Origin of the sequence: Glycomyces rhizosphaerae (assembly GCF_042647865.1) — a bacterium.
Lineage (GTDB): Bacteria > Actinomycetota > Actinomycetes > Mycobacteriales > Micromonosporaceae > Glycomyces > Glycomyces rhizosphaerae.
In genome coordinates, this window is sequence record NZ_JBHRWO010000012.1 from 226654 (window position 1) to 339714 (window position 113061).

A 113061-nucleotide genomic window follows, 5' to 3' on the forward strand; every position below is an offset into this window, starting at 1 on the left:
TGGCTGCGCCGCGTGCTGTTCGTCGGCCTGGCGGTGGCACTGGTGGTTATGGGTGTGCGCAGGCTCCGGCCGCGCGAGCGCAAGGGCTACGCGCTGCCGTCGTGGGTGAACGCTTGGAGCGCACTGCCGTTCGGGGTGCTCGCCACGGTCGGGGACCTTCCCAACGCGTTCCCGATGGTCCTGGCCGTCGAACGCCTCATCGACGCCGACGTCGCGACCCCGGCCGCCGTGGTCGTCCTCGTCGCCTACACCCTGGTCTACGCGCTGCCTTCGGCGCTGATCCTCGCGGCCGGTCTGGCGTTCAACGAGGAGCTGCGCGAGCAGCTCCAGTCGATGCTCAGCGGCCGCACCTCCGGGATCGCCGAGCCGAGCCCGAAGGCGGCCGCGGCCTGCTTCGCAGGGGCCGCAGCGAGCCTCGCCGTCATGGTCTTCTGGGTCGGTTGAGCGCAAGTTCCTAGCCGGGCAGGTGCCTCGCGACGATCGCCGCCGCCGCTTTCGTCTGCACCGCACCGTAGTTGAGGCCGCGATCCGGACCCAGCCTTGAGGCGCAGAAGGCGTCGGCGACCTCAGCGGGGGCGTGCCGCACGAGCAGAGAGGCCTGGAGTGCCAGGCCGAGGTCCTCGGTGAGGCGGCGGGCTCCGGCCGGTTCGAGCACTCCCGTGAGGGTTCGCTTGAGCCCCTTGAGATGTGCGTGTAGTCGGGGATCCTCGTCGGCCGCCGGTTCGACCTCGGCGAGGAACGCTTCGGCGGTCTCGGGCGCGGTCGCGAGGGCGCGCAGCACGTCGAGGCTGATGACGTTCCCGGACCCCTCCCAAATGGACAAGAGCGGCTGTTCGCGGTAGCGCCGTGCGAGCGGTGCCTCCTCGATGTACCCGTTGCCGCCCAGGCATTCCACGGCCTCGGCGGCGTGCCCCGGGCCGCGTTTGCACACCCAGTACTTCGCGACGGCGGTAGCGAGACGGCGGAACGGCGCCTGCGCCGGGTCGTCGTAGGCCGAGGCCAGGCGCATCATCGTGGCGGTGGCGGCCTCGGACTCCACGCACAGGTCGGCGAGGACCTGCGTCATGAGCGGCTGGTCGATGAGCTTGGCGCCGAAGGCACTGCGGTGCGCGGCGTGCCAGGCGGCCTCGGCGGTGCTCTGGCGCATCCCGGCCGCGGTGGCGATGACGCAGTCGAGCCGGGTGTGGTTGACCATCTCGATGATCGTGGCGACGCCGCGGCCCTCCTCGCCGACGAGGTGCGCCACGGCGTCGTGCAGTTCGATTTCAGCCGAGGCGTTCGACCGGTTCCCGAGCTTGTCCTTCAAGCGCTGCAAGCGGATCGCGTTACGGGTCCCGTCGGGCAGGACGCGCGGAAGGAGGAAGCACGACAGGCCGCCGGGCGCTTGGGCGAGCACGAGGAACGCGTCGTTCATCGGCGCGGAGCAGAACCACTTGTGTCCGCGCAGCGTGTACGTGCCGTCCGCCGACGGCGTTGCGGCCGTGGTGTTCGCGCGCACGTCCGAGCCGCCCTGTTTCTCGGTCATCGCCATGCCGACGAGCACGCCCGCCTTCTCGTGCGGCGGGCGCAGCCCCGGGTCGTACTCGTCCGAAGTGATCCGCGGTTCCCACTCCGCCGCCAGCTCGGGATTCGCGCGTAGCGCCGGGACGGCCGCATAGGTCATCGAGATCGGGCAGGCGTGGCCCGGTTCGATCTGGGCGAGCATCGACAGGAGCACCGCCCGCGCCGCATGCGCACCGGGCTTCGGGTCGGCCCAAGGCATCGCGTGCGCGCCGCTCTCGACGGCCAGGCGCATGAACACATGCCAGGACGGATGGAAGTCCACTTCGTCGATCCGGTGCCCGTATCGGTCGTGGGTCCGCAGCACCGGCGGGTACCGGTGGGCCTCCACAGCCCACTCCGCGGCCTCGGTGCTGCCGAGCACGCTGCCGATCTCTCGCGCCTTTCGGGCGAACCATCCGGCGCCCGCCCGATCGGCGGCCTCGCGCAGCGGCGCGTTCGTGTCGTACAGGTTCAGGTCCACCAGCGGCGGAGGCTGGTTGGCGACAATGTGGGTCTCGGCGGCACCGGTCATCGCGGGCTCCCTTGCTCGGCGGATCCCACATGGTAGTACCGCGAACGGATCCGCGAAAGCGGCGACGGCCGGGTGCGGATCCCGGCCGTCGCGTCGTGCGGTGGCGTCTAGTAGGGACCGACGGTGTGCGGCACTCGCCGGTCGCCGAGCGGTTCGATCTCCGGGAAGTCCAGGTTCGGGCAGCTCAGGCCCTCCTCCGGGACGGTCCTGTCGACGAAGTAGGCGTTCACGGAGTCGTCGATGCACTCGGAATAGCCGCCGTAGACGGTGTGGCCGTAGCCCTCATAGGTGATGAGTTCGCCGTCGGCCTGGTCCGAGGAGGCCAGGGTCCAGTCGTACACCGTCGCGGGGTCGTGTTCGTTGCCGATGAAGACGATCGGCGGCGCGTGGTCGATGTCCAGCTCCTCGCGCTCGTTGGTGTGCTCGATGCCGGATCCGACGCAGGTGAGCGCGAGGTCGTCGTACGGCGTCCACTCCACATTGGGGTATTCCTCGGCGAGTCGCCCTTGAAGCGAAGCGAGTTCGTCGAAGTCCTCGATGTCCCAGCCGTAGTCCTGGCACCAGGCCGGGAGGAACAGCTCGTTCACCTCGTCTTCCTCCTGGAACGCGGAGAGGCTGGTGAAGGGGGTGCCGTCCCGAAGTGCCACATACACCTCGGCCAAAGACGGCCACGCCTGCGGGGAGTTCGCGGCGAACGTGTAATACGAGGTCAGCGCGTAGAAGTCGAGCGGCTCACCGGAGTCCGGGTCGATGAGCTCGCCGGCGCGGGCCTCGGCCTTCAAGTCGCTGTAAAGGGACTCGATGTCCTCGCCGTGGAGCGCGCACTCGGGTGCGCCCTCGCACCAGGCGGTGAACTCGTTGAAGTTCTCCTCGACCGCCTCGGTCTCGGTGCTCAGGAAGTCCCAGACCGATTCGAGGCTGTGGTCCATGTTGCCGTCCAGGACCATCGTGCGGATCCGGCGCGGGTACTCCTCGGCGTACTGCTGGCCCATGATGGTTCCGTACGAGTAGCCGAGGTAGTTGAGCTTGCCCTCGCCGAGCGCGCGGCGGATGCGCTCCATGTCCTCGACGGTCTCGAGGTTCGAGACGTGGTCGAAGAGCTTCCCGGTGCGGTCGCGGCAGTCCGCGGCGAGGGCGGCGTTGGCGTCCTCGAGGGCCTCGAACGAGGCCTGGTCGGTCGGAACGCCGATGGCGCTCACGGCGTTCAGGGCGTCTTCACCGCAGAGCACCTGCGTGCTGGTGTTGACGCCGCGCGGGTCGAAACCGACGAGGTCGAACTGCTCGGCGGCCCCGCCGGTGAGCGGGTTGAAGTACTTGACCGCGTCGACGCCCGAGCCGCCAGGCCCGCCGGGGTCCATGAGGATCGTGCCGAGCTTCTCGTCCGGGTTCGCGGCCTGCCTGCGGGCCAGGCCGATCTCGATCTTCTCGCCCCAAGGGCGGTCGTAGTCGAGCGGGACTTCGATGGTGGCGCACTCGACCGCTTCGGCCGGGTCCACATCGGGGCACGGCTGCCAGTCGATGCCGTGGTGGGAGGAGCCCGCGGCCGCGGGTGCGGCGGCGAGGAGGGTGAACGCGAGGGCCGCCGCGGCCGCGGCGGCCAGGAGTCGGGTAGGAGTCTTCAAGTGGATTTCCTTCTGGTCGAAGGGAACCCGACCGCGCGGACGCGAGCCGGGTGTTCGTTTCCACCTGAGATTGTATGAAAAGTATTGGTCCGTTAGGGATCCCGCAGGCTGTACCTTTGATGGTCTTGTGTCCCAGCGGAACCGCTCACCTCGCCGCTACCAGCACGTGCCGCCTTCGTTGCGTTCGACGATGCGGTCGCGGACGCGGCCGAGCCCGTCGGCGATGGCCTTGCGCTCTTCGGGGGTGAGCACGTCGATGAGGATCTCGCGCACCTTCTCGACGTGCCCGGGCGCGGCGCCTTCGAGCGCAGTGCGGCCCGCGTCGGTGATCTCGGCCAGGACGCCGCTGCCGCTCCACTCGCACTTGCGCCGCGTGACGAGCCCGGCCTTCTCCATCTGCCCGATCTGGTAGGTCAGGCCGCTCTTGGAGTTGATGAGGCGCTCGGCGAGTTCGGTCATCCGCAGCGCGCCGGTCTCGGCCCCGTTGAGGTGAATCAGGATCTCGTACTGCAGGTGCGAGAGGCCCGAATCCTCCTTGAGCTGCTGGTCGAGCTCGCGGGCGACCAGGGTCGAGGCGGGGATGAACGCCATCCAGGCGCGCATCTCCTCCTCGTTCAACCACTGTGTGTGACCCATGCCTCTACTCTACTCCCTTGTTCAAATTTGAACTCAACTGTACCTTAGTCGCAGCAGTTCAAATTTGAAATGCTCGCTTGACCATCGGAGACGACATGGAAACCGTTCACGCGACCGCCGCGGTCCGCACCCGCGTCACCATCCCCCTGACCTTCGCCGACGGTTTCACCACGACCGCCGAAGCCGTCACCTTCAAAGGCCTCGCCGACGGCGCCGAGCACCTCGCTCTGGTCCTGGGCCACCCCGCCCCCGGTGAGGCGCCGCTCGTGCGCCTCCACTCCGAATGCCTCACGGGCGACGTCTTCGGCTCTGCCCGCTGCGACTGCGGCCCCCAGCTGCGCGAGGCCGTCGAACGCATCGGCGAGCGCGGCGGCGTCCTCCTCTACCTGCGTCAAGAAGGCCGCGGCATCGGCCTGTACAACAAGCTCGACGCCTACGCCCTCCAGGACGACGGCCTCGACACCTACGAGGCCAACGCCGCATTGGGCCTGCCTGAGGACGGCCGCGACTACACCGCCGCCGCCCAGATGCTCGAAGCGCTCGGCGTCGGACCGTTCGACCTGCTCACGAACAACCCGGACAAGGCCGACCAGCTCCGCGGCCTCGGTGCCGACGTGACCGCGACCGTCCCCACGGGCGTCTTCGCGACCGACAGCAACGTCCGCTACCTCAATGCCAAGGTCCAGCACACCGGCCACACCATCGCCCTGGCGGCACTCGCCGCCTGACGAACGCCGAGAGGGCCCCGCATCGCATCGATGCGGGGCCCTCTCGCGTGTCTCAGCAGCTCTTGGCTTCGGCGGTCGAGAGCCCGGCCAGCGCGCGCATCGGGCCGGTGAAGGCGTCGCAGCACAGGGCGTAGATGTTGCTGCGGCCCTTGGGGGTCACGGTCACGAGACCGAGTTCGCGCAGCGGCGCGAGGTGGTGCGAGACGAGGGTCTGCGCGAGTCCGGTCGCCTCGGTGAGTTCGCGCACAGTGCGGTCGCGCTCGGACAGCAGCATCACGATCGCCAGGCGGTTCTCGTCGGCGAGGGCCTTGAACTGGGGTGCGAGGTCGCGGGCGCGTTCGACGAGCTTCTCGTCGGGCTCGGCGGTGACGTCGGTCAGCTCGATCTCGATCAGGCGGCTCATCCAACAAGTAAACCACAGAACTTGCTATCAACAGCAATCGCTGGTATTAATTATCTCCGTTGATGTGATCGCGATCGGCGCGACCACCCCAAGGAGGTCCTCATGTCTCACGCCACTCGCCGCCTCGCCAAGACCTGCGCCGTCATCGGCGCCGGCCCCGTAGGCCTCGCCGCTGCCGCGCACCTGCTCGAACGCGGCATCATCCCGATCGTCCTCGAAGCCGGTCCCAGCGCCGGTGCGGCCATCGACCAGTGGGGCCACGTCCGGCTCTTCTCGCCGTGGCGCTTCGACATCGACTCGGCCGCAAGGCGACTCCTCGAAGGCACCGGCTGGACCGAGCCCGACGCCGACGGACTGCCCACGGGCGCCGAACTCATCGGCCGGTACCTCGAGCCGCTCTCCGCCGCGCTCGACGACCACGTCCGCTACAGCACCCGCGTCACCGGCGTGGCCCGCCTCGGCGCGGACAAGACCCACAGCCTCGGACGCGAAGGCCGGGCCTACCTGCTGCGCACCGTGAACGGAGCGGGCGAATGGTCCGATGTGGTCGCCGACGCGGTGATCGACGCCTCGGGCGTCTGGGGCCGGGCGAACCCTCTGGGCGCCAACGGCCTTCCCGCCGCAGGCGAGACCGCCGACGCCCCCTGGCAGGTCGGCCCGCTCCCGGATGTCCTCGGACGCGACCGTGAACGGTTCGCGGGCAAGCGGACCCTCGTGGTCGGCGCGGGCCACTCCGCCGCGAACACGCTGCTGCTCCTGGCCGAACTCGCCGAAGCCGAGCCGGGCACCGAGATCACCTGGGCGATCCGAGGCCGCAGCGCGGCGAAGGTCTACGGCGGCGGTGCGGCCGACGCGCTCCCCGCGCGCGGCACGATCGGCACTCGCCTCAAGGCCCTTGTCGAATCCGGCGCGGTCGAACTCGTCACCGGCTTCACCATCGACGCTTTCACCACGGCCGCAGACGGTTCGGTGGCGGTGACCGGCCAGAGCGGCAGCCTCGCCGTGCGGTTGGAGGCCGACAACATCGCTGCCGCCACCGGGTTCCGGCCCGACCTCGAGCTCCTGCGCGAACTGCGTCTCGACCTCGACGCCACGGTCGAAGCCCCGGTGAAGCTCGCGCCGCTCATCGACCCGAACTTCCACTCCTGCGGCACCGTCCCCGCCCACGGCGAAGCCGACCTCGCCCACCCGGACGAGGGCTTCTACATCGCCGGGGTGAAGAGCTACGGCCGCGCCCCGACTTTCCTGCTCGCCACCGGCTACGAGCAGGTCCGGTCCATCGCCGCCGCCCTGGCGGGGGACCGCGAGGCCGCCGATCGGGTCGAACTGGAGCTGCCCGAGACCGGCGTCTGCTCCTCGAGCCGTGCGCTTGACGCGACGAGCATCGCCGACGCGAGCGAAGGATCGGGCTGCTGCGGCAGTCCGGCCGAGGATTCGGCAGACGGCGGTTGCGGCACTGCGGCAGCGGAGGAGCCTGTGGCGGTCGGCGCCCGCGGCCTGGCGACCGGCGTCCTCCACGGCCGCGCGGGCGAGCGCGTCGAGCTGCCTCAGCTGAAGTCCGGCTGCTGCGGCTGACCCGCCTGCTACGTTGCCTGGATGAAGCGGGTGCTCATCACGGGCGTGTCAGGAGTCGGCAAGTCCACCGTCGTCGCGGAGCTGGCGGCACGCGGATATTCGGCGGTGGACACCGATTACGGCGGCTACTGCTCGCCCGGCCCCGATGTGGAGCCGCCGAAACCGACCGCCGAACCCGGTTGGGTCTGGAACGAGGCGCGTCTCCGGCGACTACTCGACGCCGGAGGCGACCCGCTCTTCGTGAGCGGGTGCGTCCCGAACCAGGGCCGCTTCTATCCCGACTTCGACCGGATCGTGCTGCTCAGCGCTGCACCCGAAGTGGTGCGGCGCAGGCTCACCAGCCGCTCCGGCAACGACTACGGGAAGACCCCCGAGCAGCTGGAGCAGGCCCTGCGCGACCAGGTCGAGGTCGAGCCGCTCCTGCGCGCAGGAGCCACAGCTGAGATCGACACCGACGCGCCGCTCGAAACCGTGATGACGCGGCTGCTGCGCCACGCGCTCGAAACCGCACTGTTAGAGAGCGAGGAGTTCGTCGAGCAGGGCGCGGACGCGGCCGTCGAGCTCGTCGCGGATGGTGCGAACGGTCGCCGCGTCCTGGCCGGCGGGGTCGGCCAGCTCCCAGTTCAGGTAGCGCTTCCCGGGGTAGACCGGGCAGGCGTCGCCGCAGCCCATCGTGACGACCACGTCCGAGGCTCGGACGGTCTCGTCGGTGAGCGGCTTGGGGAACTCCTTGGCGATGTCCAATCCCCGCTCCGCCAGAACCTCGATGACCGCGGGGTTGATCTCGGCGACCGGCGCCGACCCGGCGGACCGCACCGTCACCCGCCCGGCGGCGTGGTGGTCGAGCAGTGCGGCGGCCATCTGGCTCCGGCCCGCGTTGTGGACGCAGACGAACAAGACCTCGGGCCGGGTCTTGGCCCGGGCGCCGGAAACGGAGAGGGTCGCCTCCAGCCGCTCGGCGGCGAACCGCTCTGCCAGCACGTACAGGTGGGTGCGCACGCGAGCTGTCGCGGCGAGGACGAGATAGGAGTCCTCCAGGACCCCGCGGACGGTTTCGGGCGAGAAGTACGCGGCGAAGCGGTCGGCGAGCCGGGCGGTCGAGGTGTTGAGCAGCTGGGCGGTTTCGGGCGGGATCACGAGGCTGTCGGCGGTCATCGGGGCGGTCCTCTCATCGGCGGGCAGCGTGTCGGCAGGCACGATCGACCCGGATGACTCGATCGCTATCTAATTAGATAATGATCGAATATGAACGGTATCCGAACTCCTGGTGTCCAACTGCCCGGCTGAACGCCGTCGCCCAGGTGCGCCCGCAGGTCGCTCGACCGTTCGCCTGCCGCGGGGTCCCCCAGTGTTCAGCGTGTGATCCAGGCAACTGAGGTGCCGCTTGTCGGCTACCTAGACGTCCGTCAAAATAGACGCATGTCGAAGCAGCCTGTTCGTCTCACCCTTGCGGCCGACCTGGACGACTGTCGGGTCCCGCTGATCAAGGAACCCCTCAGCGCCGGTCAGGCCGAGCGGCTCGCACCGTCCTTCAAAGCCCTCGGCGACCCCGTGCGGCTGCGCCTGCTCTCCCTGATCGCCTCGCACGAAGGCGGCCAGGCCTGCGTCTGCGATCTGACCGACGCCTTCGAAGTGTCGGCGCCGACCATCTCCCACCACCTCAAGGTGCTCAAGGAGTCCGGCCTGGTCGCCTCCGAACGCCGCGGCACCTGGGTCTACTACCGCGCCGAACCCGCTGCGCTCGAACTGCTCTCCACCGTGCTCTCGGTCCCGCAGGGGGCCGCCGCGTGAGCGCCGTCGCCGAAGCGAACGCCGTTTCCCAGACGCCCGTGAGGCTCTCGACCCTCGACAAGTACCTGCCCGTGTGGATCGGCGCCGCGATGGTCGCCGGGATCGCGCTCGGCCAGTGGATTCCCAGTGTCGGCAAGGCGCTCAACGCGGTCCAGATCGGCGGCGTCTCGCTGCCGATCGCCGCGGGCCTGCTGCTCATGATGTATCCGGTGCTGGCGAAGGTCCGCTACGACAAACTCGACTCGGTGACCGCCGACAAGCGGCTCCTCGTCTCCTCCATCGTGTTGAACTGGCTCGTCGGACCGGCGCTCATGTTCGCTCTGGCCTGGGCCTTCCTCCCGGACCTGCCCGCCTTCCGCACCGGCCTCATCATCGTGGGCCTCGCCCGCTGCATCGCCATGGTCATCATCTGGAACGACCTCGCCTGCGGCGACCGCGAAGCCGCCGCCGTGCTCGTCGCCTTGAACTCGGTCTTCCAGGTCATCGCCTTCGGCGCACTCGGCTGGCTCTACCTCGACGCCCTCCCGCGCTGGCTCGGCCTCGACTCCACGGGACTCGAGGTCTCCGGCTGGGAGATCGCCCTCAACGTCGCCGTGTTCCTCGGCGTCCCGCTCGCCGCCGGGTACCTGACCCGCCGCGTCGGCGAGCGCCGCAAGGGCCGCGACTGGTACGAGTCGAAGTTCCTGCCGAAGATCGGCCCGTTCGCCCTCTACGGCCTGCTCTTCACGATCGTGGTCCTCTTCGCCCTGCAGGGCGAGGCGATCCTCGGTCAGCCCATGGACGTCGTGCGCATCGCGCTCCCGCTGCTCGCCTACTTCGCGCTCATGTGGGCCGGTTCCTTCGCCCTCGGCAAAGGCATCGGCCTGAACTACGAACGCTCCACCACGCTCGCGTTCACCGCCGCGGGCAACAACTTCGAACTCGCCATCGCCGTCGCGATCGCGACCTTCGGCGCCGCCTCCGGCCAGGCCCTGGCCGGAGTGGTGGGCCCGCTCATCGAGGTCCCGGTGCTCGTGGGCCTCGTCTACGTGAGCCTGTGGGCCCGCCGCTTCTTCACCGCCCGACCGCAAAGGAACACCGCGAATGTCTGAGAAGCCTTCCGTCCTCTTCGTCTGCGTCCACAACGCCGGACGCTCCCAGATGGCCGCCGGGTGGCTCGCCCACCTCGCCGGGGACCGCGTCGAGGTCCGCTCCGCCGGATCGGCGCCCGCCGACCAGGTCAACCCGACCGCCGTGGAGGCCATGAAGGAGGTCGGCATCGACATCGCGAACCGGTCGCCGAAGATCCTCACCGTCGACGCGGTCGAGGCCTCGGACGTGTGCATCACCATGGGCTGCGGCGACGTGTGCCCGGTGTTCCCCGGGAAGCGCTACCTCGACTGGAAGCTGGACGACCCGGCCGGGCAGGGAATCGCGCCCGTCCGGGTCATCCGCGACGACATCAAGGCCCGCGTCGAGGCCCTGCTGAAGGAACTGCTTCCTTAGCCCTTGACGGCGCCGACGATCACGCCCTTCTTGAAGTGCTTCTGCACGAACGGGTAGATGATCAGCGCGGGGATGATCGCGATCATCACGATCGCCATCTTGACCGCCAGGGTCGGCGGCGCGTCCTGCAGGCCCGACGCCTGCGGCAGCGGCGCCGACTCCACCACGTAGGTGCGCAGCACCAGGGCGAGCGGCCACTTCCCGGCGTCGTCCAAGTACAGGAACGCGTTGAACCAGTTGTTCCAGTACGCGACCGCGTAGAAGAGCGTGACCACGGCGATCACGGCCTTCGACAGCGGCGTCACGATCTGCCACAGCACCCGGAACTCCCCGGCCCCGTCGATCCGGGCCGAGTCGAACAGCTCCTGCGGGATGTTCATGAAGAACGCCCGCAGCACCACCACGTTGAACGCCGAGACGGCCATCGGCAGGATGATCGCCAGGTAGTTGTCGCGCAACCCGACCGCGCTCACCCACAGGTACACCGGGATGAGGCCCGGGAAGATCACGAACATGAGCAGCACCGAGAACAGGATCGTCTTGTGCCCGAACGACCCCGGCCGCGACAGCGAGTACGCGCCGAGGACCGACACGACCACGCTGATCAACGTGCCGACCGCAGTGATCCCGAGTGAGACCACAAGGGACCGCAGCACCACCGGATTGCGGAACATCTGCTCATAGGCGCTGAACGTGACCCCGTCGCCCGGCCAGACCACCAGCCCGCCAACGCGGTTCACGGTCTCGCCGCTGGACAGGCTCGTCAACGCGATCGTATAGAGCGGGAACAGGATCAGCAGCGCGATCACGAAGATGCTCGCGCCCTTGGCCGCCTTCCCGGCGACACTCGGCTTCTCTTCCCAAGCGGGACGGTTCACCGGTCTCCTCATTTCGAGTACACCCCCCGCTCACCCAGCATGTGGGCGAACTTGTTGGCGGCCAGGATCAGCACGAGCCCGACCACGCCCTTGAACAGCCCCGCCGCGGCCCCGTAGTCGAAGTCGCCCGTGCGGATGCCGCTGTAGTAGACGAACGTGTCGAAGACCTCCGAGGCCTGCGACCCGACCGCGCTGCGCTGCAGGAAGAACTGCTCGAACCCGACGTTCAGCGAATCGCCGAGTCGGAGGATCAGCAGCAGCACGATCACCGGCCGGATCCCCGGCAGCGTGATGTGCCACAGCCGCCGCCAGCGCCCGGCCCCGTCGACCGCCGCGGCCTCGTACTGGTTCGGGTCGATCGCGGCCAGCGCCGCGAGGAAGATGATCGCCCCGAAGCCGGCCTCCTTCCAGATCGCCTGCGACGTGACGAGCAGAATGAACGTGTCCGGATCGGTCATCCAGTCCACGGCCTCGAACCCGTTGGCGCGCAACACCTGGCTGAGGAGACCCGCCCCGCCGAGCATCTGCTGGAAGATCGCGATCACGAGCACCCAGGAGAAGAAGTACGGCAGGTACACGACGCTCTGGAGCATCGACCGCAGCCGCTCGGAGGCGAGCGAGTGCAGCAGCAGCGCCAGAGCGATCGGCACGGGGAAGTAGAACACCAGCTGGAACGCGGTGATCGACAGCGTGTTCACCAGGGCCCGCAGGAACTCCGGGTCGCTGAGCAGCATCTGGAAGTGCGTGAAGCCGACCAGGCGCGAGCCGAGGATGCCGCCGGTGAACGGCTTGTAGTCCTGGAAGGCGACCACGTTGCCCAGCGTGGGGATCCACCAGAACCCCCACACCAGGAGCATCATCGGCGCGGCCATGAGGAGCAGCGGCCAGTCGCGTTTCAGCCGCGTCCGCCAGTGCGCCTTCGGCTTGGGCGCCTTCCGTCCGGGGGAGTCCCCGGCCTGCGCGGCCGGGGACTTCGTCGAGGTCAAGGCGCTCACAGGAGGTCGTTGTCCTCGGCGACCTTGGTGTAGTACTCGCGGGCGGCGTCGCCGACCTTCGCGCGCCAGTCCTCGACCAGGGTCGCCCAGTCGGCGACTTCGCGCTGGCCGCGGTAGATCTCGTGGTGGGCGTCCTTCATCGGCTCGTTCTCCGCGGAGAGGTCGGAGGGCATTTCGACGCGCAGGCCCTGGAACGGGTTGGGGTCGAGGAACGGCGCGGCGTTGGTCTCCCAGGCGTGCAGGGCTTCGACCATGCCCGGGTACTGGAACTTGTTGTTCGCGTTGGACCGGCCGGAGAGGAACATGTAGGTGGGCGCGACCTCGGTCTGGCCGAGTTCGGTGCGCTGGGGCACGCCTTCGGCGTCGACGGTGAAGTGGACGCCTTCGACGCCGTCGGAGACGAGGTCGAATTCGACGGTGCCGAACGGGGCCGAGCACCAGTTGGCGACCCGCAGGCACTCCTTGACGCGCTCCTCCGAGAGGTCCTTCTTGATGAAGGTGAACATGCCGGCGGGGTCGTCGCGCCAGATCGTGGGCGTGCCCCCGGCCTCGCGGGCCAGCGGGTTCACGATCTGGAGGTTGAAGCCCTCGACGTTGCGGTAGGTCGCGAACATCTCGTGCCAGGCGCCGAGGCCGTCTTCGTAGAACACGCCCTGGCCGGAGCCGATGATCTCCTTGGCGTTCGTGGAGCGGTCGGCCACGTAGTCGGGGTGGACGAGGCCCTTGTCGAACGCGTTCCTGGTGAATTCGATGGCGGCCGCGAAGGCTTCGGTCTCGAACTTGTGGACGAGTTTCCCGTCCTGGACGGTCCACAGCGTGGGCACGCCCATGGCCTCCTGGATCGTCTGGTCGAGGCTGGCGAACGCCCAGCGGTTCTTCGACGGGTCGTTCACCTCTTCGGCGATCGCAAGGAGCTCTTCGAGGTTGGTCGGGTGCTCCAGGCCGAGTTCGTCGAGGATGTCCTGGCGGGCGAACAGCGCGTTCGTGTAGGGCGCCCGTTCCCAGGGGATGCCGAGGAGCGTGCCGCCGAAGACGCCCATCGCCCATGCGGCCGTGGGGTAGGAGGCGAGGAGCGGGTAGTCCGCGGCCGCCTTGTCGCCGGCGAGGTAGGGCGAGAGGTCGGCGAACAGCTCGTTCGCGGCCTCGCTGAAGTCGGAGAGGTTCACGATCTCCCAGCCGGGGATCTGGAACATGTCCGGGACGTCGCCGCTGGCGAGGGTGGTGGTGATCTTGTCGAGGTAGTTGTTGCCGTCGGCGATGTTGAAGACGACGGTGCCGCCGAGGATCTCGTTGACCGTCGTGAAGTACGAGTTGTCGGGCAGCCCGGGCGGGGTCGGGTTCCACAGGGGGGTGATCGCGGTGATGTCCTCGCCGGTGGTCATCGGCGCCTCGGCGATGGCCTGGACCGGTTCGGCCGGGCGCGAGAGGAAGCCGGGGGTGACGGTGGCGTCGGGCTGGCCGGGCAGGTCGGGCTCGATGCCGCCCTCATACGGCGTGTAGGTCGGGAGCAGATCCGCGAGTTCCTCGGACCCTGCGGCCGTGCCTTCGGGCCCTTCGTCGAGTGCCGCGCACCCGGCGAGGGAGGCGGCGACCGCGCCTGCCGCGCCGGCCTGGAAGAGGCCGCGGCGCTGGATTCGGAAAGTGGGGACGTTGCTTGAGGTGTCGCCCATGGCGATGCCTTTCGTTGGGGGATACAGGTTTCGCCGGGATTTATGCAGGCGGGGGCGGCCGTTGTTTAATGGTATGACCAAACAAATATAACGCCCTCGGTGAGACGCGTGCAACACCCCTCCCAAAAGCAACATCTACATGAGTGAGTACCGAGCGGTAACCGCCAGTGACGTGGGCGGTGCGTCAGCCGGGTCCTGAGGGGTGCTCAACGCCGCTTGCGGCCCCGTGCTTGGAACAGCACCGCGGTGGTGGGAACCGGGACCATCCGGACGGTCGATCGGCGGTGCAGAAGCCAGAGTGCGAAGTCGGCCATCGACGGCCGAATACCGCGAAGCTCCAGGGCCACACCGTGTTTCGCGCACTCCTTGACGAGCGCCTCGCGGTCGACCAGGAGGGCCGGGTCGTGGACGCCGCGCGTCGCAATGCGCGGGATCCGCTCGGCGACGCCGATCGCCAGAAAGCGGCACAGAGCGGTCGCCGCCAAGGTGTCGATCACGAGCAGCCCGCCGGGGCGCAGGAGGCGGCACGCTTCGGCGACCGCGCGGGGGAGATCGGAGACATGCTCCAGGATCTCCCCGGCCACCACGACCTCAGCGCACGAATCGGGCAGGGGCACGGCGAGCACATCGCCCTGGACGGCGAGGGCGCCGTGCTCGGCGGCCTGCCGCAAGGCCTCGAGCGAGAGGTCCACGCCGATGTGCCTGTAGCCCTTGCCTTCCAGATGCGGGGCGAGGAGTCCCGCGCCGCAGCCGAGGTCCACCAGGACCGCATCCGCACAGGGCGCATGCGGAACGAGCGCTCCCCGCGCCGCGGCGAGCCAGTGCAGCATCGCGAACACGCCCCTCGGGCGCCACCACTCCTCGGCCAAGCGGTCGTACAGCTCGGGGTCGTTCGGCGCCAGGGGCTCGGGGGTGGCCAACTGCTGCTCCTCATCCGTCCGACTGCGCCAGATACATCGAATCTATTTGCAGATCAAGCACTATCTTCGTCGATGTATTCGACGTAATTGAACTGGTTCATCCTTCATTGCGATCGCCTGGCACGTCAAAATCATCAGACTTCTGTGGCTGCAACTCTTGTGATGCCCAGGGCCTGCGGCTAGCTTGGTTCGTTGACTCGTCTGTATTCAAGCATTGACAAACGGAGTAGATCAGTGACATCGACCGTCCCGCGGGACCCAGGCCGCGAACCCGCCTTCGAGTGGGCCCACAACGGACTGTTCCTTCGGTTCGAGCGCGGCGAGGACCAGCCCGTCCGGCTCGTCCGCTGGGCGACCGGCCCGGGTGCGGCGTCGGTGACCGCGCCGATGGCGATCGTCGATGTGAGCACCGCCGGCGAGCGGCGCGCCCGCCCCACCCACAGCCTCCTGCTGTGGGGAGCCGGGCCGCGGCTGCGCTACACCGGGCACGACGTGTCCGCGGGCGAGCTCAGGATCTCCCAGCGCGAGCCGGAGAGCGGCCTCGAAGTGACCAGCTGCTTCCGGGCGGCGGGACCGGGACTCCAGATCCGGCACACCGTCCGCAACGGCTCCGACGCCGACCTCATGCTCCTCAACGTGAGCTCCGCGATCGTGGCCGTCCCGGAAGGCGCGCACGATCTGCTCTGGGGCGAAAGCGAATGGCTCGCCGAAGGTCGCTGGCAGCAGCGTCCGCTCAAGGAACTGCTGCCGAACGTCAACCCGGCGTTCCACCACGGCCGGACCAATCGCGGGAACTTCGGCGTGACCAGCCACGGGTCCTTCTCGAGCGGCGAGTTCCTGCCGACCGGGGTCCTCGCGACCGAGGACGGGCCCTCGATCGCGTGGCAGGTCGAGACCAGCGCTGGCTGGCACTGGGAGGCGAGTCAGAACGAGGGCACGGTCACCGTCGGCGTGTACGGCCCGACCGACCTATACCACCAGTTCGCCCAGCGCCTGGCGCCCGGCGGGGAGTTCACGACCGTCCCGGCCGGCTTCTGCATCGCTGAGGGCGGCCGGGACGCGGCCTTCGCCGCGCTCACCGACTACCGGCGCGCGATCCGCGAGATGCGGCCGGTCGATGAGCGGCTTCCATTGGTCTACAACGACTTCATGAACACACTCATGGCCGGGCCGTCGACGGAGAAGGAGCTGCCGCTCATCGAGGCGGCGGCGGCAGCGGGCGCGGAGTACTTCTGCGTCGACGCCGGCTGGTACGGCACCGGGAACTGGTGGACGGACTCGGGCGACTGGCGCGAGGTCCCCGGGCTGTTCACCGGCGGCCTCATCGCGGTCATCGACGCGATCCGCGCCAAGGGGATGCGGCCGGGGATCTGGCTCGAACCCGAAGCGGTCGGCGAGAAGGCGGCGGCCGGGCGGGACCTGCCCGAGGCGGCGTTCTTCCGGCGACATGGCAAGCGCGTCAACGAGACCGGGCACTTCCAGCTCGACTTCCGCCACCCGGCGGCCCGCGCCCATCTGGACGAGACCGTGGACCGGCTCATCGCCGGGTTCGGGATCGAGTTCTTCAAGCTCGACTACAACGTGAACGCCGGCGTGGGCACCGATGTGGACGCCGACGGGCCCGGAGCCGGGCTGCTGGGGCACACCCGGGCGTTCCGCGACTGGCTGAGCGAGGCGCAGCGGCGGCATCCGGAGGTGCTGTTCGAGAACTGCGGTTCTGGCGGGATGCGCATGGACTACAACGTGCTGTCGGTGGCGCACCTGCAGTCCACGAGCGACCAGCAGGATTTCCGGCTGTACGCGTCGATCGCCGCCGCCGCGCCCGCGAGCGTCGCCCCCGAGCAGGCCGGGAACTGGGCGTACCCGGACAAGTCGATGAGCCTGGAGGAGACGGCGTTTGCGATGACGGCCGGTGTCATGGGCCGGCTCTACCTGTCCGGCTTCCTCGGCGGGCTCGGCGGCGACCAGTTCGCTCTGGTGCGCGAGGCCATTGCGCTCCACAAGAACTGGCGCCACCGCATCGCGGTCTCGCATCCGGTGTGGCCGCTGGGTCTGCCCGGTTGGGACGACGAGGTGATCGCGCTGCAGCTCGACGCCGGGAACGAGTCGCTGCTGGCGATCTGGTCGCGTGGCGAGGCCGCCGAGATCGCCCTGCCGGGGCTGCGCGGGCGCACGATCGAGCAGGCCTACCCGGTCGCCTTGCCGGAGTGGAAGATCCGCATGACCGAAGGCGCGCCGGTCGTCGAGGTGCCCGCCGGTCCCGCCGCCCGGGTCTTCACGGTGCTGTAGCGAGGCGGAAGACGTCCCGGGGGGCTCGGCCCCGGGGTGTTCGCGGGCGCGATGTGAGGGTCGGGGGGTCGATTCGCGATCGGAACAGCCCGCGAACAGGGCCTTCCGGCCGGGATGCGGCTGCATACGCGCCCGGAACCGGAAGGCCCGCTTACCGGGCTTCGAGACCGCCTCGGTCTCGTCGCGTCCGGGGATTCCGCTCGCGGCTCCGAAGTGGCACACTGGCGGCCGTGAAGCGTTTGTCGGCGAGCGGGGCCCTGGTGCGGGCGTCCCATCCGCTGCCCGCGGTCGCGGTCTCGGCCGTCGCGGCCGGGCTGGCGCTGGGTTCGGAGCGGTCACTCGTCTCGGCGATCGTCGCCACGGCGGCGGTGTTCGCCGGGCAGCTGTCCGTCGGATGGCTCAACGACCTCATCGACGCGCCCCGCGACGCCCAAGTGGGGCGCACCGACAAGCCCTTGGCGGCCGGAGCGATCAGCGTTGCCGCCGTACGCACCGCCTGCATCGTGTCCGCGGCCTGCGCGGTGGTCCTCTCGCTGTTCTCGGCGCCGCTCGCGGGCGGGCTGCACATCGTCGCCCTCGCCTCGGCCTGGGCCTACGACCTCGGCGTCAAGGCCACCGCGTTCTCCGTGGTGCCGTTCGCGGTCTCCTTCGGGCTGCTGCCCGCGTACCTCGCCAACGGCGCGCCGTACCCGCCGGCGTGGCTCATCGCCGCCGCCGCGGCGCTCGGGTCCGCGGCGCACTTCGTCAACGTCCTGCCCGACCTCGCCGACGACGCCGCCACCGGGGTGCGGGGCCTGCCGCATCGCTTGGGGCCGCCGGTGAGCCGGTTCGCGACGGCCGCTCTCGTCCTGACCACGTCAGTGCTGCTCGTGTTCGGACCCGACGGCGCGCCGTCGCCGGTCGCGCTCGCGACCGTGCCGCTGGCCGTGAGCATCCTCGTGGTCGGCTTCCTCCTCGACGGCCGCCCGCGGTCCAGGGCCGCGTTCCGCGCGGTGATGCTGGTGGCGCTGATCGACGTCGCCCTTTTGCTCCACACTGGAATATCCACCGCGTAAGCTGCTGGGGTTGATCGCGACCGAGGTTCCGAGGACACTGATGCGCATGACTCAAGCAGAGAGCCCCGGTGAACGAGCGCTGGCCCTGGCCCGCGAGCTCGCCCCCAGTCTCGCCGAACGCGCCGCCGCACACGACGAGGAGGGCCGGTTCCCCAAAGCGGACTTCGCGGATCTGCGGGCCGCGGGCCTGTTCGGGCTCATGGTGCCCGAGCGGCTCGGCGGGTTCGGCGCCTCCTTCGCCGAGTACACGCGCGTGGCCACCGCGCTCGCCCGGGGCGCGGGCTCCACGGCGCTCATCTTCAACATGCACGCCTCGGTCACCGGCGCTCTCGCGCAGACCCCCGATGACCTCGTCCGCCTGCTCGGCGCCCCCAAGAGCTCCTTCGAAGCCCGCGACAAGGCCCTGGCCGCCGCGGCCGGCGGCGCGCTCTACGGCGTCGCGATGAGCGAACGCGGCACCGGCTCACGCCTCTCCCGCACCTCGACCGCATACCGCCGCACCGACAGCGGATTCCGGATCACCGGCAGCAAGGCGTTCGTCTCCGGCGCCGGGCACGTCGACGCCTACCTCGTCACCGCGCGCGAGGCCGAAGCCGAGGAACCGCAGGTCTCCTACTTCCTCGTCCCCGCCGGGGACGGCATCCGCGTCGAAGAGACCTGGGACTCGCTCGGCATGCGCGCCACCGGAAGCCAGGACGTGCACTTCGACGTCGAAGTCGGCCCCGACGCCCTCCTCGGCGGCGTCGAAGGCCTCACGCTGATGATCGCCGAAGCCATGCCGCAATGGCTCGTGGCCTCCTACTCGGCGGTGTACGCGGGCGTCGCGCGCGCCGCGGTCGACGCCGCCGCCGAGCACCTCCGCACCCGCGGCTTCGGCGGCCTCCCCTCCGCCCGCGCCCGCCTCGGCCGCGCCGACACCGCCGTCGCCGCCGCCGAACTCGTCGTCGCCGAGACCGCCGCCCGGATCGACAGCGCCCCAGGCGATCCCGAGACAAACCGGTGGGTCTGGCGCGCCAAACTCACCGCCGGGGACACAGCCGTACAAGTGGCCTCCTCACTCCTGGAAGCCGCCGGCGCCTCCGCGACCCGCCGCGGCCACACCCTGGAACGGCTCTACCGCGACGCCCGCTGCGGCGCACTGCAACCCGCCACCTCGGACGTCTGCGCCGACTGGCTCGGCGTCGCCGCCCTCGGCGAAGACCCCGACCACGACGCCGCGGTCCCGCGATGGTGACCGCCCGCATCGCCGGAATCGGCGCCGCCCTCCCGCCGACCTACAGCCAGGAACAGCTGTGGGACGACGTGTTCCGATGGCACTTCTCCCGCAGCAGGCTCGCCCAGCGGATCTTCACCGGCTCGGACGTGCACCACCGCCACTCGGCCACCGAACCGGCCGAGTTCAAGGCCGTCGCCGACTGGTCCACCGCCGAACGCATGCGACGCTACGGCGAGGTCGCGCCGCCCCTCGGCCTGCGAGCGGTCCGAAACGCGCTCGAAGCCGCAGCCACCGACCCCGACGAGATCGGCCTGCTCGCCGTCGCCACCTGCACCGGCTACCGCACCCCGGGCCTCGACATCGACCTCGCCGCCGCACTGCCGCTCCCCGCCGACACCCGCAGACTCCTCATCGGACACACCGGCTGCCACGCCGCCCTGCCGGCCCTGGCGACCATCGCCGACTACGTCGCGGCCCGTGAACGCCCGGCGGTCCTGCTCTGCCTCGAACTCACCTCGCTGCACCTCCAGCCCGCCTCCATCGACCCCGAGCAGATGGTCTCCCACGCCCTCTTCTCCGACGCCGCCGCCGCACTCGTCCTGCGACCCGACGCCACCGACGCGCCCCGCCTGCGCGTCGTCGACGTCGCCTCCCGTACCGACACCGGCCGCAGCCACCAGATGACCTGGGACATCACCGACCTCGGCTTCCGCATGGGCCTCTCCTCGGAAGTCCCCGACGCCCTCGCCGAACACGTCGGCCCACTCGTGAAAGACCTCCTCGGCCGCCACGGCCACGATGTGCCCGACGTCGCGGCCTGGGCCGTCCACCCCGGCGGCCCGCGCATCCTCGACGCGATCGACGAAGGACTCGGCCTCGACCCGAACGCCCTGGCCACCTCCCGCAAAGTGCTCGCCGAGCACGGCAACTGCTCCTCGGCCACAGTGCTTCTCGTCCTGCAGGAGATCCTGGCCGCCGGAGCACCAACCGGCCCCATCGTGGCTCTGGCCTTCGGCCCCGGCCTCACGCTGTACGCGGCCCTCCTCGAACCCGACCGGTAACGCCCGCTTCCTGGGTGCAACGCGGCCCCTCAAGCCACGGCGCCCCAGGTCGCAGCGGTGGAACAATGGGCGCATGACGACCACGAATCAGCCCGGCGCCGGCTCCGCGCTCGGACGGTTCCTGCGCGCGCGGCGCGAGGAGATCACCCCGGCCGACGTGGGCCTGACCACCGGTCCCGGCATCCGGCGCACCCCCGGCCTGCGCCGCGAAGAACTCGCGACCCTCGCCGGCGTGAGCATCGACTACTACACCCGGCTCGAACGCGGCAAGGAGACCCGCCCGAGCCCGCAGGTGGTCGACGCGCTCGCCCGCGCGCTCAAACTCGCCGAGCCCGAGGTCGAGCACCTGCGCGACCTCGCCGCGAGCGCCGCCCGCCGCTCCACCGACACCCCGAAGGCCCCGAGCCGCACCCTGCCGCCCGGGATCGAGCAGATCCTCGAACGCCTGCGCCCGAACCCCGCCTACGTGGCGAGCCGCAGCATGGACGTCCTCGCCGCCAACCCCGGCGGCCTGCGCCTCCTCGCCGGGATCGAGGAGTGGCCCGCGAACAAGCGCAACGTCGCCCGCTACCTGTTCCTGCACCCGGCCGCCAAAGAGGTGATGGCCGACTGGTCGAACCAGGTGCGCGGCTGCGTGGCGAACCTGCGGGCGCTGGCCGGGACGGAACCGGACGCGCCCGACCTCACCAACCTGGTGGGGGAGCTGCTCGTGAAGAGCCCGGAGTTCGCGAAGCTCTGGGACCGTTACGAAGTGCGGGGCCACACGACCGGGCGCAAGTCGTACCACCACCCGCTCGTCGGCGATATCACCCTCGGCTACCAGGGCCTGGAGCTGTCGGGGACGAACGGGCTGCGCATGATCGTCTACTACGCCGAACCGGGCTCCGGCCAGGAGGACGCGCTCGCCCTCCTCGACATGGCCTCCCCTGTGGATGGACCGATCGAAGCCGCCGTCGAGATGCAGCAGTGACGCGAAGGCCGGGGCGCTCCAAGCGCCCCGGCCTTCGTTCTCTGGCCTAGAAGTAGGTCGGCTCGCGTGGCGTGTACGGGCCCTCCAGTGCGGCCACCTCGTCTTCGGTGAGCGCGAACCCGAGTGCCGCCACCGCGTCCGTCAAGTGATGCGGCCTGGTCGCTCCGACGATCGGGGCGTCCACGATCGGGTTGCGCAGCACCCAGGCCATCGCGACGGTGGCCATGGCGACGTCTCGGTCGGCGGCGATCCGCTCGACCGCGTCCACAATGTCCTTATCGGACTCCAGGAACGCCGGCCTGCCCTGGCGGTCCGTGGTCGGGTTGACCTGCGCGCGGTCGGTGCCGGTCTTCCCCCAGGGCCGGGCGAGCCGGCCCGCCGCGAGCGGGCTCCACGGGATCGAGCCGACGCCCTGGTCGGCGAGCAGGCCGAACATCTCGCGTTCCTCTTCCCGCTGGATCAGCGAGTACTGGTCCTGCATCGAGATGAACTTCGTCCAGCCGCCGAGTTCGGCGGCGTGCTGCATGGACGCGAACTGCCAGGCCCACATCGACGAGGCCCCGAGGTAGCGGGCCTTGCCGGCCTTCACCACGTCGTGCAGGGCCTCCATGGTCTCCTCGATCGGCGTCTCGGGGTCGAACCGGTGGATCTGGTACAGGTCCACGTAGTCGGTGCCGAGGCGCTGCAGCGAGGCGTCGATCTGCTCCAGGATCGCCTTGCGCGACAGGCCGGACCCGCCGGGCCCGGCGTGCATCGGCGAGAAGACCTTGGTCGCCAGGACGATGTCCTCGCGACTGGCGTACTTGCGGAGCGCCCGGCCGGTGATCTCCTCGGAGGTGCCGCGCCCGTAGATGTTCGCGGTGTCCCAGAAGGTGATGCCGGATTCGACCGCCTGCCGGAAGATCGGCTCGGCCGCCTCGTCGCGCAGGACCCACGGCGCGCGTTCGTGCGGTTCGCCGAAGCTCATGCAGCCCAGGACGATCCGGCTGACGTTGAGGCCTGAGCAGCCCAGCCTGGTGTACTCCATCGTGGCTCCCTTGTGAATCAGTAGCGGCTGCCGACGGGTGCGGGGAGCGCGTCGAGTTCGGCCAGGTCGGCCGCGGTGAGCTTGACGTCGGCCGCACCTGCGTTGTCCGCCAGGTACTTCGGCGTCGTGGTGCCCGGGATAGGGATCACGCGATCGCCCTGTGCGAGCACCCAGGCGAGCGCGACCTGCGCCGGGGTGGCGCCGACGCGTTCGGCGACATGGCGGACCCTGCCGACGATCTCCAGGTTGGCGCGCAGCGCGTCCTGCTGGAAGCGCGGCAGGCGCCGCCGGAAGTCGTCCTGCGGCAGCTCGTCGAAGGACGCGAACCGCCCGGCGAGGAAGCCGCGGCCCAGCGGCGAGAACGGCAGGAACGCGATGCCGTGCCGCTCGCAGTACGGCAGCACCTCGGCGAGCGGGTCGCGGGTCCAAAGGGACAGTTCCGATTGGACGGACGCGACCGGGTGGACCGCCTCGGCGCGTTTGATCTGCTCGACGTTCGCCTCCGAGAGCCCGATGCGCAGGGCCTTCCCGGCCGCGACCGCTTCGGCCATCGCGCCCCAGGTCTCCTCGATCGGCACGTCCGGGTCGACCCGGTGGAGCTGGTAGAGGTCGACGTGGTCGGTGCCGAGGCGGCGCAGGCTCGCGTCGATGGACTCGCGCACGTGCTCGGGGCGGCCGTTGTTGCCGATGACCGGCGGGGTCTGCGAATCGTCGGTGACGACGAGGCCGACCTTCGTGGCGAGCACCGCGCGCTCGCGCCACCCGCCCGCGAGGGCGCGCCCGAGGAGGTCCTCGTTCGTATGGGGCCCGTAGACGTCCGCGGTGTCGAGCAGGGTCATCCCGGCGTCGATGGCCTGGTGGACGACGCTGATCGACTGCTCGTCGTCCCGCGCGTCGGACATCTCGTACTGGAAGGTCATGCCCATGCAGCCCAAGCCGATCGCGCCGACCTCGGGTCCGCCTTCGCCGAGCGTGGTGGTCCTCATGCGGTGATGTCCTTCCGTCAGTTCATGGTCGCGGCGTCGATGACGAAGCGGTAGCGCACGTCCGAGGCGAGGACCCGCTCATAGGCCTCGTTGATCTGGTCGGCGCCGATGACCTCGACCTCGGAGGCGATGCCGTGCTCGGCGCAGAAGTCGAGCATCTCCTGGGTCTCCTGGATGCCGCCGATGCCGGAGCCCGCGAAGGAGCGGCGGCCCATGAGGAGCGCGAACGCGGCGACGGGCAGCGGCTCGGCCGGGGCGCCGACGTTGACGAGTGTCCCGTCGACCTTGAGCAGGCTCAGGTAGGCGTTGATGTCGACCTGCGCCGAGACGGTGTTGACGATGAGGTCGAAGGTTCCGGCGAGGGTCGCGAACGTGGCCGGGTCGCTGGTCGCGTAGTAGTGGTCGCCGCCCAGGCGGAGGCCGTCCTCCTGCTTCTTGAGCGTCTGCGACAGGACGGTGACCTCGGCGCCCATGGCGTGCGCGAACTTGACGCCCATGTGGCCGAGCCCGCCGAGGCCCACGATGGCGACCTTCTTGCCGGGGCCGGCGTTCCAGTGGTGCAGCGGCGAGTAAGTCGTGATCCCGGCGCACAGCAGCGGCGCGGCGGCCTCGAACGGGATGCTCTCGGGCACGCGGAGCACGAAGTCCTCGTCGACGACGATGTGGGTGGTGTAGCCGCCCTGGGTGATGGTGCCGTCGACGTCGACCGCGGCGTAGGTCCCGATGTTGCCGTTGAGGCAGTACTGCTCGTTGCCCTTCTGGCACTGCTCGCATTCGCGGCAGGAGTTCACCATGCAGCCGACGCCGGCGCGCCCGCCCACGGCGTGCTTCGTGACCTCAGCGCCGACCTCGGTGACGATGCCGACGATCTCGTGTCCCGGCGCGAGCGGGTACTGCTGCGGGCCCCAGTCGCCGCGCACGGTGTGGATGTCCGAGTGGCAGATGCCGGAGTACTTGATCTCGATGAGGACGTCGCGCGGACCGAGCTCACGGCGTTCGATTGTGGTCTTGATCAGCGGTTCGGTCGCGGACGGCGCGGCATATGCGGTAACGGTCGGCACGGAGGCTCCAGATCATTCGAAAGTTGCAGGTCACCGGTGAGCGTAATCGTCGGGTTGCGACGCGCGCGCGTTTCCGGCCCACACGATCTTCGCCCCGATTCGATGAACCGCCAATGACCGGGCCTTGACCGGGGGAGGGCAGTGGGGGGAACGACAGGGCCCCCCAGGGCCGTCCCCGGTTCCGCCTGGCGCGGGGCGCCACCGGATCCCGGCGGCGCCCCGAGCCTCCCCAGGAAGCCTCGCCTTACGTGACGGTGAGGGTCAGCCTGGTCGGGTTGCCGTCGAAGGCGACTCCGGACTGGTCCGGCGCGCCGTCGGGGGTCACGTCGTCGTACGGGAACGCATACCCGATCGGCGAGTTGGCGTGGACGGCGCGGGCGTAGTGGTTGGTGATCTCGTTGGCGTAGAAGTCGGCGACGCCGGGACCGTTGGGCTGGTCGGCATCGCTGTGGACGGTGCTGCGGTTGAACGCGGCGGCGAGGCGCGCGAGCGCGCCCTTCTTCGCGTCGGTGTCGCTCGGGATGTTGGCGAAAGGCCCGTGGTCGCAGGTGAAGACGTCGCGGGACGCGGGTTTCGCGAACGTCGAGCCGTCGTCGAAGGTCAGCACGTCGCCGTTCACCCGGCCGGTCAGGACCCCGCGCCCGCCTTGGAGGTCGATGCGCAGATCGGTGCCGCGGTAGTGCTCCCAGACCTGGTCGACGTAGCCCTCCCAGTACCCGGCGAACGGCATGTCGGGCTGGCCGAAGTGGGGCGCCATGATGTTCTGCGGCGACATGACGCGCAGGATCCTCCCGCCGCCGTCGCGCATGACCAGGTCGCCCCAAGGCTGCCCGTCTGACGCGGCCTGCGCGGCGAGCTCTTCGGCGATCGCCTCGACCGCGCCCTCCGGGAGCGGCTCGACGGCATGGTCGCCGTCGCCTTGCAGCCGCAGGCCGATCGGCAGTGCGGTGACGAGGTCGACGTAGCTGACGTTGACGAAGAGCTGCACGTCGTTGAACGTGAACTCGCAGAAGGAGACGATCTTGCCGTAGTTGGCGTCGGCGGCGTTGTGCAGCGCGGGCTCGACGAGCGCCGGGCCGGGATTGACGAAGAACTCCAGTTCGGACTCTCTGGCGAAGTACACGCGGGCGCCGTACATGCGCGGCAGCGTCACCACGACCGGTGCGGCTCCGGGTGCCCCGAGCGGGATCGAGGCGTTCACCGGCAGCGGGGTCCGGGGCCCGGCCGGTTCCTCGAGGTAGTACGGACTCTCGTTGGCCCGCAGCAGCATCATGCGGTCGGTGCCGAACTCGCGTCCGGTGACGTAGGCGTTGACGGCGGGGGAGTCGGTGTCGTTGACCAGTGCGAGTTCGCAGGTGGTCGGGGCGGCCTCGGCGGCGGGGACGGCGAACGTGCGCCACCACGGGGAACTCGCGGCGACGGCTCCCGCGGCGGCGGTGACGGTGAACATGGTTCTTCGCGAAACCATGGAAAACCTCCAAACGGTGCGGAGATCGAGGAATTCGCCCGAGATTAACATGGTTTCTTTAAAGATTAAAGGGGCAATTCACCGCATAATCGGTCACTCCGCGTGAGCGGCAACGGGTTCAGGGCCGGACTCGGGCTCCTTGACCTTGCGTCCCATGCCGATCAGGCAAAGGATCGCGGGCACCAGCACGGCCGCGCCCGCGAGCAGCGCGGCCCGCAGGGTGAACGCGGTGCCGATCACGCCGATCACCGGCCCGCCGACGATCTGGCCGCCGCTGTCGAACATGTCCCTTGCGGACAGTGCGGTCGCGCGCACCTTCGGCTCCACCCGGACCACCAGCCAGCCGTTGACGAGCGGTTCGTAGAGCGGCCGGGACACCGAGACGAGCAGCAGGAACGCGAGCGCGACCCAGAAGGTCTCGGCGAGGCCGAACCCTATGGCGCCCGCGAGCGTCGCGGCGGTGAACAGCATCAGCATCCCGATGATCGAGCCCGATCCGAGCCGCGCGGTGCGGCGCCGGGCCCATTCGGTCACGCCGATCCCGCCCACCGCCACCACGCACGAGATGAGGCTGAACCACATGGCCGGTTCGAGGCCGAACAGGTCGGGGAACCCGATGTCCTCCAACAGGAACGCACCGGAAAGGCGGTCGAAGCTCTCGCTCCACAGTCCGAACGCGAAGGTCATCCCGAGCAGCAGCACGAGTCCGGGCACCACCCGCGTGGCCCGCCGGGAAGCGCGGACCTGCTCGCGCACTTCAGCTCTCGCCTGCTGCAGGACGGTCTGCACCTTGCCGTCGTTCGCAGGACGCTGGAAGTGCCGCTCGGGCATCACGAGTGCGAGCGCGACGGTGCCGATCGCCATGAGCACGCCGCCCACGAGCATCGGCAGGCTGAGCGCGATGCTGCCGAGCGCGCCGCTGAGGAGGCTGCCGGTGATGCCGCCGACGAAGCTCAATTGCGTGGCGCGCAGGTAGACCGGCGTCAGCTCGGCCCGCTGCGTCTCGTCGGCGACCCAGGACTCCTGCGCGCCGCTCATGAGCGCCGCGCCGAGCGCGAGGAGCACCTGCGCCGCCAGATGGACCCAGAACTCCGCGGAGCAGCCCTGCATGACCAGGCCGCCCGCGTACACGCCGAAGCCCGCCACGACGCACGCGCGCCGGCTCGCCAGGTCCGCCAGAATCCCGGTGGGGAGCTGGAACACGAGGTACGTGACCTCCAGGACGGTGCCGATCATGAGCAGCTCGAACGGGTTCATCCCGCCTTCGTCCACTCGGTACACCACGGAGGTCGTGAACGCCATGGCGACCAGGAACGACAGGGCCACCCGCATCACCAGGTAGAGCCGGTACGGGTTCACGCGGGAGCGATCGATGAGGGGCACAAGCGACAACGATGGAGCAGTAACGGATCGATGTCAATCGAATTGGGAGCGGCCGCGTCTTGACCCGGGGGCGGGTTGATTTGTATCGTTCTAGTAGATCGATCTATTGAAACGATTCACTATATGGCTCAGTTGAGGCGGTGATGGCGACGGTCGAGGCATCGGTGCGCCCGGTGGTGGCGCTGCGGGAGGTCGAGAAGGCCTTCGGGGCGGTGCGCGCGCTCCGCGGCGCGGGCCTGGAACTCCATGCGGGAGAAGCACATGCGCTGGTGGGGGAGAACGGGGCCGGAAAATCGACCCTGATCAAGATCCTCGCCGGTCTCTACCGGCCTGACGCCGGACTGATCGAAATGGACGGTGAGCCCATCGTCCTCCACGACCCGGCCGCGGCCATCAGCGCCGGGATCGCCGTCATCTACCAGGAGCCGGCCCTCTTCGGCGACCTCACCGTCGCCGAGAACCTCTACATCGGCCGCCAACCGCGCGGCCGCTTCGGCCGGATCGACCGGGCCGCAATGGACCGGCGCGCCGCCGCGCTCTTCGAACGCCTCGGCGTCCCCCTCGAACCCGACCGGCCCGCCAAGGGCCTCTCCATCGCCGACCAGCAGCTCGTCGAGATCGCCAAGGCCATCTCGCTCGACGCCCGCGTCCTGGTCATGGACGAACCCACCGCCGCCCTCACCGCCCGCGAGGTCGCACGCCTCTTCGACGTCGTGAACGCACTGCGCGCCAAAGGCACCGCGATCCTGTTCATCTCCCACCGCTTCGACGAGGTCGAAGCCCTGTGCCAGCGCGTCACCGTCATGCGCGACGGCGCCCACGTCTCGACCGACCCCGTCGAGGACGTCACCGTCGACGAACTCATCCGCCGCATGGTCGGCCGCGAACTCGACGCGATGTTCCCCAGGACCGCAACGGAACCGGGCCAGGTCGTCCTCGAAGTCGAAGGGCTCTCCCGCGAGGGCCGCTGCCGCGACGTCTCGTTCACCGTGCGCGCCGGGGAGATCGTCGCCCTCGCCGGGCTCGTCGGCGCCGGACGCAGCGAGGTCGTGCAGGCCGTCTTCGGCATCGAGGCCCGCGACGCCGGGCGGGTCCGCGTCCTCGGCCGCGACCTGCCCTCCGGCAACCCGCGCGCCGCCATCCGAGCCGGAGTCGCGTTGGTGCCCGAGGACCGCCGCCAGCAAGGGCTGCTCCTCGACCTCTCGGTCACCCGCAACGCCACGCTCGCGAGACGAAACCGCCTGGCGCGCTTCGGCTTCCTCACCGGCGGTACGGAGCGGCGCGAGGCCGCCGCATGGACCGCCAAGCTCCGCGCCAAGTACGGGCGCCTCACCGACCCGGTCGCCACCCTCTCGGGCGGCAACCAGCAGAAGGTCGTCCTCGCCAAATGGCTCGCCACCGGGCCGAAGCTCCTTATCGTCGACGAGCCCACCCGCGGCATCGACGTCGCCACGAAAGTCGAGGTCCACCGGCTCCTGTCGGGCCTCGCCGCCGACGGCGTCGCCGTCCTCATGGTCTCCTCCGAACTCCTCGAAGTGCTCGGCATGGCCGACCGCGTCCTGGTCATGCGCGAAGGACGCCTCGCCGGCGAACTCGCCCGCGCCGACGCCACCGAAGAGGCCGTGATGCGCCTCGCCACCGGCCAGGCGGCGGAGGCCGCCGCATGAGCGCACTCGCCCAGACCCGCAACCCCACCGGCTCCACGCTCCTCGACCTGGTCCTGCGCTTTCGCGCTCTAGGCCTGCTGCTCGCGCTCGCCGTCCTCGTCGGCGCGACCGCTTCCGTCAACGCCCGCTTCCTGTCCGGCCAGTCCGTGCGCGACCTGCTCTTCGCCGCCGCCGTGACGGTGCTGCTCACCTGCGGCATGACCATCGTGGTCCTCACCCGCGGCATCGACCTCTCCGTCGGCTCGACGCTCGGCCTGGCGGCCTACCTGACCGCCGACGCGATGAGCGGCGGCCTGCCCGTCCCGCTCGCCGTCCTCATCGGACTCCTCGTCGGCCTCGGCTGCGGCGCCGTGAACGGCGTAGTCGTCCACTTCGGCAAGGTGCCGCCGCTCGTCGCCACCCTCGGCACGCTCTACGTCTTCCGCGGCATCGTCTACTTCACCGCCGGAGGCTCCCGCGTCAACGCCTCGGACCTGCCCGGCGGATTCCTCGACTTCGGCAACGGCACGCTCCTCGGCGTCCCGTACCTCTTCCTCATCGCCGTCGCGGTCCTCGCCGCCGTCGCGGTCTACCTGCGCGACTACCGGTCCGGGCGCGACCTGTACGCCCTCGGCTCGAACCCCGAGGCCGCCCGGCTCGCCGGCATCCCCGCCGGGAAGCGACTCATGGGCGCCTACGCCCTCTGCGGCCTGCTCGCCGGGCTCGGCGGCGTCCTGTACGCGGCCCGCTTCGGCACCGTGGACGCCTCGGCCGGGTACGGGATGGAGCTCGACATCGTCGCGGCCGTGGTCGTCGGCGGCGTCGCGATCTTCGGCGGCTCAGGCACCGTCCTCGGCGCAGGGCTAGGCGCTCTGCTGCTCACGGTCATCGACAACGCGCTGCCGGTGCTCAGCATCCCGCCGTTCTGGCAGCAGGCCATCGTCGGCGCGCTCATCCTCGCCGCCGTCGGCCTCGACCGCCTCGTCGCCCTGCGCGCCGCCCTCGCCCTGCGAAAGAAGGGCTCTCATGTGGAATGACGCCGCCCGCCGCCTCCTCTCGTGGGACGCGGCCGTCATCGCCGCCACCGTCGCGTTCCCGCTCGTGGCCGCACAATCCGTGGAGCACTTCGGCACCGCCCGCAACGCCGGGCACATCATCGTCGACCTCGCCCCGGTCCTCCTGCTGGCCTTGGTCATGACCCTCATCGTCGCGACCGGCGAGATCGACCTCTCCGTGGCGAGCACCGTGGGGCTCACCAGTGCCGCCATGGGCGTCATGTGGAACGGCGGCGTGGCGCTCGAGACGATCATGCCGCTCGCCGTGCTCCTCGGGGCGCTGCTCGGCGCGGTCAACGGCCTCTTCATCACCGGCTTCGGACTGCCGTCCCTCGCCGTCACCATCGGCACGCTCGCCCTCTACCGCGGCCTGTCCTATGTGCTCCTCGGCGACACGGCCGTCGCGGACTGGCCGCGCGACTTCACCGGCTGGACCCTCGGCAACATCGGCGGCACCGAGATCCCGAACCTCGTGATCCCGATGGCCGCGCTGGCGATCGTCGTCGGGCTCGTCCTGCACGCCACTCCGGTCGGCCGCTCGATCTACGCCGCCGGAGCCAACGACGTGGCCGCCGCCTATGCCGGGATCGCGGTGGGGCGCTTGAAGTTCTGGCTGTACGTCGCCTCCGGTGCGATGGCCGGGCTGGTGGGAGTGTTCTGGACCCTCCGCTACTCATCGGCCCGCGCCGACAACGCCTACGGCCTCGAACTCACCGTGGTGGCGGTGGTGCTGCTCGGCGGCGTCTCGATCTTCGGCGGCAAGGGCAACCTGCCGGGCGTGCTCGCCGCGGTGGTCCTGCTGACGTCGCTGCAGAACGCGCTGCGCCTCGCGCACGTCTCGACCGAGGCGCTCACCGTCGTCACCGGGGCGCTGCTCATCGCCGCGGTCCTCGCCCCGAACCTGCTCGCCGCCGCAGGGGACGCCCTGCGGTCCCGCCGCCGCCGAACCGTAGCTCCCTCCTAGGAAGGCAATCCGATGTCCCGCAAACGAATCCTCGCCGTCACCGCCCCGCTGCTCGCCGTCCTCCTGGCCGCCACCGCCTGCGGCGGCACCACCCGAGGGGAGGACGACGGGGACGAGCCGACCGGCACCGGCGGCTCCGCGAACCCCGAGGCCGAGTACGAGTCCGGCCTGTCGTACGCGATGCTCCCGAAGTCGGTGAACAACCCGTACTTCGAGGCCTCCAGCACTGGGGCCGAAGGGGTCGCGACCGCGCTGGAGGGCGCGTACGAGTACACCGGCCCCTCCGACGCCTCGGCCTCGTCCCAGGTCAGCTATATCGACACCCTCAGCCAGCAGGCCACCGACGTGATCCTGCTGTCCGCCAACGACCCCAACGCCCTGTGCTCCTCGCTCGACCAGGCCCGCGCGGGCGGCTCGGTGGTGGTCACCTTCGACTCCGATGTGGACCCGGCCTGCCGCGACCTCTTCGTCAGCCAGGTGAACAGCGACGAGGTCGGCCTGGCGCTCCTGGAGATGACCGCCGAGCAGATCGACGCCACCGGCGAGATCGCGATCCTCTCCGCGACGGCCAACGCCACCAACCAGAACGCGTGGATCGAGGTCATAGAGGCCGAGCTCGAGTCCAACCCGTCCTATGCGGACATGGAGCTGGTCGAGGTCGTGTACGGCGACGACGAGGACGAGAAGTCCTTCTCCGAGACCCAGGGCCTCCTGCAGGCCCACCCGGACCTCAAGGCGATCGTCTCCCCGACGACCGTGGGGATCGCCGCCGCCGCGCGCTACCTCTCCGGCTCGGAGTATCAGGGCCAGGTGGCGCTCACCGGCCTCGGCACCCCGAACCAGATGCGGGAGTTCGTGAAGGACGGCACGGTCGCCGAGTTCGCGCTCTGGGACCCCACGGCCCTCGGCGAACTCGCCGCCTACACCGGCGCGGCCGCCGCGTCCGGCATCATCACCGGCGCCGAAGGCGAGGTCTTCACCGCCGGCGACCTCGGTGAATACACCGTGGGGGCCGAAGGTGTGGTCACCCTCGGCCCCCCGACCCGCTTCAACGCGGACAACATCGACGACTTCGACTTCTAAAGCGCCACTGCTAATCTGCGGCTACTCCCGCCTGCTCCGCACTCGCCGTCTGGCGGGTGCGGACGGCGCGGAGGACCGGCACGACCACTACCGCGAGGACCAGGACGACCACGAGCGTCCCGGAGACCGGTCGCTGCACGAACTCGGTGACGTCGCCGCCGAAGATCCGCATCGAGCGCCGGAAGGAGGCCTCCAGGAGCGAGCCGAGCACGAACGCGAGCACGAACGGCCCCGGCTCGAACCCGAGCTTGCGCATGCCGTACCCGACCAGGCCGAGGCCGATCACGAGCAGCATGTCGAAGGCGTTGTTGCGGATCGAGTAGACCCCGAGCATCGTGATGACCACGGTGATCGGCGCGAGGACGCCGGGGCGCACCTTCAGCATCCGCACGAACACGCCGATGAACGGGATGCTCAGCAGCAGTAGCAGGATGTTGCCCACGTACATCGAGTTCACGACGCCCCAGAACACGTCCGGGTGCTCGCTCATCAGCGCCGGGCCCGGTGCGATGCCCTGGAGCATGAGCGCGCCGAACAGCACCGCCATCGTCGCGTTCGCCGGGATCCCCAGCGTCAGCAGCGGAATGAACGACGAGGTCGCCGCGGCGTTGTTCGCCGACTCCGGCCCCGCCACGCCTTCGATGGCGCCCTTGCCGAACCGGGACGGATCCTTCGCGGTGCGCTTCTCCACGGCGTAGGACACCAAGGACGACATGGTCGCGCCGCCGCCGGGCAGGACGCCGAGCACGAAGCCCACCACCGACCCGCGCAGGATCGCCATCCGCGAGCGCAGCCAGTGCAGCCGGCTCGGGATCGCCCGCCCGAACGACGGCACCGCCGGCTGCGGCCGGTTGCGGTGCTCCAGGTTGTACAGGATCTCGCCGACCCCGAAGAGCCCCATGGCGACGATGACGAAGTCGATGCCGTCGGCGAGCTGGTCGGTGCCGAACGTGAACCGCGGCGTGCCCAGGAGCGGGTCGAGCCCCACGGTCGCCAGGAGCAGGCCCGCGGCGGCGGCCGCGGCGCTCTTGATGACCGAGCCGTTCCCGAGCGTGCCCACCAGGAAGATCCCGATGAGCGCCAGCACCGTGTACTCGGCCGGACCGAAGGCCAGCGCGAATCCGGCCAGGGCCGGGGCGATGAACGAGAGCAGGATGATCGAGGCGGTGCCGCCGATGAACGAGGCGATCGCCGCGACCCCGAGGGCCGGCCCGGCCTCGCCGCGCCGCGCGAGCGCGTGCCCGTCGATCGCCGTGACCACTGTGGATGCCTCGCCGGGCAGCTTGAGCAGCACCGAGGTGATGGTGCCGCCGTATTGCGCACCGTAGAAGATCCCGGCGAGCATGATGACCGCCGCCGTCGGTTCCAGGTTGTAGGTGACGGGCAGCAGGATCGCGATCGTCGCGGCCGGGCCGAGGCCCGGCAGCACGCCGATCAGCATCCCGACGGTGACGCCGATGAGGCAGAACAGGAGGTTCTGCCACTCGAACGCCACCGAGAACCCGGTGAGCACGGGGGAGAGGTCCACGATCGAGACTCCAGTGAGAACGGACTAGAAGGCGATGAGGTGCGGCAGAGGCACGCCGAGCCCGATGATGAACAGGGCGTAGGCGACCGCCGTGGCGACCACGGCGATCACGGCGCTCGACAGCCACGATTCCCTGCTGAGGAACCGCAGCCACGCGAACAGCAGGAGCACCGTCGGGATCTCGAAGCCCACGATCTCGTACAGCGAGGCGTACACCGCCAGGCCGCCCGCGGCGGCGAGCACCGCGAACGTCCCGCCGGTGAACGCCTCAGTGTCGTTCCGCGCCTTGGCGACCACGGCGATGATCCCGATGCCTGAGGCCACGAGCAGCCCCGCCACGATCAGCGGCCACAGCCCCGGTCCCGGATCGGTGAGGCTCCCGATGTTCAGGCCGAAGCTCAGCCAGGCCGCGACCCCGCCGAGCACCACGGGCACGACGCCCGCGATGACGGCCTGGACCCGGCCGCCCGAGCGCGGCTCCTCCGCGTCGACAGCGCTTTCTTTCTGGCCCGCTTCGGGTTCGGTGTCGGCCATGACCGCCTCACTCACGACGCGGTGCCGAGTTCGACGTTCGAGCTCTCGAGCAGTGCCGAGTACTGCTCGGTGGCCTCCGCCAGGTGGGCCTCGGCCTCCATGCCGTCGACCTCCCAGCGCTCCATGAAGTTGTCCTGGAGGAACTGGCCGTACTCGCCGCTGTCGCGCGCCTCCTCGAACGCGAGCGTCAGCACGCCCACGACCTCGTCGGGCGTGTCGGCCGGCACCACGATGAAGCGGCGCTGGTCCACCACCACGTCCGGGAACCCGGACTCGATCGCGGTCGGCACCTCGTTCAGGAAGATGCTGCGCTCCTCGGAGAACCAGGTGAGCGGGCGCAGCTCGCCGGCCTCGATCTGCGGCATGGTCTCCGCCAGGGACGCCGACACCGCGTCGACCTCCTTGCCCAGCAGCGCGGTGACGGCCGGCGCGCCGCCGTCGTACGGCACGTCCGTCGCGTCGACCCCGGCGACGCCGAACAGGAGGCCCGCCGAGAGCTGGGAACCGGTGCCCACGCCCGTCGTCGCGTAGTTCACGTGCGGCGCGGCCAGCAGGTCGGCGAGGGTGTTGTACGGCGAGTCGGCGTGCACGACGAGCACATATCCCTCGTTCGTCAGCGTGGTGACGATGCGGAGGTCCGTGATCACCACGGCCTCAGGGTCATCGACCACGAGCGGCGTGATGGCGAACAGCGACTTGACGGCCAGCGAGATCGTGTACCCGTCCGCTTTGCCCGCGAGCAGTTCCTTGAGTCCCACGGCGCCGTTCGCACCGGGCTTGTTCGTGACCGCAAGGGACTCGCCCAGTGGCTCTTCGGCGGCTTTGGCGACCGCGCGGCTGACGAGGTCGCCAGAGCCGCCGGCGTCGAAGGGGACCATGAAATCGACTGCGCGGGTGGGGAACTCCGCGTCGGCGGCGTCCGAACCTCCCTGGACCTCGCACGCGGCGAGCGCGGCGAGCGAGGGCACGGCCGCGATGCCGGCGAGCAGTCCGCGTCGGGGGAAGGGGTGTTGCATGTTGCTACTCCTCATAGAGTGATCGATCAGCTTCGAATTCATGCCAGGCAGGGGCGTTTCGGGTTGAAGTTCCATCCGGGGACAAGATATTGCATAGCCGCCGCATCGTCTCGACCGGTGAGAGCACTTCGCAAATAACGCTCATGAGCCGCAGCTACGCATTCCTCATCGAGTTCGACCCCGAGGCCCGGCGCGGTCGGCACCTTGATCGCACCGTCCGCGATGCGCGGCGGATCGACGGTGAGGCGCTGGCCGTCCTGCCAGATCCAGTGCGTGTCGATGGCAGTGATCTCGCCGGGCGCGGCGGCGGCGACGTGCGTGAACATCGCCAGCGACACGTCGAAGTGGTTGTTGGAGTGGGAACCCCAGGTCAGACCGAAGGCCTCGCAGGCCTGCGCGACACGCACCGAACCGGCCATGGTCCAGAAGTGCGGGTCGGCCAGCGGAATGTCCACGGCGTCGGTGCGCACCGCGTGCGCGAACTCGCGCCAGTCGCAGGCGATCATGTTCGTCGCCGTGCGCATCCCGGTGGCGCGCTTGAACTCCGCCATGACCTCGCGGCCCGAGTACCCGCCCTCGGCGCCGCACGGATCCTCCGCGTACGCGAGCACGCCGTCGAGACCCCGGCACAGGTCCACCGCCTCGCGCAGCGACCACGCCCCGTTGGGGTCCAAGGTGATCCGGGCGTCAGGGAACCGCTCGGCCAGGGCCGTGACGGCGGCGGCCTCCTCGGGCCCGGGCAGCACGCCGCCCTTGAGCTTGAAGTCGCGGAACCCGTACCGCGCCTCGGCGGCTTCGGCCAGGGCCACAACGCCTTCGGGGGTCATGGCCTCCTCGTCGCGCAAGCGCAGCCACGCGTCGTCCTCACCGGACCCGTCCCGGTAGGGCAGGTCCGTGCGGCCGCGGTCGCCCACGAAGAACAGGTAGCCGAGGACCGGGACGCTCTCGCGCTGCGGCCCGTTGCCGAGCAGTTCGGCCACGGGCACGCCGAGGTGCTTGCCGAGCAGGTCGAGCAGCGCCGCTTCGAGTGCGGTGCGGGCGTGGACGGTGACGCGCTGGTCGAAGGTCTGGCTGCCCCGCCCGCCCGCGTCGCGGTCGCGGAAGCGGCGGCTCACTTGCTCGAGCACGCTGCGGTAGGCGCCGATCGAGGAGCCGATGACGAGATCGGCGGCGTCGCGGAGGGTCTGGGCGATGGCCTCGCCGCCCGGCACCTCGCCGACCCCGGTGTTCCCGGCGTCGTCGGTGAGGATCACGAGGTTGCGGGTGAAGTACGGCGCGTGCGCACCGGAGAGGTTGAGCAGCATGGAATCCTGCCCGGCGACGGGCACGACGCGCACTGCGGTCACGATCGGAGTGGTCGCCTGTTCCGCTCGGGCAGCGGCCGGTTCGAACCCGGTCATGAGGCTGACTTCTCGATCAACGCGGCGAGCGCGGCCACTTCGCCCTCGTCCAGGTCGGTGAGCGGCGGGCGCACCGGCCCGGCCGGGCGGCCCACGGCCGTCATGCCCGCCTTGACGATCGACACCGCGTACCCCTTGCCGCGGTTGCGGATGTCCAGATAGGGGAGTACGAACTCGCTCAGCCGCCGGTACACCTCGTCGCGGCTCCCGGCGCGCACCGCGTCGTAGAACGCGAGCGCGAACTCGGGGACGAAGTTGAAGATCGCCGAGGAGTACGTGGTGACACCGAGCTGGATGTAGGGGAGCGCGAAGGTCTCGGCGGTGGGCAGGCCCCCGATGTACAGCAGCCGCTCGCCGAGGGTCGCGTACAGGCGGGTCATGAACTCGATGTCGCCCACGCCGTCCTTGAAGCCGATGAGGTTCGGGCACTCGGCCGCGAGACGCTCCACAGTGGCGACACCGTACTCGGCGTTGGACCGGTGGTACACGATGACGCCCAACGAGGTCGACTCGCAGACCGCCCGCACGTGCGCGGCCAGGCCGTCCTGCCCGGCCTCGGTGAGGTAGGGCGGGAACAGCAGGACCGCGTCGGCCCCGGCCGCCTCGGCGTCGCGCGCGAACGCGATCGCCTGGGCCGTGCCCTGCCCGGCCGGGGCGATGATCGGGACGGTTCCGGCGGCCTCGTCGACGGCGGCGCGCACGATCTGCCCGACCTCGTCGGGCATGAGCGAGAAGAACTCGCCGGTCCCGCCGGCCGCGAACAGGCCCGCCGCGGGGAAGGACGCCAAGTGCCCCAGGTGCCCGCGATAACCGGCCTCGTCGAAGGACAGGTCGTCGCGGAAGTGGGTGACGGGGAAGGACAGCAGCCCCTCGCCCAGCGCCCGCTGGATCTCTGCCGGGGTGTATCGCGTCATGTGCGGAGGTCTCCTGTTCCGTCGAGGTGGCCCGTACCGTAACCCCCTCGACTCATACCGGTCCAACACTCATTCGACATGAGCTGATACCTTCAGGGCATGGCTACTGGTGACGTGGGATACACGCTCGATCAGCTCCGCGGTTTCGTCGCCGTAGCGGAGGAATCTCATTTCGGAAGGGCCGCAAGGCGATTGCAGATGACGCAGCCGCCTTTGAGCCGTCAGATCCAGCGACTCGAACACGGCGTCGGTTTCGAGCTGTTCCTGCGCACCCAGCGCGGCGCCGAACTCACCCCGGCCGGCCGCATCTTCCTCGAAGAGGCCCGGCGCCTGCTCTCCTTCGCCGACACCGCGCCCCTGCGTGCCCGCCGCGTCGCGGCCGGGACCGCGGGGACCATCCGGATCGGCTTCACCGCCGTCTCCGCGCTCACCGTCCTCGGCAGGTGGATCGCCGTGGCCGCCGCCGAGCTGCCCGGCGTCGACCTCGTGCTCAACGAGATGGTCACGCACGCGCAGCTCGACGCCCTGCTCGCGGGGGAGATCGAAGTCGGCCTGGTGCGCCAGGTCCCGCGCTCGGACATGCTCGACTCACGGCTGGTGGCAAGGGATTCGCTCATCCTCGCCGCCCCGCGCGGCCACGCCCTCACCCGGCTCGACCGTCCGCCTACAATGGAGGATGTCGCCGAGCACGACGTCGTCACCTACTCGCCCTCAGAGGCCTGGTACTTCTACGAACTCGTCGTCGCCGCGTTCCAGCACGCGCACTTGAACCCGCGCTACGTGCAGCACATCAGCCAGGTCCACACGGTCCTGTCGGTCGTCAACGCCGGGCTCGGCGTGGCACTCGTGCCCTCCTCGGCGACCGCGCTCAACCTCTCGAACCTGGTCTTCCTCGACATCGACGACCTCCGAAGGGACACCGTCGAACTCCACAGCGTCTGGCGCCGAAGCCACGGCAACCCGGCCCTCGACACGCTCCTGCGGAGCGTCTGATCAACCCAGGGCCTGACCTGCGGGTCAAGCCCTGTACGCCTCCGCGATCGACTCGCGGTCGACGAACTCGGTCGGCAGCGCCGACTCGTCATCCGAAGTGCCGCCGTCGATCTCGATGAGGAGCCGCCTGATCCCGCCTTCTCCGAGGGCCGAGGTCGGCATACGGATCGTGCTCAGTGCCGGAGTGGGGAGATCGGCGCCGAAGATGTCGTCGAACCCCACGATGCTCAACCGGCCCGGCACGTCCAGGCCGTGGTCGCGGCACTCCCGCAGCAGCCCGAGCGCAACGAGGTCGTTGTAGGTCAGCACGGCGCTCACGTCGGCGGCTTTGACGCGCCCGAACGCCTCGGCACCGCCCTCGCGGGTGGGCGCGTTCGACTTGATCTCCACGATGGACATGTCCCAGCCCACGGCGATGTCGAACGCGGTCTGCCAGCGCTGGCCGTTCATCCACGAGGCCTCGGGCCCGGCGAGGTAGGCGATCCGGCGGTGTCCGGCGTCGCGCAGCCGCTCGAGCGCGGCCGTCATGCCCGGCCGCACGTCCGGGATGACGGCCGGGATGCCGTCCACGAGCCGGTTCACGACCACGAGGGGTTTGACCGAGGACAGCTCTTGGATCTGCGGGTCGTCGAGGCGCGAGCCGACGAGGAGGAGGCCGTCGACCGAGGTCTGGAGGCGCTCGGCCGTGGAGCGTTCGAGTTCGGGCGACTCCTGCGAGTCGGCGAAGACGATGGTCATGCCGGTCTCGGAGGCCACCCGCTCGGCGCCGCGCACCAGGTCGAAGTAGGCCGGGTTCGTGATGTCCGAGACGAGCAGGCCGAGCGTGCCGGTCTTGCCGGTAGGCAGGGCCCGCGCCATCGGGTTGATCCGGTAGCCGAGTTCCTTCGCGGCGTCGCGGATGCGCCGTTCGGTCTGCGCGTTGAGGCGGCCGGGCTTGTTCAGCGCCCGCGACACGGTCGAGGGGCTCACGCCGGTGAGCCGCGCGATGTCGTAGATCGTCGGGGGCGCTTTGCGGTCGCCGTTGCGGGGGCGAGTGGCGGCGTCGGACGGTTCCATGCCTCCCCTTTCGCGCTTGTTGCCGGGGGTTGTCAACCGGCAGACGATTGATGCCAGTCTGCCGACTCCGGCAACAGGGCTTACCGAGCATACCCGAGCCCCGCCACCCTCGACACGCCGAGGGAACTGCGAAAATCGCTGGTCGCAATCGGTTGACAACGGCTCGACAAAGTGTTGGCATTGCGTCCATGCCCCGCTGCCGCTCCGCGCCTCGACGGCCGCATCGCCAGACCGAACAGTTAGGAGCATCCCGTGATCATTGACAAAGCCGAGGTCATCGTCACCAGCCCCGACCGGAACTTCGTGACGCTGAAGCTCACCACCGACGACGGACTCACCGGCCTGGGCGACGCGACCTTGAACGGGCGCGAGCTATCCGTCGTCTCCTACCTCGCCGACCATGTCGTGCCCTTGCTGCTGGGCCGCGACGCCCACCGGATCGAGGACGCCTGGCAGTTCCTGTACCGCTCCGCCTATTGGCGGCGCGGCCCGGTCACCATGGCCGCGATCGCCGCAGTCGACATGGCGCTGTGGGACATCAAGGGCAAAGCCGCCGGCATGCCCGTCTACCAGCTGCTCGGCGGCGCCTCCCGCAGCGGCCTCCTCGCGTACGGCCACGCCTCCGGCAAGACCACCGAAGAACTGTTCGATTCCATTCGCTCCCACCAGGAACAGGGCTACAGAGCCATCCGCGTCCAGACCGGCGTGCCGGGCCTGAAGTCGATCTACGGCATCGCCTCGAACGCCACTTTCGAAGCGATGGAGGGCGTCCGCTACGACCACGAACCGGCCCAACGGGGTGCACTGCCCAATGAGGAGGACTGGGACACCCGTGCCTACCTGCGCCATCTCCCGGGCGTCTTCGAAGCCGTGCGCAACGAGTTCGGCCCTGAGTTGCCGCTGCTCCACGACGCCCACCACCGACTCACCCCGATCCAGGCCGCGAAACTCGGCAAAGCCCTTGAGCCCTATGACCTCTTCTGGCTCGAAGACGTCACCCCCGCCGAGAACCAGGAGGCCCTGCGCCACGTCCGGCAGCACACCACCACGCCGTTGGCGATCGGGGAAATCTTCAACACAGTGTGGGACTACCAGCAGATCATCCGCGAGCAGCTCATCGACTACGTCCGCTCGGCGGTCACGCACACCGGTGGCATCTCGCATTTGAAGAAGGTCCTCGACTACGCCGCGCAGTACCAGATCAAGTCCGGGATGCACGGCCCCACGGACATCTCGCCGGTCGGCATGGCCGCCGCGATGCACCTGGGCTTGTCGATCCACAACTTCGGCATCCAGGAGTACATGAAACACGGCGCCAGGACCGACCAGGTCTTCCAGCAGTCGTTCACTTGGAACGACGGCTGCCTCCACCCCGGCGACCGGCCCGGCCTCGGCGTTGAACTCGACACCGACGAAGCCGGGAAGTACCCGTACGTCCAGGCCTACCTGCCCTACAACCGCCTCGCCGACGGTACGGTCCACGACTGGTAGCGGTCGAGCCGAAGGCCTCAGCCCTTGTGGTCTTTGCGGAAGCGCGCCAGCTCTTCCTGAGTGTCGCGGATCATCTCGTCCATTTCGGCGGCCGCTTCGGGGTCGGCGCGGCGCCACAGTTCGCGGATCTGGTCCAGGGCGGCGCCGCGGCCCTGTTCGCCGACGCCGGAGGCGGTCCAGCACAAGCGGTGGAGCTCAGGCTCGTCCGAGAGTCCCATGGCGAGGATCGTGCCGACCTTGTCGTTGTCGAACGCCGCGGGACGGGCGACCTTGTTGGCCTCGCGGAGGACGGCCTTCTTGTCGCCGCCGGTGAGCTTGGCCTGGACCCATGCGATGCCGTAGACGAGAAGCTGGATGACGAGCAGGATGATCGGGCCGGCGCTGATCCCGAAGAGGGCCTTCATCCAGGCCGTGTCGTCGGTGGGCGCGAAGATGATGAAGAGGACGGAGCCGAGGGCGGCAGCGATGAGGTACCACCAGCGGCCGACCCGCTCAACGGTCTTGTACCAGCCCGGTTTCGGCCCGGCCCAACCGCCGCTGAGGCCGTCGTGGCGGTCCATGGCCGCTGCGATCTCGGCCTCGGAGGCGGTGGAGTCGGGTGCGATGACGAAGAGGTTCTTGGAAAGGCGGTTCTCACGGAGCCATGCTGCGGCTGGCATAGGGATCCTCTGTTGCGGGGCGTGGGCTCAGATCACGGTATCGCAGGACCGCAATACGTCACCTGCCCTGCAAGCGCCTCGCCGACGGCACCGTCCGCGACTGGTAGGCCGTCTAATCTGGATGTGTGAACGAAACTGAGCCTCATGTCGAGGCTGCACCCCTTTCCGGTTCGGGCAGAAGGCTATCCATCAAAGCCAGGTGGGTACTGCTCGTCAGCATTGTCGCAGTCGGGGGCTTGATCGCCGCCGCGTCGGTGTGGTCGCCCTGGTCCGAGGACGACGCCGAGGCGGAGGCGGAGGCCACCGACTGCGTCGAGGACGCGACGCACCTCATCGACGACGAAGCGGGAGTCTGCTACATCATTCCGGACGACTGGGCGCTGGTCACCCCGGAGGTGGCGGAGGAGCACGGCCTTGAGAACTATGAGTCGACAGTGCACGCACCAAGATTCGCGGCCACGGTGATGACCACGGCGCACCCCTATTCGCAGTCCGAGACCGATGCCGAGGAATCCGCTCGAAGCTTCGTTTCCGGCATCACGGGAGTGGACTACGACTCGCCGTCGGTCGAATGGGTGACCGGTGCGGTCGACGGGCACGACAGCGCGATCGCCATCGCCCAATTGGAGTCGATCTGGTTCATGGTGACCACCATCGAGGACGGCGACAAGATGATCAAGATGCTCGGAACGGTCGTGTCCGGCGAGCAGGAGCTCATCGCACAGGTCCAGTCGATCCAATCCTCGGTTCGCCTGAAGTGAAGCACCGCAAAGTGAAAGGGGTCGGCAGGACCGCGCCCGGCGCAGTCCTGCCGACGCTCGCGTCTACCGGGGGATGAGTCGCTGCAATTGGGTCACGTGCCCTGGTTCCAGCTCCTCCAGGCTCGCCACTCCGAGGAGCTTCATGGTGCGTTCGACTTCTTCTTTGAGGATGGCGATGGTGCGGTCGACGCCGTCGCGGCCGCCTGCCATCAAGCCGTAGAGGTACGCGCGCCCGATCATCGTGAATCTCGCGCCCAAGGCGATCGACGCGACGATGTCGGCGCCGGACATGATGCCGGTGTCCACGTGGACCTCGGTGTCCTTGCCGACTTCCTTCACCACCGCAGGGAGCAGGTGGAACGGGATCGGGGCGCGGTCGAGTTGGCGTCCGCCGTGGTTGGAGAGGGTGATGCCGTCGACGCCCATGTCCGCCAAGCGCTTCGCGTCCGCGACGGTCTGGACGCCCTTGACCACGAGCTTCCCGGGCCACTGCTCCTTGATCCAGGCCAGGTCTTCGTAGTCGACCGTCGGGTCGAACATCGTGTTGAGCAGTTCAGCGACGGTGCCGGACCAGCGGGAGAGCGAGGCGAACGCGAGCGGCTCGGTCGTCAGCATGTCGAACCACCAGTTGGGGTGCTTCGCCATGTCGAAAATCGTCTTCGCCGTCAGCTCCGGCGGGATCGCGAACCCGTTCCGCTTGTCGCGCAACCGGGCCCCGGCCACCGGCACGTCGACGGTGACCAGCAGCGTGTCGAACCCGGCCGCCGCGGCCCGGTCGACCAGGGCCATGGAGCGGTCGCGGTCCTTCCACATGTACAGCTGGAACCAGTTGCGGCCGTGCTCGCCTCCGGCGGCGGCCACGTCCTCGATCGGGGTGGTGCCCATCGTCGAGAGCGCGAACGGGATCCCCGCGGCGGCTGCCGCACCGGCCCCGGCGGTCTCGCCCTCGGTGTGCATCATCCGGGTGAACCCGGTGGGGGCGATGCCGAACGGCAGCGCCGAGCGCTTCCCGAGCACGTCCCAGCCGGTGTCGAGCTGGGAGACGTCGCGCAGGATCGCGGGGTGGAACTCGATGTCCTTGAACGCCTGCCGGGCCCGCGCCAACGAGAGTTCAGCTTCGGCCGCGCCCTCGGTGTAGTCGAACGCCGCCCGCGGCGTGCGCTTCTTGGCGATCCGGCGCAGGTCCTCGATCGTCAACGCGGCCTTCAACCGGCGGCGCTTGCCGTTGAAGTCGGGCTTCTTGAACTTCACCAAGGGCAGGATGTCCTTGGGACGTGGAAACTGTCGCTTTGTCATATAGGGGCCTAACGAAGGTGATGGGTGGATGCATCGTAATGACCGCGCCGATCGGGCGATCGGCACGGCCGCCCCGTCCCATTCGGCAGACGGACACGGATCATTACTTTGAATCGTTTCATTCAAATGTCGAGATGGAGGCTACCGCACTCACCGCCACGACACCAGGCCCCTTCACCAGCGAAGCCGCCCCCTGAACACGCCAGAAGGCGGCTGTCCCCAGGATCAGGCGCGGAGCCAGACCGTGGTCGCGGGCGGCAGCCCGGTCCCGTCGATCGGGCCGCTCGCGAGCAGCACCTCACCGGCGGGCAGCGGCACCGCAGCAGGGCCGAAGTTCGTCACGGCCTCCCAGCCGTTCGGACGGCGCAGGTGCAGCACCTCAGGGTCGGACGGCACCCAGGTGAGCGACTCGTCGGTCTGGAGCCGGCGGCGCAGCGCGAGGGCCTCGCGGTAGAGGTTGAGCGTCGAGGCCGGGTCGCCCGACTGCGCCTCGACCGAGAGCGACCCGAACCACTGCGGTTGCGGCAGATGGGCATCGGCGGGACCGAACCCGAACGAGTCACCTGCCTCGCTCCACGGGATCGGCACGCGGCAGCCGTCGCGGCCCACGTCGAAGCCCGGGCTCCGGTAGAAGGTCGGGTCCTGCCGCGCCAGGTCCGGGATCTCCGCGACCTCGCCCAAGCCGAGCTCTTCGCCCTGGTAGAGGTACGCGCTGCCGGGCAGGGCGAGCATGAGCATCGTCGCGGCGCGGGCGCGGCTCAGCCCCGCGGCCACGTCCACCTGCGGCTCGGTGCCTCCGGAGAGGAGCCACGTGCGGTTGTAGTGGCGCGGCCGGTCGCCGTTCGGCGGCAGCCCGTACCGGGTCGCGTGCCGCACCACGTCGTGGTTGGAGAACACCCACGTCGTGGACGAGCCCGAGGCCGCGGCCTGGTCGAGGTTGTCGACGATGATCTCGCGGAACGCGTCCGCGTCGAAGTCGGCTTCGAGCAGGTCGAAGTTGAACGCCTGGCCGAGGCCCTCGGCGCTGGCGTAGCGGGCGCGGCGCGAGGGCGGGTCGACCCAGGCCTCGGCGACGGCGATGCGCGGCGGGTCGTACTCGTTGAAGACGGCCCGCCAGCCGGCGTAGATGTCGTGGACCTCGTCGCGGTCCCACAGCGGGTGCGTGCCCGTGGCGCGGTCCATCGCGTCGAGCTCGGCGAGCGACGGGAGGTTCTCCGGGAGGTCCTTGGCGAGGGCGTGCGCGACGTCGACGCGGAAGCCGTCCACGCCCCGGTCGGACCAGAAGCGCAGCGTCTTCAAGAAGTCGGCGCGCACTTCCTCGTTGTGCCAGTTGAAGTCCGGCTGCTCGGGTGCGAACAGGTGGAGGTACCACTGGCCGTCGCCGACCGCCGTCCAGGCCGGGCCGCCGAACATCGACTTCCAGTCGGCGGGCGGCAGTTCGCCCTTCTCGCCGAGGCCGTCGCGGAAGACGTACCGGTCGCGTTCGGACGAGCCCTTCGGCGCGGCGAGGGCCGCCTGGAACCACTCGTGGAGGTCGGAGGAGTGGTTCGGGACGATGTCGACGATGAGTTTGATGCCCTTGGCGTGCAGAGCTTCGAGCATCGCGTCGAAGTCGTCGAGGGTGCCCAGGCGCGGGTCGACGTTCCGGTAGTCGGCCACGTCGTAGCCGCCGTCGGCGAGCGCGGACGGGTAGAAGGGACTGAGCCACACGGCGTCGATGCCCAGCCGCGCGAGGTAGTCGGCGCGCGAGGCGATGCCGGGGAGGTCGCCGATGCCGTCGCCGTTCGCGTCGGCGAAGCTGCGCGGGTAGATCTGGTACACCGTGGCCTGGCGCCACCAGTCGGCGTCGATGCGGGAGGCCGTGGTGGCGTCCGCGGTGCTGTTGAGCAGCTCGGTCATGGACGTGAGCCTTTCACGGGTTGATATCCTGATTAAATCTAATACCAAAATCAACTTGCTCCCGTCATACTGGGACACGGAGAGGCGAGGTGTCAAGAGGCGTGTCGGAAATCGATGAACGGAGCGCGTTCTCGCAGAAGCGTGCGAACGCCGCTGCCGTGCTGGACTATGCCTGGGGGACAACGGCGTTCACCGCGAGCGACGCGATCGCCGCGACCGGTCTGACCCGCTCCACCGTGATCGCGCTGTGCGACGAGCTGGTCGAGCGCGGCTGGCTCTGCGAACTCCCGAACGCCCGCGCCGCGGGGGAGTACCGCAAGGGCCGCCCCGCCCGCCGGTACGAGCTCCGCGCGAGCGCAGGAGCGGTCGTCGGCCTCGACGCCGGCCAGCACTGCGTCACCGCCGCCGTGGCCGACCTGCGCGGCCGCGAACTCGCGCGCGCCTACACCGCGATCGACCCCGACATCGTCGAGCAGCGCGTGGACGTCGCCGACGCGACCATCGCCGACGCACTCGAAAAGGCAGGCGTGCCAACGGAAGCGGTCCTCTGCATCGCCGTCGGCGTACCCGCGCCCACCGACCTCGACGGCGCCTCGCCCGAAGGCGAGTTCGAGTTCTGGTCCCGCATGAACCCCGGATTCGCAGCGCATTTCCGGGAGCAGGGCCGGCTCACCGAGGTCGAGAACGACGCCAACCTCGCCGCGCTCGCCGAAGGCGCGCTCGGCGCCGGCGTGGGCGCCTCCTCCTACATCGCGCTCATGTCGGGGGAGCGGTTCGGCGCGGGCTACGTCGTGGAGGGCCACCTCGTTCGCGGCAAACGCGGCGCGGCAGGCGAACTGCGGCTCCTGTCCCTCGTCGAAGGCGTCGGCTCGACCCACGGCATCGCGGCCCTGCTGCGCGAATGGGCCCTCGAACTCCGAGCATCGGGCACAGTGGACGCGTCTAGTCCGATCATGAAGACCCCCAAGGCGAAGCTGGGCGCTGAGGTCGTCTTCCACGCCGCAGATTCGGGCGACCCCGCCGCGCTGGCGCTCCTCGACCGCATGGCCGAACGCCTCGCCCGCATCTGCGCGGTCCTCGGCGGCCTGCTCGACGTCGAGCGGATCGTCCTCTCCGGCGCCGTCGCCGAATCCCTCGGCCTGCTGCTGCCGCGAACCGCCGCCCGCCTCGACGAACTGACCCACCCGCCCGCGCCGACCCTGGTCGCCTCGCCTCTCGGCGGCGGCGTGGTCAGCATCGGCGCGGTCGTCCGCGCCTTGGAGATCGTGAAGACGAACGCGATCGCCCTCGCGCCAGTATCGCCAACACTGGAACAAACCATTCCGTTCTGATATGCTGGACTCGCATCGGTCCTCAGAACGAAAGCGAGTCGCCATGTCCTTCAAGCCCGACCCGATCCCCGAGGGCTACGGCACGGTCACGCCGTGGATCGTCACGAGCGACACCGCCCGCGTCATCGACTTCATCAAGGAGGCCTTCGACGGCGAAGAACTCGGCCGCGTCGAAGGCCCCGTCCCGGGCAAGATCGGCCACGCCGAAGTCCGCATCGGCACCTCGATCGTGATGCTCTTCGACACGCCGTTCAAAGTGGACACGCCGGCTCTGCTGCGGCTCTACATCGAAGACGCCGAGGCCGTCCTCGAACGCGCCGTCAAGGCCGGCGCCACGGTCGTCACCCCGCTGACCGACGTCCAGGCCTGGGGCGACCGCGTCGCGCGACTCCGCGACCCGCTCGGCAACCTCTGGTGGCTCCAAGAACGCGTGGAGGCCCCGACTCCCGAAGAGGCCATGCGGCGCATGGCCGAGCCGAAATACCTCAAGGCCATGGAGCAGACCCAGGTCATGGACGCACCCGGCCTGACCTGACCGCTTGCGCCCCATGGCCGGAGGCCGCGCCTCCGGCCCCAGGGGCCGCGCTCACTCCGCGCGGATGTCGTCCACGTACACCGTGCCCGTGGCCGTCGACCCGCCGTACCCGAGGTACAGGTTGAACGCCGACACCTCCGCCAGGTGCGCGGCGTCCAGCAGCTCGTCCGCATGGCCGGTGTCCCAAGGCGCCGGCTTGAACTCGGTGAACGGCGCGTTCACCTCCAGGCCCTCGGTGTTCGAGAGCCCTACGTTGTACTCGAAGTACGCGCCCTTCGCCACCACTTGGATCGTCGCGCCGTTCGTGGAACCGTCGCCCTGCAGCCACAGCTTCAACGCGCTGAACGCCGTCCAGTCCGCGCCCACCGACTTCCCGATGCCCGTGTACCCGGCGTTCGCGAAGTCGTACGAGTACGCCAGACCGTAAGCGCCCGAAGCCTTGTGATCGGCAGAGAGGGCCGTCGTGTTGGCGTTGACGTGGCTGTACGCCTCGCTCAGCGTCAGGTCGTCCCCGGCGTAACCCTCGAAGTCGTCGATCCAGCCCGCCGGGAGCGGCTCGACCTCGCCCAGCATCACCAGCGCCGAATCCGTCAGCGTCCGGGTGCCCACCTTGGCGCTCACGGTCACCGTCACCGAGCGGTTGTCCAACCAGGACGGATCGATGTTCCAAGCGCCGGAATAGAACCCCTGCGCGTCCCGCGTGAGGGTCACCGGCGCCCCGCCGTCGATCGAGTACGTGGCCTTCCGCGTGGTCGCCGAGGTCAGCCGCAGTCTGACGGTGGTCGAGGTGGTGGTGATGCGCTGGCGGTCGGTGGGGGACACCAGGTGCAGGTAGGGGGCGCTCGGCACGGCGACCGTGGGGGCGTCGAACACGCCTTCGAGGTCGGAGGCGAAGTACGAGTAGGGATCGGCGTGGAAGTCCAGGAAGTCCGGCTCCATGGCGTGCCCGGGGAAGGGCACGTACGCGCGGTTCGTCCCGCCGAAATTGGCCCAGGTGAGCATGTGGGTCACCTTGCTCGCCTTCGGGTCCGCCTTGATCGCGCCGAGCAGGTCGGTGAACCAGGTGAGGTCGCGGCCCTCTTCGCCGGACTCCCCGAACTCGGTGAACGCCGGGACCTTGCCGCGCTCGGCGGCGAGGTCCACGACCATCGCGAGGTCCTTCATGGTGCCGGACAACCACTCCGCCGAGCCCGCCGAGTTGTCGTAGGCGTCGTAGCCGAGGACGTCCACGAACTCGTCGCCCGGGTAGGTCTTCATGTAGTTGGTCGGGTCGCCGCCGAAGCTCGAGTTCGGCGAGTAGGAGTACAGCAGGTTGTGCACTTTCTTGGTGTTGCGCAGGTACTCCACGGTGTATCGGAAGATCTCGATGAACTCCGCCGAGGTGCAGTGCCCCGCGCCCCACCAGAACCAGCCGCCGGTGTTCTCGTGGAAGGGCCGGAAGACCACTGGGATCAAAGTCCCGTCGCTTCGCTTGGCGCCCTTCACGGCCGCGGCGATCCGGTCGAGGAACTCGTTGTAGTCCGCGTGCTTCGCGCCGCCGGGCAGAATCTGGCTGACCACGCGGCCCGCCGTGTCCCAGAAGTCCCCGCCGGTGACGAAGTTGAACATGTGGGCGCTGAGGACGTTGATGCCGCCGAGCGCATCCGACTTCTCAAACGCCCAGCTCATCGCCTCGATGTTCTGCTCGACGGTGCCGCCGTACACGCCGGGCTTCTGGAACCCGTTGAGGATCAAGGTGTCCCAGCCGAACACGGCCGGGTAGTCGCCGGTCGTGGCCTCGACGTCAGAGGTCGTCTCGGTGTACGTGTCGAAGGTGAACCCGTCGCTGAGGGTGTGCTCGTGGCCGAACATGACGCCCTTGCCCTGCAGCCCGAGCATGTAGTGGAACAGCGCACGGGTCTCGGCGGTCGCGCAGTCGTCGACGATCGTGACCCTCGACCGAGTCGGTGCGGCACTGGCGGAAAGCGGCACGCTCGCGGCCGCGACGGCGGCGGCGCCCATGGTGATCACCGCGCGCCTCGGCGCGCGGAAGGAGGAGAAAGGCACTTGCGTCTCCTTTGGAACGAAGGGCCCTCGAAGGAGGGGTTGATTGCAGCATTCGGCTCTGACCTGGGGTTTCAGAAGCTGAATCGGTTAAGCCGTCCACAGAATATCCATAGGAATTCATCGATGTCAACGGCTCCTGGCCTCGAGCCGCACCGCTGAACTTGTTCAGTCGGCGAACAAGGGATGACGCACGCCGAAGCGCCGCGTGGACCGAGAGTCCACGCGGCGCTTTCGCACAGCTTCGCCTACGACAGGAGGCTGCCATACGGGCCGTTGCGGATGCCGTTCTTCTGCTGGTCGTTGAAGTGGCAGTCCGGGTAGGAGAGTCGGGAGCCCGAGGGCGTGGCCCATCTCGTGGACCATCCCGCCGTACCGGCGGTTCATGTCGCCGCCCAGGCCCGCGGCGCCGTCGGCGTCGGGGCCGGACAGGATCGCCCAACCGCCGCCACCGCCCGAGTCATGACGGCCCGCCGTATTCGCCAGAGTTCGGCCCGCGACGCATCAGGCCAATGCATCGACTGAAGTCAATGTTTCCGGTTTCGGGTCCGAGGTACGGTCCCCTGCGGACGTTCCTCGCGTTGTGGGTAGTGTCGGTTTGCTCGACCCAATCCTGTCGGCGGCCGACCCCGGCCGCCGGTGTGCATACTGAAGGACGAAACCGGCATGAGACCTTCAAAAACCCCTGCTTCTGATGATCAGAAGCCCCGCTTGGCAACCTGGAAACGCATCTCCATAGTGGTCGCCGCTGCGGCGGCGCTCTTCGCGGGCACGACCGTGGCCGCCTCATTGGCGCTCACGCCCACCGATCCCGCGAGTTCCGATGGGGCGCAAGAGCCCTCGGAAACCGCGTCCGAATCCACCGAAACGACCTCCGCGCCTCCCGACGCGGTCGCGCTCGCCGGCCCCAGCGAATCCCCTTCGCCCGAGGCGGTCGGCGAATGCGAGCGAGTCCCCAGCGACACACCGGAAGTCACGGTCACCCAGGTCGACATCGGTGGCGGCGTGATCGGCTACGGGCAGGAAGGCGACACCGATCGCCTGCCCATGGCGATCGCGGCGAGACCAGGCGGCTCCTGGCTCGCCTGGGTCGGCACCGACGACCAGATCCACCTCGGCAGGCTCGACTGCGACGACCGGCTCGAAGGGGAGGCGATCGCCTTCGAGGGCATCGACCTCCAGGACGTGCAGGCCGACGCCGACGGCGTAGTGGTCCTCGTGACCCGCGAAGGGAACTGCGGGGACGGGCGGCTCTGCGGCGGGGAGTCGAGCCCCTGCAACACGATGCACATGGTCCGCTTCGACAACGAGGGCAACCAGGTCTGGGAACGGGAAGTGACCAACCTGGACGACGGACTCGGCGGCTACGACGACGGCGCGCGGTTCGTCTGGTGGTACCAGCACCACGGCCGACTCGCGACCGACGGCGAGCACTACGCGGCGTACTTCGGCGTCGCCGTCACCGTCGCCAACGGCGGCTGTGTCGATGTGCACCAAGGCGACCGCATGCAGGTCGTGGACGCCGACGGCAACCTGGTCGACCACGCCGACAGCTTCGAAGTGGGCTGCAGCCACAGTTGGACTACGCGGATCGCCTGGAACGCCGAGCGGGACGAGTTCGGGATGGTCTGCGCGACCGACAACCAGTGCCGCATCGCCGTGCCCGCCTACGAGACCGTCGCCGCAGGGACGTGCGACGGGACTCTCTTCGGCGGCGACCTCGTGGCTTCGGGCAGCGGGTACTGGACCGCATGGAGCCAGGGCGGGCAGGCTCGCCTGGAGCACTTCACCGACGGGCCTTCGGATTCGACGATCGAGCCCGACGTGGACGCCGAGCATCCGCACCTGGTCTCCTACGGCGCCGACCACATGCTGCTCGCCTGGGAGTCCGGCGACTCCATCGAGGCGAGCGTGCGCGACTCCGCAAGCGGTGAGGCCGTGGGCGACACGTTCCGAATCGACGTGCCCGACCACAGTTATCAAGCGTTCAAGGCCTACGACGACGGCAGCGTCGCCTACCCGGCCGCCGGCGGCGACAACACCGTCCAAATCGCACGGGTGATGCCTTTCAGCGACTGAGAGCTGGGAGTTCACAGACCGGAAATTGACTAGTGACAATGAAGGCGAGCTCTGCTAGTGTTCGTGAAATCGTTCTTAAGAACGTTCTCAACGACGAGACAGAGGGCCGCCCATGCCTGCGCCGAAGCGATCGAGCCTTGCACTCGTGGCCGCGCGCGCCGGGGTCTCCGTCGCCTCCGTGTCACGAGTCCTCAACGGGGGCTCCGCTTCTCAAGAGCTGACGCAGAAGGTCCGCGAGGCCGCCGAAGCACTCGGCTACGTCCCCGACGCCAGCGCGCGCACCCTCCGCACCGGACGGACCGACCAGATCGCGCTCGCCGTCGCCGACGTCGGCAACCCCGTGTACGTGCAGATGATGCGGGCCGTCACCGGCGTCGTCGCCAAAGCCGACTACCGACTCGTGGTGTCCTCCACCGGAAGCGACCCGCAGGACCAGATCGACCTCCTCAGCAGCCTCAACCGCGGGTACGCCGACGGACTGATCTTGAGTCCTCTCAGGATCACTGCCGACCTCATCGACGCCATGCGGTCGAGCCGACTGCCCATTGTCGTCATCGGCTCGCTGCCCGAGGACGTCGCTCTCGACAACGTGCGCGCCGACTCGGCCACCGGCGTCGGGCTCGCCATGGAGCACTTGGTCGCCCAGGGCCGCAAGCTCATCGCGCTCGTCAACGGCCCGGTCGACACCGTCCCCGGTTCGGCCCGCCTCGCCGGATACCTCGCCGCCCTCGAACGCTTCGACCTGCCGAACGCACCCGAACTCCAGGTCACCGCCACGGGATTCACCTACCGCGCGGGCCGCAAAGCCGTCGCGGGCCTCCTCGGAGGCTCCCGGCCCGACGCGATCGTGGCCGCCAACGACCTGCTCGCGGTCGCCGCCCTGAAGGAACTCGCCGCGACCGGCGCCCGCGTGCCCGAGGACGTCGCGGTCGTCGGCATGGACGACACCGACACCGCCGAACTCGCCACCCCGTCGCTCACCAGTGTCGACCTCGGGTCCGCCAAACGCGCCGCGGCCGCCGCGAAACTGCTCGTCCGCCGGATCGCCGACCCCGCCGCGCCGGTCCGCAGACTCGTCATCCCCCCGAGCCTGTCGGTTCGCGAATCGACCCTGCAGGAGACCGCCCAGTGACCGCAGCCGCCCCGCCCCTCGAACTCCCGGTTCCGCAGCGCCGCAAGCGCTCCAAGGACGGCCGCGACGCCTGGCTGCTCGTCCTGCCCGCACTGCTGCCGGTCATGCTCTTCAGCGTCTACCCGCTCGTGTACGGCGTCCTGCTCGGCTTCACGGACGCGGAAGCCGGACTGGGTGTCGAAACGAACTTCAACGGCGTCGACAACTACGTCGAGCTGGCGGGCAACGGCCTGTTCTGGGACTCGTTCACGATCGGCCTCGTCTGGGCCTTCAGCGTCACGATCCTCCAGTTCCTCGCCTCGCTCGGCCTCGCGCTGCTGCTCAATCTGGACCTGCGGCTGCGCTGGCTCGCCCGCACGCTCGCGCTCATCCCTTGGGCGATGCCGCCGGTGATCATCGCGATCATGTGGCAGCTCATGCTGAACCGCAACTACGGCCCGGTCAACCGCTCCCTCGACGCCATCGGCCTTCCCAACGGCGTCAACTGGCTCGGCGAGGCCTCGACCGCGCTCCCGGTGGTCATCCTCGTCGGCGTCTGGGCAGGGATGCCCCAGACCACGATCACGCTCCTAGCCGGACTCCAGTCCGTGCCTGCGGAACTGGGCGAGGCCGCCGCCATCGACGGCGCGAGCACCTGGCGCCGCTTCTGGCACGTCACGCTCCCTTCGTTGCGGCCCATCGTCATCGCCATCACGACTCTCGACCTGATCTGGAACTTCAACTCCTTCGCGCTGGTCTTCGTGCTCACCGCCGGCGGCCCGGGCGGCACCACGATGCTGCCGAGCCTCTTCGCGTACAACGAGGCCTTCCGGTACGGCAACTTCGGGTACGCGGCGGCCATGGGCAACGTCATGGTGATCGTGATCGGCGCGTTCCTGTTCCTCTACCTGCGCGGCCAGATGCGGAGGCGCCTCCAATGACGACACTCGCCAAGACCTTGGGGCGCAACCCGATGGCCCGCCCGCTCCAGTACCTCGCACTCCTCGCCTACATGTGCTTCCTCGGGTTCCCACTGGTGTTCCTCTTGACCACCGCGTTCAAGACCCCGCAGGAGCTGCAATCGCCCGACGCCGGGCTGCTGCCGCAGCAGTTGAACTTCGACAACTTCACCTCGGCGATCGACAAGGCCGACCTCTACACGGCTGCGGGCAACAGCCTCCTGGTCGCCGTCACGACCACCGCCGTAGTCACCGCGGTCTCGCTGCCCGCCGCCTATGCGCTGGTCCGCTTCCGAACGAGGTTGCGGGCCTTCGCGACCGGCTGGATCCTCCTCAGCCAGGTCTTCCCGTTCATCCTCATCATCATCCCGCTGTTCCTGCTGCTCAAGGACATCGGCCTGGTCAACACCCTCCTCGGCCTCGTGCTCGTCTACGCCGTGTGGGCACTGCCCTTCGCGCTGTGGATGCTCCAGGGCTACGTGGCCGCCATTCCCGTCGAACTCGAGGAGGCCAGCGCGGTCGACGGAGCCGGGCGCCTGCGCACCCTGACGCGGATCGTCCTGCCGCTCCTCGCGCCGGGCCTGGTCGCGACCAGCCTGTTCACGTTCATCAACTCCTGGAACGAGTTCTTCTTCGCGCTCGTGCTCATCCAGGACCCGGACATGCAGACCCTGCCGCTCGCGCTCGCGCGCTTCCTCGGCGCCGAAGGGCAGGTCGAGCTCGGCCAGCTCGCCGCGGCCGCGCTCCTGTCGTGCATTCCGAGCCTCGTGTTCTTCCTGCTCATACAGAAACGGCTCACGGCCGGACTCCTCAGCGGCGCGGTGAAGGGCTGATCCCCTTCATCCGCCGGATGCCTACCGAAAGAGAGAATGCAATGCGAACTCGCAACAGCGCCGTCGCGATCGCCATGGCCCTGCCCCTCGCGCTCACCGGCTGCTCCGCCTTCGGCGTGGGCGGTGACGACGATGCGGCGTCGACCCTCACGTTCCAGTCGCTGGCGTTCCAGGACACCACGATCGCCGCGACCGAGGAGATCGTGCAGGCCTGGAACGACGCGAACCCCGACACGCAGGTCGAACTCGTGCAGGGCAGCTGGGACAACGTGCACGACCAGCTGGTGACCCAGTTCCAGGGCGGCACCGCGCCCGACGTGATCCATGACGAGTCGGCCGACATCATGGGCTTCGCGAACCAGGGCTACCTGGCCGATCTGAGCCCGCACCTGAGCGATGACGTGAAGGGCGCGGTCTCCGAAGACGTCTGGAAGTCCGTGACCGCCGCGGACGGCGCGGTCGTCGCCGCGCCCACCCTGCTCCAGTCCTATGTGGTGTTCGTGAACGCGGACGCGTTCGCCGACGCCGGCGTCGAGGTCCCGGCGGGGGAGCAGCTGACCTGGGACGACTTCCAGGCGCTCGCCAAGGAGCTCACGGCGGACGGCACGTACGGGGTCGGCTGGGGCATGCAGCAGCCGACCGCGGCAGTCATGAGCCTGTCCCTCGGCTTCGACGGCACGTTCTTCTCCGGTGGCGGCGACTCGGCCTCGATCGAGGTGGGCGCCAATGAACTCGCCGTGCCCGAGCGGATCCACGCGATGGCCTACGGCGACCGGTCGCTCGACCCGGTCTCGCTCACGCAGAGCGGTTCGGATGTGCTGCCGGGCTTCTTCGACGGCAAGTACGCGATGTACGTGGCGGGCAACTACGTGGCCCAGCAGATCACCGAGTCCGCCCCTGAGGGCTTCAACTGGGCGGTCCTGCCGCCGCTCGCGGGCACCGCGGGCACGGCCCAGGCCGCGAACCCGCAGACGATGTCCGTGGCCGCCGAGAGCGACAACGTCGAGGGCGCGGCCGCGTTCATCGACTTCTTCATGCAGGCCGAGCACCAGGCCTCGCTCGCCCAGGGCGACTGGCTGATCCCGGCCTCCGGTGACGCCCGCACCCTCGTCGCCGAGCAGACCGCAGGCGAGAACGGCTGGGAGGCCATCCTCGCTTCCGGTGAAGGACTCGCGGCCGCGCCGTTCCAGTCCGCGGTGAACTATCCCCAGTGGAAGGACCAGTTCGCCACGCCCGCCCTCCAGCAGTACCTGGCGGACGAGATCACCGCCGACGAGCTCGCGACGCAGCTCACCGACGGCTGGTCCGAACTGGGCTGACACCCTCGCTTCACGCCCGCCGGGGACCGACGCCCCTCGCCCCGGCGGGCACCGAATCCTTGCAAATCTACAGCTCGCAAGCTTCGCCGAGAACGAGAAGGAGACACGATGACCCTGCCGATGCAGGACACGCTGGTCGCGAAGGCGACCGGAGCCCTCGCGGGAGCGGCGGTGGGCGACGCGCTCGGCGGTGCGGCCGAAGGGAACACGCCCGAGGCCATCCAGCAGCGCTACGGCGGCTTCATCGAGGGGATCGTGCCGCCGTTCCTCGAGGACTGGCGCAACGCCCGCCCGATCGCCCCGTACCACAAGGGGGACGGGCACATCACCGACGACACGTTGATGACCGCGGCCCTTGTGGACGTCTACGCCCACGTGCGTGACCACCTCGACGCCCACGCGATCGCCCAGCATCTGGTGCCGCTCCTCATCGGCGACAAGCGGTGGGTCCCCGAACTGGAGTCCGAGGCGCTGCTGCTGCACCGAGTGTTCCTGGCGGAGAAGTGGTTGGTTGCAAGACTGCACTACGGCCACATCGACCCACGTGAGGCCGGGGTCGGGAACATCGTGAACTGCGGCGCGACCATGTACGTCGCGCCGATCGGCATCGTCAACGCCGGGAACCCCGAAGCGGCCTACGCCGAGGCGATCGACGTCGCCGGGGCCCACCAGTCCAGTTACGGACGCGAGGCCGCCGGGGTCTACGCCGCCGCCGTCGCCGAGGCGATGCGGCCGGGCGCCGACGTCGACTCCGTTGTGGACGCCGCGCTCCGTCTCGCCAAGGACGGCACCAGGAACGCCATCGCCGCTGTCACCGAAGCCGCCGCCTCCATCGGCGACTGGCGGGGCGGCCTCGCCGACCTGCGCCGCGCCGTCGAACCCTTCGACACCGTCGGCCCCGACTACCGCGCGCCCGCGATGGACGCCCGGATCCCCAGCCGCACCAAGGCGATCGAAGAACTCCCCATCGCCCTCGGGATGCTCATCGCCACCGGCGGCGACTACCGCGAAGCGGTCCTCGGCGCGGTCAACTACGGCCGCGACTCCGACTCGATCGCCGTCATGGCCGGGTCGATCGCAGGCGCCCTCGGCGGCGTCGACGCGGTCCCCGCCGAATGGATCACCGGCGTCAGCGAAGGCAGCCGCATCGACGTCACCCTCACCGGTCCCGTCATCGCCGGCGTCGCCCGCGACGTGTGGGCCGCCGACGCCGAACGCGCCGCCCGGGTCGCCAAGGCCCGCAACGAGTTCACCGAGGCGCCGGCATGATCCGCCTCAGCTGGACGCAGCCCGAAGACCTCCTGCCCCACGCGCTCGTCGCCGCCGACCTCGACGGCCGCGACGCCGCCGACGTGCGCGAACGCTGGACCGCCGCAGGCGGCGACCCCGAGCCGCCCGCGAGCGGGGCCTCACCCGAACCCGCGCCCGCGCACCTGCGCGAACTCGCCCGCGAACTCCAGACCGAACTCGACAAGCTCGCCGACCCCGAGCAGCTGCTCACCGACGAACCCGAAGACCTCGACGCCATCCTCGCCCGCGGCGCGGCTCCCGTGCTGCCCGCGAACGAGCGGGCCGACCACGCGAACCGCGTGCACGGCGCCTGGCTCGGCCGCGCCGCCGGGTGCCTCCTCGGCAAACCCGTCGAGAAGCTCCCGCTCGAAGGCATCCGCGCCATCGCCCGCGCCACCGGCAACTGGCCCCTGAGCGGCTACTTCACCGAAGTCGGCCTCGACCCCGCGACCGCCGCGCGCTACCCGTGGAACCGCCGCAGCCGCCCCACGAGCCTGGCCGAGAACATCGACGGCATGCCCGAGGACGACGACCTCAACTTCCCGCTCATCGCGCTCCACCTGCTGGAACGCTCGCGCAGTGGCTTCGAGACCCACGACGTCGCCCAGGCCTGGCTCGACCTGCTGCCAGCCGGCCGCGTCTTCACCGCCGAACGCATCACCTACCGCAACCTCCTCGCCGGGCACGAACCCGAGATCGCGGGCCGCGTCGGCAACCCGTTCCGCGACTGGATCGGCGCCCAGATCCGCACCGACCTCTACGGCTGGGCCCGCCCCGGCGACCCCCTGGCGGCCGCCCGCCTCGCCTACCAAGACGCCCGACTCAGCCACGGCCGCAACGGGATCTACGGCGCGATGTTCGCCGCCGCCGCGAACGCGGCCGCCGTCACCGGCGCACCGATCCACACCGTCCTGTCCGCCGCACTCGCGGTCGTGCCCTCGGCGAGCCGCTACGCCGCCGCCGTCCGGCGCGGCCTCACCATCGCCCGCGAGGACCTCGACGACGAGGCCGCCGTCGACCTCCTCCACGAGGAGTACGGCCACCTCCACTGGGTCCACGTCCTCCCCAACGCCGCCCTCCTCGCGTTCGCCCTCGCCCGAGGCGCCGGCGACTTCGAACGCACCATCACCCTCGCCGTCTCGGGCGGCTGGGACACCGACTCGGTGGGCGCGACCGCAGGCGCGATCACCGGCGCCCTCACCGGCGCGCGCGAACTCCCGGCCACATGGATCGAGCCACTCGGCGACCGGCTCGCGAGCTCTGTGCCAGGCTTCGGAGGGGCGCGATTCACCGCCCTCGCGATTCGGACATTGGAGGTCTCCAAATGAGCGTGGTCGTCATCGGAAGTGCGAACCTCGACCTGGTCTACGAGGTCGACCGCATCCCCTCGCCGGGCGTGACGGTGCTCTCGCGCGGCTTCGCGTCCTTCACCGGCGGCAAGGGCAACAACCAGGCGATCGCCGCCGCCCGCGCCGGGGCCGACACGCTGTTCATCACCGCGCTCGGCCAGGACGAGGCGGCCGACCGCCTCGCCGAGGAGGCCCGGAACGCCGGGATCACCCTGCTCGACCGCCGCGTCGACGCCCCCACGGGCACCGCCCTCATCTTCGTCGACCGCAAGGGCGAGAACTCGATCGTGGTGAACTCGGGCGCGAACGCCGAGCTCGTGGACCTCACCGAAGCCGAACTCGCCGAGATCGCCGCCGCCGACGTCCTGGTCCTCCAACTGGAGACGCCGCTCGCGACGGTCATCGCCGCCGCCCGCGCCGCGCGGGCCGCCGACACGGTCGTGGTCCTGAACGCGGCGCCCAGCGGCGCCTTCCCCGTCGAACTCCTCAGCAAGATCGACATCCTCGTCGTCAACGAACATGAGGCCGCCGAACTCGCGGGCGAACCCGCCGGGACCGGCGAGCGCTCGCTCATGTCGGTCCTCACCGTGCACGGCTGCGACGTGGTCATCACCCTCGGCGCCGAAGGCGCCCTCGTCGGCGGATGGGGGACCACGCCCGTGAAGATCCCCGCCTTCAAGGTCGAAGTCCAGGACACCACGGGAGCGGGCGACGTGTTCGTCGGCGCCTTCGCCGCCACGCTCGACCACACCGCCGACGAACGCTCCCTCGTCGCCGCGACCGAGTTCGCGACCGCCGCCGCCGCGCTCGCGGTCCAGCGCAAAGGCGCGGGACCGTCCATCCCGACACGCGAGGAGGTGCACGAGTTCCTTGCAGCCCAATGACTTCGACCCTCTCGTTCCCAGGCCCGTCGACCTGCCCACGGTGCTGCCGCCCGGCGGCGCGATCGACCCCGGGACCGGCGACATCGCCAAGATCTTCGCCGCCCCCGAGGACCCCGCCGACTGGCCGCGCTGGCGATCCGACCTCGCCGCCTGGCGCGACGAGGCCCGCGACCGGCTCGCCTACAGCGGCGCCGCCTACGACCGCCCCGAGACGAGCTGGGCGAGCCGCGCCTACGCCGTCGCCCAGGTGTGGCTGTGGGACGAGCGGATCTTCAACCACGCCGAGCAGCGCTTCACCGTTGACGCGTTCCTCGCCTCGATCGCCGACCAGGGCGGCCTCGACGGCCTCGTCCTCTGGCACGCCTACCCGGTCATCGGCATCGACGACCGCAACCAGTTCGACTACTACCGCGACGTCCCCGGCCTCGCGGACCTCGTCGCCGACCTCCACGAACGCGGTCTCCGCGTCTTCATCGACTACAACCCGTGGGACACCGGCACCCGCCGCAGCGGAAACACCGACGCCGAAGAACTGGCGGCACTCGTCGAGGACCTCGGCGTCGACGGCGTCTTCCTCGACACCCTCAAAGAAGGCGACCCCCGCCTGACCGCCGCGCTCGCCGAGACCAAACCGCCGCAAGTGCTCGAAGGCGAGTCCCGCGTCCCGAACCCGCGCGTCGAGGACCACCTGCTCAGCTGGGCCCAGTGGTTCGCCGACTCCGAAGCGCCCGGCGTCATGCGCGCGCACTGGTACGAGCGCCGCCACATGATGCACGCGATCCGCCGCTGGAACCGCGACCACAGCGCCGAACTCCAGTCCGCGTGGATGAACGGCACCGGCATCCTCGTGTGGGACGCCGTGTTCGGCGTCTGGGTCGGCTGGAGCCGCCGCGACGAATCCACCCTGCGGCGCATGCTCCGCGTCCAGCGCGCGGCCCACGAGATCCTGACCGCAGGAGAGTGGTCCCCGCTCGAAGGCGCGACCGCCGAGGCGATCGCCGCCGGGGTCTACGCGTCCCGCTGGACAAAGGACGGCGCCACCTTGTGGACCCTGGTCAACCGCGCCGAGCACGACTGGACCGGCGACCCGCTCCGCGCACCGCTCCCGAAGGGCGGCAGGCGATACGACGTCACCGCCGGGATCACCGACCCGAACGAGGTCACCGTGCCCGCCCGCGGCGTCACCGGCATCCTCGAACTCGCCCCCGGCGCACCCGAACCCGCATGGCTGCCCGAGGTCATCGAAGCCGCCGCCGACGACCCCGGATCGGGCGACGCCCGGTTCCCCGTCCGCGCGGCCATGCGCGTGGTCCCCGGTCGCTCAGCGCGGCGGGCGAAAGGCATCCGAGTCGAAGCCGGACCGCGATCGGTCGAGGTGACCTACCGCCGCCGCGAGACCGGCTTCTACCAAGGCGCGCCCTACGTCGAGGAATGGAAGCCCCTCCCGCCGCGCCTCCACGACGACCGCACCGCGACCCTCAACATCGACCTCTACGGCCCCGTCGCCGTCGCCCCCAAGGAAGTCTCGATCGCCGAGTTCCGCGCGTTCCTGGAACAGGCAGTCTACTGGCTGGCGGTCCCCAACCGGTTCCTTTGCGGCACCGCCGAAGGCGACGACGCCCCCGTCACCGGCGTGTCCCTGTCGGACGCCCGCGCCTACGCCGCCTGGGCCGGAGCCCGCCTCCCCGACGAGTTCGAATGGCAGCTCGCCGCCGAGCAACCCGGCTTCGAACGCCGCACCCCCGCCGTCTGGAACTGGACCGAGAGCGAGCACTCCGACGGCATCACCCGCTTCACAATGCTCAAGGGCGGCAGCGACTACCGCGCCGAAGGCTCCGACTGGTACACCGACGGCGGCCGCCGCGAACCGTCGTTCAGCCTCAAATACCTGCTCCCCGGCCTCGGCCTGGAACGATCGAGCAGCATCGGCTTCCGCCTCGCCTGGGACCTGGAGGAGTAATGACCGCACCCCTGGAAGGCCTGAAAGTCCTCGACGTCTCCACCCTCTTCGCCGGCCCCATCGCCGCCACCTTCCTCGGCGACTTCGGCGCCGACGTGATCAAAGTGGAGCACCCCACCCGCCCCGACGCCGCCCGCGGACACGGACCGTCCAAAGACGGCGTGAACCTCTGGTGGAAGACCCTGGGCCGCAACAAACGCACTGTCACCATCGACCTCAGCGCCGCCGAAGGCGCCGACCTGCTCCTGCGTCTCGCCGCCGACGCCGACGTCCTCATCGAGAACTTCCGCCCCGGCACCCTCGAACGCTGGAACCTCGGCCCCGACGCCCTCCACCGCGCCAACCCCGAACTCGTGATCGCCCGCGTGACCGCGTTCGGCCAGACCGGCCCCTACTCCGCCCGACCCGGCTTCGGCAGCCTCGCCGAGGCCATGAGCGGCTTCGCCGCGCTCACCGGGCAACCGGACGGGCCGCCCACCCTGCCGCCCTTCGGTCTCGCCGACGGCATCGCCGCGCTGGCCGCCGCCTACGCCGTGCTCGTCGCCCTCCGCGGGGTCGACCGCGACGGGTCGGGCCAGGTCATCGACCTGGCGATCATCGAGCCGATCCTGATGCTCCTCGGCGGCCAGATCACCGCCTACGACCAGCTCGGGATCCTCCAGCCCCGCAGCGGGAACCGCTCGGTCAACAACGCCCCGCGCAACGTCTACCGCACCGGCGACGGCGACTGGGTGGCCGTCTCCACCAGCTCGCAGTCCATTGCGGAACGCGTGGTGCGCCTCGTCGGCCGCGCCGATCTCGTGGACGAGCCCTGGTTCGCCTCGGGGCACACCCGGGCGGAGCACGCCGGCGAACTCGACGCGGCCGTGTCCGCCTGGATCGCCGCGCGGCCCACTGCCGAGGTGATCGCGGCCTTCGAAGCGGCCCAAGCGGCCATCGCCCCGGTCTACGACGTGCGCGGCGTCCTCGCCGACCCGCAGTACCAGGCCAGGGGCACCGTCCTCACGGTCGACGACGAGGAGCTCGGGCCGGTGAAGATGCAGAACGTGCTCTTCCGGCTCTCCGAGACCCCGGGCGCGATCCGCTGGCCCGGGCGCCGCCACGGCCAGGACACCGACGCCGTCCTCGCCGAGGCCGGCGTCACCCGCGAGCAGCTGGAGCTGCTGCGGGAGAAAGGGATCGTATGAACCCCATCAGCGCCCTCTACGTGCCGGGGGACCGGCCCGACCGGTTCGACAAGGCCGCGGCCTCCGGCGCGGACCTCGTGATCCTCGACCTCGAGGACGCGGTGGCCGACCGCGCGAAAGGCGAAGCGCTCGACAACATCGTCTCCTGGCTCGCCTCGCCACCCCAGGTCGCTCTCCAAGTACGGGTGAATCCCGGTGCGGCGCACGAGATCCGCGCGATCCGCGCCACCGGAGCGCATTGCGGCCTGCGCATCCCCAAAGTGGACGACGCCCGCAAGCTCGACGCCATCGCCTACCTCGCCGACGGCCTCCCGCTCACCGCGCTCATCGAATCGGCGCGCGGCCTCGAAGTCGCTGCGTCGATCGCCGCCCACCCCGCCGTCCATGAGATCGCCCTGGGCGAGGCCGACCTCGCGAGCGACGTCGGCAGCGTTGACGCTTCGGTGCGCGACCACATGCGCATGCGGCTCCTCATCGCCGCCCGCTCGGCCGGGCTCGACGCCCCGATGCTCTCGGCCTACCCGGCGATCCAAGACCTCGACGGCCTCCGCACAGACACCGAACGCGGCCGCGCCCTCGGCCTGCGCGGCCGGGTCGCCGTGCACCCCAAGCAGATCCCGGTGATCAAGGAGGTCTTCGCCCCCTCTGACGAGGAACGCGCCTGGGCCCGGGCGGTCATCAAGGCGCTCAAGCAAGGCGGCGTAGCGACCCTCCCGGACGGCCAGATGGTCGACCCGGCCATGCTCGGCCGCGCCCGGAGCCTGCTCCGCCCCTGAACCCCCTTCAGGAGAGCAGGTCGCGGTAGACCGCGTGGAGGCGTTCGGCCTGCCGCCTCCACGTCCACTGGTCGAGCAGCTCGCCGTCCTCATAAGCCTTGCGGTAGGTCTTGGGGTCGTCCAGGACGGCCATGACCGCGCGGGCCAGATCCTGCGGGTCCTCGGCCCGGCAGACCTCGCCTTGGCCGGTGCGGCGCACCATGGCGCTCATGGTCTTCACCTCGCTGACGACGATCGGCAGCCGGGCGTGCGAGTACTCGAAGAACTTGGTGATCAGCGCCAGCTCGTGGTTCAGGTAGTGGTGGATCGGGATCATGCCGACGTCGGCCTGGGACAGGTACGGCACCACCTGCCAGTGCTCGACGTACGGGAGGACGTGGAGCCGCTCGGCCACGCCGAGTTCCGCCGCGAGTGCGCGCACCTCGGTCATGAACGCCGAGCGCAGGTTCCCCACGATGAAGGCGCAGTGGACGCCTTCGAGCAGCGGCAGCGCCCGCACCATGTCGGCCAGGCCCCTCTGCAGTGCGCCGCCGCCGCTGTAGACCATGAGCGGCGTGCCGGCGTCGATGCCGCATTGCTCTCGCAGGCTCGGCGGCTCGGCCCCCTCATGGACCTCGTCGACGTCGGGGGCGTTCATGACCACCTCTGGCGTCTCGCGCAGCCCGTGACGGTCGCGCAGCAGATCGGCCAGGGTCTCGGAGACGGTCACGACGGCGTCGGCGTACCGCCCGTACTCCCTCTCGTGCCCCATCTGCGCGGGGTGCCAGCGCGGGTGCGGATTCCAGAGGGGGATGCCCGGCAGGAACTCGTGGGCGTCCCAGACGAGCTTCACTTCGCGTCCCTTGGCACGGGCCCGCAGTTTCGCGCGGGCGCCGACGCCGAGCATCTGGAAGTCGTTGGCGTGGATGAGGTCCGGTTCGAACGCGTCGATGGCGCCTCGGAAGGCGATCTCGAGGTCCCACAGGGCGGGGTCGAGCCTGCGCCAGGCGCGGTCGCCCATCGTCTTGAGCCAGAAGGCGGTGGTGAGCCGGTCCAGCGGGGACGTCATCTCCGTCCTGCGGTTCGCGACGCGCTTGGTGCTTCCGGCTCGCAGGCCGATCCAGGTTCCGGCGATCTTGACGGCGACGCGGCGCGGCAGCAGTCCGAGGCGCCGCATGGTCGCGGCCGGGCGCGAGCGGCCCGCCACCGCCTCGCGGGCCATGATCTCGCCGATCTGGGTGCGCCAGACGCGTACCTGCTGCGCCCGCTGGCGGCCCATTGCCGGGAACCGGTAGGCGAGCGGGGCGAACAGCCTCGGCGTGCGCACTTCGTGGGCGCGCGTGCTCCGGTACTTGAGCGGGAGGAGCCGCACTTCGGCCTCGCCGAGTTTCCAGGCGACCTCTCTCTTGCCGGGAGCGCGGCCGAGCAGGAGCACGTCCCAGCCGGCATCGGCGGCCGACCTCGCCTGCTTCTGGACGCGTGAGTCGCCTTGGACGCCGTTTTGGACCAGCATCACGATGCGTCGGCGTGGAGAGGGGGCCTGAGTCATGGCAGTCGGCTGCTTTCGGGTGGGGAGCAAGACAAAGTCCATTTCGGACAGTGCGAATCGAGCGGGCTCCGCCCCAAGCGGATGAACCGACATGGGTTGGTGCCGTTCGGATTTCGTGACGACCACACGAATGCCGAACCGAAACCGCTAACGAAAGTGCCTCACATCACAGATATGGCTGACTGACGCGAGGCGGCTCGCGCCGAGCAAGGGCCGGCCCCGGGCGCGATCGCGCCCGGGGCCGTCTGCGCTACGGCTCGGTGTCAGGAGCTCCCTCGCCGCACTGGTGCGCTCTAGCAGCGGCAGATGACGATGCCGGGCTCGAAGGCCGCGTTGCGATCCCGCGGCTCCTCATTGTGTCCCCAGCCGTCGGTGTGCGCCTTCTCGTGGGCGCCGACTCGGTCCCAGTCCGACTGGCCCGCACCGTGTCGCTCCATTTCGCACTTGTCGTACACGATGTACCAGTCGCCCTCCGACCACCATGTGGCGTAGGCCAGGACGCCGTCGTAGCAGTCGCCGCCGTAGTAGGTGGGCACGACGCCGTCGATGTCGGGCGGATAGGTGTGCCCCTTGTCGCCGTGGTCGAAGGCGCTCGCATCCTCTGTTGCGGCGGCCCGCTCCTCCTCGGGGGTCGGATCGGTGATGACGCTCAGCGGAAAGACGTTCCCGCTGTGGGCGTGCTCGTGGTCCTCGGTGGTCGGGTTCGGGGAGTCCAGCGACGGCGTCAGGGCCATCGCCAGCGCGCTCGCGGTGGCGAGCAGGGTTTTCAGTGGCATACGCGCTCCTTTGGGGGAGTTGAGACGAAGTATGCGGAGATCGGAGTCTCTGTCATTAAACTTTACATATAGATTGGTATCTGTCAATCCACGCAAGAAGGCCCTGTGCGCGATCGCGCACAGGGCCTTCAGGATTGGATTATCGACGTGCCGTCGTCGCGTCGCCGATCACGCGCGGGGCGATGACGACCCGGTCGATGTCCGGCGCCCAGGCGCTGGTGTTGCCCAGTGTCAGCGACTGGTCCGCAGTGGACAGGGTGACCGGGATGGTCCGCTGCGAGAAGCTGTTCCACGAGTACGTGTAGCGGAAGTACGCGTGGCCCACCTGCTCGCCGCCTTCGCTGACCTGCAGCAGGCGGTCCACGACCTGCGGGTTGTAGTCGTGCTGGCCCGAGGTCTCGGCGTTGGCGTAGTACACGGTCAGGTCGTAGTCGCCTGCCGCGTCGAAGCCGTCGCGGGCGATCTCGACAGTGTTGGCCGTGCCGTTGCCGATCCAGCCCACGAAGGAGCTGCCGGAGGCGTTGGTGCCGGTGCTGTCGGCGAGGTTCGTCACCGAGGCCTGGCCGTGGAGCGTCATGTCCTCGGCCTCGACCGAGACGGCCGCGTCATCGGCGCCTCGGTTGCGGATCGTGGTGAGCGACTGGACTACTGCCCCGTTCGGGGATCGCAGTTCGATCTCGTTGATGCCCTCGTTGAGGTACACGGTCGAGGTCGAACGCCACTTGCCCTTGCCGGAGGCGCTCACTTCGGTGACGGGCACGCCGTTCACCGTGACCTCGACCGAGGAGGCCCCGGTGGAGGCCCAGTCCACGGCCAGGTCGTAGTAGCCGGTCTCGATGGCCGTCGCGTACAGGTCCGCCCGGCCGTCGCCGCTGATCGCGGCGCCGCCCCGGGTGTTGCCGTTCCATGTCAGCGAAGCGCCGTCCTCAAGGCGGAAGCCCGAAGCCGGGTACTGCGTGGGCTCGCCTTCCTCCACAGAGGTCAGTGAGACCTTGTCGAGCGTGATGTCCGAGTTCGGGAGCTTCGTGGTCCCGTCGGCGCTGGAGCGGATCGACAGCGTGTGGCTGCCGGCGGTCAGGTCCACGAGCACTTCGGCGCTGCCGCGGTACTTCCACCTGCTGTTGGCGTTGAGCGCCAGGTCGGCCGCGTACTGGACCGTGCCCGCCGACTCGTCGTCGACGAACAGCGCGTGCCTGCCCGGGACGCCCGGAGCGCCGCCGATCACCTGGAGCCGGTAGGTCCCGTCGTGCGGCACCTCCACGTTCCATTCGGCGCGGGAGCCGACCTGGTTGAACGAGCCGACGTCCTGGCCGCCGGAGGCCAGGAACTGCCAGCCGCCGCTCGCCTGCGGGTCCTGGGTGTACACGGTCGCGGCGGTGAGGTTCATGTCCTCGGCCTCGATCGAGTCCTGCCACGGCTGCGCGGCCGCGGCGGCTTCGACGTCGCGGGTCTGGTCGGGGGTGATCACGAGCTGGTAGCCCGCGTACCGGTCGTAGGTCGCCACGTCGAGCTGCAGCTGCCCGTTCTCAAGGGCCACACCGTCGTAGGCGGCGATGACGCGCGGGGTGCCCGCGAGTCCTTCGGCGCCGGTGTGGGCGTTCTCGCGGATCTCCACGTCGACCGTGTCGCCGAAGATCGCCGGGTCGAGCCCGCTGAGGTCAAGGGCCACATCGTTGTCGGTGCCGCCCCAGAGGACGGTCGCCTTGCGGTTGGCCTCGTCGACGGCGCCGATGCCCTGGAGGGTGTCGACGCCGCCCGGGGTCGGAGGGGTGACGCGCACGGTCTCGCTGCCGTCGAGGTCGCCGTACCACTTGAACATCCACCAGCCGGCGTTCGCGCCGTTGGGCCTGGCGGTGTTGTCGGAGAGGTTGCCCGCGTAGTTCCAGTACGCGGTCTGGGCGTCCACCTTGGTGTCCTCGAACATGGTGAACCACTGGATCAGCTGCCCGGGGACGCTCATGTCGCGCAGCATCCCGTACTCGGTGATGTTGACCGGGATCGGGTCGAGGCCGAGGGACGCTTCGAGTTCGCGGTAGTCCGCGAAGTTCTGGCGGTAGGTGCCGAGGTTGTTGATGCCCAGCTCGTGCCAGATGAAGATGTCCGGCAGCGAGTCGTTCGCCTTGGCGAATTCGAGGATGTCGGCGCTGCGCTGGGGCTGCCAGCGGGTGTCGCCGGGGCCGCCGATGCGGGCGTGGCCGAGGTCGTGGCGCTCCCAGACCTCCTGGATCTTCTCGTAGGAGGCCTGCCAGTCGCCGAGGAACTGGTCCTTCTGGTTGGCCCAGTCGGGGTACCAGTTGCCGCCGTCGGGCTCGTTGAACGGGATGAAGACGTAGTCCTCGGGGCGGTCGGAGTCGGTGGCGACGGCTTCGGCGACGAACTCGACCACTTCGAGGTAGTCCCAGACGCCGTTGCCGCCTTCGGTGTACGTGCCGTCCTCGAGGTTGTAGGTGCGGGTGTCGCCGGGGCGCCGTCCGCCGTTGTAGGACCAGTCGGGGTAGTAGTCCTGCACGTAGATGTACATGTCCTCGCCGTTCTTGGCGAAGAATCCGTCCTCGACCTTGATGGCGTCGCCCGAAGGGTGCTGGGTGCCGTAGGGCGCCTTCTGCGAGGTGTTGGTGATGTGGGCGCCGTTGATGAGCGACTGGGTGGGCGCGCCTTCGTCGCCGAAGCCGTAGAGCGTGCCGGTCGCGCCGCCGCGGAAGTCGCCGGTGCGGTCGGCGAAGTCCACGGCCAGCACTTCCGGCTCTTGGGCGACGGCGGGCTCGCCCGCCAGCCCTGTCACGGCGGTCGCGGCGACCGCCGCGGCAGCACCAGTGCTCATGAGTCTCCTCAGCATCAGATGGGTCCTCTCTTCATTGAGATTGAGGGTTGTCGACCCTTGGATCGCAGGTAGACGGTACCGATTTTTGATAACGATTTCAAGACACAACTTGAAATCGATTTCAGATCTGGTTATGGTTCGAGCTGCGAACGACATCGGCGGCCGACTCCCGGCCCCGATCCAGAGATGCGGACAAAGGGGTATCGTGACCGATCAGTTCTCTTGGGGCAGTGGACGTCTCGGCTTCAGGTTCGAGTACGGACCGGACTCGCCGGTGCAGATCGCCGGCGTCACGCGCGACGGGACCGCCGTCCCGGTGCACGCCGTGCCCCTCGTCGAGATCACGACCGCCCAGACCGGGAACACCCCCGCCGCCGATCGGATTTCCCACACCCAGCTCGGCCTGGCCCTCCGCTACGCCTCCCACACCGAGGAGCGCGACGGCGTCGTCCGCAAGCTGGTCATCCGCCAGACCGCGCCCGGCGTCGAAACCACCCTCACCCTCGAACTCTTCGACGCCGCCGAGAGCGCCGTCCGCTCCCGCGTCGCGATCCGCGCGACCGAAGAGAGCACCCTCGTGCTCCGCTCCGCCGCCTCCTGGTCCTCAGGCTTCACCCGGCCCGGCACCTTCGACGACGACAACCTCGTCGACTGGCACCGCGTCCAAGGCGTGAGCGACTGGTTCGGCGAAGGCCGCTTCACCCGCACCCCCATGCGCGGCAACGACTTCCCGCGCCTCTCCACCCAATTCGCCCACAGCACCCACGACTCCCGCGGCTACTATGCCGTCACCTCGGACGGCACCTGGTCCACCGGCCGCCACCTCCCGGTCGCAGGGTTGGAGTCGGCGTCCACCGGCCTCGCCTTCGCCTGGCAGATCGAGCACAACGGCGCCTGGCGCTGGGAACTCGGCGAAGACCTCCAAGGCGGCTATGTCACCCTCTCGGGCCCCACCGACGTCGACTCCGCCTGGACCCGCGTCGTGCGCCCCGGCGAAGCCTTCACCACCGTCCCGGCCACCGTCGCCCTCGGCGCCGACTTCACCGAAGCCGTCGCGGCCCTCACCGACTTCCGCCGCGCCGCCCGCCGCCCCCACCCCGACAACGCCGCCATGCCCGTGGTCTTCAACGACTACATGAACACCCTCCTCGGCGACCCCACCACCGAGAAACTCCTCCCGCTCATCAAGGCCGCCGCGGAAGTCGGCGCCGAGATCTTCTGCATCGACGCCGGCTGGTACGACGACGGCGGCGACTGGTGGCCCAGCGTGGGGGAGTGGCAGCCCTCCACCACCCGCTTCCCCGGCGGCCTCGGCGAGGTCATCGACGCCATCCGCGACGCCGGCCTCGTGCCCGGCCTCTGGCTCGAACCCGAGGTCATCGGCGTCCGCAGCCCCATGGCCCACAAACTCCCCCCAGAGGCCTTCCTCCAACGCCACGGCCAGCGCATCACCGAGCACCACCGCTACCACCTCGACCTCCGCCACCCCGCCGCCGTCGCCCACTTGGACGGCGTGGTCGACCGCCTCGTGAACGACTTCGGCATCGGCTTCTTCAAGTTCGACTACAACATCAACCCCGGCCCCGGCACCGACCTCAACGCCGACAGCGTCGGCGACGGCCTCCTCGGCCACAACCGCGCCCACCTCGTCTGGCTCGACGGCGTCCTCGACCGCCACCCCGACCTGGTCATCGAGAACTGCTCCTCCGGCGCGATGCGCATGGACTTCGCCGTCCTCTCCCGCCTCGCCATGCAGTCCACCTCTGACCAGCAGGAATTCACCAAATACCCGCCGATCGCCGCCGCCGCGCCGATCTCGCTCCTGCCCGAGCAGGCCGCCAGCTGGGCCTACCCGCAACCCGAGATGAACGACGAGGAAGTCGCGTTCTGCCTCGTAACCGGCCTCCTCGGCCGCTACTACGTCTCCGGCCACCTCAACGAGATGACCGAAGCCCAGCGCACCACCGTCGCCGCCGCCGTCGAAACCGCGAAAACCCTGCGCGGCTTCATCGCCACCGCACACGCCCACTGGCCCGCCGGACTCCCCGACTGGACCCAACCCTGGATCGCCCTGGGCCTCACCGGCGAAGACGAAGACCTCGTCTCCGTCTGGCGCCGAGGCGGACCCGCATCCACCGAACTGCGCTTCCCGCACCTCGCCGGACGCGACATCACCGTCTCGACCGTCTTCCCCGCCGACCTTCCCGAATGGAAGACCGCCTGGAACGCCGCGACCGGCACCTTGACCGTGCAGGGAGACGGCTCCGAAACCGCCGCCCGAACCCTGCGCATCACTACCGATTCCTAAGTCCCTCAAACAAGGAGAAAGTTCAATGAAGAACAGGTTCCGCAACGCGCTGGCGATCGCCGCCGCAGGCGCGATCGCACTCACCGGCTGCTCCGACCCCGGTGCCGACACCGGGTCCGACGGCCCGGTCAGCTGGCCCGAGCAGGACGCCGACCTCTCCGGCACCACGCTCACCATCTGGGCCGCCCAGAACTCGAACACCGTGCCCGACAGCGTGATCGCGGGCTTCGAGGAGCTCACCGGCGCCGAGGTCGAGGTCGTCACCATCCCCGACCCGTACGAGCAGGGCGTCCAGACCAAGGTCGCCACCGGTGACAAGCCCGACCTCGCGTTCTGGCAGCCCACGGCCTCCCAGCTGACGGCCCTCAACGCCACCCAGAACCTCCAGCCGCTCGACGACGCCCCTTGGCTCGACTCCTACAAGCCCGAGCTGCGCGACATCACGGGCATCCTGGACGACACCCGCTACGCCACCCTCATCACGACCCCCGCGGTCGAGGGCGTCTACTACAACAAGGAGGTGTTCGCGGCCAACGGGATCACCGAGACCCCCACCGACTGGGACTCCTTCCTGCAGACCGCCCGCGACCTCAAGGGCGCCGGCGTGACCCCGTTCCACGAGATGGCCGCCGACCGCTGGGGCACCCAGTGGTGGGTCCAGGTCCAGCTCGCGGACGCCGCAGCCGACGGCCTCTGGGACCGCGTGAACGCCAATGAGGAGTCGTTCACCGACCCGACCATCCAGGGCGCCATCGACACCTACAAGGGCCTGATCGACGAGGGCCTGTTCAACGAGGACATCAAGACCGCGACCTTCGAAGACCAGGGCGCCGCGCTCCTCGCTGGCGACGCCGCCATGGTCATGCAGGTCAACTCCTTCTTCGGCCAGCTCCAGTCCCTCGCCGACACCGAGGAACTGAACCAGAAGATCGGCTTCTTCCCTATCTCCCCGTCCGGCAACACCGGCACGTTCATCCCCGACCAGTCGAACGCCCTGGTGGCCTTCAAGACCGGTGACGAGAAGCAGGAGGCGGCCTCGCGCCAGCTCCTGTCGTACTGGATGGGCGACGGCTACGAGGACTTCGTGACCGCCCAGAACACCATCTCGCTCCAGACCGACGTGGAGACCCCGGCCTCGGTGCCGGAGGCCCTGCTCTCGGTCAGCGACTCGGTCGGCACCTCGGTCGGCTCCATGCAGGCCCTCGCCATCGCCAACCCGGACCTGTACATCTACCTCGCCGACATGATCCAGGGCACCAAGACGCCCGCGGAGGTCGCCGAGGCCACGCAGGCCCAGTTCGCGGAACTCGCCAAGGCCCAAGGCGCCGAAGGCTTCTAACCCTCCCCACGGTTTGTAAGAAGCAGAGGGGCGCCGGGCAAGGGTCAAGACCCCGGCGCCCCTCACCTCAGCAACGTCGCTACCAGGAAGGCCAAGCCACGTGACCACCATGCTCGCCAAGGGCAAGGCAGGACCCCGCCGCCAAGACCATCCGCTGTGGTTCCTCATCCCGGCACTCGTGGTCCTGGTCGTGTTCTTCTTCGTCCCCACCGTCTTCAACTTCGTGTACGCGTTCACCGACTGGTCGAGCTTCAAGAGCGCCATCAACTTCGCCGGGGTCGACAACTTCACGTCGCTGTTCTCCAACGGCACCCTGCTCAACTCGCTCAAGGTCACCCTCGTGTACGCCGTGCTCGTGGCGATCCTCCAGAACGCCTTCGGCCTCGGGCTCGCGCTCCTGCTCGAAAAGGACACCCGCGTCAACCGCGCCGTCCGCGTCGCCTTCTTCGTCCCGGTCATCATGTCCGCGCTGGCGGTCGGCTACATCTTCCAGGCCCTGCTCAAGCCCGACGGCGCCCTGAACGGCATCCTGGGCGGGCTGCTGGGAACCGAGATCACCATTCCCTGGCTCGGCGACACCACCTGGACCATCGTGGTCGTCGCGGTCGTCCACTCCTGGAAGTGGATGGGCCTCTCGATGCTCATCTACCTCGCCGGTCTCAAGACCATCAGCGAGGACGTGCTGGAAGCCGCCCGCCTCGACGGGGCCGGACGCTGGACCATGTTCCGCTCCATCCGGTTCCCGCTGCTCGCCCCGGCCGTCACGTTCAATGTCGCGACCGCGCTGCTCGGCTCCATGAACGGCTTCGACATCGTCCAGGCCACCACCGAGGGCGGCCCCGGCGGCACCACCGAGCTGCTCAACATCTTCATCTTCCGGACCTTCGGACAGGGCCTGTTCGCCCAGGCCACGACCATGAGCCTCGTGCTGTTCCTCCTGGTCACCATCCTGGCCTTCCCCGTGATCCGGTTCCTGCGCAAGCGAGAGGACGTCCTGTGACCCTCACCGTCGAGCGGCCCGAGACGGCCGCACCCAACGCCTCCGCGCGACGCAGGCCGCGCCGCCGCTTCCCCGTCCAGCCCATCGCGGCCATCCTGGTCGCGCTCCTCGTGCTCGGCGTCCCGTTCTGGCTCGTGATCGCCACGGCCGCAAAGGATCAGGCGGAGGCGCTGAACCCGAACCTGTCCCCGCCCAGCGAATGGCGGCTGTTCGACAACTTCGCCACCGTCTTCGAGGACGGCCGGATGCTCGCCGGGTTCTTCGGGAGCCTCCTCGTGATGGTCCCCGCCGTGGTCGGCGTGCTTATCCTCGGCTCGATGGCCGCGTGGATCCTCGGCCGCCGCGGCGGGAAGCTCACCGCCGCGATCTACGCGCTCGGCATCTCCGGCATCGTGCTGCCGCCCGCGGTCGTCACGATCGTGCTCCTGCTGCGCCAGCTCGGCCTCGCCGGGACCGCGCTCGGCATGATCGGCGTCTATATGGGCATGTATCTGTCCACAGTGATATTCTTTGTGACGGGTTTCGTGCGTACCATTCCGCACGAATTGGAAGAGGCCGCCCGCGTCGACGGGGCCGGGCCGGTGCGCACCTTCATCCGCGTCATCCTGCCGCTCCTGCGGCCCGTGCTCGCCACCGCGACCATCCTGATCTGCCTGTACATCTGGAACGACGTGTTCTACGCGCTGTTCGTGATCGGCGGCCGCCTCGACACCCTCCCGCTCAACCTCTACCAGGTCGCGAGCGCCGGTTTGTATCTCCAGAACTGGCACCTCATCTTCGCCTATATCATCCTCATGAGCCTGCCGCTCCTGATCACTTTCGTGGTCGCACAGCGCAGGATCATCTCCGGTATCACAAGCGGAGCGGTGAAATGAACACGAGTACCAGCGGTGCCGTGAAGTGAGGAGAGCAGTGGGCAGAGCGGGGAAGAACCCGACGATCTCTGACGTCGCCGAACTGGCGGGCGTCTCGGTCCCGACGGTCTCCCGCGTGCTCACCGGAGCCGCGAAGGTCAGCCCCGCCAAGCGCGCACTGGTCGAGGCCGCCATCGCGGAGCTCAACTTCCGGCCCAGCGCGGCCGCCCGCGTCCTCGTCTCCCGCAAGTCCCGCACCATCGCGGTCATCGCGGGCAACACCTCCCGTTACGGCTACGCGGAGACCATCCGCGGCATCGAGATCGCAGCCCGCGCCGAGGGCTACACGGTGATGATCACCGTCGTGGAGAGCGCCGAGGACGAGGAAGTGGACCGCGCGGTCGCAGCGGTCCAGATGCAGACCCTCGCCGGGGTCGTGGTCCTCAAGTTCGATCCGCCCGGGGTCGCTGCGCTCCACAAGCTCGGCACCGACCGGCCGATTGTCGCGCTCTCGGGCACTCGCGAAGCCGGTGTGCCCCAAGCGGTTCTCGACGAAGCGGCCGCCGCCGAGGAGCTCACCGAGTACTTGCTCGCCCTCGGCCACCGGACGGTTCATCACGTCCGCGTCCCGCCCTCGCGCCGCGTCGACGGCCGCACCTCCGGCTGGAAGCGGGCACTGACCAAGGCGAACGCCCCGGTCCCCGCCGTGCGGGACGCGACCTGGGACCCCAAGAGCGGCATACCGATCGGCCGCGATCTCGCCGCCGACCCCGAGGTGACGGCGGTGTTCTGCGGCAACGATGAGATCGCCATGGGCGTCATGCGCGGCATCACCGAAGCGGGTCGGCGGGTTCCTGAGGACATTTCGGTGGCGGGCTTTGACGACCACCCGCTCGCCGAACTCTGGTCGCCGCCGCTGACCACGGTGAGGCAGGACTTCGCCGGCCTCGGAAACCGTGGATTTCAGCTTCTCCTGGAAGCGATCGACGAGACCGGTGACCGCCGCTACTCCTCCGAGCGCCCGGCGCTCGTGTTGCGCGAGAGCACGTCCGAACCGAGGACCTGAGACGCCTGACGACATTGGCGGGAGGCCGGGCATCGCCCGGCCTCCCGCTTCTTACATGGGTGTTGTGTGAAGTCGGAGTCGATCCTCTAGCTGCTGGCGCGTTCGGCGAGCCAGCCCGCCATGGCCCGCACGCCGTGGTCGATGGCCCGCTCGTCCGGGTCGAAGGTCGGGAAATGCGGTGCGGCCGTGACGATGTCGGTTCCCGGCGCCTGGACCCCCAGGAAGCTGAACGTGCCCGGCAGCTCGTCGAGGAACAGCGCGAAGTCCTCGCCGTTGAACGGGAACGGCGCGTGCATCACCACCGTCGAGTCCGCGCCCGTCGCGCGCCGGAGGTGACGCTTGAGTTTGTAGGCGTCCCATTCGGGGCAGATCATGGCCGGGAACGGGTCGGTCGGGAACGACACCTGAGCCTCCCCATAGGACTCGCTGATCCGCGCCACCTCGTCCCGGATCTCGGTGTAGCGCTCCTCGGGCCAGCACCGGAAGGACACCTTGACCTCGGCCTGCTCCTCGGAGGCGTTCTCGCCCAACCGGGTCCGCATGAACACGAACTCGGCGAGCGGGCCGTCCGGGACCTGCACGTCATCCACGATCTGCTGCATGTCGGCCGAGGCCGCAGGGACCGCCACGGTGCCGAGCGTGGCCAGTTCGGCGGCGAGGCGCTCCGCGCGACCGATCGCGTCGGGACCGGTGAGGACGACCCCGCCCCGGTCCAGACCCGGCAGACCCGACCCCGGCGTCACGGCGATGACGCCGAACGGCAATGGCCCGCAGTGAATCCCGTGGATCTCCTCCGCACCGGTCCAATCCAGGACCCCGTCGGCGATCATCGCCCGCGCACCCTCCAGCGACTCTTCGGCGGGCTGGAAGAGGAACACGACCGCGCCGCTCAACTGGTCCCGCAGTCCCGCGAGCACTTGCGCGACGCCGACGCCGATCGTGGTGTGCAGGTCGTGACCGCACAGGTGCTCGAGCCCGTGCTGCCCGTAGGTGGCGTCCATGTCGGCCCGGTACGCGACCGTGCGGCCCGGCCGGGAACCCTTGAGGACGCCGACGACCCCGTGCCCGCCGACGCCGGTGGTCACTTCGAGACCCGCATCCGAAAGCAGCTGCGCCACAACGCCTGCGGTGCGGACCTCCGCACCCGAGTCCTCCGGGTTCGCATGGAGGTCCCGGCGCAGCGCGATGAGCTCGCCTTCGAGGTCCGCTGCGGCCGAGTCGATCGCCGCCTGCTCGATCCGGCACCCGGAGGCCTGGGCGGGGGAGGGGGCGGCGGCAGCGACGACGGCCGCAGCCGCGCCCCCGATGACGAGGCGACGGGTGAGGGGGCTGGGTCCGGTCATGATTCCTCCAAAACTGGCGGCGTTGCCGCGTGGTGACATCAGTCTTGGCGATTCCGGCTCGGAAGTCGGTAATGCAAGCCCCCCTCTTCTCCCTGAAGGGAACCCCCGCGTCGAGGTCGAGCTGCGTCCACCTGCGGCGCCGCCTCCCCAGCCCCTCGCCCTTTCTCAACCAGATGGTTGACAACGAGCGCGCAGGGGACTAGCGTTGTATTCAACCAACTAGTTGAGGACGATCAGTGGGTGACAGTACGAACCAGCTCGACCGGGCCTTCGCGGCACTCGCCGATCCGACCCGGCGCGACCTGGTCGCCCGGTTGTCCGTCTCTGACGCGACCGTGGGCGAGCTGGCGGAACCGTACGACGTGAGCCTCCAGGCGATCTCCAAGCACGTGAAGGTGCTCGAGGACGCCGGCCTGGTGACCCGCAGCAGGGACGCCCAACGCCGACCCGTCCACCTGAACACGGAGGCCTTCGACCTCATGACGCAGTGGATCGAACGCTATCGCCGCGAGGCGGAGGAACGCTACCGCCGACTCGACGCCCTACTGGCCCGAATGGCTCAGGACGACGACCGGCGACCTGACAAGGAGGAAGCATCATGACCAAGCACGAAACCGCGATCACGGCAGATGCCAAGGTGCCGACGATCGAGATCACCCGAGAATTCGACGCGACACCCGAACGGGTGTTCCGCGCCCACGTCGACCCCGAGCTCTACGCGGAGTGGGTCGGCCCGCGCTCGTCGAAGATTCAGATCACCCGGTGGGACGTCCGCACGGGTGGCGAGTGGGCCTTCGGGGACGACGAATACCGCTTCTTCGGCAGTTTTCATGAGGTGCGCCCGAACGAACGGATCGTTTGGACCTTCACCTACGAGGGTGAGCCCGACGGTGTCTTTCTGGAGACGCTGACCTTCGAACCGATCGAAGGCGGTCGCACGCGGCTGCGGGTGCTGAGTGTGTCGCAGGACTTCGAGACCCGTGACGGCATGCTCGCGAGCGGCATGGACGTCGGGGTCATCGAGGGCTACGAGAAACTCGACGAGTTGCTGCTGTCCCAGGAAGAGGCGTAGACGGTGACAGAGAACGGGACGCACCACGAGGTGCCTGACGATCTCGCTGGGCGGCATGCATACGACGCCGCGCACTTCACCGCCCTGGTCGACTCGGCACGGGCTGAGGACTGGAAGCGCCCCAGCCCGGTAGCCGAATGGACGGCCCTGGATGTGGTCAAGCACCTCATCGAATGGTCCCGCGGATTCCTCAAGGGGGCGGGTATCGACCTGGAGCCCTTGGACATCGAGGTTGACCCGGAGGCCGCGTGGAAGCGGCACGTCGCCGATATTCAAGAGATCCTCGACGACCCCGCGGGCAGGGTCCTGAGCAACCCGCACATCGGCGACAAGCCCGTGGACGAGGCTATCGACCAGTTCTATACCGGGGACATCTGGTTGCACTCATGGGATCTGGCCAAGGCACTCGGCCGCGAGCCAGAGCTGGGGCAGGAACGCTGCCGCGCGGCCTTGGAGGGCATGAAGTCGATGGAGCACCTGCTGCGAGACAGCGGACAGTTCGGCCCCGCCGTGCCCGTTGACGAAGACGCTTCGCCGCAAGACAAGCTCGCTGCCTTCATCGGCCGAGACCCGGCCTGGAAGCCCGAAAGCTGACCGGTGCAAGGAGAGACGTCGAGGGCCGGGAACCGCTTTGCGGTTCCCGGCCCTCGCATGTAGGTCTCTGTTGTCAGCCTGCGGCGTTCATCAGGGCGCCGAAGTCCTTGGGCGACAGGTCGAACACGGGGGAGTCCGTGTCGAGCTTCGAGTCCCGAAGGTGGAACCCGGCGTCGTCAGAGCAGAAGGCGACCTCGACGCAGTCGGAGTCGTTGCCAGAGCCGCTGCGGACGCTCTTGCGCCAAGCTCGGCGAACCTCGACGCAGTTGGTGTTGTTCGTGGCACCGCTACGGGTGCTCTTGCGCCAAACTGTCACGCCTGTCGTCATCGTGGTAGTCCTCGATTCGGATCGCCAAATTCCACAGCATCTTGCGGATCTCATCGTAACCCGCGATCCTGTCAGGATCACTGATGCACCAGCTGGAGTCGGCGATCTCGGTGTAGACGAACGGAGGGCTTGCGAGCTTGTTCCTCCCGGGCTTGTAAATGTCGAAGCTGCCCAGTCGGACAGGCACGGGTGCGCGGAGGATCCGGATCACGATTCCTGGCTTCTGAGCCCAGGACCGCAGGTGGGCCATTTGCTCTTGGTAGATCTCCTCCGAGATCTGCCGGAGCATCAACAGGGCTCCCTCGCCGATGAGGAAGTGCACCGTCGGGAGATCGGTACGCGCTTCGAGGGATTCTGCCCGCTCCTCCTTGAATCCCCACCCATCTTCGAGATCCTCATCCGTGGCGAACGGGTCAATCACCCGAACTACGTTGTCGTGGTACACGCGGATCTGAAGAGGCCCTGGGATGATCAGGATGTCGAACTTGAAGATGAAGCCGGAGTATTCCTCCGCAAGTGCAAGAAACAGTGCGTTGTAGCGCATGTCGGCCTCGATGGGCGTGCTGTTCTTGCGTGCCCGCGCGACAGACTTCATGTAGCTGCAAATCTCCGCGCTCAGGTTGCATGCGCTGGCAAGGCCATCGATGGCGAGGATGGGGATATCGGTCTTGCCCTTCTCCCAGTCGCTGATGGTGTCCTTCGAACGGTCGACTTCGTCGCCGACTTCTCGCTGCGATCTCCCTGTTGTGTTGCGGCCCTTCCTAATCATTGTCCTCAGGAACCACCTGCCTGAATCCTGTTCCGCCATTCCTGCCCCCTGCCGTGATCTGGCGTAGTCGGAGGATCACTATTGCACAGAGCATTCGAAGATGGAACCTGCGGAGATTCGTTGGGGGAGTGGGAGAGGTGGAGAAATCCGGTCGGAAAACTCCACCTCGGATCCTCCACAGTCCTCTTTGGGTAATCAAGTCTCTACTTGTGACCTGCGAAAATACCACCTAGATTCATGGATGTCGAGGGCTTGCTGTACCGCTTTCGGCAAGGTGGAAGGCCCAAGGGTGATGCTTGCTGGAAAACCTTTGTGGTCCCCGTGCCTGAATCTGTCGGAAATCCGACGGTCTGAAAGGGAGAAGCGAAGATGACAAATGACCGTGGCACCTTCCACGACGACTACCGGACCTATCGGGTCCGCGCGTCGAGCGCCGATGCGCCGGACTCGTTCCAGGTGCTGACCGGGAAGGGCGAGGACATCGTGCTGATCGTCTCGGGCATCAATTCCGCTGAGATGAAGGCGACCTGGGGCCCGTTCTGGCGGTCCTTCAAGCCGAACTGGAAGGTCTGGGTGGAGGAGTCGGCCTTCCGGGTCTTCTACAACCAGCGCACGCCGAACGAGTCGGACCCGGGCAAGTGGAGGTTCTGTGAAGGCTGAGACCGCCCTCGCCCATCCCGACGATGACGGCTGGCTCGGCGACTTCCACAGGGGCCCAGCGGTGTTCAGCGTCTACCGCGAAATGGTCGACCGGCACCCGCTGGTCCCGGACGAATACCGGATCACCTGCAACGACGGGGCGGGTCCGCGGGTGATCTGCCGGTTCGTCGACGAGCGCGAAATGGTCCCGGAGTGGTTCGGCGCCTGGAAGAACGACGAGTGGTGCGAGTGGATCCTCAAGCGGGCCCTCGCCCTCGTGGCCAACCCGGAGAACACCTGAACCTCCGTCCAGACCGCCCTCGGCGCGGCAACCCCCAGGGCCGCAACCGAGGGCATCCAAAAAGGGCCGGGCGATCCAAGGTGGAGGATCGCCCGGCCCGCTGGGAATCGTGCCGGTCCGCTGCCGGTCTCCGTTTTCCCTCGGCCGCAATGCGGTTCGGCTTCAAGACGGCAGCGACAGCAAGGCGGGAGCTGAGCAGGGAGTTCGTGGCCGGGTCGCGGTCGGGCGATGTTGCGGCCGAGCCGAATGGGCGGTGCCAGTCGTTGGCGCTCGTCGGTCTCGCTTTGCTTGCGCCACAAGCCATCAGCGACTGCGAGGTCGGATCGGGCCCTGGGTCGTGTGCCCGGGGCCGGGTCGGTCGATGCCGCCACCTGGCTGGCCTCCTCGCTTGCCGCCTGGCCGGCCGGGTGGTGCTGGTTGCGGCCTGTTCGGCCGTGCCTCGGTTGGGCCGCAGCCAGTTGGGGATGGCACGGTTGGTGCCGGTGCCGGTGCCGGTGCCGGTGTTCGGGGCGGCGGCAATGGCCGTGGCGCCCTCCCCGATCCTGACCGCCGCGCTGAGGGCAGCCCTGCTCGCCGTGGCGGTGCCGGTCGGTGTCGTCTGCTGCGTCGCGCGGGTTCGTTCGCGCCGTCGAGCATCGGGCATCGTCGTGTCAGTCATGTTCATGGACATGGTCTTTCACCTCCTTCCAGCATCCAGGTTCGAGCTTCGGTCCTACCGTGTCTTGCCTTGCTTGGAGTCGGCCCGTTCCTGTGGGCCGTCTCGCGGTGGGGTGTCGTCTCCTTCATGGTCGTGGGTGCTTTGGTATGTCCGGCCTGTGATTGTCGGCCGGTCATCTCGCCGCAAGTCGGCTTATCCACCTTCGGGACCTCGACGGGGGCAATGGCACAAGCATGGAAGCGGTCGGATCTCTACGCTTCTGCAGCGCGGGCGACTGGTGCTTCTACGTGGTCAACGGAGTATCCGGCCAGAGGCTTATGTCTTAGTCTGCTTTCCACCGGACTCTGCGTCTACTGTGTTCGGATTTCGCATCCTTGTGCGTACTTTCAATTATCCGCGATGCGAGGTCGGGCGGCAACACCCACAAGGTGCGAAAGGTTTCGTGTTCTGCGACCCCGCCGCGACCGGAGTCATTGCGCCCCAACCCAAACCAGGCCCGCCACCCGAGATCCGCCTCCACCCGTCCACCTCCTCGTCGCTGCCATCTTGAACACCGGGAAATCCGAACCGCAATGCCGGCAATCGCACACGCTCCACACAGCACGGTGAAGCCGTCCAGTTCCTCAATTGCGATGCGGCTGCGTTACAGGTCGGGCCGCTGGAGGTGTGCGAAAGCAATGTCCAGCGCGGCTGCCGGGTCCGGATCCGTTCCGGCGAGATCGGGGATCTCCAGGACGAAGCGGGCGAGCAGGCGAAGTGGCAACTCGTCCGCGTCGCGGCCGGTCTCCTCGGCGATGACCCGCGCGAGCGAGGTTTCGCAGCCTGTCAGGGCGCACCCGCCCCAAATTGCCACCGGCCGCCGGTCGACCCGCGCTGGTCGAGCGCGCGGCCGGTCGGCTGCCGTCGCTTGAGCAGTGTTGAGACAGTGGACGGCCGCCGTGTTCTGTTGTCGCGTCACCGCAACAATGAACAACGGCGGCCGTCCTTCGCCACCAGGCGCGATAGCTCGCACATGGGACTCCAAGCGGAGTATCAGATGCCCGATCCGTTGCCGGACGTGTCGGTCCACCAGGCGTGGTATTCGTTCAGCGAGAAGCGCTTCGACTCACCGCTGGTCGAGGTGATCTCGAGGCCGAACTGCATGGTGTCGAAGTCGGTGTTGACCAGGAGTCCTTCCGACGCGGCCCATTGCCAGACCGCCAGGGCGTCCACGTAGTCGTCATTGCTCTGCTGGGCGGGGAAGAGCTGCAGGACGTTCCAGCCCGGGGCGGCCTGCCAGACCGACTCGTAGAGGATGCCGCCGATGGTCACGTTGGAGGCGATCTGCTCCCCCCAGCCGCCGCCCCCTCCGGTCGGATACCAGCTGGTGAAGACCATGATCTCGTCCTGGTTGTTGCTGGACCAGAGGTCGGCCGTCCAGTTCCACCAGTCGCCGCTGGCGATGGCGGGTGACGACGTCTTGTAGGTGAACCCGGCATTCGCCATCTGCGACAGCGGGGTCTGTGGCCGGACCCCGGTGTTCGGGTAGGACTTGATGCCGCCGCCGGACTGGGTCGAGTCGACGTACCAGGAGTTGACGTTGTTGACGGTGAGGCACTGGGCGCCGGCGTTGTCGCCCCAGATGTTGTTGTAGACCGTCCAGTCGTTCTGGTGGTATTCGCCCCAACGATCGCACGAGTAGTAGGCCTGGGCTTGCGCCGGAGTCCCGAAGCTCAGGAGTCCCGCGACCACGAGGGCGACCAAGGCCAGTCGACCGAGAACGGCCGACCTGATGCTGACAGTTTTCATCTGACCTTCTTTCTTGCGCGCTGCCTGTGCCTGCCATCGCGGCGCGCAGATTTCGTGTCGGAACGTGTCAGGAGTGACACCTGACACGATATATAGATATGTTCCTATATATCGGGCGTAGCTGTCAATGTTTGAGCGCCTGAATAAACAAATAAAAATCCGATGAATCCGTCGGTTCGGCGAATCGGCCTTCATCGACACGTTCACCGTCGCTTTCAGCGAAGCGCGTCGAGCAGGTCGGACACCGGTCCGGCGGTGAGCATCCCGCTGCCCGCGCCGGCCAGTTCGCCCGCCGCCGGAGCGAGCGCGGCTTCAGCATTGGCAATCATCGTCTTGTCTCCCAAGGCGATCGCCGCTCGCCCGGTGAGGGCCCACATCGCTTCGGTCAACAAGTCGCCCGGCGGCACCGGGGTTCGCTGGAGAGCCGCCACCGCCTCGTCGTGGCGCCCCGCCTCCAGCAGGAGGAGCGGACTCGTCCAGGGTTCGTAAGGGCCCCAATCGGTGTCGTCCGCGAATCGCAAAGGCCGACCGTGCTGCATTCGTACGCACAGCATCGCGAGCGGCAGTAGACCCCGCTGCACCCCAGGCATTCCCGCCCCGTCCAGCCTCGCCGCCGCGGACCGATAGGCGGCCTCAGTCTTCTCGAACGGCGCGTCGCGGGCCGCGAGTCGCATCGCCCGGTACCAGTCGGTGAAGACCCCCGCGCCCGGCCGCTCATACCGCTCGGCGAGCGACTCCACCGCAGCGGTGTGCTCGTCAGCGCCGTCGAAGTCCGACAGCGCGCTCCGCGCCTGGAGCCGCACGAGATGGCCGAGGATCGCATAGGCGGGCAAGCGATGCCGAGTGGCGAGCGCGACCAGCTCGGCCCCGATCCCGTCCCGCTCCGGAGCCAGACCCGTCCGGTGAAAGGTCTGCATGAAGACGCCGTTGAGCGCGAACGCCAGCAGCGCGGGCTCGCCCAAGCTCCGGGCAAGCCGCTCGGCTTCGGCGGCGGCTTGGGCCGGGCGCGGGCCCGGCACGCCCCGCGATTCGACCGCGACGACCGAAAGGAGGCGGGCCCGGTCGACCTCATGCGCGTCGGATCCCAAGCGCGCCAAGGCCTGCTCGGCGGCGGCCACGATGCGGGCGGACCGCGCGGGATCGTCCGAACGGGTCCAGATCGCGGGCACGTCGTAGCCGCCGATCACCCGCGCGGCGAGTTCCGGGTCGTCCAGACGCTCGGCGGCCGCCACGGTCGCGGCCCACTGCTCCTGCGCCGCACCGAGTCCGGTCCCGCCCGTCAACGCCAAGCTGCGGAGCAGGCCGACCGTGGACTCCAAGCGCGCAGGGGACTGCCGGCCCACGGTCTGGTCGTACGCCGCCGCCGTAGCGGCCCAGACCTGTTCGGCCCCTTCAGCACCGGGATCGGCCTGGCGGAGCAGGTCGGTCTCCAGCCGCCGCAGGCGCACGTTCGGCTCGACACCCTGCCGCTCGTCGAGCAGGGCCCTGGCCCGCCGCAGGACCGCGAGCGCGTCCGCCTGCCGCCCCGTGCGGTACAGCGCCAGCGCCAGCAGCCGCCAGGCCTCCTCACGCCACGGATGCTCGGCCACCAGCGCATCCAGGTCCGGCACCGCCTCGCCCGGCCGTCCGAGCTCCAGCAGCGCATCGGCCCGCCGCTCGATCGCCGCCAGCCGCAACTGGTCGAGTCGTGAACGATCGGTGCCGGCCCAGGCCTCGTCGAAGTCCGCATACGCCGGGCCCCGCCATTCACCGAGGACCCCGTCGAGCAAGGCGAGCGCCTGATGCGATGGCGCCGTAGCGGCCTCGGCGACGGCCGCCTCGAACCGCCAAGCGTCCACGGCCTCCGGCTCCGCCCGCAACGCGTACCCCGGCCCCTCGGTCACGAGCAGCCGCGCCGGCGAACGAGGCCGCCGATCCGGCTCCAGCGCGCGCCGGAGCGCCGCCACGAACGTCCGCACCGCGCCCACCGCACCCTGAGGCGGCTCGCCCCAGAGGTCGTCCACGAGCCGGTCCACCGGCACGACCCGCCCGCGCGCGACCACCAGCCGCGCCAGCACCGCCCGGTGCCGGGGACCCCTCAGATCCAGTTCGGACCCCGCCTCGTCCCAGGCGAGGACCGGGCCGAGCACACCGATTCGCACGCGCAAGGGCACCTCCATCCGCTCGTCAAACTATCGCGCTCATTGAACGCTCATCGGCGACTCGCAGACTCGAGGACATCCACCGAACCAGAAGGAGCGACCATGAACCTCGCGATACCGGGCTTCGACCACCGGCGCATCGCCGTCGACGACGAGGTCTCGCTGCATGCGGCCGTGGGCGGGGAAGGAAGCCCGATCGTGCTGCTCCACGGCTTCCCGCAGACGCACCTCATGTGGCGCCACGTCGCCGCCGACCTCGCGGCCGACCACACCGTGATCGTCCCGGACCTGCGCGGCTACGGCGCGAGCGACAGGCCCGCCGAAGTAAGCCCCGAGACGTACTCCAAGCGCACCATGGCGACCGACATCGTCAACCTAGCCGCGCGCCTCGGCCACCGGCGGTTCGCGCTGGCCGGGCACGACCGGGGCGCGCTCGTCGCGGTTCGCGCGGGCCTCGACCACCCGGAGGCGGTCTCGCACCTCGCGATCCTCGATGTCGTGCCGACCCTGGACATGTGGGAGGTCCTGCACGGGGCGAACGCGGCGGTGGCGTTCCACCTCTACCTGATGGCCCAGCCGCCCGGCCTGCCCGAGCGGATGATCGCCGCGAGCGCCGACGAGTTCTTCGGGTTCTTCCTCGACGCGTGGACGAAGGACCCGGAGGCGATCCCGGGGCCGGTCCGCGAGGAGTACCTGCGGGCCTCCCGCGAGGCCGTGGCCTCGATCGTGGCGGACTACCGCGCTTCGGCGGGCGTCGACATCGACCACGACCGGGCCGACCGCGCGAACGGGAACCTGCTGCGGATGCCCGTGAGCGTCGTGCAGCAGGACTGGGGCGCGGCCCTCGGCTACGACGCGGCGGCGGTGTGGCGGGCCTGGGCTCCGGACCTCGACCACCGGCTCACCGGCGCGGGCCACTTCATGGCCGAGGAGGACCCGGCCATGATTGTCAAGGCCCTGCGCGATCTCTTGGCGCGCTAGCGAAAAGGCGTGCCTCCCGAACCGGGAGGCACGCCTCAGGGCTCTCAGGCGGTCGCGGGTTCGAGCGCGCGCTGCCACAGGGTCACCGAGAGCCAGACGACGGCCGCGGCGAGCGCCACGAGCGCGAGCTGCAGGGCGACTTCGGGGACGAGGGCGCGCAGGCCGATCGGGAAGGTGGCGGCGGCGTACAGCACCAGCGGGACGCGCGGTGCACCGCTGCGCCAGAGCCCTGCCGCGTACACGACCGCGGCGAGGATGAACAGGATCGAGGCGACCGTGAGCGCGGTGCCGAGCGGCCCGGCCCTGAGCGTGTCCACTTGGGCCGGTTCGAGGTAGGCGAACACGAGGTTGATCACGAACTCGACGCCCACGAGCGCCGAGACCGACGCGAGGCTGGCGATCAGTCCGACGGTGAGCAGGCCGCTTCTGGTGCGGCGGCAGGCGATGTAGAGGCCGAGCATGAAGCCGATCGCGAAGATCTGCGCGAGCGGGGCGAGGAGCTGCGTGACCGGGGTGGTCGGCAGGATCTCGGCCCGCTTCGCGGTGTTGACGAGGATGATCGCGGCGCTGAGCCATCCGGCGACAGCGGCCAGCCGCAGTTCGAGGTTGACGAGGGGCAGGGACATGGAAGCCTCCAGGAGGAAAATAACGCTTGTTATCGCAATAACGATTGTTATGCTGGCGGAGGCGCCCTGTCAAGCACGGTGCCGCACCGTGTTGAACCGTTATCGAAAGTGGAGCCGTCCATGACGTCACCGACCGTCGCCGAGCAGCTGGTCCTCGGTGGACGCGACCTCATCAGTCGCGAAGGCACGGGCGACCTCTCGGTGCGCCGCCTCGTCGAGGCCGCGGGCCGCTCGACCATGTGCGTCTACAGCCACTTCGGCAACCGCAAGCGGCTCCTGGCCGAGGTCTACCGCTCCTGCGGCGATGACCTCGTGGCCGCACTTACTAAGGCGCGCAACGCGAAAGACCTTGAACGCGACTACGCGGCATACGCCCGCAAGGAGCCCCGCCACTACCAGTACCTCTTCGCCGCCGACCTCGACGGCTTCGGCATCGATCAGAAGCTCCGGCTCGACCTCATCGCCTCGGTCGTCGACTTGGCCGCGGACCGCCTCGAAGGCGCCTCCAAGGACGAAGCGCTCACCTGGTGGCTCCGCGTCCACGGCGCAGTCTGGCTCGACACCGTGCAGCGCCTCGCAGGAGACCCGGACCGCTTCGACACCGCGGCCGTCCTCGGGGCTGGATAGCGACCGGGCGCGCAAAAAGGGCCACCGGAGAACGGTGGCCCCTGAGCGCTCTGGTGTTCGCCGGGTGTCAGGCGCTGCCGAGGACGGCGGTCACGCGGATCTCAACCCGCATGCCGGGCGCGCCGAGTGCGGCGACGCCCGTCTGCGTCCAGATCGGAGCCCGGTCGCCCATGTGCTTGCGGATCTGCTCCGACATGACGCGGGTCGGGCGTTCGCCGATGAACTCGGGATCGTCGGGCACGTGGTAGGAGTTGAGGTGGACGACGTCGCGCCAGGTCGCGCCCGTTTCGGCGAGGGTCCGCTCGACGTTGTCGAAGGCCTGCACGATCTCCTCTTCAAGGTCTTCGGGGAACTCGATGTCGTCGTTCCAGCCTCCCTGCCCCGAGATCTCGATGCGGTCGCCGAGGCGCACGGCCTGGCTGTATCCCAGCAGGCCGTGCAGTTTCTCGCCGAATCCGGGGGTCACGAAGAATTCCGGCTCGCCCATGTTGTTCCCTTCGATTTGACTTCATGATTGAAGTAATCCTAACATGTTTCACTTCATGCGTGAAGTCATTATCGCTCGGTATAGTGCCGCTATGGCCACCACCGAGACCCCGGAATCCGCCGACGGCCCGACCGGCGAGGCGCTGTGGCTCAACGCTGCCGAGAAGGAGGCGTGGACCGGGCTGGTCTCACTGATCCTGCTCCTGCCGGGACGTCTGGAGGCGCCTCTGCAGAGCGAATCGGGTCTGAGCCTGTTCGAGTACCTGACCCTCAGCCACGTCTCGGAGGCCCCGGACCGCCGTCTGCGGATGAGCGAACTCGCCTTCCTCGCCAACGGTTCGCTCTCGCGGCTCTCGAACGTGGTCAAGCGATTCGAGCAGCGGGGCTGGATGGAGCGCTCACCCGATCCCGACGACGGCCGCTATACGATCGCGCACCTCACCGATGCCGGATACGACGTGGTCGTGGCCGCCGCGCCCAGCCATGTGCGTGCGGTCCGCCAAGTGGCCCTCGACCGCCTCAATGCCGCCGACCAGCAGGCCCTCGCCCGCATCGCCGAAAAGCTCCGCGTGCGACCCGTCGACCTCGCCTGAACACCGACTGAGAGGACCAGCCAGTGCGCCGCGATTCCACCAAGGCCGGATCTGAAGGGCCGCAGGCGCGGTGACCGCCGCCTTCTTCACCGGGCTGGCCCTCGGGCTGGCGCTGATCGTGCCGATCGGGGCGCAGAACGTGTTCGTGTTCGGGCAGGGTGTCTCGCTCGGCATGCCGAGAGCACTGTGGGCGGTCGTCGGCGCGGCCGTGTGCGACACGATCCTGATCGTGCTCGGCGCGGCCGGAACGTCGGCGCTGCTCAACTCGGTGCCGGGCCTGCGTCCCGCGATGCTCATCGCGGGCGCGCTGTTCCTCACCTACCTCGGCGTGAAGTCCTTGCGCACCAAGCCGACCGAACTCGACGACGAGACCGGCGTCTGGTCCAGGGGCCAGGTGCTGCGCCGGACCATGGCCGTCTCACTGCTCAACCCGCATGCCATCCTCGACACCGTGGGCGTGCTCGGCGCGGCCATCACCGCCCAGGCCGTGGCCACACGCCTGCCGTTCGCGGCCGGCGCGGTGGTCGCCTCCTGGGCCTGGTTCCTGGTGTTGGCGACCGCCGCACACGCCTTGCGGCGCTTCATGACCAAGGAACGGCGCGTCTGGTTCGACCGGATCTCCGGCCTGATCCTCCTGGTGTTCGCCGTGTGGCTCGCGGTCGAATTCGTCCAGACGCTCGTCTAGTCGGTGCCGTCCCGGTCCGGCGACAGTTCGAATACCCGCACTCGCCGACCCGACCCGGGGCTCACGGTCTCGTGGAACAAGCGCATCCCCAGCTTGACCATGATCCGCTCGGACGCATCGTTGCCCACCTGGGCGACGCTGACGATCCGCTCGAGCCCGCGCTCCTCGAATCCGAACCGGACGACGGCGGTCGCGGCCTCGGTGGCGAGGCCTTGTCCCCAGTGGACGGATCCCAGCCGCCAGCCGACCTCGACCGCCGGCAGCAGCTCCGGCAGGAAGCGGGGCACTGCGAGACCGGTGAACCCGACCATCTGGCCGGTCGCGCGTTCCTCCAAGGCGAACAAGCCGAAGCCCTCCGTCTCCCACTCGCGCTCCCACGCTTTGATTCCGTCGCGGGTCTGCCGTTCGTCGCGGACGCTGCCGTCACGGATCCAGCGCATGACGTCGGGGTCGGCGTTGATGGCGGCCATCGGCGCGACGTCCTCTTCGCGCCAGCGGCGAAGGATCAATCGGGGAGTTTCGAGCACGACCATCCGAGCATTCTAGGCGGGGCTTTCACCCCCGCTTTTTCGATCTCGGCCTAGCGGCGGCCGCGCGGGCGGAGCCTGCCGCCCGGCAGCGGGGGAGCGGGGATGCGCTGGCCGTCGTGTCCGTCCACGTGGCCGAACCTGGTCTGATCCGGGTCCTCCCAAGCGGTTCGCGCCGCGACGATGTCCTCATGGGATCGTGCGACGAAGTTCCACCACATCACGAGTTCCTCGTGGAACGGCTCGCCGCCGAGCAGGAACACCACGGCGCCCTCGTCCGAGGCGAGAGCCAGCTCATCGCGGCCGGTCCCGAGGTAGAGCAGCGGGCCGCGTTCGAGCCGCGTCCCGTCCACTTGCAGCGCACCGGAGATGACGAGCACCGCGTGCTCGAAGTCCCACCGCAGCGGCAGCACCGGCGCGGCTCCCGGCTCGATCGTGATCTGCGCGCCGACGATCGGCGTGAACACCGTCGCGGGCGAGGTGGCACCGGCCAGTTCGCCGAGGACGACGATGCCTTGTGCCCCTGCGAGTTCGAAGCGCGGCAGGTCGGTGTGCCGCTCGAATCCGGGGGCGATGCCGCTGCCGCCGTGGGGGAGTGCGACCCACAGCTGGAGGCCTTCGATGAGCGGTGCCTCGCCCAACGAGAACTCGGAGTGCGCGATGCCGGGGCCGCTGGTCATCAGGTTGAGCTGCCCGGGCCGGAGTACGACGTCGGAGCCGAGGCTGTCGCGGTGCCGGACCTCGCCCTGCACGGGCCAGGTGACCGTCTGGAGCCCGGAGTGCGGGTGCGGCAGCACCTGCATGTCGGTGCGCTCGGGCCCGAACTGGTCGAGGAAGCACCACGCGCCGACCGTCGGGATCTCCCGTTGCGGCAGCGTGCGGCTGACGTGCATGGCCCGGACGCCGCCGAGCGGCACGTCCCGGGCCTCCAGCAGCACCGCTTCGGGCCCATCGGTGCCCGAGGACCGGCAGGGCTCTTCCACGGGGCGAACCTCGAGATTGCTCACGCGGTCACCGTAGCGCGGGAGCCACGGATCGGATCTGAACCGCGCCATCAAAAGAATATATATCGACATCGAGGCATTTTGCCTCGGTCAACCGGCGTTGCTCGGCCTCGCGGTCGGAACCGCGGCGACGCCGCCTAGGAACAGTTCGATCCAGCGCTCACGCGCCCTGGGTGGTTGGTCGACCGGGACGGTGGCGAAGAGCAGAAAGAAGTCCTCAATGTCGAGATCGGTCCGAAGGTGCCCGGACTGCTTGCCCGCCTTGAGGATCCGCTCCATGGCGGCGGTGCCGCGCTCGATGGGACGGGCGATGTCGTACTGCGCGCCCAGGGCCCGCGCCGCGGCCTTGGCGGCCTGGTCGCTGGCGGCGAGCTCGACCGTGGTGAGGAGGAAGCGCCGGAACTCCGTGAGGGCGTCCGCGCCGGCCTCCATGCGGTCGGCCGTGGCCTCGACCTCGGTCATGATCCGCTCGACGTGGGATTCGACGACGGCCGCGACCAGAGCGTCCTTCGTGGGGAAGTGGCGGTAGAGGGTCCCGACCGCCACGCCGGCCTCCTCGGCGATGGCCTCCATGCGGACCTCGGTTCCGTGGGCGACGATCTGCCGGTCCGCTGCCTCCAGGATCTTGGAGCGGTTGCGGGCGGCGTCGACGCGCAGCGGGCGTTCCGCGGTCATCCCGTCTCCTCTCGTTCGGACCCGCATCGTATGGCATCGCGTCTTGAGGCGTGCGCCGTGAAGTTTGCAATAACCTGAATCATGGTTCATGATTAAGCTGAACTCAAGTTCAGCTTATCTCGCGATCGGGCCGCCGCCCGCCGCGAACCCGACAGGAGGTAACCGATGAGCACCAGGCAGTGGACCGCCGCCGACATCCCCGACCAGACCGGCCGCACCGTCGTCGTCACCGGCGCCAACAGCGGCCTCGGCATTGAGACGGCCCGCGCGCTGGCCGGGCGCGGCGCGCACGTGATCATGACCGCCCGCTCCGAGGCCAAGGGACGTGCGGCGGCCGAGGACATCCGGGCCGGCTTCCCGCGCGCGAACCTCGAGGTGCGCACGCTCGACCTCGAAGACCTCGACTCCGTCGCGGCCTTCGCCGACAAGCTGACCGTCGACCGGGGCCGCCTCGACCTCCTGATCAACAACGCCGGCGTCATGGCCCCTCCGCGCTCGCTGAGCCCGCAGGGCCACGAGCGCCAGTTCGCCACGAACCACCTCGGTCATTTCGCGCTGACCGGCCGGCTCATGGGTCTGCTCGAAGCGGGCCGAGACCCCCGCGTGGTCACCGTGTCCTCGCTCGCGCACGGGCACGGGCGCATCCACTTCGAGGACCTCACCGGCGAGCGGCGCTACAGTTCGATCGCCTTCTACGGGCAGTCGAAGTTCGCCAACGCCGTGTTCGGCCTCGAACTCGATCGACGCCTGCGCGCCGCCGGGAGCCCCGTACGCAGCCTGCTGGCGCACCCGGGCTTCTCCGCGACCAGGCTCGCCGCGAACGGAATGAACGCTCCGATGCGGTTGGTCACGAGACTCATCATGCCGTTCGTCACCCAGTCGCAGGCCGACGGCGCACTGCCCCAGCTGCGGGCCGCCGTCGACCCGGGAGCGCAAGGCGGGCAGTACTACGGCCCTTCCGGCAAGAAGGAACGCAAGGGCCACCCCGTCGTGGTCGACACGATCCCGGAGGCGAAGGACCCGGAGACTGGAACGCGACTGTGGACGCTCTCCGAGGAGCTCACGGGCGTTCGGTTCGCGCTGGCCGCCGCCTGACCGCGCGGGCGGCGGACGCGCGTGACTGAGTAAGGGGCCGGATCGGCCGCGGACGGCTCGCGGCCGATCCGGCCCCGCTTCAGTTGTTGACGCATCATCTATTTCGCGCTACAGTTCGCGAAGAAGAACATGACGCATCATGTACGGCTGCGGAACCGTCCGCTCGCCGGTGCGCCGTGAAGGAAAGCAGAGGCAGCCATGCCCGCCGTCACCGTCGAAGACGTCCTCGTCCTGCCCCGCCTGCCGCAACCGGACCCGGCCCAGACCCGCTTCCGCGAAGTCCGCCGCCTCATCACCGCCCCGCTCGGCATGGAAGGCGAGGGCTTCCAGGTCCGCCGCGGCTTCGCGGGCATCCCCATGGCGGAACTCGACCCGTTCGTCCACTTCGACCACATGGGCGAGGTCGACCTCGCCCCGGGCGAGCCCACCGGCGCGCCCTGGCACCCGCACCGCGGCTTCGAGACCGTCAGCTACGTCATGGACGGGGTCATCGAGCACGAGGACTCCAACGGCGGCGGCGGCCGGATCACCGACGGCGACACCCAGTGGATGACCGCCGGCGCCGGCATCCTGCACAACGAGATGCCGCCCGAGAGCTTCGTCATGAGCGGCGGCGTCGTCCACGCCACCCAGCTGTGGGTCAACCTGCCGCGCGCGCAGAAGTTCGTCCCGCCGCGCTACCAGGACATCCGCGGCGGCGAGTCCGCGCTGGTGACCACGCCCGACGGCGGGTCGCTGATCCGCATCATCGCCGGGGACATCGCCGGACACGCGGGTCCCGGCTCCACCTACACACCGATCACCTTGGCGCACATCACCATCGAGCCCGGCGCGCAAGTGGACCTGCCCTGGCACCCGGAGTACAACGCGATCGTCTACGCCCTGGCCGGGGCGGGCACCGTCGGCAACGACCGGCGCCCGTTCCAGATGGGCCAGACCGCCGTCTTCGGCCCCGGCGACGCCCTCCGCGTCGCAGCGTCGCCCCGGCAGGACTCCCGCACGCCGAAGCTCGACCTGTACGTGCTGGGCGGCCGGCCGATCCGCGAACCGGTCGCGCACTACGGGCCGTTCGTCATGAACACCCGCGCCGAACTCGTGCAGGCCTTCGAGGACTACCAGGCCGGGCGCCTCGGGGTGATTCCCGCGAAGCACCTCCCGCACACCGACTAACGGGCATCGCCCCGGGATTCGTGGAATCCTGGGGCGAGGCCCTACCGACGGGAGACGCATCGCATGGCGAACGAGGAGTACCGGATCCGATCCCTGCCGGTCGGCACGGGCAAGGTCGGGACGCGGGTCGAGACCGACTCGATGGGCCCGATCGAGGTGCCCGCCGAGCATTACTGGGGCGCGCAGACCCAGCGCTCTCTGCACCACTTCGCAATCGGCGAGGACCGCATGCCGACCGCCGTCTACCGGGCCTTCGGCCGCTTCAAGCAGGCCGCGGCGCTCGTCAACGCCTCCTACGGCCTCCTCGACCCGCTGCTGGCGGAGGCCATCGTCACCGCCTCCGGCGAAGTGATCGCCGGCGACCTCGACGCCGAGTTCCCGCTCTCGGTCTGGCAGACCGGCTCGGGCACCCAGACCAACATGAACGTCAACGAGGTGATCGCCAACCGCGCCAACCAGCTCCTCGGCCGCGAGCTCGGCGCGAAGACCCCGGTCCACCCCAACGACCACGTGAACCTGAGCCAGTCCTCGAACGACAGCTTCCCCACCGCGATGCACCTTGCGACGCTCCTGGCGCTGCGCGACCGGACCCTGCCGCAACTGGACGCGCTCACCGAGGCCATCCGGTTCAAAGCCGAGCAGTGGGTCGACGTGGTGAAGATCGGCCGCACCCACCTCCAGGACGCCACACCGCTCACCGTCGGACAGGAATGGTCCGGCTGGGCCGCGCAACTGCGCGACGCGCGTGTGCGCCTTGAAGACTCGCTGACGAGCATCTGCGGCCTCGCCGCCGGAGGCACCGCTGTCGGCACGGGCATCAACGCTCCCGACGGCTTCGGCGAGGCCGTCGCCGCGAAGCTCGCGGAGCTGACCGGGCTGCCGGTGATGACCGCCCCCAACAAGTTCGCGGCACAGGCCTCTCTGGACGGCATGGTCGCCGTCAGCGCGGGCCTGCGCGGCGTCGCCGTCGCACTCATGAAGGTCGCCAACGACATGCGCTGGCTCGCTTCGGGGCCGCGCGCGGGCTTCGCCGAACTCCGCCTGCCCGCCAACGAACCCGGCTCGTCGATCATGCCCGGCAAGGTCAATCCGACCCAGCAGGAGGCGACGCTCATGGTCTGCCTCCAGGTCATCGGCGAGGACTCGATCGTCGCCGCCGCCGGGGCCCAGGGGCACTTCGAGCTGAACACGATGCGCCCGGTCGTCATCGCGAACGTGCTCCACTCGGCCCGCATCCTCGGCGACGCCGCCGAGAAGCTCAAGGACTTCAGTGTCGAAGGCACGCAACTCGACCGCGCGAAGATCGCCGAGCACGTCGACCGCTCGCTGATGCTCGTGACCGCGCTGAGCCCGCACATCGGCTACGACAAGGCGACCGCCATCGCCCACAAGGCCGACGAAGAAGGCTCGACGCTGCGCGAAGCCGCACTCGCCTTGGGCGTCAGCGCCGCCGACTTCGACCGCATCGTCGACCCCGCGACCATGGTCGGCCACCCGCGAAGGGACCTCGGCCTGCCAGAATGATCGCCATGGAGATCACTGCCGCGACCGCGAAGGCGACCAGTCTCGCCGCCCTCTTCGACCGGCTCAACGAAGCCAACGGCCAGAACGCCTGGTCCGGGCTCGACCTGGCGCTCGGGTTCGTCGGCGACGTGGGCGACCTGGTGCGGCAGGTGCAGGTCGCCGAGAACATCCGCACCTACCCCGGCGGCCGCGAGGCACTCGAACACGAACTCGCCGACTGCCTGTGGTCGGTGCTCATGCTGGCCGACCGCTACGACGTGGACCTCGCGGCGGCGTTCGAGAAGACCACGACACAGCTGGAGGCCAGGGTGTCGGCCAAACTGGCTGCGCTGGCGGAGACCGAGACGGCCGCCTCCTCGATTGCCGAGTGACCGAGCGGCAGGCCCTGAACCACTCCAGACGAGACCTCGTTCCACGCTGGAACGCCAACTGCCCTACGCTCGATGCAATTACCGGGAGGAGGTCTGATGGCGCGAGCGTCACGGACGCAAGAGGTGGTCGAGCAGGTCCTCGACGCCATCATCGACGGCAAGTTGCGGCCGGGTGAGCCGCTGCCTCCCGAGGGGGACCTCGCCGACGAGTTCGGCGTCTCCCGGCTCACCCTGCGCGAGGCCGTGCGGCTGCTCCAGGCCCAGGGCGTCATCGTCCAGGTCCCCGGCCGGCGCCACCGCGTCGCGCCCGTAGCGCAGTGGACCGGCCTCGAATCGGTGGTGCGGCACGCGCGCAGCGCGGGGGAGCGGAAGCGCTCGTCGCTCGAACTGCTCGAGGTGCGCATGATGATCGAGACCGGCGCCGCCCAGCTCGCCGCCGAGCGCCGCTCCCAGACCGATGTCGACGCGATGCACGAGCTCATCGAACGCATGAAGGCCGCCCACGCCCGGACCGACGTGGCCGCGTTCGTCGAAGCCGACCTCGCATTCCACGACGTCATCCTTCACGCCGCGGACAACCGCATCCTCGTCGCGGCCCTGCTCCCGCTCACCACGATGCTCGCCGAGACCCGCAGCGAGACCAGCGCCGTCTCGGAGATCCGCGAGCACGCCATCGCCGAGCACACCGCGATCGTCGCGGCCATCGCCTCCGGGGACCGCCTCGCCGCCCGCGACGCCATGGCCAGCCACATGGACCAGACCCGTGGTGACCTGCTCGAATACGTGCATTCGCGCCGCTAGCGCGCCCTTATTGTTCGCAAGGACTTGACGAAGCCGGAATCCTGAGAGAGGATATCTGATATCTGATACCTACAGGCTTCAATGCCTGGAGCGAACGAAGGAGTTCACGTGGACGTCGAGATCCTGCTCGCCTCCGTACCCGCGCCCGTCCTGGTCACCGGGGCCGACGTGCGGGCCGAGACCGACCCGGCCTCCGTCCTCGTGGTCCTCGACGACGACCCCACCGGCACCCAGTCCGTAGCCGGACTCCCCGTCCTCACCCGCTGGGACGCCCCCGACCTCGACTGGGCCCTCGCCACCGGCGCGAACGCCGTCTACGTCCTCACCAACACCCGCTCCCTCGACCCCGACACCGCCGCCCAGCGCAACCGCGAGGTCGTCGCCGCCGCGCTGGCCGCCGCCGAGCGCGCGGGCAAGCGGCTCACCTTCGTCTCCCGCTCCGACTCGACCCTGCGAGGCCACTTCCCGCTCGAGACCGACGTCCTCACCGAGGCCATCGAGGCCCACGGCGGACGCCGACCCGCCCTCACCCTGCTCGTGCCCGCATTCCCCGACGCCGGACGCATCACCGTCCATGGTGTCCATTACTGGGTGGTCGACGGCGCCGCCACGCCGGTCGGCGAGACGCCGTTCGCGCAGGACGCCACCTTCGGCTTCAAGTCCTCTGACCTTCGCGAGTGGGTCGAAGAGAAGACCGGCGGGCGCGTCGCTGCCGACGAGGTCGCCGTGCTCGCCGTCGACATCATCCGCTCCGGTTCCGAGGCCGTCGCCGATTTCCTTCGGGGCCTGGGCGAGGGCACCATCGTCGCCGTCGACGTCGTGGACGAGACCGACATGCGCGTCGTCGCCCTCGCCCTCCACCGCCTCGAACGCGAAGGCGTCCAAGCGCTCCTGCGAGTCGGCCCGCCCTACGTGCGCGCCCACATCGGACAGGACATCGCCGAGCCCGTGACCAGGGACCGCATCGACTTCGCCAACGAACGCGGGGGACTGGTCGTCGTCGGCAGCCACGTGCCGCTCACCACCGCCCAGCTCGGCGCGCTCCGAGAGGCGCGACCCGACACCGCCACCATCGAACTCGATGTGCGCCAACTGATCGACGACCGCCGAGAGACCCACCTCGCCGCCCAGGCCGCCGCCGTAGCCGAGGCACTCGAAGGCGGCACGGTCATCGTTCACACCACCCGCGAACTCGTGACCGGCAGCACCGGCGACGAAAGCCTCGCCATCGCCCGCCAGATCTCCAGCGGCGTGGTCGACCTCGTCGCCCGAGTCCTCGAACTCGCGCCGCCGCGCTTCGTCATCGCCAAGGGCGGCATCACCTCCAGCGACACCGCCTCCGAGGCCCTCCGCATCCGGCGCGCCACCGTCATCGGCCCCATGCTCCCGGGCATCGTGTCCCTGTGGCAGCCCGAGGACGGACCGGCGCTCGGCATTCCCTACATCGTCTTCGCGGGCAACGTCGGCGCCACCGACTCGCTCGCGCAAGTGGTCGACACGCTCGTCGGCTGACCGTCCCCGAAAGATTGGAATACCAATGAACAGCAATGTCGCTGTCATCGGCCTCGGCGCGATGGGCCTGCCCATGGCCTCGCGCCTGGCCGAACGCTTCGAGGTCCGAGGGTTCGACATAGCCTCGGAACGCCTCGCCCTCGCCGAAGGACACGGTGTCACGCCCGCCGCATCCGCCGCAGAGGCCGTCGCCGGAGCCGGGACGGTCCTCGTCGCCGTCCGCACCGGCGAGCAGCTCAACACCCTGCTCTTCGGGGACAACGGGATCGCCGGGCACCTCGATGCCGGCGCCGTCGTCGTCCTCACCAGCACCGTCGGCACCGAAGGCATCGCCGAGACCGCCGCGCGCCTCGCCGAACAGGACGCCCACCTGGTCGACGCCCCGCTCTCGGGCGGGCCCGTCCGCGCCGGCGAAGGCGACCTCCTCATCGTCGTCGGCGCCGAACCCGCCGCCCTCGCCAAGGTCAAGCCGGTCCTCGACCAGCTCGCCTCCACACTGTCCATCGTGGGCGACCGCCCCGGTGACGGCCAGGCGCTCAAGACCGTGAACCAGCTCCTGTGCGGCGTCCACATCGCCGCCGCAGCCGAAGCGCTCGCGCTGGCCGACGCCCTCGGGCTCGACCGCGAGCGCACGCTCGAAGCGCTCACGGCAGGCGCCGCGAACTCCTTCATGCTCGGCAACCGCGGCCCGCGCTCGCTCCAGGCCTATGACGAAGGCGGGGCCGAAGTGCTCAGCCGCCTCGACATCTTCGTGAAGGACCTCGGGATCGTCGGCAAGGCCGCCCGCGGCGCCCACCTCGCCGCGCCGGTCGCCGCCGCGGCCGAGCAGCTGTTCCTCATCGGCGAGGCCCAGGGCCTCGGCGGGCTCGACGACTCCGCGGTCATCCGCGTCGTCGCCCCCGCACTGCGTAACCAGAAGGAGGCCTAGCCATGGGTTTCGAGCTACCTCTCGGCGCACTGATCCTCGTCGGCCTCGCCGGCGTCGCCCTGCTCCTGCTGCTCATCATCAAATTCAAGATGCAGGCGTTCTACGCCCTCATCCTGACCTCGATCCTCGTCGGCATCGGCGCGGGACTCCCGCTCACCACGATCCCCGCCAGCGGTGACGAACCCGAGAAACTCGGCGTCGTCCAGGCGATCATCACCGGTGTCGGCGGCACCCTCGGGTCCGTCGCCGTCCTGGTCGCGCTCGGCTCCATGCTCGGCAAGATCATCGAGATCTCCGGCGGCGCCGACTCGCTCGCCGGGCGGTTCACGAGCTGGCTGGGCCCCAAGCGGGTCGGCGTCGCCCTCACGGCCGCCGCCGCGATCCTGGCGATCCCGGTCTTCTTCGACGCCGGGTTCATCATCCTGATCCCGATCATCTACGCCTTCTCCAAGGCCGCCGGGCTCAACCCGATCAAGTTCGGCCTGCCCATCGCGGGCATCATGCTCGCCGTGCACGTGGCGGTCCCGCCGCACCCGGGCATCGTCGGCGGCGCGGCCATCCTGGGCGCCGACGTCGGCTGGATCACGGTCCTCTCGCTGCTCGTCTCGATCCCGCTCGCGGTCGCCGCGTACTTCCTAGGCAAGCTGTTCAACCGCCGCGAGTACTCGATGATCGCCGCCACCAAGGCCATGTTCGACAGCTTCGGTGAGAAGGACGGCCTCAAGAACGGCACGCTCGCCGACGGCGAACGCGCCCCCGGTGCGGGCACCGTCATCGGGATCATCGTGCTCCCGTTGGCGCTCATCATGGTCGGCACCACGATCGCTCCGCAGTTCGCGGCCGGCAGCTTCTGGAACGGCCTGCTCTCCATGATCGGCCAGCCGATCTTCGCCCTCGCCGTCGCGATCGGCTTCGCCATGTTCGCGCTCGGGTTCCGGCGCGGCTGGTCGGCCGCGAAGCTCGGCGAGGTCATGGAGTCCGCGCTCCCCGCCGCGGCGGTCATCATCCTGGTGACCGGTGCGGGCGGCGGCTTCGGCAAGGTGCTCACCGAGTCCGGCATCGGCACGGCCGTCGCCGACTCGCTCGCCTCGGCCGGCATCCCGGTCCTGCTCGCGGTCTTCCTCATCTCGCTGATCCTGCGCGCCGCGCAGGGCTCGGCGACGGTGGCGATCACGACCGCCGCCGGCCTCATGCTCCCGGCCGTCCAGTCGCTCGGGCTCGACCCGATCCACCTGGCGCTGGTGGCGCTCGCGATCGGCTACGGCGCCTTGGGCCTGAGCCACGTGAACGACTCGGGCTTCTGGATCGTGACCCGCTACCTCGGGCTCTCGGTCAAGGACGGCCTGCGGGTCTGGACGCCGATGACGACCATCCTCGGTCTCCTCGGCTTCCTCATCACCTCGGGCCTGTACGTGGCGATCCCCGCGAGTTAGACCTCTCCCGGTCCGGCGCTCGGGTCAAGACTGGCGCCGGGCCGGGAGGTTCGCGATGACCGCCTCGGTGACCTCGGCGGTCTTTGCCGTGCCGCCCACGTCGCGGGTGCGGATGCCTTGGGCCGTGGCCGCTTCGATCGCCGCGTCGAGCCCTTCGGCCTCGGCCTTGAGTCCGAAGTGGTCGAGCATCATCGCGGCACTGCCGAACGCGCCGATGGGATTGCACACGCCCTGGCCTGCGATGTCCGGCGCCGAACCGTGGACCGGCTCGAACATGCTCGGGAAGCGCCGCTCCGGATTGAGGTTCGCGCTCGGCGCCAGGCCGAGGCTCCCGGCGAGGGCGCTGCCGAGGTCGGAGAGGATGTCCGCGAACAGGTTCGAGGCCACCACCACCGAGAGCTCCTCGGGCTGGAGCACGAACTTGGCGCTCATCGCGTCGACCAGGACGCTCTCGGTCTCCACGTCCGGATAATCGGCGGCGACGCGCTGGAACACCCGGTCCCACAAGACCATCCCGTACTGCTGGGCGTTGCTCTTGGTCACGCTGGAGACCTTCTTGCGCGGGCGGGTGCGCGCGAGCTCGAAGGCGTACTTGATGATCCGCTCGCAACCCACCTCGGTGAACAGCGCCGACTGGACCGCGACCTCGCCCCGGCCCTCGCGCGAGGCGAACGTGTGCCCGCCGAACCCGGCGTACTCGCCCTCGGAGTTCTCGCGCACCACGACCCAGTCCAAGTCCGTGCGGTCGGCCTTCCGCAGCGGGCTCTCGATGCCCGGCAGGAACCGGACGGGGCGGAGGTTCGCCCACTGGTCGAAGCCCTGGCAGATCGCCAGCCGCAGGCCCCACAGGCTCACGTGGTCGGGCACGGTGGGCCAGCCGACCGCGCCGAAATAGATCGCGTCGAAGGCCTGCAGTGTCTCCAGGCCGTCCTCGGCCATCATCCGGCCGTGCTCGGCGAAGTAGTCTGAGCCCCAAGGGAACTCCTCCCACGCGAACGCGAACCGGCCCCCGCCGTCGGCCTCGATCGCGTCCAGAACGGTCTTCCCGGCCTCCACGACTTCGCGGCCCACGCCGTCGGCGGGGATGGCGGCGATACGGAATTCCTTGGGGCTCATGGCTCCTCCTCGATGCTGACCTCGCAACGAGTGAACAACGCGCGCTTGCCCGATGTCCAAGACCGATCCGCGATCACCGCGATCGGCCGGACCTATCGCCGCCAGTCGGCGGCCAGTTCGAGGAACGACTTCGCCGCCGGAGTGAGTCCCTCCGGGCGGCTCACGAGTGCGATCCGCAGATCCCAGGCCGGCTCGATCCGGTGCACGGCCGCCCCGCCGCGCTCGGCCAACGGCGTCCACGACGAGGGCATCACGGCATGGCCGAACCCGGCGAGCACGAGCGCCAGGATCGAGGTGCGATGCGCGACCTCCGCGGCGATCCGCACCCCGATGCCCCGCGCGATGAGGTCGTCCACGAAGCGGCGCATGTAGGTCCCGTACTGGGAGACGATGAGCCGCAGCCCTTCGAGGTCGACGTCCCGCACCGTCTCGCCGTCCGGGAGGCCGTGGTCGGGCGGCGAGATGAGCACGAGCGGCTGGTCGGCGATCGGCTGCACGCGCAGCTCCGCGGTGCGCACGTCCCCGGCCGAGCCGAGCAGGCCGATCTCGGCGACGCCCGTGCGCACGCTCGCGACCACCTCGTCAGCGGTGAACGCGCCGTCCACGCGGAACTCGATGCCGGGGTGCTTCTCGGCGAAGCGGCACATCATCTCGGTGAGGGGCTCGATCCCGGGGGAGGGCATGGACACCAGGTCCAGCCGCCCGGTCTGGAGCCCCTTCACCGCCTGCGCGGCGGCGCGGGCCGCGTCCAGGTCGCGCAGCACCTGCCGCGCTGGCTCGACGAGCTGGCGGCCCGCCTCGCTGAGCACGACGCCGCGCCCGACCCGGTGGAACAGCTGGACGCCGAGCTCCCGCTCCAGGTTCGCGATCGCCTGCGAGAGCGAGGGTTGCGCGATGTGGATCTGCTCGGCGGCCCGGCCGAAGCCGCCGTGGTCGACGACGGCGAGGAAGTAACCGAGCTGGCGTGCGTCCATGGCCCTCCGCCCCTATCGTCGGCTTTGCGGCAGTCTAGGGCCTGGCCGGTGAATCCGGCCAGGCCCGAGTCAGCCTCCGATGTTCGTCAAGGCGACCATCGCGGGCATGGTCAGGATGATGAGCAGGCCGCCGATGATGTCGAAGGTGATCCCCGAGCGGATCATCCTGGTCATCGGCACGCAGCCGGTGCCGTAGACGATCGCGTTCTGCGGCGTGGAGACCGGCAGCATGAACCCGAGTGACGCCGCGAACGTGGCCGCCAGCGCCGGGACGAACGGGTCGACGCCGGTGGCCACGGCGAGCGGGATGATGATCGGCACCACGACCGCCGCCGAGGCGGTGTTGCTGGTGGTCTCGGAGATGATGATCGCGAGGACCACGGCGAACGCGGTGAGCGCGAAGACGCTGGTGATGCCGAGCGTGTCCGCTGCGCTCTCGCCGATGGTCTCGGCGAGGCCGGTCCCCGAGAGCATGGCGCCGAAGATGATGCCGGTGCCGAAGAGCAGGATGGTGCCCCAGTCGATCTTGCCGGCGTCCTTCCACGTCAGGGTGGCCTGCTGCTTGGACCAGTTGACCGGGAGGATGAACAGCAGTGCGGCGCCGACGACGGCGGCGACGCCTTCGTTGAGCCGGTCGTCGACGACCGCGTAGGCCTCGGAGTTGATGCCGGAGACCAGGCCGACGACGGCCGGGACCAGCCATAGGGACACGGTGACGCTGAAGGCGATCACGGTGTTCTTCTCGGCGCGGCTCATCGGGCCCTGCTCGGCGCGCTTGTTGCGGATGTACTCCTCGACGCCTTCGACGCGGCGCACCTCGGGCTTGTTGATGAGCATGAGGACGGCGGCCAGGATGACGAACATCAGCAGGCAGATCGGCAGGGCGGTGAGCATCCACTGCCCGAAGCCGATCCGTTCGCCGGTGGCCTCCTCGATGAGGCCGCGGCCGATCAGGTTCGGGGGAGAGCCGACGGGTGTGAGGAGTCCGCCGACGCTGGCGCCGTAGGCGAGCATGAGCATGAGGGCCGCGCCGACGCGCAGGGTCATCGGGTCGAAGTCGGGTTTGACGACGCGCTGGTCCTGCATGAGTTTGGCGATGACGGTGAGGATGCCGAGGGCGGTGGGCATGAGCATCGCGACGGTGGCGGTGTTGGACACGAACGCCGAGAGCAGGCAGGTGACCGCGCCGAAGGCGATGATGGTGCGGAAGGTGGAGCGTCCGACGCCGGGCAGGCCGAGGACGAAGAACGCGATTCGTTGGGCCACACCGTGTTTGAGCATAGCTTGGGCGAGGATGAACGCGCCGATGAAGGTGAAGATGGTGGTGGAGCCGAACGGGGCGAGCACTTCGTCGGAGGGTGCGACCCCGAGCAGGATGATGGCCGAGACGCCGATGAGGCCGCCGACCGGGATGGGGATGGGTTCGCAGATCCAGAGGACGACCACGCCGAGGAGGACGGCCGCGAGGCTCTGCTGTGCGCCGGGCATGTCCAAGGGCAGGAAGAAGAAGAGCAGGAATACGGCGGGGGCGAGGAACCAGCCGACGAGGCGGCGTCCCTTCTCGAACTTGGCCTCGGCCCCGGACCTGCCGAGTTCGGTGAGGCTGCGGTAGGTGCTGCCGCTCAGGAGCGTCTTCTCGACGTCGGTGCGGGGCGGCTCGGTGGGGGTCGGAGTGGTCGGGGGCTGCTCGGGTGCCTCGGAAGTCATATGACTCCTCCTTGAGGGATCGACTGTGATCACTGTCTCATCGGGGCGCAAACCGGTCCAAGACCGTCTTCCTCTCCGCCTCATAGCTTCTGCCTATCGGATTATTCGGGTCGATAGTGCGCGAAAGTCAGCGGAAAATCTATTGACATCGAGGATCTTGACTGGGTTAACGGAGATTGTTACCCTTCACATCATTCATTTCCGCTGGACTCAACCTGGAGTGTCAATGTCGACCCCACCCTCACGCCTGTCCCGCCGCGGCCTGCTCACAGCCGCAGCGGCCGTCCCCGCCGCCGCGCTGTTCCCGGCATCGGCTGCAATGGCCCAGACTTCGTACACCGGCTACCTCATGGCCCACTTCATCGGTGAGGGCTCCGGTGGCGAGCAGATCTACCTCTCCCACTCGGACGACGGCCTCAACTGGACCGACCTCAACCGCGGCCAGATCGTCCTGCGCAGCCCGCTGGGCACCAAGGGTGTGCGCGACCCGATCATCGTGCGCAGCCCGGCCGGGGACCGGTACTGGCTCATCGCCACGGACCTGCACATCGGCTCCGGCACTTCCTGGAGCGACGCCGCCAACAGGGGCAGCCGCAACCTCGTCGTGTGGGAGTCCGCCGATCTCGTGAACTGGTCGATCCCGTGGCTGCTGCCCGTCGCCGCGTCTATCAGCGACGCCGGTGACGCTTGGGCGCCCGAGGCCATCTGGGATGCCGCCGCAGGAAACTACTTCCTGTACTGGGCCACCAACTCCACGTTGAACGGCGAGAAGAAGCACCGCATCTGGAGCGCCCGCACCACCGACTTCCGCTCCATCACCACCCCGCAGGTCTACTTCGAACGCCCTGGCACCGAAGAACTCATCGACACCCAGATCATCGAGGCCAACACCGGCGGCTTCCGCTACTACCGCGCCTCCAAGAACACGCAGATCGTCATCGAGGGCGGCAATTCCCTCACCGGCTCGTGGACGCGCCTGGGCGACCTGGCGAACATCACGGGCGGTGGCGTCGAGGGCCCCATGTGGGCGAAGTTCAACGACCGCAACGAATGGGCGCTCTGGCTCGACCAGTACGCCACCGGCCGCGGCTACATGCCCGTCCTGACCACCAACCCCGCGGCCGTCTCCGGCTACCGTAAGGTGACCAACTACAATCTCGGCTCCAACCTGAAGCGCCACGGGTACATCCTCAACCTCACTTCGGCCGAGGAGACCCGGGTTCTGTCTCGGTTCCAGAACCCCGTCTTCAACCGCCTCCAGTCCTACAACTACCAGGACCGCTATGTGCGGCACTACAGCATGGACGTGCGCATCGATCCCGGTGTCAGCCCCGTCGCCGACTCGCAGTTCCGGCTCGTGCCCGGCCTGGCCTCCTCCAGCGCCGTCTCCTTCGAGTCGGTGAACTTCCCCGGCCACTTCCTGCGCCACGTCAACTACGACTTCGTGCTCGCGCCCCGCCAGTCCGGCGGCACGTTCAACGCCGACGCCACCTTCAACCGCGTCGCCGGGCTCGCCGACTCCTCGTGGAACTCCTTCTCCTCCTACAACTTCCCGACCCGCTATATCCGCCACTACGGGTACACGCTGCGGCTCGACCCGATCGGCACCGCGACCGAACGCGCGGACGCCACCTTCCGCGTCACCACCTGATCCCAGACCCGGCCCGGCCCGGCGCAGGCCCACCGCCTGCGCCGGGCCGACTCCTCCGCGTCACCGACTGATCCGATAAAGCCCGGCCCGGCGTGGGCCCCACCGCCCGCGCCGGGCCGATCTTCGCTAAGGAGACCCCTATGACGACTCCTCCCGTCAGCCGCCGCCGACTCTTCCAGGCCGCCGGTGTCGCGGCCGTCGCCACCGCCGCACCCGGCATCGGCGGTGCCCACGCGCAGGCCGCGCTCGCCCCGGCCAGGCCCGACATCGGCGCCGCCGCATCCGAATTCGCCCTCGGACAGGTCACTTTGGACTCGGGCCGCTGGCTCGACAACCAGAACCGCACCCTCTCGTACCTGCGGTTCGTCGACGTCAACCGGCTCCTCTACAACTTCCGCGCCAACCACAAACTGTCCACCGGTGGCGCCGCCGCCCTCGGCGGATGGGACGCCCCCGACTTCCCCTTCCGCACCCACGTCCAAGGCCACTTCCTCACCGCCTGGGCCCAAGCCTGGGCCGTCCTCGGCGACACGACCAGCCGCGACAAGGCGAACCTCATGGTCGCCGAACTCGCCAAATGCCAGGCCAACAACGCCGCCGCCGGCTTCGGCGCCGGATACCTCTCCGGCTTCCCCGAATCCGACATCACCGCCCTGGAGAACGGCACGCTCTCCAACGGCAACGTGCCCTACTACTGCCTCCACAAGACCCTCGCCGGACTTCTCGACGTGTGGCGGCTCATCGGCTCCACCCAGGCCCGCGACGTACTCCTCGCCTTCGCCGGCTGGGTCGACACGCGTACCGCCCGCCTCACCACCGCCCAGATGCAGACCGTGTTGCGCGTCGAGTTCGGTGGCATGAACGCCGTCCTCGCCGACCTCTACCAGCAGACGGGCACCGAGCGCTGGCTGACGGCCGCCAAGCGCTTCGACCACGCCTCGGTCTTCGACCCGCTCGCCGCGGGCACCGACGCGCTCAACGGCCTCCACGCGAACACGCAAGTGCCCAAGGCGATCGGGGCCGTCCGCGAGTACAAGGCCACCGGCACCACGCGCTACCGCGACATCGCCTCCAACTTCTGGGACATCGTGGTCGACGCGCACACCTACGCCATCGGCGGCAACAGCGAGGCCGAGCACTTCCGGCCGCCGAACGCCATCGCCTCCCGCCTCGACACCGACACTTGCGAGGGCTGCAACACCTACAACATGTTGAAGCTGACCCGCGAACTGTGGCTGCTCGATCCCAGCTCGTCCTATTTCGACTTCTACGAACGCGCCCTGCTCAACCACCTCATCGGCTGGCAGAACCCCGCCGACGCCCACGGCCACATCACTTATTTCACGTCCTTGAACCCCGGCGGGCGGCGAGGGGTCGGCCCGGCCTGGGGCGGCGGCACCTGGAGCACCGACTACACCACGTTCTGGTGCTGCCAGGGCACGGGCCTCGAGACGTTCACGAAGCTCATGGACTCGGTCTACTTCAAGGCCGACACCACGCTGTACGTCAACCTGTACACGCCTTCACGACTGAACTGGACCGAACGCGGCATCACCGTCGTGCAGTCCACTTCGTACCCCGTGAGCGACACGACCACGCTCACCGTGACCGGCAGCGCGGCAGGCTCGTGGACGATGCGCCTGCGCATCCCCGCCTGGACCGAAGGCGCCCAGATCAGCGTCAACGGCCAGGTCCAAAACATCGCCGCGACCCCGGGCACCTACGCGGCGCTGACCCGCACGTGGGCCTCGGGCGACACGGTCACGGTGAAACTCCCCATGAGCGTGAAGATGCAGGCGGCCAACGACGACGAGAACGTCTCGGCGGTCGTCTTCGGGCCCACGGTCCTGTCCGGGAACTACGGCAACACCAGCCTCGGGACCCTGCCCTCCCTCGAGGTGGACTCGATCGAACGCACCAGCACCTCCTCGCTCGCGTTCACTGCCACAGCCGACGGATCCACGGTGAACCTGGGCCCGTTCTTCGACGCCCACGGCCACAACTACACCGTCTACTGGAACGCCTCCGGTGACGGCGGCTCGACCTCCGCTCCCGCGTTCAAGCTCTACAACGCCAACTCCAACCTCGTGCTCGGCGTGCAGGACATGTCCACGGCCGCAGGAGGTTTCGCACTCCAGTGGAACGACACGGGCACTGCCGACCACAAATGGGAGGTGGTGGCCTCGGGCTCGAACGTGAAGCTCCGCAACCGCAACAGCGGCCTCGTGCTCGGCGTGCAGAACATGTCCACCGCCGACAACGCCCGCGTCCTCCAGTGGAATGACACCGGCACCGCCGACCACCTGTGGGCGATCGTCGACAACGGCGATGGCCGCCACAAGATCCGCAACACCCACACCGGAAAGCTCCTGGCGATCCTGAACGCCTCGACCGCCGCCGGGGGACAGGCCGTACAGGACCAGGACAACGGGACCGCCGACACCGACAACCTCTGGCGCTTTGTGCCCGACGGGGCCCGGCGCATCCAGAACGTCAACAGCGGCATGGTCATCGGCGTCCAGAACATGTCCACTGCCAACGGCGGCCTCGCCGTTCAGTGGGGGAGCACCGGCACGGCCGACCACTTCTGGACCGCCGTGCTGGACACCGGCGGCTACTTCAAGCTCCGCAACGGCAACAGCGGCAAGGTGCTCGGCGTCGAGAACGCCTCCACCGCAGCGGGCGCGCGTGTCCTGCAATGGGACGACAACGGCACCGCCGACCACCGCTGGCGACTGCGCTACGGCTCAGGCGGCGCCTTCCGCATCCAGTGCGCCAACGGCGGTATGGTCCTCGGCGTCCAGAACGCTTCGAAGACCCAAGGCGCGCAAGTGATCACGTGGAACGACACCGGCGCGGCCGACCACCTCTGGAGGTTCGTCTAGACAGAGGCGTTCTCCTTCACCGGCTCGGTCTGAGCCTTCCCCTGGCGGCGCGGCACGAACGCGACCAGTGCCGCGCCCGCCAGGGCCGCCAGCGCCGTCCACAGGAACCAGTTCCCGAATCTGGTGTAGACGGTGTCGACGTGCCCGGTAGGCACTTCGGCGATCGCCAGGCGCTCGTCCTGGGCGAGGATGCGCCCGTGCTGGTCGGTCACCGTCAGGTGCCCGATCTGGCCGGCCCGGACCAACATGAAAGTGTACGGCGTACACAAGCGGGTCTCGGGCACGCGAAAACCCACCGGCCGCGCGGCCGGAGGGTCAGTGCCCGATCAGGACTCGGTGGTCTTGGGCCTGCGGGCCGCGGGCGAGCACAGCAGCGCCACCGCGACCAGCACGAGCACCACGTAGAACGCGTTCCGCAGGCCCACCTCGTCGCCCAGCAGGCCGATCAGCGGCGGGCCGATGAGGAACGCGGTGTACCCGATGGTGGCCACCACGGCGACGTTCGCGGTGGCCTTTTCGGGGTCGTCCGCGGCGGCGGACATGCCCACCGGGAAGCCGAGCGAGGCGCCGAGGCCCCACAGGACCGTGCCGACGATCGCGAACGGCGCGGTCGGGCCGATGATGACCAGGAGCAGGCCCAGCAGTGCCAGCAGCGCCGACCCGGCCAGGACCGGCACCCGGCCGAAGCGGTCGAGGAACAGGCCGCCGCAGACGCGCCCCACGGTCATCGCGGTGACGAACACGGCGAACACCGCCGCGCCGCCGGGGTTGGAGAGGCCGTAGCCGTCGACCATGGCCAGGCCGAGCCAGTCGTTCGCGGTGCCCTCGGTGAAGGCCATGCCGAGGATGATGAGGCCGATGAGCAGCACGCGCACGTCCGTCCACGCGGCCAGGCGGGTGCGCCAACCGGCGCGCTCGCCCGGCTTCGCCTCGCGCGGCTCCTCGGCCGGCTGCAGGAACCGGACCACGTACAGGGAGACGAGGAGGACCGCGACACCGACGGTGGTCAGGTGGACGCCGGCGGTGACGCCGAACTGCTCGGTGAGGGCGCCGAGGCCCGCGCCGAGCATGGTGCCGACGCTGAAGCCCGCGTGGTACATCGGCATCAGGGTCTTCCCGATGCGCCGCTCGTTGGCCGCGCCGGAGAGGTTCATCGCCACGTCCAGCACCGAGTTGCCCGCGCCGAGGACCATCAGGGCGACGAACAGCGCCCAGTAGTTCGGGGCCAGCCCCGCGATGAGGCCGATGGCGACCAGGCCGACCGCGGTCAGGGCGAGGAACCACCGGATCGCCCCGGTCGCCCCGAGGTGGGCGACGACGTGGCTCGAGGCGATGAGGCCGATCATCGCGCCGACCGCGAGGCCCAGGATGAGCACGCCCATCTCCTGCGTGGTGGCGCCGAGGATGTCGCGCATGTTCGGCACCCGCGCGGCCCAGTTGGCGAACACGAAGCCCGACAGGGCGAAGACCGCGAACACGGCGTTGCGCCAGTGCACCAGCACGGGATCGGTACGTGCGGGGACTTCACGCAGCTCAGAACGGGTCACAGCGGTCCAATCGAACGACGGCGGGCACGGGCCCCGCCCAGCTTGCATCCCCCGGCTCACGTTCGACAAACGATTTCGACACTTGATTCCTAACCGGCTGGTCAGGATGTCGACGGATACGGGGTGAAGCCGCTGCGGTGGTCGGTCACGTCCAGCGGCCGGCCGATCGCGGGGAACGCCCGCTGCGGGCAGCCGGAACGGTCGCACACCTTGCAGCCGGGCCCGATCGGCGTCAGCGCCGCCGGGCTCGCCAGATCGAGGCCGTCCGCGTAGACGAGGCGGTTGGCGTGGTGAAGGTCGCAGCCCAAGCCGATCGCGAACGTCTTCGCCGGAGTGCCGAACCCGCCGTACCGCCGGGTGACCGTGCGCGCCACCCACAGGTAGGCGCGGCCGTCGGGCATCTGCGCGAGCTGCGTCCGGACCTCCCCGGGGTGCGCGAACGCCTCGTAGACGTTCCACAGCGGGCAGCTGCCGCCGACCCGGGAGAAGTGGAAGTCGGTGGCGGACTGGCGCTTCGAGATGTTCCCGGCGCGGTCGACGCGAACGAAGAAGAACGGCACGCCCCGCGCCCCCGGCCGCTGCAGCGTGCTCAACCGGTGGGCGACGGTCTCGAACCCGACCCGGAACCGGCGCTGCAAGAGATCGATGTCGTACCGCAGTTCCTCTGCGGCGCTGCGGAACGCGCCGTACGGCAGGATCAGCGCGCCCGCGAAGTAGTTCGCCAGGCCGATCCGTGCCAGCGCCCGCGCTTCCGGGCCCGACAGGTCGGCCGTGGCCACGAGGTCGTCGATGAGGTCGGCGTGCGCCGCGAGCGCCAGGTGCGTGGCGAGCTGGAAGGCGCGCTGGCCCGAGGTCAGCAGGGGAGAGATGCGCAGGACGCGGCCCTCGGGGTCGAAGCGGCGTTTGGCGCCCGCCTGATCGTCCGGACCCAGGTCGGTGACGGTGGTGCCGTGCCGATCCCGCAGCAGGCGGGCCAGGCCTCCCGCCAGATCGGTCGGGTCGAGACCGGCCTCGGCGGCGATCAACTCCGCGGCACTGTCCAGCTCGGGCACGTAGTTCCGCTTGGCGTAGAACAGGTCCCGCACCTCCTCGTAGGCGGTGGGCGCCGCACCGGCGTCGAGTTCGGCGCTCATCGCCGTATTGCGCTCCACGGCATGCCGGTAGCGGCGGTGCAGGTCGACGACGTACCGGGCGAGTTCGGGCATGCCCTCGGCGAGCTCGCGCGTCTGGTGCGGCGAGACCTGATCGGCGTGCGCGGTGTCGGCGAGCGCGTCCCGCAGCTGGGCGTCGAGCCGGTCGCTCTCGGCGGCCGAGAAGCGCTGCACGTCCACGTCGAAGACCTCGGCGAGCCGCAGCAGCACGGGGCCCGTGATGGGCCGCTGGTTCGACTCCATCTGGTTCACGTAACTGGTGGAGATGCCCAGCGCGGCGGCGAGCGAGGCCTGCGTGAGGCCCTGCTCCTCGCGGAACCTGCGCAGCCGCAGACCGACCTTCGCCGTCTTCAACGCCATGAACAGGCCCTTTCACAAGATTCACAAAATGGGTCCGATATTTCCACAAGAAACCACATGTTCAGTGCTTTCAAGCGGATCGGTGGTTGTACATACTGTGAAGATACCGGCAGTGAAGAAGGGCGGGCAACCAGTGGGCGAAGTCCAGAGCGCGGGGCCGACGATCGCGGACGTCGTGTTCCGCGATCAGTTGAACCACCGCGGGACCCTCTTCGGCGGGTCCGCCATCGCCTTGATGGACCGGGCCGCGCTGCGCGCCGGCGAACGCCGCGAGGCCGTGCGCGGCGCGTTCCGCATGGTCGCCACCGAGGTACCCGCCCACTGGCCGGCCATCACCGAAGCACCGCAAGGAGTCGCATGATCGAGCACGCCGTCCGCGCCTACGCGTCCCGTGAGGACCTGCCGCGGGAGGAGCAGCTGGCCTGGAAGATCGCCGAGGTCGCGACCGACCCCGTCGCCGTGGAGGCCGACGTGGCCGAGATGATCGGCAACCGGGTCATCGACAACGCCGCCGTGGCCGCCGCCTCGCTCGGCCGCCGTCCGGTCGCCAACGCCCGCGCCCAGGCCTTCGCCCACCCGTACCGCCCCGGCGCGGCCGTCTTCGGCGCCGCGCCCGAGGTGCGCAACTCGCCCGAGTGGGCCGCGTGGGCCAACGGGGTCGCCGTGCGCGAGTTGGACTTCCACGACACCTTCCTCGCCGCCGACTACTCGCACCCGGGCGACAACATCCCGCCCATCCTCGCCGTGGCCCAGCACCGGGGCCTGGACGGGGCGGCGCTCGTGCGCGGCATCGCGACCGGCTACGAGGTCCAGATCAACCTGGTGCGCGGGATCTGCCTGCACGAGCACCGGATCGACCACATCGCCCACCTCGGCCCCTCCGCCGCCGCCGGGATCGGCACCCTCATGGGCCTCGACGCCGAGGTGATCTACCAGGCCGTCGGCCAGGCGCTCCACACCACCACGGCCACCAGGCAGTCGCGCAAGGGCGCGATCTCGTCCTGGAAGGCCTACGCGCCCGCGTTCGCGGGCAAGACCGCCGTCGAAGCGGTCGACCGGGCCATGCGCGGCGAAGGCGCGCCCTCGCCGATCTGGGAAGGCGAGGACGGCGTCATCGCGCGACTCCTCAGCGGACCGAAAGCGCAGTACACGGTCCCGCTGCCCGCTCCAGGGGAGCCCAAGCGCGCCATCCTCGACTCCTACACCAAGGAGCACTCGGCCGAGTACCAGAGCCAGGCGCTCATCGACCTCGCCCGGCGCCTCGCCCCGCGCATCGGCGACCTCTCGCGCATCGCCGAGATCGTGATCCGCACCAGCCACCACACCCACAACGTGATCGGCACCGGCGCGAACGACCCGCAGAAGACCGACCCGGACGCCAGCCGCGAGACCCTCGACCACTCCATCATGTACATCTTCGCGGTGGCCCTCGAAGACCGCGACTGGCACCACGAACGCTCCTACACCTCCGAACGCGCCCACCGCGAATCCACCGTTGCGCTGTGGCGCAAGGTCCGCACCCTCGAAGACCAGGAGTGGACCCGCCGCTACCACGACCCGGACCCCGACAAGCGCGCCTTCGGCGGCCACGTCACCGTCGTCTTCGACGACGGCACGACCCTCGACGACGAACTCGCCGTCGCCGACGCCCACCCCAGAGGCGCAAGGCCCTTCGCACGCGACCAGTACCTCGCGAAGTTCCGGTCCCTCGCCGCCGGCGTCATCGAACCCTCCGAACAGGACCGCTTCCTCGACCTCGCCTGCCGCATCGAGACGCTCGACGCCACTGGCGTCCGCGCCCTCAACCTGGCCGCCCCGACCGGATCGCTCAACGCACCCTTGAGTGGAGGACTCTTCCGATGACACAACGCATCTCGCCGTCCCAGAAACGCAAGGCGCTCCGTGCCGGACTCGCCTCCGGCCGCCTCCAGCGGCTGCCCGGAGCCTTCTCGCCGCTCGTCGCCCGCGCCGTCGCCGACCGCGGCTTCGAAGGCGTCTACGTCTCCGGTGCCGCACTGGCCGCCGACCTCGCGCTGCCCGACATCGGCCTCACCACGCTCACC

The 113061-nt window shown here is 69.4% G+C and carries 103 protein-coding genes and 1 pseudogene (2 of these 104 cut by a window edge); 59 read left to right on the forward strand and 45 right to left on the reverse strand.

From position 1 onward, the window contains the following. A protein-coding gene (locus tag ACFO8M_RS15360; protein ID WP_387977046.1) for a GAP family protein crosses the window boundary here: on the forward strand, positions 1 to 444 show its 3' portion. It extends 222 nt beyond the left edge of the window; the window shows 444 of its 666 coding nt (coding positions 223-666); the start codon falls outside the window, past its left edge; it ends in the stop codon at positions 442 to 444. 10 nt (positions 445 to 454) lie between these two features. Here ACFO8M_RS15360 and ACFO8M_RS15365 read toward each other — a convergent pair whose 3' ends face one another. From ACFO8M_RS15365 to ACFO8M_RS15375, 3 genes are all read right to left on the reverse strand, one after another. Beyond that, the gene (locus ACFO8M_RS15365; RefSeq protein WP_387977049.1) at positions 455 to 2074 is read right to left on the reverse strand and encodes an acyl-CoA dehydrogenase family protein; all 1620 of its coding nucleotides are present in this window, start codon (positions 2072 to 2074) and stop codon (positions 455 to 457) included. A gap of 107 nt (positions 2075 to 2181) precedes the next feature. Beyond that, positions 2182 to 3696 carry an alpha/beta hydrolase gene (locus ACFO8M_RS15370; RefSeq protein WP_387977052.1) on the reverse strand — a complete coding sequence of 505 codons (1515 nt, stop codon included), beginning with the start codon at positions 3694 to 3696 and terminating at the stop codon, positions 2182 to 2184. A gap of 156 nt (positions 3697 to 3852) precedes the next feature. Then, positions 3853 to 4332: a MarR family winged helix-turn-helix transcriptional regulator gene (locus tag ACFO8M_RS15375; RefSeq protein WP_387977055.1), complete on the reverse strand. Its 480-nt coding sequence runs from the start codon at positions 4330 to 4332 to the stop codon at positions 3853 to 3855. Between the two features lie 95 nt (positions 4333 to 4427). Between ACFO8M_RS15375 and ACFO8M_RS15380 the strand changes: the two genes are divergently transcribed. Beyond that, complete coding sequence (locus tag ACFO8M_RS15380; RefSeq protein WP_387977059.1) at positions 4428 to 5060, forward strand: GTP cyclohydrolase II; 633 nt, start codon at positions 4428 to 4430, stop codon at positions 5058 to 5060. Between the two features lie 52 nt (positions 5061 to 5112). On the opposite strand, the gene ACFO8M_RS15385 is transcribed toward ACFO8M_RS15380, so the two are convergent. Beyond that, positions 5113 to 5463 (reverse strand): ArsR/SmtB family transcription factor, encoded by a 351-nt coding sequence (locus tag ACFO8M_RS15385; protein ID WP_387977062.1) that lies wholly within the window; start codon positions 5461 to 5463, stop codon positions 5113 to 5115. A gap of 102 nt (positions 5464 to 5565) precedes the next feature. Between ACFO8M_RS15385 and ACFO8M_RS15390 the strand changes: the two genes are divergently transcribed. Together ACFO8M_RS15390 and ACFO8M_RS15395 are read left to right on the forward strand one after the other, a co-directional pair. Further along, a complete protein-coding gene (locus ACFO8M_RS15390) occupies positions 5566 to 7038 on the forward strand; it encodes an NAD(P)-binding domain-containing protein (protein WP_387977065.1) in 1473 nt (490 codons plus the stop codon). Positions 7039 to 7059: 21 nt separating this feature from the next. Continuing rightward, positions 7060 to 7350 (forward strand): annotated as a pseudogene (locus ACFO8M_RS15395) (AAA family ATPase); the annotation flags it as partial. On the opposite strand, the gene ACFO8M_RS15400 reads toward ACFO8M_RS15395, so the two are convergent. Together ACFO8M_RS15400 and ACFO8M_RS15405 are read right to left on the reverse strand one after the other, a co-directional pair. Next, positions 7249 to 7533: a hypothetical protein gene (locus ACFO8M_RS15400; RefSeq protein ID WP_387977068.1), complete on the reverse strand. Its 285-nt coding sequence runs from the start codon at positions 7531 to 7533 to the stop codon at positions 7249 to 7251. The pseudogene ACFO8M_RS15395 and the gene ACFO8M_RS15400 sit on opposite strands and share 102 nt — an antisense overlap. Before the next feature lie 18 nt (positions 7534 to 7551). Continuing rightward, the gene (locus tag ACFO8M_RS15405; protein ID WP_387977071.1) at positions 7552 to 8193 is read right to left on the reverse strand and encodes an arsenate reductase ArsC; all 642 of its coding nucleotides are present in this window, start codon (positions 8191 to 8193) and stop codon (positions 7552 to 7554) included. Between the two features lie 264 nt (positions 8194 to 8457). Between ACFO8M_RS15405 and ACFO8M_RS15410 the strand changes: the two genes are divergently transcribed. Genes ACFO8M_RS15410 through ACFO8M_RS15420 form a run of 3 tightly spaced genes read left to right on the forward strand, consistent with a single transcriptional unit; the run spans position 8458 to position 10314 of the window. Further along, on the forward strand, positions 8458 to 8829 hold the full coding sequence (locus tag ACFO8M_RS15410) for an ArsR/SmtB family transcription factor (protein WP_387977073.1): 372 nt from the start codon (positions 8458 to 8460) through the stop codon (positions 8827 to 8829). Further along, complete coding sequence (arsB, locus tag ACFO8M_RS15415) at positions 8826 to 9920, forward strand: ACR3 family arsenite efflux transporter (RefSeq protein ID WP_387977076.1); 1095 nt, start codon at positions 8826 to 8828, stop codon at positions 9918 to 9920. Before ACFO8M_RS15410 ends, arsB begins: the two co-directional genes overlap by 4 nt. Next, entirely contained in the window at positions 9913 to 10314 is a 402-nt protein-coding gene (locus tag ACFO8M_RS15420) for an arsenate reductase ArsC (RefSeq protein ID WP_387977079.1), read from the forward strand. The genes arsB and ACFO8M_RS15420 overlap by 8 nt, the downstream gene beginning before the upstream one ends. Here ACFO8M_RS15420 and ACFO8M_RS15425 read toward each other — a convergent pair. The 4 genes from ACFO8M_RS15425 to ACFO8M_RS15440 all read right to left on the reverse strand — a co-directional run bounded on the left by ACFO8M_RS15425 (position 10311) and on the right by ACFO8M_RS15440 (position 14777). Continuing rightward, positions 10311 to 11192, reverse strand: a complete 882-nt coding sequence (locus ACFO8M_RS15425; RefSeq protein WP_387977081.1) for a carbohydrate ABC transporter permease — start codon at positions 11190 to 11192, stop codon at positions 10311 to 10313. The genes ACFO8M_RS15420 and ACFO8M_RS15425 overlap by 4 nt on opposite strands. Before the next feature lie 8 nt (positions 11193 to 11200). Then, positions 11201 to 12187 carry an ABC transporter permease gene (locus tag ACFO8M_RS15430; RefSeq protein WP_387977084.1) on the reverse strand — a complete coding sequence of 329 codons (987 nt, stop codon included), beginning with the start codon at positions 12185 to 12187 and terminating at the stop codon, positions 11201 to 11203. Beyond that, a complete protein-coding gene (locus tag ACFO8M_RS15435) occupies positions 12184 to 13857 on the reverse strand; it encodes an extracellular solute-binding protein (RefSeq protein ID WP_387977088.1) in 1674 nt (557 codons plus the stop codon). The genes ACFO8M_RS15430 and ACFO8M_RS15435 overlap by 4 nt, the downstream gene beginning before the upstream one ends. A gap of 206 nt (positions 13858 to 14063) precedes the next feature. Further along, positions 14064 to 14777 (reverse strand): methyltransferase domain-containing protein, encoded by a 714-nt coding sequence (locus ACFO8M_RS15440; protein WP_387977091.1) that lies wholly within the window; start codon positions 14775 to 14777, stop codon positions 14064 to 14066. Positions 14778 to 15011: 234 nt separating this feature from the next. Here ACFO8M_RS15440 and ACFO8M_RS15445 point away from each other — a divergent pair, with 234 nt between their 5' ends. From ACFO8M_RS15445 to ACFO8M_RS15465, 5 genes are all read left to right on the forward strand, one after another. Next, positions 15012 to 17066, forward strand: coding sequence for a glycoside hydrolase family 36 protein (locus ACFO8M_RS15445; RefSeq protein ID WP_387977094.1), 2055 nt, complete (start codon positions 15012 to 15014; stop codon positions 17064 to 17066). Between the two features lie 230 nt (positions 17067 to 17296). Further along, positions 17297 to 18121 (forward strand): UbiA family prenyltransferase, encoded by an 825-nt coding sequence (locus ACFO8M_RS15450; RefSeq protein ID WP_387977097.1) that lies wholly within the window; start codon positions 17297 to 17299, stop codon positions 18119 to 18121. A 46-nt stretch (positions 18122 to 18167) separates the two neighbouring features. After that, positions 18168 to 19355, forward strand: coding sequence for an acyl-CoA dehydrogenase family protein (locus tag ACFO8M_RS15455; protein WP_387977100.1), 1188 nt, complete (start codon positions 18168 to 18170; stop codon positions 19353 to 19355). After that, complete coding sequence (locus ACFO8M_RS15460; RefSeq protein ID WP_387977103.1) at positions 19349 to 20398, forward strand: type III polyketide synthase; 1050 nt, start codon at positions 19349 to 19351, stop codon at positions 20396 to 20398. The genes ACFO8M_RS15455 and ACFO8M_RS15460 overlap by 7 nt, the downstream gene beginning before the upstream one ends. Positions 20399 to 20471: 73 nt before the next feature. Next, on the forward strand, positions 20472 to 21368 hold the full coding sequence (locus ACFO8M_RS15465) for a helix-turn-helix transcriptional regulator (RefSeq protein WP_387977106.1): 897 nt from the start codon (positions 20472 to 20474) through the stop codon (positions 21366 to 21368). A gap of 46 nt (positions 21369 to 21414) precedes the next feature. On the opposite strand, the gene ACFO8M_RS15470 is transcribed toward ACFO8M_RS15465, so the two are convergent. From ACFO8M_RS15470 to ACFO8M_RS15490, 5 genes are all read right to left on the reverse strand, one after another. Next, complete coding sequence (locus ACFO8M_RS15470; protein ID WP_387977109.1) at positions 21415 to 22395, reverse strand: aldo/keto reductase; 981 nt, start codon at positions 22393 to 22395, stop codon at positions 21415 to 21417. A gap of 17 nt (positions 22396 to 22412) precedes the next feature. After that, positions 22413 to 23381: an aldo/keto reductase gene (locus ACFO8M_RS15475; RefSeq protein ID WP_387977112.1), complete on the reverse strand. Its 969-nt coding sequence runs from the start codon at positions 23379 to 23381 to the stop codon at positions 22413 to 22415. A gap of 17 nt (positions 23382 to 23398) precedes the next feature. Beyond that, positions 23399 to 24442 carry an NAD(P)-dependent alcohol dehydrogenase gene (locus ACFO8M_RS15480; RefSeq protein WP_387977115.1) on the reverse strand — a complete coding sequence of 348 codons (1044 nt, stop codon included), beginning with the start codon at positions 24440 to 24442 and terminating at the stop codon, positions 23399 to 23401. A gap of 244 nt (positions 24443 to 24686) precedes the next feature. After that, positions 24687 to 25910, reverse strand: coding sequence for a glycoside hydrolase family 64 protein (locus ACFO8M_RS15485; RefSeq protein ID WP_387977118.1), 1224 nt, complete (start codon positions 25908 to 25910; stop codon positions 24687 to 24689). A gap of 93 nt (positions 25911 to 26003) precedes the next feature. Beyond that, positions 26004 to 27293 (reverse strand): MFS transporter, encoded by a 1290-nt coding sequence (locus tag ACFO8M_RS15490; protein WP_387977121.1) that lies wholly within the window; start codon positions 27291 to 27293, stop codon positions 26004 to 26006. A gap of 143 nt (positions 27294 to 27436) precedes the next feature. Between ACFO8M_RS15490 and ACFO8M_RS15495 the strand changes: the two genes are divergently transcribed. The 4 genes from ACFO8M_RS15495 to rhaS are packed head-to-tail and all read left to right on the forward strand — an operon-like array spanning position 27437 to position 32041. After that, positions 27437 to 28960: a sugar ABC transporter ATP-binding protein gene (locus ACFO8M_RS15495; RefSeq protein ID WP_387977124.1), complete on the forward strand. Its 1524-nt coding sequence runs from the start codon at positions 27437 to 27439 to the stop codon at positions 28958 to 28960. Continuing rightward, positions 28957 to 29976: an ABC transporter permease gene (locus ACFO8M_RS15500; RefSeq protein WP_387977127.1), complete on the forward strand. Its 1020-nt coding sequence runs from the start codon at positions 28957 to 28959 to the stop codon at positions 29974 to 29976. The genes ACFO8M_RS15495 and ACFO8M_RS15500 overlap by 4 nt, the downstream gene beginning before the upstream one ends. Beyond that, positions 29966 to 30958: an ABC transporter permease gene (locus ACFO8M_RS15505; RefSeq protein WP_387977131.1), complete on the forward strand. Its 993-nt coding sequence runs from the start codon at positions 29966 to 29968 to the stop codon at positions 30956 to 30958. Before ACFO8M_RS15500 ends, ACFO8M_RS15505 begins: the two co-directional genes overlap by 11 nt. A 12-nt stretch (positions 30959 to 30970) precedes the next feature. After that, positions 30971 to 32041: a rhamnose ABC transporter substrate-binding protein gene (gene rhaS, locus ACFO8M_RS15510; protein WP_387977134.1), complete on the forward strand. Its 1071-nt coding sequence runs from the start codon at positions 30971 to 30973 to the stop codon at positions 32039 to 32041. A gap of 10 nt (positions 32042 to 32051) precedes the next feature. On the opposite strand, the gene ACFO8M_RS15515 is transcribed toward rhaS, so the two are convergent. Genes ACFO8M_RS15515 through kdgD form a run of 5 tightly spaced genes read right to left on the reverse strand, consistent with a single transcriptional unit; the run spans position 32052 to position 37433 of the window. Next, a complete protein-coding gene (locus ACFO8M_RS15515) occupies positions 32052 to 33569 on the reverse strand; it encodes a tripartite tricarboxylate transporter permease (RefSeq protein ID WP_387977137.1) in 1518 nt (505 codons plus the stop codon). A gap of 24 nt (positions 33570 to 33593) precedes the next feature. Beyond that, positions 33594 to 34103, reverse strand: a complete 510-nt coding sequence (locus ACFO8M_RS15520; protein WP_387977140.1) for a tripartite tricarboxylate transporter TctB family protein — start codon at positions 34101 to 34103, stop codon at positions 33594 to 33596. 11 nt (positions 34104 to 34114) lie between these two features. Further along, on the reverse strand, positions 34115 to 35119 hold the full coding sequence (locus ACFO8M_RS15525) for a Bug family tripartite tricarboxylate transporter substrate binding protein (protein WP_387977143.1): 1005 nt from the start codon (positions 35117 to 35119) through the stop codon (positions 34115 to 34117). Between the two features lie 38 nt (positions 35120 to 35157). Next, positions 35158 to 36519 carry an enolase C-terminal domain-like protein gene (locus tag ACFO8M_RS15530; protein WP_387977146.1) on the reverse strand — a complete coding sequence of 454 codons (1362 nt, stop codon included), beginning with the start codon at positions 36517 to 36519 and terminating at the stop codon, positions 35158 to 35160. After that, positions 36516 to 37433 (reverse strand): 5-dehydro-4-deoxyglucarate dehydratase, encoded by a 918-nt coding sequence (kdgD, locus tag ACFO8M_RS15535; protein WP_387977149.1) that lies wholly within the window; start codon positions 37431 to 37433, stop codon positions 36516 to 36518. Before kdgD ends, ACFO8M_RS15530 begins: the two co-directional genes overlap by 4 nt. Positions 37434 to 37532: 99 nt before the next feature. On the opposite strand from kdgD, the gene ACFO8M_RS15540 reads away from it, so the two are divergent. Continuing rightward, positions 37533 to 38426 (forward strand): LysR family transcriptional regulator, encoded by an 894-nt coding sequence (locus tag ACFO8M_RS15540; RefSeq protein WP_387977152.1) that lies wholly within the window; start codon positions 37533 to 37535, stop codon positions 38424 to 38426. Between the two features lie 24 nt (positions 38427 to 38450). On the opposite strand, the gene ACFO8M_RS15545 is transcribed toward ACFO8M_RS15540, so the two are convergent. Further along, positions 38451 to 39482: a LacI family DNA-binding transcriptional regulator gene (locus tag ACFO8M_RS15545; protein ID WP_387977154.1), complete on the reverse strand. Its 1032-nt coding sequence runs from the start codon at positions 39480 to 39482 to the stop codon at positions 38451 to 38453. Between the two features lie 252 nt (positions 39483 to 39734). Here ACFO8M_RS15545 and manD point away from each other — a divergent pair, with 252 nt between their 5' ends. Beyond that, positions 39735 to 40973: a D-mannonate dehydratase ManD gene (manD, locus tag ACFO8M_RS15550; protein WP_387977157.1), complete on the forward strand. Its 1239-nt coding sequence runs from the start codon at positions 39735 to 39737 to the stop codon at positions 40971 to 40973. A 17-nt stretch (positions 40974 to 40990) separates the two neighbouring features. Here the strand turns inward: manD and ACFO8M_RS15555 are convergent, their stop codons facing one another. Beyond that, positions 40991 to 41632, reverse strand: a complete 642-nt coding sequence (locus ACFO8M_RS15555; RefSeq protein WP_387977160.1) for a hypothetical protein — start codon at positions 41630 to 41632, stop codon at positions 40991 to 40993. A 236-nt stretch (positions 41633 to 41868) separates the two neighbouring features. On the opposite strand from ACFO8M_RS15555, the gene ACFO8M_RS15560 reads away from it, so the two are divergent. Continuing rightward, on the forward strand, positions 41869 to 42393 hold the full coding sequence (locus ACFO8M_RS15560; RefSeq protein WP_387977162.1) for a hypothetical protein: 525 nt from the start codon (positions 41869 to 41871) through the stop codon (positions 42391 to 42393). 63 nt (positions 42394 to 42456) lie between these two features. Here ACFO8M_RS15560 and ACFO8M_RS15565 read toward each other — a convergent pair whose 3' ends face one another. Then, positions 42457 to 43689 carry an alpha-hydroxy acid oxidase gene (locus ACFO8M_RS15565; protein WP_387977165.1) on the reverse strand — a complete coding sequence of 411 codons (1233 nt, stop codon included), beginning with the start codon at positions 43687 to 43689 and terminating at the stop codon, positions 42457 to 42459. 225 nt (positions 43690 to 43914) lie between these two features. Continuing rightward, positions 43915 to 45588: a glycoside hydrolase family 13 protein gene (locus tag ACFO8M_RS15570; protein ID WP_387977168.1), complete on the reverse strand. Its 1674-nt coding sequence runs from the start codon at positions 45586 to 45588 to the stop codon at positions 43915 to 43917. 101 nt (positions 45589 to 45689) lie between these two features. On the opposite strand from ACFO8M_RS15570, the gene ACFO8M_RS15575 reads away from it, so the two are divergent. Together ACFO8M_RS15575 and ACFO8M_RS15580 are read left to right on the forward strand one after the other, a co-directional pair. Next, positions 45690 to 46919 carry an ROK family protein gene (locus ACFO8M_RS15575; RefSeq protein WP_387977171.1) on the forward strand — a complete coding sequence of 410 codons (1230 nt, stop codon included), beginning with the start codon at positions 45690 to 45692 and terminating at the stop codon, positions 46917 to 46919. 43 nt (positions 46920 to 46962) lie between these two features. Beyond that, positions 46963 to 47454 (forward strand): VOC family protein, encoded by a 492-nt coding sequence (locus ACFO8M_RS15580; RefSeq protein ID WP_387977174.1) that lies wholly within the window; start codon positions 46963 to 46965, stop codon positions 47452 to 47454. Positions 47455 to 47505: 51 nt separating this feature from the next. On the opposite strand, the gene ACFO8M_RS15585 is transcribed toward ACFO8M_RS15580, so the two are convergent. After that, entirely contained in the window at positions 47506 to 49500 is a 1995-nt protein-coding gene (locus tag ACFO8M_RS15585) for a glycosyl hydrolase (RefSeq protein ID WP_387977177.1), read from the reverse strand. Positions 49501 to 50208: 708 nt separating this feature from the next. Here ACFO8M_RS15585 and ACFO8M_RS15590 point away from each other — a divergent pair. The 11 genes from ACFO8M_RS15590 to ACFO8M_RS15640 all read left to right on the forward strand — a co-directional run bounded on the left by ACFO8M_RS15590 (position 50209) and on the right by ACFO8M_RS15640 (position 63244). Continuing rightward, a complete protein-coding gene (locus tag ACFO8M_RS15590; RefSeq protein ID WP_387977180.1) occupies positions 50209 to 51576 on the forward strand; it encodes a hypothetical protein in 1368 nt (455 codons plus the stop codon). Positions 51577 to 51688: 112 nt separating this feature from the next. After that, positions 51689 to 52708: a LacI family DNA-binding transcriptional regulator gene (locus ACFO8M_RS15595; protein WP_387977182.1), complete on the forward strand. Its 1020-nt coding sequence runs from the start codon at positions 51689 to 51691 to the stop codon at positions 52706 to 52708. After that, positions 52705 to 53628 (forward strand): carbohydrate ABC transporter permease, encoded by a 924-nt coding sequence (locus ACFO8M_RS15600; RefSeq protein WP_387977185.1) that lies wholly within the window; start codon positions 52705 to 52707, stop codon positions 53626 to 53628. The genes ACFO8M_RS15595 and ACFO8M_RS15600 overlap by 4 nt, the downstream gene beginning before the upstream one ends. Next, entirely contained in the window at positions 53625 to 54479 is an 855-nt protein-coding gene (locus ACFO8M_RS15605; protein WP_387977188.1) for a carbohydrate ABC transporter permease, read from the forward strand. Before ACFO8M_RS15600 ends, ACFO8M_RS15605 begins: the two co-directional genes overlap by 4 nt. Before the next feature lie 41 nt (positions 54480 to 54520). Then, a complete protein-coding gene (locus ACFO8M_RS15610) occupies positions 54521 to 55798 on the forward strand; it encodes an extracellular solute-binding protein (protein ID WP_387977191.1) in 1278 nt (425 codons plus the stop codon). A gap of 108 nt (positions 55799 to 55906) precedes the next feature. Beyond that, positions 55907 to 57067 (forward strand): ADP-ribosylglycohydrolase family protein, encoded by a 1161-nt coding sequence (locus ACFO8M_RS15615; protein ID WP_387977194.1) that lies wholly within the window; start codon positions 55907 to 55909, stop codon positions 57065 to 57067. Further along, positions 57064 to 58416: an ADP-ribosylglycohydrolase family protein gene (locus ACFO8M_RS15620; protein WP_387977197.1), complete on the forward strand. Its 1353-nt coding sequence runs from the start codon at positions 57064 to 57066 to the stop codon at positions 58414 to 58416. Before ACFO8M_RS15615 ends, ACFO8M_RS15620 begins: the two co-directional genes overlap by 4 nt. Continuing rightward, positions 58413 to 59321, forward strand: a complete 909-nt coding sequence (locus ACFO8M_RS15625; protein ID WP_387977200.1) for a ribokinase — start codon at positions 58413 to 58415, stop codon at positions 59319 to 59321. Before ACFO8M_RS15620 ends, ACFO8M_RS15625 begins: the two co-directional genes overlap by 4 nt. Further along, positions 59308 to 61281 carry an SUMF1/EgtB/PvdO family nonheme iron enzyme gene (locus ACFO8M_RS15630; RefSeq protein ID WP_387977203.1) on the forward strand — a complete coding sequence of 658 codons (1974 nt, stop codon included), beginning with the start codon at positions 59308 to 59310 and terminating at the stop codon, positions 61279 to 61281. The genes ACFO8M_RS15625 and ACFO8M_RS15630 overlap by 14 nt, the downstream gene beginning before the upstream one ends. Then, the gene (locus ACFO8M_RS15635; protein WP_387977206.1) at positions 61281 to 62468 is read left to right on the forward strand and encodes a CaiB/BaiF CoA transferase family protein; all 1188 of its coding nucleotides are present in this window, start codon (positions 61281 to 61283) and stop codon (positions 62466 to 62468) included. Before ACFO8M_RS15630 ends, ACFO8M_RS15635 begins: the two co-directional genes overlap by 1 nt. After that, positions 62465 to 63244 (forward strand): HpcH/HpaI aldolase/citrate lyase family protein, encoded by a 780-nt coding sequence (locus ACFO8M_RS15640; RefSeq protein ID WP_387977209.1) that lies wholly within the window; start codon positions 62465 to 62467, stop codon positions 63242 to 63244. Before ACFO8M_RS15635 ends, ACFO8M_RS15640 begins: the two co-directional genes overlap by 4 nt. Positions 63245 to 63251: 7 nt before the next feature. Here ACFO8M_RS15640 and ACFO8M_RS15645 read toward each other — a convergent pair whose 3' ends face one another. The 3 genes from ACFO8M_RS15645 to ACFO8M_RS15655 form a co-directional block, all read right to left on the reverse strand. Next, positions 63252 to 64736 carry a glycosyltransferase family 4 protein gene (locus tag ACFO8M_RS15645; protein WP_387977456.1) on the reverse strand — a complete coding sequence of 495 codons (1485 nt, stop codon included), beginning with the start codon at positions 64734 to 64736 and terminating at the stop codon, positions 63252 to 63254. 329 nt (positions 64737 to 65065) lie between these two features. Further along, entirely contained in the window at positions 65066 to 65548 is a 483-nt protein-coding gene (locus ACFO8M_RS15650; protein WP_387977212.1) for a hypothetical protein, read from the reverse strand. Positions 65549 to 65687: 139 nt separating this feature from the next. Beyond that, positions 65688 to 68369 carry a hypothetical protein gene (locus ACFO8M_RS15655; protein ID WP_387977214.1) on the reverse strand — a complete coding sequence of 894 codons (2682 nt, stop codon included), beginning with the start codon at positions 68367 to 68369 and terminating at the stop codon, positions 65688 to 65690. Positions 68370 to 68574: 205 nt separating this feature from the next. Here ACFO8M_RS15655 and ACFO8M_RS15660 point away from each other — a divergent pair, with 205 nt between their 5' ends. From ACFO8M_RS15660 to ACFO8M_RS15680, 5 genes are all read left to right on the forward strand, one after another. After that, a complete protein-coding gene (locus tag ACFO8M_RS15660; protein WP_387977216.1) occupies positions 68575 to 70677 on the forward strand; it encodes a glycoside hydrolase family 36 protein in 2103 nt (700 codons plus the stop codon). 25 nt (positions 70678 to 70702) lie between these two features. After that, the gene (locus ACFO8M_RS15665) at positions 70703 to 72016 is read left to right on the forward strand and encodes an ABC transporter substrate-binding protein (RefSeq protein ID WP_387977217.1); all 1314 of its coding nucleotides are present in this window, start codon (positions 70703 to 70705) and stop codon (positions 72014 to 72016) included. A 109-nt stretch (positions 72017 to 72125) separates the two neighbouring features. Then, complete coding sequence (locus ACFO8M_RS15670; RefSeq protein WP_387977458.1) at positions 72126 to 73016, forward strand: carbohydrate ABC transporter permease; 891 nt, start codon at positions 72126 to 72128, stop codon at positions 73014 to 73016. A gap of 83 nt (positions 73017 to 73099) precedes the next feature. Continuing rightward, positions 73100 to 73891: a carbohydrate ABC transporter permease gene (locus ACFO8M_RS15675; protein ID WP_387977460.1), complete on the forward strand. Its 792-nt coding sequence runs from the start codon at positions 73100 to 73102 to the stop codon at positions 73889 to 73891. A gap of 37 nt (positions 73892 to 73928) precedes the next feature. Then, the gene (locus ACFO8M_RS15680; RefSeq protein WP_387977219.1) at positions 73929 to 74936 is read left to right on the forward strand and encodes a LacI family DNA-binding transcriptional regulator; all 1008 of its coding nucleotides are present in this window, start codon (positions 73929 to 73931) and stop codon (positions 74934 to 74936) included. 86 nt (positions 74937 to 75022) lie between these two features. On the opposite strand, the gene ACFO8M_RS15685 is transcribed toward ACFO8M_RS15680, so the two are convergent. Then, complete coding sequence (locus tag ACFO8M_RS15685) at positions 75023 to 76279, reverse strand: M20 metallopeptidase family protein (protein WP_387977221.1); 1257 nt, start codon at positions 76277 to 76279, stop codon at positions 75023 to 75025. 236 nt (positions 76280 to 76515) lie between these two features. On the opposite strand from ACFO8M_RS15685, the gene ACFO8M_RS15690 reads away from it, so the two are divergent. Genes ACFO8M_RS15690 through ACFO8M_RS15700 form a run of 3 tightly spaced genes read left to right on the forward strand, consistent with a single transcriptional unit; the run spans position 76516 to position 77945 of the window. Then, a complete protein-coding gene (locus tag ACFO8M_RS15690) occupies positions 76516 to 76881 on the forward strand; it encodes an ArsR/SmtB family transcription factor (RefSeq protein WP_387977223.1) in 366 nt (121 codons plus the stop codon). Then, positions 76878 to 77351, forward strand: a complete 474-nt coding sequence (locus tag ACFO8M_RS15695; RefSeq protein WP_387977225.1) for an SRPBCC family protein — start codon at positions 76878 to 76880, stop codon at positions 77349 to 77351. The genes ACFO8M_RS15690 and ACFO8M_RS15695 overlap by 4 nt, the downstream gene beginning before the upstream one ends. Positions 77352 to 77354: 3 nt before the next feature. After that, the gene (locus ACFO8M_RS15700; protein ID WP_387977227.1) at positions 77355 to 77945 is read left to right on the forward strand and encodes a TIGR03086 family metal-binding protein; all 591 of its coding nucleotides are present in this window, start codon (positions 77355 to 77357) and stop codon (positions 77943 to 77945) included. A 73-nt stretch (positions 77946 to 78018) separates the two neighbouring features. Here the strand turns inward: ACFO8M_RS15700 and ACFO8M_RS15705 are convergent, their stop codons facing one another. Beyond that, positions 78019 to 78273, reverse strand: a complete 255-nt coding sequence (locus ACFO8M_RS15705) for a DUF397 domain-containing protein (RefSeq protein ID WP_387977229.1) — start codon at positions 78271 to 78273, stop codon at positions 78019 to 78021. Then, on the reverse strand, positions 78233 to 79081 hold the full coding sequence (locus ACFO8M_RS15710; RefSeq protein WP_387977230.1) for a Scr1 family TA system antitoxin-like transcriptional regulator: 849 nt from the start codon (positions 79079 to 79081) through the stop codon (positions 78233 to 78235). The genes ACFO8M_RS15705 and ACFO8M_RS15710 overlap by 41 nt, the downstream gene beginning before the upstream one ends. A 330-nt stretch (positions 79082 to 79411) precedes the next feature. Here ACFO8M_RS15710 and ACFO8M_RS15715 point away from each other — a divergent pair, with 330 nt between their 5' ends. Beyond that, positions 79412 to 79702 (forward strand): hypothetical protein, encoded by a 291-nt coding sequence (locus ACFO8M_RS15715; protein WP_387977232.1) that lies wholly within the window; start codon positions 79412 to 79414, stop codon positions 79700 to 79702. Then, on the forward strand, positions 79692 to 79982 hold the full coding sequence (locus ACFO8M_RS15720) for a hypothetical protein (RefSeq protein WP_387977234.1): 291 nt from the start codon (positions 79692 to 79694) through the stop codon (positions 79980 to 79982). Before ACFO8M_RS15715 ends, ACFO8M_RS15720 begins: the two co-directional genes overlap by 11 nt. Before the next feature lie 1301 nt (positions 79983 to 81283). Here the strand turns inward: ACFO8M_RS15720 and ACFO8M_RS15725 are convergent. The 3 genes from ACFO8M_RS15725 to ACFO8M_RS15735 form a co-directional block, all read right to left on the reverse strand. Further along, entirely contained in the window at positions 81284 to 81613 is a 330-nt protein-coding gene (locus ACFO8M_RS15725) for a hypothetical protein (protein WP_387977236.1), read from the reverse strand. A gap of 59 nt (positions 81614 to 81672) precedes the next feature. Then, positions 81673 to 82428 (reverse strand): hypothetical protein, encoded by a 756-nt coding sequence (locus ACFO8M_RS15730; protein WP_387977238.1) that lies wholly within the window; start codon positions 82426 to 82428, stop codon positions 81673 to 81675. 215 nt (positions 82429 to 82643) lie between these two features. Beyond that, complete coding sequence (locus ACFO8M_RS15735; RefSeq protein ID WP_387977242.1) at positions 82644 to 84575, reverse strand: AfsR/SARP family transcriptional regulator; 1932 nt, start codon at positions 84573 to 84575, stop codon at positions 82644 to 82646. A 96-nt stretch (positions 84576 to 84671) separates the two neighbouring features. On the opposite strand from ACFO8M_RS15735, the gene ACFO8M_RS15740 reads away from it, so the two are divergent. Next, the gene (locus ACFO8M_RS15740; protein ID WP_387977244.1) at positions 84672 to 85550 is read left to right on the forward strand and encodes an alpha/beta fold hydrolase; all 879 of its coding nucleotides are present in this window, start codon (positions 84672 to 84674) and stop codon (positions 85548 to 85550) included. Positions 85551 to 85594: 44 nt separating this feature from the next. On the opposite strand, the gene ACFO8M_RS15745 is transcribed toward ACFO8M_RS15740, so the two are convergent. After that, positions 85595 to 86176, reverse strand: coding sequence for a hypothetical protein (locus ACFO8M_RS15745; protein WP_387977246.1), 582 nt, complete (start codon positions 86174 to 86176; stop codon positions 85595 to 85597). Between the two features lie 120 nt (positions 86177 to 86296). On the opposite strand from ACFO8M_RS15745, the gene ACFO8M_RS15750 reads away from it, so the two are divergent. Continuing rightward, complete coding sequence (locus tag ACFO8M_RS15750; RefSeq protein WP_387977248.1) at positions 86297 to 86803, forward strand: TetR/AcrR family transcriptional regulator; 507 nt, start codon at positions 86297 to 86299, stop codon at positions 86801 to 86803. 67 nt (positions 86804 to 86870) lie between these two features. Here the strand turns inward: ACFO8M_RS15750 and ACFO8M_RS15755 are convergent, their stop codons facing one another. Continuing rightward, positions 86871 to 87290 carry a Rid family hydrolase gene (locus ACFO8M_RS15755; protein ID WP_387977250.1) on the reverse strand — a complete coding sequence of 140 codons (420 nt, stop codon included), beginning with the start codon at positions 87288 to 87290 and terminating at the stop codon, positions 86871 to 86873. A 91-nt stretch (positions 87291 to 87381) separates the two neighbouring features. Here ACFO8M_RS15755 and ACFO8M_RS15760 point away from each other — a divergent pair, with 91 nt between their 5' ends. Both ACFO8M_RS15760 and ACFO8M_RS15765 read left to right on the forward strand, forming a co-directional pair. Further along, positions 87382 to 87882: a MarR family winged helix-turn-helix transcriptional regulator gene (locus tag ACFO8M_RS15760; RefSeq protein WP_387977252.1), complete on the forward strand. Its 501-nt coding sequence runs from the start codon at positions 87382 to 87384 to the stop codon at positions 87880 to 87882. 70 nt (positions 87883 to 87952) lie between these two features. Beyond that, positions 87953 to 88567 (forward strand): LysE/ArgO family amino acid transporter, encoded by a 615-nt coding sequence (locus tag ACFO8M_RS15765; RefSeq protein WP_387977254.1) that lies wholly within the window; start codon positions 87953 to 87955, stop codon positions 88565 to 88567. Here the strand turns inward: ACFO8M_RS15765 and ACFO8M_RS15770 are convergent. The 3 genes from ACFO8M_RS15770 to ACFO8M_RS15780 form a co-directional block, all read right to left on the reverse strand. Continuing rightward, entirely contained in the window at positions 88564 to 89100 is a 537-nt protein-coding gene (locus tag ACFO8M_RS15770; RefSeq protein ID WP_387977256.1) for a GNAT family N-acetyltransferase, read from the reverse strand. The two genes, ACFO8M_RS15765 and ACFO8M_RS15770, sit on opposite strands and share 4 nt — an antisense overlap. 47 nt (positions 89101 to 89147) lie before the next feature. Further along, positions 89148 to 90101: a pirin family protein gene (locus ACFO8M_RS15775; protein ID WP_387977257.1), complete on the reverse strand. Its 954-nt coding sequence runs from the start codon at positions 90099 to 90101 to the stop codon at positions 89148 to 89150. 87 nt (positions 90102 to 90188) lie between these two features. Further along, entirely contained in the window at positions 90189 to 90773 is a 585-nt protein-coding gene (locus tag ACFO8M_RS15780; protein ID WP_387977258.1) for a TetR/AcrR family transcriptional regulator, read from the reverse strand. Between the two features lie 165 nt (positions 90774 to 90938). Between ACFO8M_RS15780 and ACFO8M_RS15785 the strand changes: the two genes are divergently transcribed. The 8 genes from ACFO8M_RS15785 (at position 90939) to ACFO8M_RS15820 (ending at position 99607) form a co-directional block, all read left to right on the forward strand. Further along, entirely contained in the window at positions 90939 to 91868 is a 930-nt protein-coding gene (locus ACFO8M_RS15785; protein ID WP_387977260.1) for an oxidoreductase, read from the forward strand. Between the two features lie 198 nt (positions 91869 to 92066). Continuing rightward, complete coding sequence (locus ACFO8M_RS15790) at positions 92067 to 93038, forward strand: pirin family protein (protein WP_387977262.1); 972 nt, start codon at positions 92067 to 92069, stop codon at positions 93036 to 93038. A gap of 63 nt (positions 93039 to 93101) precedes the next feature. Continuing rightward, positions 93102 to 94562: a class II fumarate hydratase gene (locus ACFO8M_RS15795; RefSeq protein WP_387977264.1), complete on the forward strand. Its 1461-nt coding sequence runs from the start codon at positions 93102 to 93104 to the stop codon at positions 94560 to 94562. 5 nt (positions 94563 to 94567) lie between these two features. Further along, positions 94568 to 94933: a MazG nucleotide pyrophosphohydrolase domain-containing protein gene (locus tag ACFO8M_RS15800; RefSeq protein WP_387977266.1), complete on the forward strand. Its 366-nt coding sequence runs from the start codon at positions 94568 to 94570 to the stop codon at positions 94931 to 94933. A gap of 96 nt (positions 94934 to 95029) precedes the next feature. Continuing rightward, positions 95030 to 95734 carry a FadR/GntR family transcriptional regulator gene (locus ACFO8M_RS15805; RefSeq protein ID WP_387977268.1) on the forward strand — a complete coding sequence of 235 codons (705 nt, stop codon included), beginning with the start codon at positions 95030 to 95032 and terminating at the stop codon, positions 95732 to 95734. A gap of 81 nt (positions 95735 to 95815) precedes the next feature. Then, positions 95816 to 97246 (forward strand): four-carbon acid sugar kinase family protein, encoded by a 1431-nt coding sequence (locus ACFO8M_RS15810; protein WP_387977270.1) that lies wholly within the window; start codon positions 95816 to 95818, stop codon positions 97244 to 97246. Between the two features lie 25 nt (positions 97247 to 97271). Continuing rightward, positions 97272 to 98174, forward strand: a complete 903-nt coding sequence (locus tag ACFO8M_RS15815) for an NAD(P)-dependent oxidoreductase (RefSeq protein ID WP_387977272.1) — start codon at positions 97272 to 97274, stop codon at positions 98172 to 98174. A 2-nt stretch (positions 98175 to 98176) separates the two neighbouring features. After that, positions 98177 to 99607, forward strand: a complete 1431-nt coding sequence (locus tag ACFO8M_RS15820; protein ID WP_387977274.1) for a GntP family transporter — start codon at positions 98177 to 98179, stop codon at positions 99605 to 99607. A gap of 24 nt (positions 99608 to 99631) precedes the next feature. Here the strand turns inward: ACFO8M_RS15820 and ACFO8M_RS15825 are convergent, their stop codons facing one another. The 3 genes from ACFO8M_RS15825 to ACFO8M_RS15835 all read right to left on the reverse strand — a co-directional run bounded on the left by ACFO8M_RS15825 (position 99632) and on the right by ACFO8M_RS15835 (position 103404). Next, complete coding sequence (locus ACFO8M_RS15825; protein WP_387977276.1) at positions 99632 to 100723, reverse strand: tartrate dehydrogenase; 1092 nt, start codon at positions 100721 to 100723, stop codon at positions 99632 to 99634. Positions 100724 to 100815: 92 nt separating this feature from the next. After that, the gene (locus tag ACFO8M_RS15830; RefSeq protein ID WP_387977278.1) at positions 100816 to 101697 is read right to left on the reverse strand and encodes a LysR family transcriptional regulator; all 882 of its coding nucleotides are present in this window, start codon (positions 101695 to 101697) and stop codon (positions 100816 to 100818) included. 69 nt (positions 101698 to 101766) lie between these two features. Continuing rightward, positions 101767 to 103404, reverse strand: a complete 1638-nt coding sequence (locus ACFO8M_RS15835) for an SLC13 family permease (protein WP_387977279.1) — start codon at positions 103402 to 103404, stop codon at positions 101767 to 101769. A gap of 226 nt (positions 103405 to 103630) precedes the next feature. On the opposite strand from ACFO8M_RS15835, the gene ACFO8M_RS15840 reads away from it, so the two are divergent. Together ACFO8M_RS15840 and ACFO8M_RS15845 are read left to right on the forward strand one after the other, a co-directional pair. Continuing rightward, complete coding sequence (locus ACFO8M_RS15840) at positions 103631 to 105055, forward strand: glycoside hydrolase family 43 protein (protein WP_387977281.1); 1425 nt, start codon at positions 103631 to 103633, stop codon at positions 105053 to 105055. 140 nt (positions 105056 to 105195) lie between these two features. Further along, positions 105196 to 107940 (forward strand): beta-L-arabinofuranosidase domain-containing protein, encoded by a 2745-nt coding sequence (locus ACFO8M_RS15845; protein WP_387977283.1) that lies wholly within the window; start codon positions 105196 to 105198, stop codon positions 107938 to 107940. On the opposite strand, the gene ACFO8M_RS15850 is transcribed toward ACFO8M_RS15845, so the two are convergent. From ACFO8M_RS15850 to ACFO8M_RS15860, 3 genes are all read right to left on the reverse strand, one after another. After that, positions 107937 to 108188 carry a hypothetical protein gene (locus tag ACFO8M_RS15850; RefSeq protein ID WP_387977285.1) on the reverse strand — a complete coding sequence of 84 codons (252 nt, stop codon included), beginning with the start codon at positions 108186 to 108188 and terminating at the stop codon, positions 107937 to 107939. The two genes, ACFO8M_RS15845 and ACFO8M_RS15850, sit on opposite strands and share 4 nt — an antisense overlap. 78 nt (positions 108189 to 108266) lie before the next feature. Then, positions 108267 to 109487 carry an MFS transporter gene (locus ACFO8M_RS15855; RefSeq protein WP_387977287.1) on the reverse strand — a complete coding sequence of 407 codons (1221 nt, stop codon included), beginning with the start codon at positions 109485 to 109487 and terminating at the stop codon, positions 108267 to 108269. 101 nt (positions 109488 to 109588) lie between these two features. Then, entirely contained in the window at positions 109589 to 110992 is a 1404-nt protein-coding gene (locus ACFO8M_RS15860; RefSeq protein ID WP_387977462.1) for a short-chain fatty acyl-CoA regulator family protein, read from the reverse strand. A gap of 139 nt (positions 110993 to 111131) precedes the next feature. On the opposite strand from ACFO8M_RS15860, the gene ACFO8M_RS15865 reads away from it, so the two are divergent. The 3 genes in view from ACFO8M_RS15865 to prpB are tightly spaced (each overlapping or abutting the next) and all read left to right on the forward strand, a layout consistent with a single transcriptional unit that may run on beyond the window. Then, complete coding sequence (locus ACFO8M_RS15865) at positions 111132 to 111359, forward strand: hypothetical protein (protein ID WP_387977289.1); 228 nt, start codon at positions 111132 to 111134, stop codon at positions 111357 to 111359. Continuing rightward, a complete protein-coding gene (locus tag ACFO8M_RS15870; protein ID WP_387977291.1) occupies positions 111356 to 112861 on the forward strand; it encodes an MmgE/PrpD family protein in 1506 nt (501 codons plus the stop codon). Before ACFO8M_RS15865 ends, ACFO8M_RS15870 begins: the two co-directional genes overlap by 4 nt. Beyond that, positions 112858 to 113061 carry the beginning of a methylisocitrate lyase gene (gene prpB, locus ACFO8M_RS15875; RefSeq protein ID WP_387977293.1) on the forward strand. It continues 702 nt past the right edge of the window, so 204 of the gene's 906 nt are visible here — the first part of the coding sequence; the start codon lies at positions 112858 to 112860; its stop codon lies off the right edge, out of view. The genes ACFO8M_RS15870 and prpB overlap by 4 nt, the downstream gene beginning before the upstream one ends.

Coding starts and splice junctions, on each gene's coding strand:
- ACFO8M_RS15365 (WP_387977049.1), bottom strand. CDS start 2,074: ATGACCGGTGCCGCCGAGACCCACATTGTCGCCAACCAGCCTCCGCCG.
- ACFO8M_RS15375 (WP_387977055.1), bottom strand. CDS start 4,332: ATGGGTCACACACAGTGGTTGAACGAGGAGGAGATGCGCGCCTGGATG.
- ACFO8M_RS15380 (WP_387977059.1), top strand. CDS start 4,428: ATGGAAACCGTTCACGCGACCGCCGCGGTCCGCACCCGCGTCACCATC.
- ACFO8M_RS15385 (WP_387977062.1), bottom strand. CDS start 5,463: ATGAGCCGCCTGATCGAGATCGAGCTGACCGACGTCACCGCCGAGCCC.
- ACFO8M_RS15390 (WP_387977065.1), top strand. CDS start 5,566: ATGTCTCACGCCACTCGCCGCCTCGCCAAGACCTGCGCCGTCATCGGC.
- ACFO8M_RS15405 (WP_387977071.1), bottom strand. CDS start 8,193: ATGACCGCCGACAGCCTCGTGATCCCGCCCGAAACCGCCCAGCTGCTC.
- ACFO8M_RS15410 (WP_387977073.1), top strand. CDS start 8,458: ATGTCGAAGCAGCCTGTTCGTCTCACCCTTGCGGCCGACCTGGACGAC.
- ACFO8M_RS15420 (WP_387977079.1), top strand. CDS start 9,913: ATGTCTGAGAAGCCTTCCGTCCTCTTCGTCTGCGTCCACAACGCCGGA.
- ACFO8M_RS15435 (WP_387977088.1), bottom strand. CDS start 13,857: ATGGGCGACACCTCAAGCAACGTCCCCACTTTCCGAATCCAGCGCCGC.
- ACFO8M_RS15455 (WP_387977100.1), top strand. CDS start 18,168: ATGACTCAAGCAGAGAGCCCCGGTGAACGAGCGCTGGCCCTGGCCCGC.
- ACFO8M_RS15460 (WP_387977103.1), top strand. CDS start 19,349: ATGGTGACCGCCCGCATCGCCGGAATCGGCGCCGCCCTCCCGCCGACC.
- ACFO8M_RS15465 (WP_387977106.1), top strand. CDS start 20,472: ATGACGACCACGAATCAGCCCGGCGCCGGCTCCGCGCTCGGACGGTTC.
- ACFO8M_RS15470 (WP_387977109.1), bottom strand. CDS start 22,395: ATGGAGTACACCAGGCTGGGCTGCTCAGGCCTCAACGTCAGCCGGATC.
- ACFO8M_RS15475 (WP_387977112.1), bottom strand. CDS start 23,381: ATGAGGACCACCACGCTCGGCGAAGGCGGACCCGAGGTCGGCGCGATC.
- ACFO8M_RS15485 (WP_387977118.1), bottom strand. CDS start 25,910: ATGGTTTCGCGAAGAACCATGTTCACCGTCACCGCCGCCGCGGGAGCC.
- ACFO8M_RS15495 (WP_387977124.1), top strand. CDS start 27,437: ATGGCGACGGTCGAGGCATCGGTGCGCCCGGTGGTGGCGCTGCGGGAG.
- ACFO8M_RS15500 (WP_387977127.1), top strand. CDS start 28,957: ATGAGCGCACTCGCCCAGACCCGCAACCCCACCGGCTCCACGCTCCTC.
- ACFO8M_RS15505 (WP_387977131.1), top strand. CDS start 29,966: ATGTGGAATGACGCCGCCCGCCGCCTCCTCTCGTGGGACGCGGCCGTC.
- rhaS (WP_387977134.1), top strand. CDS start 30,971: ATGTCCCGCAAACGAATCCTCGCCGTCACCGCCCCGCTGCTCGCCGTC.
- ACFO8M_RS15520 (WP_387977140.1), bottom strand. CDS start 34,103: ATGGCCGACACCGAACCCGAAGCGGGCCAGAAAGAAAGCGCTGTCGAC.
- ACFO8M_RS15525 (WP_387977143.1), bottom strand. CDS start 35,119: ATGCAACACCCCTTCCCCCGACGCGGACTGCTCGCCGGCATCGCGGCC.
- ACFO8M_RS15530 (WP_387977146.1), bottom strand. CDS start 36,519: ATGACCGGGTTCGAACCGGCCGCTGCCCGAGCGGAACAGGCGACCACT.
- kdgD (WP_387977149.1), bottom strand. CDS start 37,433: ATGACGCGATACACCCCGGCAGAGATCCAGCGGGCGCTGGGCGAGGGG.
- ACFO8M_RS15540 (WP_387977152.1), top strand. CDS start 37,533: ATGGCTACTGGTGACGTGGGATACACGCTCGATCAGCTCCGCGGTTTC.
- ACFO8M_RS15545 (WP_387977154.1), bottom strand. CDS start 39,482: ATGGAACCGTCCGACGCCGCCACTCGCCCCCGCAACGGCGACCGCAAA.
- ACFO8M_RS15555 (WP_387977160.1), bottom strand. CDS start 41,632: ATGCCAGCCGCAGCATGGCTCCGTGAGAACCGCCTTTCCAAGAACCTC.
- ACFO8M_RS15565 (WP_387977165.1), bottom strand. CDS start 43,689: ATGACAAAGCGACAGTTTCCACGTCCCAAGGACATCCTGCCCTTGGTG.
- ACFO8M_RS15570 (WP_387977168.1), bottom strand. CDS start 45,588: ATGACCGAGCTGCTCAACAGCACCGCGGACGCCACCACGGCCTCCCGC.
- ACFO8M_RS15580 (WP_387977174.1), top strand. CDS start 46,963: ATGTCCTTCAAGCCCGACCCGATCCCCGAGGGCTACGGCACGGTCACG.
- ACFO8M_RS15595 (WP_387977182.1), top strand. CDS start 51,689: ATGCCTGCGCCGAAGCGATCGAGCCTTGCACTCGTGGCCGCGCGCGCC.
- ACFO8M_RS15605 (WP_387977188.1), top strand. CDS start 53,625: ATGACGACACTCGCCAAGACCTTGGGGCGCAACCCGATGGCCCGCCCG.
- ACFO8M_RS15610 (WP_387977191.1), top strand. CDS start 54,521: ATGCGAACTCGCAACAGCGCCGTCGCGATCGCCATGGCCCTGCCCCTC.
- ACFO8M_RS15615 (WP_387977194.1), top strand. CDS start 55,907: ATGACCCTGCCGATGCAGGACACGCTGGTCGCGAAGGCGACCGGAGCC.
- ACFO8M_RS15620 (WP_387977197.1), top strand. CDS start 57,064: ATGATCCGCCTCAGCTGGACGCAGCCCGAAGACCTCCTGCCCCACGCG.
- ACFO8M_RS15625 (WP_387977200.1), top strand. CDS start 58,413: ATGAGCGTGGTCGTCATCGGAAGTGCGAACCTCGACCTGGTCTACGAG.
- ACFO8M_RS15635 (WP_387977206.1), top strand. CDS start 61,281: ATGACCGCACCCCTGGAAGGCCTGAAAGTCCTCGACGTCTCCACCCTC.
- ACFO8M_RS15640 (WP_387977209.1), top strand. CDS start 62,465: ATGAACCCCATCAGCGCCCTCTACGTGCCGGGGGACCGGCCCGACCGG.
- ACFO8M_RS15645 (WP_387977456.1), bottom strand. CDS start 64,736: ATGCTGGTCCAAAACGGCGTCCAAGGCGACTCACGCGTCCAGAAGCAG.
- ACFO8M_RS15650 (WP_387977212.1), bottom strand. CDS start 65,548: ATGCCACTGAAAACCCTGCTCGCCACCGCGAGCGCGCTGGCGATGGCC.
- ACFO8M_RS15655 (WP_387977214.1), bottom strand. CDS start 68,369: ATGAGCACTGGTGCTGCCGCGGCGGTCGCCGCGACCGCCGTGACAGGG.
- ACFO8M_RS15665 (WP_387977217.1), top strand. CDS start 70,703: ATGAAGAACAGGTTCCGCAACGCGCTGGCGATCGCCGCCGCAGGCGCG.
- ACFO8M_RS15670 (WP_387977458.1), top strand. CDS start 72,126: ATGCTCGCCAAGGGCAAGGCAGGACCCCGCCGCCAAGACCATCCGCTG.
- ACFO8M_RS15685 (WP_387977221.1), bottom strand. CDS start 76,279: ATGACCGGACCCAGCCCCCTCACCCGTCGCCTCGTCATCGGGGGCGCG.
- ACFO8M_RS15695 (WP_387977225.1), top strand. CDS start 76,878: ATGACCAAGCACGAAACCGCGATCACGGCAGATGCCAAGGTGCCGACG.
- ACFO8M_RS15705 (WP_387977229.1), bottom strand. CDS start 78,273: ATGACGACAGGCGTGACAGTTTGGCGCAAGAGCACCCGTAGCGGTGCC.
- ACFO8M_RS15710 (WP_387977230.1), bottom strand. CDS start 79,081: ATGGCGGAACAGGATTCAGGCAGGTGGTTCCTGAGGACAATGATTAGG.
- ACFO8M_RS15715 (WP_387977232.1), top strand. CDS start 79,412: ATGACAAATGACCGTGGCACCTTCCACGACGACTACCGGACCTATCGG.
- ACFO8M_RS15730 (WP_387977238.1), bottom strand. CDS start 82,428: ATGAAAACTGTCAGCATCAGGTCGGCCGTTCTCGGTCGACTGGCCTTG.
- ACFO8M_RS15740 (WP_387977244.1), top strand. CDS start 84,672: ATGAACCTCGCGATACCGGGCTTCGACCACCGGCGCATCGCCGTCGAC.
- ACFO8M_RS15745 (WP_387977246.1), bottom strand. CDS start 86,176: ATGTCCCTGCCCCTCGTCAACCTCGAACTGCGGCTGGCCGCTGTCGCC.
- ACFO8M_RS15750 (WP_387977248.1), top strand. CDS start 86,297: ATGACGTCACCGACCGTCGCCGAGCAGCTGGTCCTCGGTGGACGCGAC.
- ACFO8M_RS15755 (WP_387977250.1), bottom strand. CDS start 87,290: ATGGGCGAGCCGGAATTCTTCGTGACCCCCGGATTCGGCGAGAAACTG.
- ACFO8M_RS15760 (WP_387977252.1), top strand. CDS start 87,382: ATGGCCACCACCGAGACCCCGGAATCCGCCGACGGCCCGACCGGCGAG.
- ACFO8M_RS15770 (WP_387977256.1), bottom strand. CDS start 89,100: ATGGTCGTGCTCGAAACTCCCCGATTGATCCTTCGCCGCTGGCGCGAA.
- ACFO8M_RS15780 (WP_387977258.1), bottom strand. CDS start 90,773: ATGACCGCGGAACGCCCGCTGCGCGTCGACGCCGCCCGCAACCGCTCC.
- ACFO8M_RS15785 (WP_387977260.1), top strand. CDS start 90,939: ATGAGCACCAGGCAGTGGACCGCCGCCGACATCCCCGACCAGACCGGC.
- ACFO8M_RS15790 (WP_387977262.1), top strand. CDS start 92,067: ATGCCCGCCGTCACCGTCGAAGACGTCCTCGTCCTGCCCCGCCTGCCG.
- ACFO8M_RS15795 (WP_387977264.1), top strand. CDS start 93,102: ATGGCGAACGAGGAGTACCGGATCCGATCCCTGCCGGTCGGCACGGGC.
- ACFO8M_RS15800 (WP_387977266.1), top strand. CDS start 94,568: ATGGAGATCACTGCCGCGACCGCGAAGGCGACCAGTCTCGCCGCCCTC.
- ACFO8M_RS15805 (WP_387977268.1), top strand. CDS start 95,030: ATGGCGCGAGCGTCACGGACGCAAGAGGTGGTCGAGCAGGTCCTCGAC.
- ACFO8M_RS15810 (WP_387977270.1), top strand. CDS start 95,816: ATGCCTGGAGCGAACGAAGGAGTTCACGTGGACGTCGAGATCCTGCTC.
- ACFO8M_RS15815 (WP_387977272.1), top strand. CDS start 97,272: ATGAACAGCAATGTCGCTGTCATCGGCCTCGGCGCGATGGGCCTGCCC.
- ACFO8M_RS15820 (WP_387977274.1), top strand. CDS start 98,177: ATGGGTTTCGAGCTACCTCTCGGCGCACTGATCCTCGTCGGCCTCGCC.
- ACFO8M_RS15825 (WP_387977276.1), bottom strand. CDS start 100,723: ATGAGCCCCAAGGAATTCCGTATCGCCGCCATCCCCGCCGACGGCGTG.
- ACFO8M_RS15830 (WP_387977278.1), bottom strand. CDS start 101,697: ATGGACGCACGCCAGCTCGGTTACTTCCTCGCCGTCGTCGACCACGGC.
- ACFO8M_RS15835 (WP_387977279.1), bottom strand. CDS start 103,404: ATGACTTCCGAGGCACCCGAGCAGCCCCCGACCACTCCGACCCCCACC.
- ACFO8M_RS15840 (WP_387977281.1), top strand. CDS start 103,631: ATGTCGACCCCACCCTCACGCCTGTCCCGCCGCGGCCTGCTCACAGCC.
- ACFO8M_RS15845 (WP_387977283.1), top strand. CDS start 105,196: ATGACGACTCCTCCCGTCAGCCGCCGCCGACTCTTCCAGGCCGCCGGT.
- ACFO8M_RS15850 (WP_387977285.1), bottom strand. CDS start 108,188: ATGTTGGTCCGGGCCGGCCAGATCGGGCACCTGACGGTGACCGACCAG.
- ACFO8M_RS15870 (WP_387977291.1), top strand. CDS start 111,356: ATGATCGAGCACGCCGTCCGCGCCTACGCGTCCCGTGAGGACCTGCCG.